Origin of the sequence: Synechococcus sp. ATX 2A4, from assembly GCF_024346375.1 — a bacterium.
Classification (GTDB): domain Bacteria; phylum Cyanobacteriota; class Cyanobacteriia; order PCC-6307; family Cyanobiaceae; genus MW101C3.
In genome coordinates, this window is sequence record NZ_JAGQCV010000001.1 from 1 (window position 1) to 114,674 (window position 114,674).

The following is a 114,674-nucleotide window of genomic DNA, read 5'->3' on the forward strand; positions in this document are numbered from 1 at the left end:
ATCGATGAGCGCCTTCCAGGGCACAACCGCCTCCATCTCAGAGAGAAAACGCTCACGTTTGGTGCGCTTTTTGGCTGTGGACTGCTCGTAGTCCCCGAATCCAAGCTGCTTTCCACCCATGAACCCAGTCCTTACATGCGATCACAAGGCCATTGTCCCGTGAATAGGCTGACTTTTCCAGAGTCTCCCTAGCTCATGGTGTGGGAAGGATTGGTACCAGAATTGGGCTGGGGCGTTATCGAATTCATTGCAGGCCTATGGAGAGGTAAGGATGTTGTCGCACAACGAAAGTCGTGTGGTCGGTTCTAAATGAATGGATATTTCAAGGATTCAGTCCCTCGTGCTTGTGATGCGCGGTTGCAGGTACTGCCGGAACCGGAATCATCGGATGACAGCGACCAGGCCCTGCGTCAAAGGCGTTGGTTGGGGGGTTTATCGCAGATGTTGGATGACTTGCTGGCTGGATCTGATCAGAATCTGACTAATTCAGAATCTGCCTGAATGGCCGGCTCCTTCGGGTTGGCCTCTACCATCAGCATAGTCCGATGGTGTGATAAAGCGTGTGGTGTGAATGCCGCCCTTGCCATGCCGGTGCAACCGGCGCTTCGTAGATGTCAGAGCTCGGCGGCTCGGCGGGCCAGTTGCTGGGTGGGATCCGCGCCGAGCATCAGCGAGGCGTCGTTGCCCCCGTCAGCCATCGGTACCAGCAGACGCAGGGGGCGCCTGTCGCTGGGGGGAGGCACCAGGCCCGCAGCATCAAACTGTGCGGCTCCCGGCGGTAGAGCCGTCTCACCTGCCGCCACCAGCTCTTCGCTGCGGTTGGGCAGTTGCCACTGCTGAGCTGCGCCATCGTCGACCTGCAACGGTCGTTGGTGATCGATGCGCTGGCCGGGCTCAAGGGCGTTGAGACGCAGGCGCGGGCCCGCTGGATAGGCGGGATCGGGCTGCTCGAACAACACCAGGCCCCAACGCTGGCCCGCGGCATCACTGAGCGTCCAGTGCGGGGGAGAGGCCTCCGCCATAGCCGCTGCGAGCGCTGCAGCTGATCCCTCCGCTAAAGCCGGTGCCTCCGCCAGGGCAGGCCGTGGCAGCAGCGACACCCCGGCGATGAGCAGCACGGCCGCCAGCGTTGCGACGAGCAGACGCGCCGCCAGCCTCGCTGGCCGGGCAGCGGCGCCGCTGCTGGCGCGAAGCCTGGGCGTCCTACCAGATGAAACGGCCATGGGCTGCGGAGGCTTGGGACCTCCTGACCCTATGCCGATCTGCCGATAGGCGCCTAGGAGCAGGATCACACGCGGTGCCACGGATCAGCGGTAGCATTGTGACGGGTTTAGGTGCTTATCCGCATAACTGCACCTCCGTGATGTCCTATTCCGCCCCAGGGCGGCCAGGTCTTTCTCTCAGTGCTGTTGGCGGTGGGCCGTCGTCCCAGTGGCGAACGTCCGCGCCTCCCTCCCGTCCTTCGTGTTTCGACACCATGGTCACCACGTCCCTCCGCCGCCTCCCCGGCCTGTCCTGGGGGTCCTTCAAAGACTGGGTCACCAGCACCGAAAACCGCCTCTACGTGGGCTGGTTCGGCGTGCTGATGATCCCCACCCTGCTGACGGCCACCGTCTGCTTTGTGATTGCCTTCGTGGGCTCCCCGCCCGTCGACATCGACGGCATCCGCGAGCCCGTTTCCGGCGGCCTGCTCTATGGCAACAACATCATCACCGCCGCGGTGGTGCCCAGCTCCAACGCCATCGGACTGCACTTCTACCCGATCTGGGCCGCTTCCAGCCTCGATGAGTGGCTCTACAACGGCGGCCCCTACCAACTGATCATCTTTCACTTCCTGATCGGCATCTTCTGCTGGATGGGGCGGGAGTGGGAGCTGAGCTACCGGCTCGGCATGCGCCCCTGGATCGCCGTGGCCTACAGCGCCCCGGTGGCCGCCGCCACCGCCGTGCTGCTCGTGTATTCGATCGGTCAGGGCTCCTTCTCCGATGGCATGCCGCTCGGCATCTCCGGCACCTTCAACTTCATGCTGGTGCTGCAGGCCGAGCACAACGTGCTGATGCACCCCTTCCACATGCTCGGGGTGGTGGGCGTGTTCGGCGGGGCCCTGTTCTCCGCCATGCACGGGTCCCTCGTCACCAGTTCACTGGTGCGCGAAACCACCGAGGCGGAAAGCCAGAACCGTGGCTACAGATTCGGTCAGGAGGAGGCGACCTACAACATCGTGGCCGCCCACGGCTACTTCGGCCGTCTGATCTTTCAATACGCCTCCTTCAACAACAGCCGCAGCCTGCACTTCTTCCTGGCCGCCTGGCCGGTGATCGGCATCTGGTTCGCGGCGCTGGCGGTGGCGAGCTTCTCGTTCAACCTCAACGGCCTCAACTTCAACCACTCCGTGATCGACCACCAGGGCCGGGTGATCAACACCTGGGCCGATGTGCTCAACCGCGGCGGGCTGGGCATCGAGGCCATGTACGAGCGCAACGTCCACAACTTCCCTCTGGATCTGGCCACCCGTTCCAGCACCCCTGTGGCGCTCATCGCCCCAGCGATCGGTTAGTGGGACTTTGACCCCCACCCAGCCGCAATAAAACCGTCCAGCCACATCAAGGCCTACCTGGCCGCGTTCACCCCCATCCCCGCAGCTCCCCATGCCCCATCTGCTCCTGCCGCTGCGGCGCCTGGTCCGTTCGGCACTTGCCGTTGGGGCGCTGGGAGTGCTCGCTGCCGTGCTGCTCTGGGCCACCCCACCGGCTCACGCCAGCCTGGAGCGCTCCCCGGTGGAGCCGGCGGAGCTGGCCAGGGCGGTGACGGAGATGGAGCAGCTCGACCGGATGCGCGTCGCTCTGGCCTCCAGCCTGGAGGGCCAGAGCGACGCCCCCACCATCGAAACGATGAAAGAGGTGTGCAAGCCGGTGGGGATGAAGGCGATGGCGATCGGCAAGGAGAACGGCTGGCAGGTGCGCCAGGTGGCCAGCAAGTACCGCAACCCCGACCACGCCCCCAGCAACGGACAGGAGCGGGAGGTGATTGATCTGTTCCACCGCCAGCAGGCGATCACCGGCCTCTGGCAGCCGGCCACCACCGAGCAGGGCACCGGCGTGAACTACTACCGACGCATCAACGTGGTACGCAGCTGCATGGCCTGCCATGGCACAAAAGCCAGCCGCCCCGCCTTCGTGAAGGCGAACTATCCCGACGACAAAGCCTTCAATTTCAAGGTGGGAGATCTGCGCGGCATGTATGCCGTGTTCATCCCTGACAAGCAATCGGCACCTGCCACGCTGGTGAACGTGGCTGATTGACCACCGCCCTACGGCGTTCAGAGCGGATCACCGGGCAGGAAGCGCTGGATGAATTGCGCCAGGGGCATCGGCCGGCAACGGGCTTGCCAGGTGTTGCCGCCCGGCAGGCGCCGCCAGCACTGCACCTGCACCTGAGCGCCGGCCGGATCGCAGGCAGCGTCGCCACCAACTTCGCCAGCGAGCAGCTGCACCTAGTAGCGGTAATCGGCATCGGCGGCCAGCTCGGGAGCTGCCGACGGCTCGGCGCCTGGCTGGGTGCGGAGGAAGGCGGCCAGAAACGCAGCCAGCTCCTGCTGCTCCCGCAGTGCCGTGGCGAAACGCCAGGCCGCGCCGGTGGGGTAGCCGTCGTGGTGGAGGTAAAGGTGGCGCACCGGGGCGCCGGGAAAACCGGTGAAGGAGTAGACGGCGCGGGTGGCCAAGGCGGGTGAGCGGCTGCCTCGACCAGTGCCCCCGGTGTCTCAGAGGTGCTGGTGGGGGCGGGTGGGGCTGGCCAGTGGCGGAGCACCAGATCGCGCTCCAAGATGATGCCTCACCCATACAAGGGCCCCCGATGACCTCCATCACCGCCGCGCCGGAGGAGAGCCGTCTCGTGGCGTTGCGCCAGGAGTTCGAGCAGGACGCCCGCTTCAATCTGGTGTTTGTGGTGCTCACGGTGGGCGCCAGCTTGATCGCCACCCTGGGCCTGCTGGCCAACAGCCCGGGCGTGGTGATCGGGGCGATGGTGGTGGCGCCCTGGATCATGCCGCTGCAGGCGATGGCGTTCGAGATCCTGCGGGGCCGCCTGCCGATGTTTTTGCGGGCGCTGCGCACCCTGCTGCTGGGGGTGGTGATCTGCGTGCTGCTGGCGATGGTGGTGGGCCGCCTGGTGTCGTTTCCCAGCTTCGGCAGTGAGGTGATCAACCGCACCAGCCCGAACCTGCTGGATCTGGGCGTGGCGCTGGTGGCCGGCGCGGTGGCGATGTTCGCCAAGCTTCGCAAGGACGCGATCTCGGCCCTGGCCGGCCTGGCGATCGCCGTGGCCCTGGTGCCGCCGATGTGTGTGGTGGGAATCCTGCTGGCCTCGTCGTTCTGGGGTCAGGCCTACGGGGCGCTGCTGCTGTTCGCCACCAACCTGCTGGGGATCATGGTGGGAGCGATGGCGGCACTCGGCGCCCTGGAGCGGGTGTACCGGCGGCGGCTCTTCCGCAGCCGGCTCGGCCTCACCAGCGTGGCGCTCACGGCGCTGCTGGTGATTCCGCTGGGCAGCAGCTTCTTCCGCCTGTTGCACCAGTCGCGGCTGGAGACGAAGGCCAGGGAAGTGGAGCGGGTGATCGAGCAACAGCTGCGCAGCAGCACCATCACCCTCGGCGGTGATCCGGCCATTGATCTGGTGGGCCTCTCGATCGACTGGGAGAAGAATCCGCCGCTGATCCGCGCCCGGGTGCGGGTGACGGATCCCGCCTTGCCCACCTCCGCCCAGGTGGCGGGGCTGCAGGCCTTCATCAACAAACGACAGTCGCCGCAGCGCTTCCGGCTGGTGGTGCAACGCACCGCCGTGGATCTGATCGGCCCGGAAACCGCCCCCAACCCGCCGGATCTGGAGGTGCTGCCGCGCCCATCGTTGCCGCCCCTGCCGCCGCTGCCAACAGCACCACCGTTACAACCATTGCCATCGGTGCCTTCGTTGCCGCAGCCGGAGAATCAGGCGGAAGGGGAGTGAGGGTGTGGGGGCAGGGGACGGCACGGCCTCTTTCAGCATTGGCGTGCGTACACAGGGGCAGCTGGCAGATCCGGGGCATAGCCGTATCTGTTGCCGGGGCGTTGGACCTTGACGCGAATCTTGGCGCGGGCGCCTTCGCGCTGGGTCCTAGCGATCGACACGCCTTATCACCTGGATGAACCGTTCGGCGGCGATCAGCTTGAGCTTGGCGTCGCCCATGGCTTCCACGGCGCTGTCCTTGGCGGCAAGGGTGCTTAGGTCTTGGAGCACCACCATGGAGGTGATGCCGCGTGCTGATGGCGGGGATGTGACAATGGCTGGCAATGCATGGGCGGCGAGGTATTGGATCTGAGGATCACAACCCAAAGCGTGTAACTTCACCCTGCAATGTGAGTTCAGCACTCGAAATAGATACGTCAACCTTGACGTCCAGACGTTTTCCGAACCCCTGCGAGCACCGACCCTGTATCGCGCCACACGCCCTTGCAACCATCCTGTGTTATGATTACATGCAAGATCGAAGAGCAAAATGCAGGGCATCTGTCGCGCCTCGCTCCTTATGGCGATTGGAGCCATGGCAACAGGCGCATGCTTACAGGCTCGAGCTGTTGGGTTTTGTCCCTCTGGGTTCGAGGGAAACTGCGTTCCAGCCAACTGGAATGTCGCGGAACCTGGCGATGGTTCAGTTAATTTCTTAGATGCACCGATTAAGGCCATTCTGACTAGCAACAACAATGGAGTTTCCGGTCCCACTTTTGTGTCGATAGAAATTCAAGGCGATAATGATGGTATCGTTTCATTCTCATACTTTTATACGACAAATGATCAAGATGGGGCTAGTTTCGATCCGTTTGGATTTTTACTGAATGGAGTCAGGACTCAGCTGGTGCCACCGCCTACCCTAGCAAATGGCGAGAGTGTGAGCGGCACATTTTCTTTTAACGTCTTAGCCGGCGACACTTTTGGCGTGTATGCCGAATCAACCGATAATGGGTTTGGGCCCTCTGTCACTGAGGTGACCGACTTCTTATATGTCCCTGGACCCTTGCCAGTCCTTGGGGTCAGCGCAGCATTTTGTTTTAGTCGGAAGCTGAGAAAGCGCATCAAATCAAGCGCTACGAACAATCAGTAGATATTTGCACCTGGCTTCCAGCAGCAGCTTCGAATACCAACGCGCTCCAATAACTTGGAGCATGCGATCTCATCAAAGACAGGCCGACGGCCACCTCTTTCAATCATCAGCACCTCATGCACAGATCTATTCCCTGAAACACGAGGGAGATCCACTTCAAGCAGAGCCATCAGGCCACTATCCTTCTGGAGGATATGATCAGCCGTACGGCACATATCGGTTCCGAAGTGGGTGGCAGGGGTTGCTCATCCATACCGAGTGCACATCGTCAAGGGGGTTTGGTGTTGCACCTGGTGCTGCTGATGAAAGTCGTGCCGTGGATGGTGAGTTGAGTTCAGCAGAATCGAGAGGGGCTGAGAGGGGTGAACCAAGAGCTGTTCCAGTCGGACTTCAATCGCAGCCTCATGCGATCGGTGATATCTGCGATCCAGGCGAACTAGGCGGACAGTGTCAGTTGAGTGCTCGAAGATGCAGACCCTGCGGATACCCGACGCCTGAGTGTGGCCGGCTGAAAAGACCTGGGCAATGAAGCCCCTTCAGTACCACGCACACCATGGGCATCTGGGCCCCCGATCGAGAGAGATCGGGCGCGCCGAGGTTGCTTGAAACTCCTCTGAGTGAGTCTCTTTAAACCCACTGGGCGCACAGCAACTCAGCCTGGGCGAGCACGGTTTTCACCGCCTCATCCTGTAGATCGGGGGGGTAGCCGAATCTGTTGAGGATGCGTTTCACCATCACGCGGATCTTGGCGCGGGCGCCTTCCCGCAGGGTCCAGTCGATCGACACGCTCTTCTTCACCTGGGTGATCAATTCGGCGGCGATCAGCTTGAGCTTGGCGTCGCCCATGGCGGCCACGGCGCTGTCGTTGGCGGCGTGGGCGTCGTAGAAGGCCACTTCGTCGTCGGACAGGCCGAGGGATTCACCGCGCTTGGTGGCGGCATCGAGTTCCTTGGCGAGGGAGATCAGCTCTTCGATCACCTCGGCGGTGGTGATGGCGCGGTTGTGGTAGGCGTTGAGGGCTTTCTTGAGCTTCTCGGAGAACACCTGGCTCTGCACCAGGTTGCGCTTGGCGCGCACCTTGAGTTCGTCTTTGAGCAGCTTCTCCAGCAACTCAGCGGCCACGTTCCGGTGCTTGAGGCCGCGCACCTCAGCCAGGAACTGATCGCTGAGGATCGAGATGTCGGGCTTGGGCAAGCCGGCGGCGGTGAACACATCGATCACCTGGCCATCGGTGGTGATCGCCTTGCTCACCAGCTGGCGGATGGCGGCATCGATCTGCTCGGGCGTTTTGCTGGTGCTGCTGGTTTGCTTGGCGAGGGCGGCCTGCAGGGCCTGGAAGAAACTCACGTCGTCGCGGATGGCGGTGGCCTCTCGTCGCTGGCGGCGCAGAGGGCGAAGGCGCGGGAGAGTTCGGCCACCACCTGCAGCCAGCGCTGCTTGCCGTTCTCCTGCTGGAGGATGAACTCCTGGCCGGCGGGAAGCAGCTGCAGGCGCTCGATGGGGGTGTCGCTGGTCCAGTTCGACCAGTTGAAACCGTGAAGGAGATCAGAGGCGACGCCGTGCTTTTCGAGCATCACGGCAATGGCCTGGGCGGTGTCGAAGGTGGGGTCGCCCTGGCCGCCGCTTTCGGTGTAGGTGGCCAGAGCCCGCTTGAGCTGATCGGCGAGGCCGAGATAATCCACCACCAGGCCGCCGGGCTTGTCGCGGAACACCCGGTTCACGCGGGCGATGGCCTGCATCAGGCCGTGGCCCTGCATCGGCTTGTCGGCATACATGATGTGCAGGCAGGGGGCATCGAAGCCGGTGAGCCACATGTCGCGCACGATCACGATCTTGAACGGGTCGGCGGCATCCTTGAAGCGGTTGGCCAGCTGGCGGCGGGCGTCCTTGCTGCGGATGTGGGGCTGCCAGTGGGGGCCGTCGTCGGCGCTGCCAGTCATCACCACCTTGAGGGTGTCGGTGGCCCATTCGGGCCGCAGCTGGATCAGGGCGTTGTAGAGATCGACGCAGATGCGGCGGCTCATGCAGACGAGCATCGCCTTGCCATCCATCGCCTCCAGGCGTTTTTCGACGTGCGCCACCAGGTCGGCCGCCACGAGGGTGAGGCGCTTGGGATCGCCCACCAGCGCTTCGAGGGCGGCCCATTTGGTTTTCAGCTTTTCCTTCTGGGTGAACTCTTCGCCTTCGGTGATCTCCTCGAATTCGGCGTCGAGCCTGGGCAGCGCGGCGGCGTTCAGGGAGAGCTTGGAAATGCGGCTCTCGTAGTAGATCGGCACGGTGGCCCTGTCGGCCACGGCGCGCTGGATGTCGTAGATGGAGATGTAATCGCCGAACACGGCGCGGGTGTTGGCGTCGGTCTGCTCGATCGGCGTGCCGGTGAAGCCGATGAAGGAGGCGTTGGGGAGGGCGTCGCGCAGGTTGCTGGCGAAGCCATAGGAGATTTCGCCGGTCTTTTCATTCACCTTGCCACCGAAGCCGTACTGGCTGCGGTGGGCTTCGTCGGCAATCACCACGATGTTCTGCCGGGCGCTCAGCTCGGGCATGGGTTCGCCCTTGTCGGGCATGAACTTCTGGATGGTGGTGAACACCACGCCGCCGCTGGCCCGGTTGAGCAGCTCGCGCAGCTGGTCGCGGCTGGCGGCCTGCAGAGGCGTCTGGCCGAGGATGTCGGCGCAGCGCTGGAACTGGCCGAAGAGCTGGTCGTCGAGATCGTTGCGATCGGTGAGCACCACCATGGTGGGGTTCTGCATCGCCGAATGGCGCACAATGCGGGCGGCATAGAAGAGCATCGAGAAGCTCTTGCCGCTGCCCTGGGTGTGCCACACCACGCCGGCGCGGCGGTCGCCCGGCCGGCCGCCCAGGGTTCGGGCGGCAGGGCCCAGGCCGCTGGCACGCACGGTTTCCTCCACGGCCGCGTTCACGGCATGGAACTGGTGACAGCCGGCGATGATCTTGTGCAGAGCGCCCGAATCCGGATCTTCCTCGAAGACGATGAAGTGCTGCAGGAGATCGAGAAACCGCTGCGGCTCGAACACGCCACGGATGAGCGTTTCCAGCTCCAAAGCCGTGGCCGGGGCGTGTGCCTCGCCATCAATGCTGCGCCACACCTTGAACCATTCCTGGTTGGCCGTGAGCGAGCCGATGCGGGCCTGCAGCCCATCGCTCACCACCAGGGCGGCGTTGTATTGAAGGAGGGTGGGAATCTCAGCTTTGGAGGTCTGCAGCTGGGCGTAAGCGCTCCAGATGGTGGCACCTTCAGCGGCGGCGTTCTTGAGATCGATCAGGCCCAGGGGCAGGCCGTTGAGGAACACCACCAGGTCGGGCCGGCGGTTGTGCTGGCCATCGCTCACAGCGAACTGGTTCAGCACCAGCCAGTCGTTGGCGGCAACGGTTGTGAAGTCGACCAGCCGCACGTGGTCGCCGGCGATGCTGCCATCGGGCCGGGGGTATTCCACCGCCACGCCTTCCCGCAGCAGGCGATGGAAGGCGCGGTTGGTTTGGAGCAACGAGGGCGTGGCCAGGCGCAAGAGCTTGCGCAGGGCCTCTTCCCGCGCGTCGTCAGGGATGGCCGGGTTGAGCTGGCGGATGGCTTCGCGCAGGCGGCCCACCAGCACCACATCGCCGAACGATTCCCGCTCCGCCGTCGGTTCTCCGGGAGCCAGCTGGGGGCCGGGGAGCACCGCGTAGCCCAGCTCCTGGAACCAGCTGAGGGCCGCCTCTTCGATGAGGGCTTCGTTGAGGGTCATGGCGGATCCAACCTGTGCAACATATGCACTGGTTGCCTTTGGGCCCAGCTTGCCTTCCTTGAGGTGAGCTGTGGCGTTCCACCTGGTTGTTGAGATGACATGGTGAGCGGCCGCTAGCTCAATCTCGCCCCACGTCTGTTCATTGCGGCAGCGTGCCACTCACGTACTTGTGAAGCACGCTACTGATCAGCGTTTGATAGGGAATGCCTTCCTGCATGGCGCGGGTGCGGAGGGCTTGGAGGTCACTGCTGGACAGACGGATGTTGATCCGCTGGTCTTTCAGGCCCGTTGCCTTCGCTGCTTCCTGGAGCTGGCTGAGAAGAGCTGGCGTGGCCACACTGCGCAGTTCGCCGGCCTCGAAATCAGCGAGAAGCTGCTGCTCTGCAGGCTCCAGTTCAGGTGAGGAGGGGATGGTCATGATTCAGGCCCGGGGGGCGCAGATGGTGGGTACAAGCGGTTGGCCTTGCGGCTGGGGATGATTGTTTTGAGAAACAGGTGCTCTTCGGTTTCGATCATGGGCACCAAGTGGATGTATCCATGGAGCCGTACCACGAGGATGCGCTGCCCTGGATAGCGCTGCTGGTTGGGGTGCTCCAACACGTCGAGGAGACCGCCGGCCTCAATAGCAACCACCACCGCCTCGAAGCACAGCTGCCGCTCGGCCAGGAGTTGAGCATTTTTCTCAGAGCTCCACGCGAAGGGCTTCATCAGGCCAGCATAGGGAGGCTGTGTGCCTGATGTCTTCAGACTTGGTGGGCCAAGGATCTTGGTGGCCGTACGAGCCCGGACATCGAGGCAGGCCTGTGGACCCCGCCAGCACCCGTTCCCGCAATCGACGCATCGAAGTACGGGCAACAGCTGAGGACCGCCTGCTGATCGATCGGGCTGTCGCCGCATCGGGCACCGATCTCACCGGCTTCGTGATCACCCATCTGCGCCTGGCCGCCCAGCAGGTGCTGGCCGACCGCGAAGAGTTCCGCCTTGACCCCGAGGCTCTCGACGCCTGGGAGCGCATCAATGAACGGCCGGCACGCCCGATGAAGGGTCTGCGTGCGCTGATGGATCGGCCCTCTCCGATTCAGGAGTGAGCGCCAGCTACCTGTCGCCCCGGTTGCTGGCCTCCGCCGATCGCCTCGACGGTTTCGAATGCCGAACCGATCAGCAGACGCTCTGGTTGAGAAAGCACGCCCGCCAGGACCATGCCCGTGGCGGCACCACCCGGATGTTTGTGGTCACCGAAGCCAGCAGTAGCGATGTGGTGGCGTATTACGCCTGGTGCATGGCCAGCATCACGCCGGCGCAGCCCGTTGCCCTGCTGGCCCGGCTCGGGGTTGACCTTCACCATGAAGGACGGGGCCTCGGCGGGGCCCTGCTGGCGGATGTGATCAGCCGCACGGCACAGATCGGCTCTGAAGTGGGGTGCCGGGGGTTGCTCGTCCATTCCGAGAGCGCATCGGCGCGAGCGTTCTATCTGCATGTCATTCCGGAATTCGAGCCGTCCCCCACCGACCCGTTGCACCTTGTGCTGCTGATGAAGGACATCCTCAGGACGCTCTGCCAAAGGAAACGCTGAGGCCGGTCATCCCACTGCCTCGATGACGGCTTGATGGAAAGCCCTGAAGCTGGCTGATCGGCTCCGCTGTTGATCGAGAACGGCACCGATCGCCCGTGCGGTGTCGATCTTGCGCAGCCCGCCCGGCACATACCCATGTCGTTGGAGCAGTCGTTCGAACGCTTCCCAGGTGCCTCCCGCGATGGCATCGGGATCACGAAAGCCCTGCCTGCTGGGCAGGTTGGCGGGCGCGCGGGGATAGATCTGCCGCACCGCATCCCAATCCCCGAAGAACCAGGCTTCGAGTTCTTCGATCGCCACCCGGTTCACGAGCTGCCACGGGTCATTCCCTGCCGAACTTCGGGTGCGCAGACCGGAGCGTGTGGCGATCGCTTCGAGTTGCTGTTTGAGGGCGTGGCAGTCGTCATTGTCACGGTCGACCACCACCACCAGGCGCCAATCGGGCGGCAGCCAACTGGCATAGGCGCGCAGCCTTGCTTCCAGCTTGGCGAGCAGATCGCTCTTGCCCTGAAACGGGTGCACTTCAAAAGTGCGGTCCTGAGGAAGCAGCCTCGGCAGCAGGGCGCGGAGGAAGGCTTCCATCGAAGGTTCCTCCACCAGGAACTCCAGATGGCTGGCGGCCATGGTCATCGCCCAGGCAGGGGCCTCGTTGGGGCGCCTTGGTTCACGAGGGGATCGCCCACCCCGAGCTGGCCTTCCATCCACAACTGGCCGAGTAGAGCTCCTTCGTTCACAAATGCCTGAACACCTTGGAGGCCGCTGGCTCGCTGGGCCTGGGTGTAGCCCTGCACATCGCGCCAGAGCACGCGCACCTCCTCTGGCCGCAAGCCGTTGAGGAAGAAGGGGGAATGGGTGGTGACGAGAAGCTGGGTCTGGGCGATGGCGGCGCGGCACTCGTCGGCCAGTTCCTGCAGCAGGCGTGGATGAAGGAAGTTCTCTGGCTCTTCGATGCCGATGAAGGGGGGAGGCGAAGGATCGTTGAGCATCACCAGGTAGGCGAGCATCTTCAGGGTGCCGTCGGAGGCAAAGCGAGCCAGCACCGGATGGGAAAACGGGGCATCCTTGATCTGGAGCAGCTGCCGGCCATCAGGCATGGTTTCGGACAAGACGCTCTCGATGCGTGGCACACGCTGGCGCAGCACAGCAAAGATCTGCTCCAATCGCTGTGGATGTTGCTCGGCCAGAAACTGGATCACATTGGCGATGTTGTCGCCAGAGCGGCTCAGGCGGTCTTGCGGTCCCGCCTCTGGTTGGCCGCGAGCACTGTCAGCAGAGAGGTAGGAGACATACCAGCCGGTGATGAAGTCGCGCAGCGCGGCCACGCGCGGGTGCTCAGCGAACTGCCCCAGGGCATTCACGGCCAGCAGATCGGCAGACTTCAGCGGGGTATCGACACGCTGATCCTCTTCATCTGGAAGTTCGCCACTGACGGCACTTCCCAGACCCTCGCGATAGTCGAGGAATCGGAACGGTTGGCCGTGGCTGCCGCGCTTCCAGCGCAACCACTCTTCCACCACGATTGGAGCCCCGGCCCGTTCGTCGACTGCGAGGTGATAGGTGATCAGTGGATAGCCGCGCTCGCGGTATTTGATCTCGATGGTGACCGGGCCATCACCACCACGGGTCTTGAGTTCCTTGGCCCGTCCGCGTTTGTCCCAGGCGCGGCGCAGACCCTGCTCGAAGCACTCGGCCAGGAACGCGAACACGTCGAACACCGTGGACTTACCGCTGCCATTGGGCCCCAGCAACACGGTGAGCGGCGTGAGGTCCTTGAACTCCACATCGCGCAAGGCACGGAAGTTACGCACCTTGAGGTATTCGATTCTCGCCGGTGCACTCGAGGTGGCCGCTCTACTGCTCATGGTTGGGCCTCGCACAGGAGCGTGGGGGCCGTCGCGTCCACCAACCGGCGCACCACTTCTGCGATCTTCTCGGGAGTCACCGCCCAGGGCTTGAGGGGAGCGCCGTTACTCGACATCGGTCTCACCAGGGAGCCCGTCACTGGCCAGACGCTAGATGGGAACAGGCTGGATAGCAGGTGCGTTGAAAGGGGTCTCACGGATCAACGTCTCCGGAGGCTGCCGCCGCCGCCCGCTCCTGGTGTTCCTTGAGGGTGACGCCCTTGTCGTCTTTCCATTCGGTACGGCCATTGGCGGAGCGCGCCAGCAGCATCGCGGCGGCCTGCGAGGGGGAAGTGAATTCGTAATCCTGGGCGAGGGTGAGGCTGCCTGTTCCCTCCAGGAACACACCCTGACTTACCAGTTGCCCCCGGGCCGCCACAAACGCCGGCAAGGTGCTGTTAGCAAATTCGATGCGTGCCTTGGCACCGCGCAGCACGGTGAAGCCGCCGGGTGATTCGAAGCCATGGCCCGAGGCATCCTGACCCTTGAGGTGAAAGAGCCTGCGGCTCATCGCGGCCGGCTTGCCGCTGGGCTGCTCGAAGGCGCGAAAGCCCAGCACCGGGCAGCAGAGCAGCAGCTCCTCCAGGAAGCCATCCGCTTCTGCTCGGTCCATTTCCGCCAGGGTGATCGAGCGGCCCTGCACTGCGTTCTCCAGACGGCAGCGTTTGGCCTCCTGGGCCAGGCGGATCAGGCGGGCCTCCAGATGCTGGGCATGGGCCTTGTTGAGGTAGCCGTCTTTGGAAGTGAAGGCAAAGGCGGTGGTCCAGAACTCTTTGGCCTGATGTTGTTCCAGGCGCCGGCCAAGGGGATCAGCTTCGCCGATGTAGACGCAATCGGCGCCGCCTTCCGGGTCGGGGCCGGAGAGCACATAGACCCCCGGGCGGGCGGCCTCGTCCCGCTGGGTGAATTCCTTCAGCTGAGAGCGGGGCACCACGAAGACGATGCCGCTCCAGTTCGTCTTCTCCACGATCCGCATGCCCTCCGGCTGGCCGGAGGGCACAAACAGACGCAGGGCGAAGGGACGGGCAGGGGTCATGGGGTGGGATGGAGTGGAGGTAGCGATTCGGGCTGGCGCTTCAATTGCTCTTCAGCCTTCTCCCAATCGCCCAGATGGGCGCGCATCAGGGATTTCCAGAGCCTGCCGTGGTTGGGAACGCTGAAGTGGAGGAGTTCGTGGACAATCACGTAGTCCCAAAGGGCCTGGTCGAGCGTGAGCAGGTCGACGCTGAAGTTGAGATGGCCGTTGGTGGAGCAGGAGGCCCACTTGTGGCGCATCGGACGCATGGCGAGCCAAACCACATGCACATCCAGCTTTTGCGCCCACTCGCGCACCCGAGCCTTGAAGGCCGCTTTGTCGTTGGTGGTCATCCGATGCGGTCCGCCTTTTCCAGAGGGGTGAACAGCGCATCCACGATCGGGGTGACCTGCTCCAACTCGTCGCATTCGGCGAAGATGGCGTAGGTGACCTGCTTGCGAAGCTCACGGAGGGCGTTCTCGCTCTTCTTCCAGTTCGGGTAGGCAACGAATGCGGCCTTGATCCTGGTGCTCACAGACTCTGGATTGTTGACCTTGGCGTCGAGCAGGGTGCGGTACACGAAGAACGTGAGCCCATCGAAGCCCTTCTCGGCTTGCTCCTGCTTGCGGGTTTCGTTCTGTCGAAGCGCGGCAAAGAGTTCCGCCAATGCATCGGATGTGGAGGTCTGCCGCTGCTCGAAACTCTCCTGCACCAGCCTGGCCCGTTCGGCCATGGCGATCAGGAAGGGATCATCGCTGTTATCGTCCGCGAACTTCTCGATACTCTTCACCAGGTTGATCACCTTGGTGCCGTCTCCACCCTGCCGTGCCTTGATGAGTTCAATCGTTTCGCTGTTGATCACTACCGGATCCAGCGGACCGCTGACTGCAAGGGTGCCGATGTGCTCCTGCACCAAAGCATTGGTTTTGCGTTGGAACTCACGATCCACGCTCACGGTGATGGTGTAAGCCTTGCGCACGATGGCGTAGATGGCAGAGAGGGTAGTGAACGGCTCCAGGAACGGCCGCAGGAAGGCATCGGGCGAGATGATCTCGTAGAGCATCTCGATCTCCTTGTATTCCTTGAAGAATTCCTTGCGCCGCTCGGGATCGCGGAAGTGCTCGATCAGGGTGTCGACGTCCTTGTCGTTGAAGTTCTGCTCGATCAGCCTGAGGTAGCCAGGTGCCTTGCTCTCCATCTTGTTCTGGAAGAGCACCTTCAGCAGCTTGAGGTCTTTGACGATGGCGTTGATCTCATCGCTGTCGAAGGCGAGGGCCTTCTCGAGTTTGTCGAAGATGCCCACGAAATCGAGCACGAAGCCGTGGGGTTTCACCATCTCCTGGGCCTCGTTCTCGTAGGGACGGTTCACCCGGGCGATGGCCTGCAGCAGGGTGTGATCGCGCATCGGCTTGTCGAGATACATCGCATAGAGCACGGGTGCATCGAAGCCGGTGAGCAGTTTCTCGGTGACGATCAGGATCTTGGGGTGTTGGTCGAGCTTGCCAAAGCTCTTGCGGATCTGGCGTTCCTTCTTGGGATCGAGGTGGAACTCCTTGAGCAGGGCTGAGTCGTTGTTGTTGCCGGTGTAGACCACCTCCGAAAGCTCAGGCGGGAGGCCCATCTCGGTGAACACGGCATCGAGGGCATGCTTGTAGAGAGCGCAGGCTTCTCGGTCGACGCCCACCAGAAAGGCCTTGAAACCCAGGGGCTCCACGTTCTGCAGGTAGTGGTTGGCCACGAAGCGGGCCACCTGCTGGATGCGGTCTTTGCCCTTGAGGAAGTTCTTGAGGTTCACCGCCCGCTCAAGGATCTTGTTGAGCTCCTCGATGTCGGCCACGCCCTCGGCTTCGGCGAGGGAGAGAAACTCAGCGTCGAGGGTCTCGTGGGGCACGAGCATCTCGTTGGGGGCGAGCTGGTAGTAAAGGGGCAGGGTGGTGCCGTCTTCGATGCTGTCGGCGATGGAGTACTTGTGGAGGTATCCCTTGTCGTCTTCGCAGCCGAAGGTTTTGAAGGTGCCCTTGCCGTAGACGGTTCTGTCGACGGGGGTGCCGGTGAAGCCCAGGAAGGTGGCATTCGGCAGGCCGGCCATCAGGAAGGTGCCGAGGTCGCCGCCGGTGGTGCGGTGGGCTTCGTCGATCAACACATAGATGTTCGAGCGGGTGTTGAGATCCGCGGGCATGTCGCGGAACTTGTGGATCATCGTCACGATGATGCCCCGGTAGTCATCGCGTAGGAGCTGGTTGAGGCGGGCGATGCTGTTGGCGTGCTCCAGGTTGCCCAGGCCGAGGGCGGCGAGGTTCTTGAGCATCTGATCTTCCAGCTCGTTGCGGTCGATCATCAACAGCACGGTGGGCTTGTCGGCCTCGGGGGCGCGGAAGAGGCGCTCGGCTGCCTTGATCATGGTGAAGGTTTTGCCGCTGCCCTGGGTGTGCCAGATCAGGCCCCGCCGGCGGTGGGGATCCAGGGCGCGGCCCACGGACGCATCAACAGCTGCGGTTTGGTGTTGGCGCAGAATGTACTTGTTGAGTTCTTCGTCTTTCTCAGCGAAGACGATGTAGTGCTGCAGGAAATCGAGGAGTTGCGGGATGGCGCAGAAGCTCTTGATCTTGGCCTCCAGCTGGCCCACCTGTTCATGCTTCCAGTTGAAGAGGTTGCGCCGCACCGTGTTCCAGCTCACGCCATAGGAAAAGCCGATGGCATCGGTGGCAGTGAACAGCTGCTGGCTCACGAACAGCTCGGGGGTTTCGCGGTGGTAGCGGCGGATCTGATCGATGCCCAGATCGATGGCTTCCTGCTTATCGGCGTTTTTGCACTCGATCACCAGCACGGGGATGCCGTTGATCAGAAAAACCACATCCTCTCGCGTGCCGTAGTGACCGTTGTGGAAGGCCCACTCCTCGGTGACTTCATAGATGTTCTTGCGTGCCAAAGGCACCCGGTCGCGGTCGTCGTAATCGATCAAGATCAGGTCGCGCTCGCGCTTCTCCTCGTGGTCGAAGAACTTGCCTCGGTTGCGCAGGTGCTCGATGAATTCACGGTTGCCATGAATATCCGTCTGAAAGTGGCGGAACTGCCCGAGCAGGGCTCCTTCTGCCTCGGCATAGCGCGGGTTGTACTCTCGCACCTTGGCGTCAAGCAGATCGTCGAAGAAGAGCGAGCGGTTCCTGGCGCGGTCGGCAGTTGGCAAGGCCGGAGCAAACCCTCGCCGCCGCTCGGCTTCCTCGCGGGACACAATCGTCCAACCGATGGCCTTGGCGTAGGCGAGGCTGCGGGATTGGACGGTTTTGTGTTCTCCGGGGGTACTCATGACGTGAATTTCTACCTCACTGGCGGGACATCCCGCGGCCGCGGAAGCAAGCCGAAGCCCTCAGTGGATTCGAGCATTCGCGCGTGGACGTTCTAGTGTTCTCTGGGCGGGGGCGTGCCATCAAATCGTAATCTCAATCGGCGTAGGAATTCCAAGTTGCACCGCTACGGGTGTGTAAATATCAACTTCCTGACCAGGGAGAGTAAACGACACAATCAATGAGTAACGAGTTTGCCGATTGAATCTGCCAAGATGGGCACGCTCTCGCCACCAACCCACAGCCGGATGCACTGCAATCAAATTTGAGCCAGCCAGCTGAACAGCAGTGCCAGACCAGAGGTCAGAATGAATGGAGCCTACGTTTCTGATTTCGCCTAGCATCCAATGATCGGCAGCGCCCTCTGTTCCTGGATGCTCGTCATCATCCCGTGCTCTCCGGTTGATCCTTTGGACAAATTCCTCTTCGTCCTCTCCTGGGCCATTCAGCTCGAACCTGAGGGCGTGTGAAGCATAACGATAACGATCTTTCCATCCAAATTCGCCAGGGCTAGGTTCTACAAAATATGAGAGTGTTACCCGCATTTGAAGCGGCAACTCACGGAGTTCCTGAAGGACATCAACTGGCCACGGCAACCGGTAGACATGCATGTCCTTTGATATGTAGCGACTCTGAGTTTCATGCCTGTCAAATGGCTGAAGATTAGCTTCTGAAATCAATGATAACGAGTTTGAGGCGCATGAGATAGCGCGTTCAAGACTCGGAACTCCATAGCCGCAGATCTTGGCCAGATTGTAGTAGTCACTTTTTAAAGTCCCCCGAAGATACTTTCGCATTTGAGTGTCAGTCCACTGTGCCGAATGAACTATCAACCCCCGAATCGTTTCCGGCCAAGCGGCGGGATACTCAGTCTGTAGACGCGCAGCCATCCATGCAGCCTGAGCAGAAGCGGCACTCGTAGCGTCGAAAGATGAAAACTGTGCGACTCCAGGATCGTGGTAGGTAGAAAGGAGCTTCAAGTCATCAGTATCGAAAACCGTATCATGTGGCCCTGCAGCAACATTTCCGCCCTCAAAACAAACGTCTGGCTTAATTGGCCATTTTCTGTTCGGCCAAGACGAAGATGTACATGAAAATGGTGAGAGGTCTCCTGCTTCCGCAATTGCTCTGTAAGAATTAAGAAATGGATCGGAAATGTGGGTTTTCTCAGTAAAGGCCCCCACTGTTAAAGCATTCCAAGCCTGCGCTGGATCCTGAACTTCACATGTAATGTTGGAATCAGGAAAACGCATCCAATCTTCCGGATCTTTAACGTTTCCGGCGCTGATGATGATCAGTCGTCGACGGTCATCTGAATACCCAGAGGCTAACTCATCAATTCCACCGGACCATGAAGAGGGGCGGCCGCGATTGAGCTCATCGCAACTAGTGACTGCCATGCAAATCACGCGCTTACGTTGAGGTGCTTGAATTTCCGCTCTACTGATTCCTCGGGCAGTGAAGTGGCCCCAAAGTCTGCGTGGGTTTTCCTCTGGCGGTGGAGGAAGAATCTTCGCTGATTCCAAACCGTGCTTGACAATGATAGGAGACCCACTTTCGAGGCAATCAAGGATATCCCCGTATGCTGCAGTTCCTGCCATCAATGTCCCATGACCGTGGTCATCCTGCGCCCCCCAAGATAAGTCTGCAGCATGGCAGTCTTCATCCGGCAAAACCGGCTCCAAGAGTCTGTGACCATTGTTTACTCCGTGGTCGAGCACCAGAACACAGACGTCATTCTGGAGTTGAACAGACGTTCGCCCCAAAAGCTCGTGTACCCATTCAGATTGATCCGCGTTGCTTTGCTCTACAATGAAGGTGGCAACCTCTCGTGCATGGCGAAATTCAGCAATTGAATCCGAATGCTCAACTAGAGATTCCAATTGTTGCCGATTCGCCAGAATTAGCCGCACAGTTCGCTCTGGGAAGGAGAGAGAACCTTCGCCAAGAACGATTCCTTGATCATCGCATAAGTGGTCAAATGCCTCAATGACGTTAAGATCCTCAGTGCTTAACCAGGCTTCCACCCACTCGGGAGCATCCCCAGGAAGGCGATCAGGAGCATCCTGCCAAAATGATGACTCGAGGATGGCGGCCCTTACGTCCCCAATACTCTCGATCAGCGGCGCATTCTTCGGAGTGGTCGTTCCGTCCTGCTTTGGCGGATTGTCTTCCGTTGCATAGGCGATCGCCTTCTGCAAAAAGTGAGCCCTCTTCTCCTGCGGAATAAAGACCGTTGCCCTAGTGATCTCCTCTCCGTCTTGTCCCTCAGTTCGTACATTTAGGAGTTTTATTCCTGCCTGACGTGACTCCAGACTCTTAAGAGTCAGATTAAATCCTGGCTCGCTTGAAAACTCAAGATAGACTCCTTGTCTTAAGGAATGTGCTACTGCACGCCGTTCTTCAGCTTGCTGCCAAGCTGTTTCCAGTGCTCGCCTCACAACTGCCGCATGCACTACCCTATTCTGTGCACGAAGCCGTGGGCCGTCACCTCCTCGACGAGGGCTACTGTAGTCATCTCGACTATAAGATGGACCAGGAAGGAATAGATGAGAAAATCTTTCGCCAGCCATGGATCACTTTCGATCGTGCGTTTGCTGTCTTTCGACAAGTGACCTGATCAATGCCTTGCTATCAACTTTATTCTTGTCTTCTAGTATTGCTTCCTTGATCGCATCTCTACATGCGTGATCGATCTCGGAATGACTTAGATCGGAGCTCTGCTCTATAATCGACTTCCATCCAAGACGACCCTTGAAGCAGCCAAGAACATTGTCGATTAAATGCCGGCGCGATGTTTCATCCGGCAACTCATAGTGCAGCACATCGTCAAATCGCCGGAACAGTGCGCGATCCAAGAGCAATGGATTGTTCGTCGCTCCAATAATGAGACTTTCAGAATCGTCCTGCTCGATAAACTGTAATAGCGCGTTGAGAACCCGTCGCATCTCTCCGACGTCATTTTCCAGAGATCGTTCGCCACCGATGGCGTCAAACTCATCAAAAAGGTAAACGCCCCGCTGTTCTCTAATAAGATCAAATATATGGCGAAGTTTTGCACTGGTTTCGCCCATAAACTTGGTGACGAGCTTATCAACCTGGATCGTGTACAGCGGAAGGCGCAACTCGTGTGCAAGAACGCGGGCGGTAAGGGTCTTCCCGGTTCCGGGAGGGCCGGAGAGGAGAATCTTTCTACGATTTGAGAGTCCGTGCTTCTTTAATTTCTCTTGCTGCCGATGCTCATGAATAATTCTCTGAATTCGATCACGAAAAACGTCTGGAATCACTAACGCAGAGAGCGGAGTATCGGAAGTCTCTGACAGTACCATCCCCCCCAAATCTCTTGGAAATCTCAACAGCGTGTTGGTTCCCCGAGTCTTCCGACTCTTGTCTACGATCTCGCGGATATCATGCGCGAGCCCAGTGTGCCCTTGTTGAGCCTCATGAGCTGCAACCTGCAGGGCAAGAGTGAAAAAGCGCTCATCATCATCGCTGAGATGCGAGCGTATTAGAGATTTAATTTGATCTGCTGTAGCCATTTTATGTAGTGATTCTAAGGTCATTAGGTGGCATGAGTTCATTGAGAAAAGTTAGCCTGCTGTCAAAGTCAGGTCGTGAACACGGATCTTCGCGGTCATCAGTTCGTGAAGGAGGGTGCGGAAGAGGTCTTGGAGCACCTGTCGGTGCGCGATGTGTTGGTTGCGCTTCGAGGCCAACGTCTCAAAAGCCTCGGCAATCTCATCCTGTTCTTCGCGACCAGGAAGCGCGATTGGCACCGATTCACACTTGCTCTTGTTGAGGTAAGGAATGGTCGTGATCGCGGCGATGCTCTGCATGTAGCGCTTTCGGTAGCGCAGTTGGTTGGAAAGAAAGAGCGGATTCAGATTCTTCGGACAAACGAAAGCGTGAAGTTGCTGGTTGATGACGATTTCGATGTTTGTAACTGCGCTGACACCAAACTCGCCCACACAAGACATGATGACGCTCTTCTCTGGAATCAGGCGCCCTCCAGAGGACTTCAGCTCTTCCAAGCTAACGCGAAGCCCATCCACATCGGCATTAATGTAAGTGAGATCCTTGATGTTCGGCGTCGTGAGCCACGGGATATCGCCATCGAAGACCTTTGGTTTATTGCGGCCTGGAACGATGCTGCGGCAAATATCTCCGACTGGTACGACATCCCAACTCTCGGGCACAAGCCCAATCTCCGACTGCTTTTGAGGCTCCCCCCGCAGCCCTTCAGTGAGGAGCATGTGCATGAGGGCCTTTTTCAACTCGGTGGTGGTCTGAATGATCCGCTCCTGTGCTTCGATCGCCCGCTGCACTGTTGACAGGATGTGCGCGATCTTCTTCTGTTCAGGGAGTGGTGGGGCTGAGAGGCGAAACTCCTTCAGTGAAGGCCACGATGTTCGCGGGTGCTGGACACCGCTCGTTGTCGATTTTGCGTGTTCGATGAACTGGTCGCTGTGAACCAAGAATCTGAGAAATGCAGACTCGCAGACAGTCTTAGCTCTGAAAGCAAGGATATCCGTTGAGCAAACCCCTTCGAAGTCTGCTTGTGCGCCTTTGCGTAGATACGGTCGCAGCTTCCCGAAGAGGATGTCGCCAGTTTTAAAAGCAGTCTTCGATGACTTGATCTCACTTTCTGTTCCTCGACCGACGAATGCCGGGAAGCCTTGAGCTAGGTGTTCTAAGCCGACATACGGTGTGCCCCCGCCATCGACCGGTTTATAAGAGTCCTTCACACGGCCGCAGATGTCACCGAACCGGTGGTTTTCCCATCCAGTTGGCAGCGGTTCTATAAGTAGGTTGGAATCGCTCATACCCCAATCTTCTCCAAAATTTCCTTCAACGCCTTGTCCGTCTCCCTCGCATCAGCCTCGATGGCCTTCAGTTCCTCCACGATCTCCGGAATCGGTCGGTAGGTTTCGGCATCACCGGTGTTGATGTAGCGGCTGGGTGAGATATTGTAGTCGTTTTTCTTCAGCTTAGCCTGATCTACGACGCAGCTGAGTTTCTCCTCTTCCTTCCACCCAATCAGGGTATCGGCAATCCGCCGGATGCCTGCGTCGGGGATGAAGTTCTTGGGATCCCCCTTCTCGAACACCTGGCTAGCGTTGACGAGGAAGACCTTGCCCTGGCGCTCCTCTGGCTTGGCCTTGTTCAGGAACAGCACGATGCCTGGAGCCGTAGTGTTGTAGAAGAGGTTTTCGGGCAGGTAGAGCACGCTCTCGATCAGGTCGTGCTCCACGAACCACTGGCGCACAGTCTTTTCCTTGTTGGTGCCGGCATTGCCCGAGCCACGGGAGGCGGCGCCGGTGTCGAGCACCACGGCGGCGCGGCCGCTGGTTTTGAGGCTGGCGTGCATGTGCTGCACCCAGCCCCAGTCCGCCGACGACTTGCCAGGGAAACCTGCCCCCGGTGGAAAGCGGTCGAATTCGTCGCTGTCGTAGTCGGCTTCCGTGAACCAGTCCTGGTTCCACATCGGATTGGCCACCACGCGATCGAACGTACGCAGTTTGCCCGCTGAGTTTTTGAACCAGGGTTTCTTGAACGTGTCGCCGATCTCGATCTGGCCCTCCAGGTCGTGGATGATCATGTTCATGTTGGCCATCGCCCATGTTTCCGGCACATACTCCTGGCCGAACAACTTCAGCGGTGCAATGGCGGTGCCGTTTGAGCCCCGCACGCTCTCTTCCATGGCGATTTCGCACTTCACCAGCAGGCCGCCGGAGCCGCAGCAGGGGTCGTAGATCTCCATGCCGGGCCCCGGTTGCAGCACCTTGCTCATGATGCTGGCCACCTCGGGCGGGGTATAGAACTCTCCAGCGCTCTGGCCGCTGCCCTCCGCGAATTTGCGGATCAGGTATTCGTAGCTCTTGCCGATGATGTCGGCCTCCACGTCGCTCAGCCCCAGGCGCTTGGTGCTGATCGCCTCGATCAGGTTGGAGAGGCGGTCGTCGTCGAGGTCGCGCTGGCCGTGGGTGGTGGCGTTGAAGTCCACCCGGTCGATGATGCCCTGTAGGCGCGGGTTTTCTCTGGCAATGGCGCGCATGTGGGTGGTAACACCTTCACCAATGCCTCCTGCCAGCCTGCGGATCACAGTCCACACCGGCAGTTCTGGGTCCTCTGGCACCAGTGGCAGGTAGAAGCGGACCAGTTTGTGGTCGCGCCACACGAGGCGGAAGGCTTTCTCACGTGAGCCCACCTCGGCGGCGATGCGGTTCAGCTCGTCGTCGAACACATCGCAGAGCCGCTTCGTGAAGATCAGCGGCAGGATGTAGTCCTTGTATTTCGGCGCGTCCTTGGCGCCACGGATCGAACAGGCTGCATCCCAGATCCAGGTTTCGAGGGATTTGTCCTTTGGGGTGCCGTTGCCTGAGGCTTTCCCCTTGCGGGGGGCTTTGGCTGGTGCGGGCTGCTGCGCTATCGGCTCGGCCCCCACCAGGGACACGCTGTCGCTGCGGCCTCTGCCCCGCACCACGATCCCCTTGGCGACCAGTGCGGCCTTCAACTCTTCATAGAGGGGCTCCTCCCAGCCGAGTGCGTCCCGCAGGGCGGCATTTTTAGCGGGGCTGCCGGCCGTTTCCAGGGCTTCTAGGAAGTCGTTGAGCTGATCCGGATCGGGCACGGGTGGATCAGGTCAGTCGTCGTTGGGGGGAGTCTGCCTGGGGTGGGGTGGTTTTGGGTGCGCTCGTTCTGCAGGTTCAACCCGCCTCGGAGCGCACATCGCCGCGGGCGAATCGGGCTAGGGTTGATGCTTGATGCGTGCACATCAGATGCGCACCACCCTGCAGCTTGACGACGACGTGCTGGCGGCGGCCCGGGTGCTGGCCAGGCAACAGCGCACCAGCCTGGGGACCGTGATCAGCGCCTTGGCCCGCCAGGGGCTGGTGGCCCCACCTCCGGGCGCCGCCAGCACCAGCGCAAGCCATCGCAACGGCTTGCCCCTGCTGCCCTGGCAGCCGGAAGGCGCTCCGGTCGACCTCGAGCACATCAACAGCCTGCGCGACGAACTGGCGTGAGCGCAGCCCTGCTGGATGTGAACGTGGTGATCGCCCTGCTCGACGGGCGCCATGTGCACCATGAGCAGGCCCATGGCTGGTTTGCCGCGTCCCAGGCAGCGGGCTGGGCCACCTGCCCGCTCACCCAGAACGCGGTGCTGCGCATCCTCGGCCAGCCCCGTTACCCCAACAGCCCGGGGCCACCGGCGGTGGTGGCGCCCCTGATGCAGGAGCTGATCCGCCATCCACGCCACCACTTCTGGCCCGATGCCATCAGCCTGCTCGCCGCGCCAGGGGGCGACGCACCGCTGGTGGACGCCACCCAGCTGCTGGAGGCGGGGCACCTCACCGACACCTACCTCCTGGCGCTGGCGGTGCACCATGGAGGCACGTTGGTGAGCTTCGATCGCCGCCTGGGCTGCGGGGCCGTGGCCGGCGGCAGCCAAGCCCTGCGCCTGATCGCCACCTGATGCCCGCCACTTCCCCCGATCCCGCCCCGCTGCGCCGCCACTACCAGCAGGCCGCCCTGCGCCGGGCCGATCTGGCGGACGATCCGGTGGCGCAATTCCGCCATTGGTTTGAGCAGGCGGTGGCAGCGGAGCTGACGGAACCCAACGCCATGGTGCTGGGCACCAGCGATGGTGTGCGTCCCAGCGCCCGCACCGTGCTGCTCAAGGCGTTTGATGCGCGCGGCTTTGTGTTCTTCACCCACTACGACAGCCGCAAGGCCACCGAGATCGCCGCCCACCCCCAGGTGAGCCTGCTGTTTCCCTGGTACGGGCTGGAGCGGCAGGTGATGGTCCTGGGCCGGGCCGAGCGGATCAGCACGGCCGATTCGCTCGCCTATTTCCTCTCACGGCCGCTTGGCAGCCGGTTGGGGGCGTGGGTGTCGCAGCAGAGCGCCGTGATCAGCTCGCGCTCGCTGCTGGAAGCGCAATGGGAGGCGATGGCGCGCCGCTTCGCCGGTGGTGAGGTGCCGTTGCCGCCGGCCTGGGGCGGCCTGCGGGTGGTGCCGGCCGAGTTCGAGTTCTGGCAGGGGCGGCCCAACCGGCTGCATGATCGCTTTCGCTACCGGCGGGCGGGGGAAGGCAGCGCCTGGCGGATCGAGCGACTGGCGCCCTGAACCGAGCCGCCTCGCTCAGCGCCGTGAGCTCCAGCCCCGGCCCAGCACTCACGTTTCGTGATCAGCAAGGCCGCTGGCGATTCACGGCGCCCGATCGTGGCCATGGTGCAGAAGACCCCGCCCCGGTTCGATGCCCTTCACACTCAACTTCGTTCACCCCGTACTGATGTGGGGGTTGCTGGGTCTGATGCTCTATTCGGGCTATCTCGGCTTCAAGGCCAGCTTGATCCGCAAGGCCAGCCCCGACGAGCGCAAGGCCATGCTGCTGGAGCATTACGGCGCGCGCCATGCCCGGCTTGGCCCCGTGATCCTGGCGGTCACCCTGCTCGGCGCCGTCGGTGGCATGGGTGTCACCTTTCTCAAGCACGGCAAGCTGCTGATCGGGCCGCACCTGTTCGTGGGTCTTGGTGTGGCCGCACTGGTGATCATCACCGCCTCGCTCGGCCCCTCGCTGCAGAAAGGTAAAGATTGGGCCCGCACCCTGCACGTCACCACCAACGGCCTCGTGCTCACCCTGTTCGGTTGGCAGGCGATCAGCGGCGTCGCCATCGTGCAGAAGCTGCTCACGTCCGCGCCCGCGCTCACGCCCGCCATTGCCCCTGCAATGGGCTGATGGCACTGCTTCGTTCCACTGCGCGGCAAGCGCCTGCACTGCGGACCACTGTGCTGCGGACCATTTGGCAGCCGTTGGTGGCCTGGCTGGCGGGGCTCAGCCTCGCCGTCTGCCTGCTGCTGGGACCGGGCGCTGCGGCAGCTGCCACTGGGGCAGCGGGGCCTGCAGCCGCCGGCGCCTTGACACCGGTGGAGCTGGCCGTGGACCAGTTCCTTGATGCCCTGCCCGCCGATGTGCTGGCCATCGGTTCGGTGCCGGCCTTGAAGGCGCGGATCGCCAGCGGGAACCCCCTGCTGGTGGATCTGCGCAGCCCCGCCGATTTCCGCCGGGGCCACATCCCTGCCGCCATCAACCTGCCGCTCCAGGACCTCGTCCACCAGCTCGAGGCCCTTCCCCGCGATCGCGACGTGGTGCTCTACTGCACCAGCGGTTACCGCTCGGCGCTCGGCGTGATGGCCCTGCACCTGCACGGCTACGAGCGCGTACGGGGCTTCGCGCCGGGCTTTGCCGGCTGGACGGCAGCAGGCCAGCCGGTGGCCTAAGCGGCGCCGCCGCGCGGCACCGATCCCATGGCATGCAGGGTCATCGCCTGATCGGGCGTGAGATCGAAGCCGATTTCGCCAGCGCCGGTGGGCACCGTGAGATGGAGCGGCAGCGCTTCACTCGGGCGGGGGAGCAGGGCATCGAGATCGAACTGGGCCGATCCGGCCGGCCCCGCGGCCTCCCCTTTCTGCACCAGCTCTTCGCTGCGGTTGGGCAGGCTCCATTCCTGGCCGAGCGAATCGCTCAACACCAGCTGGCGGGTGTGATTGAGGCTCGTCTTGCCGTCCACCGCATTGAGGCGGAGGCGCAGGCCGGAGGGGTACTCCGCAAACGGCTGCTCAAACACCTTGGCGGCCAGGCGGTGGCCGGCCCCGTCGCTGAGCGACCAGCTCTCTTCCGCCTGCGCCGGCGTGCCGCCCAGCAGCACGCCCATCAGCAAGGCCAGCAGCACGAGCGGCAGCAGAGCAAACGGCCCAGGCGCTTGGGCTGGCCCTGTCGGCGTGCTGGGGCCTGCCTGTTCCGAAGGGGCCGGCAGTCGATGGAAGAAGGGCATGGTGGCGCATAAGCAATGACTTCATAACGCTAGCGAGATGTCTGAGACGTGGCCGCAGGCCGCCCTTTCCCATCCGATCTCTGGCCGCTTCCCAGCCGATCCACCGCGCCACCAGCTGGCGCTTCATGGGCCTGAACGCGTCGGTTCGTGTGCGATCTGGACTGGCCCGTGCTGGCCTGGCTAGGGATAGGCCAACGCCGGTGGATCCCAGTGGCAGAACCCAGCAGCGAGCGCCACCACCGGGTGCTGATCGTGGGCGGTGGTGCCGGCGGGATCACCGTGGCGGCCCAGCTGCTGCGGGCCCGGCCTGGCCTGGATGTGGCGATCCTCGAGCCCGCCACCGTTCACGACTACCAGTCCGGCTGGATCCCCGCCGGCGCCGGCCTGCTGCCGCTCGCCTCCACCCACCGCCCCGAAGCCAGCGTGATCCCGCCGGGGGCCTGCTGGATCCAGAGCAGCGCCGCCCGCTTCGAGCCCGAGGCCCAGCGGGTGATCACGGCTGCCGGGGAGGTGCTCCGCTACGACGCGCTGGTGGTGGCGATCGGGCTCCAGCTCGACTGGGGCCGCATCAAGGGCCTGCCGGAGGCGCTCGGCCAGCACGGCATCGTCAGCACCTATTCCCGCGATCACATCACCGCCACCTGGGCGGCGATCCGCGGCTTCCAGGGGGGAACCGCCCTGTTCACCCATCCCGCCACACCGATCAAGTGCGGCGGCGCGCCCCAGAAGGTGAGGTACCTCGCCGACGACGTGTTTCAGGCCAGCAGCGGCGTGGGCGTCAACACCCAGGTGATCTTCTGCACCGCCATGGCGAAGCTCTATCCAGTGGAGGCCTACAACACCACGGTGGAGCAGATCGTGGCGCGCCGTCACATCGACGCCCGCACGCTCCACAACCTGATCGACGTGCGGGCCACCGAGCAGGTGGCGGTGTTCGAAGTGAGTGAGCCCGGCGGCGAGCCCCGCCACGAGGAGATCCGCTTCGATCTGCTGCATGTGGTGCCGCCGATGGCGGCGCCGGATGTGGTGGCCAGCAGCCCCTTGGCGATCACCGGGCCCGGCGGCTGGGTGGAGGTGCACAAGCTCACCTGCCAGCACAAGCGCTACGCCGATGTGTTCGCGCTCGGCGATGTCAGCTCGCTGCCCACCGCCAAAAGCCTCGCCGCCGTGCGCGGCCAGGCGCCGGTGCTGGTGGCCAACCTGCTGGCCCGGCTCGATGGCCGCGCGCTGCTGGCCCACTACGACGGCTACACCGCCTGCCCGTTGATCACCAGCTTCCACAGCGTGGTGATGGCCGAATTCGACTACACCCTCCAGCCGGTGAGTTCCTTCCTGGTGGATCCCACCAAGGAGCGCTGGAGCATGTTCCTGGTGGAAACGCGGATCTTTCCCTGGGTGTACTGGCACCGGGTGCTGAAGGGCCGCCTGCACGAAAGCCGCTTCCTCAAACCGTTCGCGCCGCTGGTGCGGGCGCTGGGGCTGGCGCGCCGGGAGCCGTAGGCGCCTGCCCCTGCCTACCTTGGCCCCATGCGTCTGCTGCACACCTCCGACTGGCACCTGGGCCGCAGCTTTCACGGCGTTTCGCTGCTGGACGAGCAGGCGGCGGCGATCGCGCGGATCGTGGCGCTCGCCTCTGAGCACCAGGTGGAGGCGGTGCTGATCGCCGGCGACCTCTACGACCGCGCCATTCCCCCCGCCGAAGCGGTGGCGCTCTTCAATGACGCCCTCGCCCGGCTGAGCGCCGGTGGCACGGCGGTGGTGGCCATCGCCGGCAACCATGATTCCCATGTGCGGGTGTCGGTGTACGACCCCTTGCTCTGCGCCTTCAAGGTGACGGTGCGGGGCGATGTGCGCCGCGCCCAGGAGCCGGTGCTGGTGCACCCCAAAGGCGGCGGCGCGCCGGTGGCGATCTACCCCCTGCCCTACCTGGAGCCATCGGTGGACGGCCCCGCCCTCTCGGGGGCACCCGGCCGCCTGCGCCATGAGGAGGTCACCCGCCTGGCCCTCGCCCGCCTGCGCGCCGACCTGAGCGCGCGGCCCGGCCACCGCGCCGTGCTGGTGGCCCACACCTTCGTGGCCGGTGGCGCCAGCTGTGAGTCGGAGCGGGAGCTCACCGTGGGCAACGTGGACCGGGTCAGCGTGGAGGCCTTCGCCGGCTTCGACTACGTGGCCCTCGGCCACCTGCACCGCTCCCAGCAGCTCGATGGCCCCCGGGTGGCCTATTCCGGCACACCCCTGCCCTATTCCTTCTCCGAACAGGACCACATCAAATCGGTGCGGATCGTGGAACTGGCCGCCAGCCCCGGCGCACCGGAACCGGCAGCCGTGCAGGTGATTCCGCTGCAGGTGGGCCGGCCGCTCTGCACCCTGCGCGGCCCGATCGAAGCGCTCTGCAGTGATCCCGCCCACGCCGCCGCCGAGCCCGCCCGGGTGCGGGCGATCCTCACCGACGACGCCCTGCCGCTGCAGGCCATGGCCCGCCTGCGCGCCCGCTTCCCCTACATCGCCGAGCTGCGCCACGAGCCGCCGCAGCGGGCCCACGCCAGCGGCGATGAACGGCGCCGCCAGGTGCGGCAGGCCAGCTCGCCCCTTGCCCTCACCACCGATTTCTTCAACGACCAGCAGGGCCGGCCGCCCAGCACTGCCGAGGCGGAACTGCTGGAGGCCGCCCTGGCGCAGGCGCTGCGGGGAGGGGAGCGGTGAAGCCGCACCAGCTGTCGATCGAGGCCTTCGGGCCCTACGCCGATCCGGTGACGATCGATTTCGATGCGCTCGCTGCCGAAGGGTTGTTCCTGATCCATGGCACCACCGGCGCCGGCAAGACCTTCCTGCTCGACGCCCTCTGCTTCGCCCTTTATGGAGAAGTATCGGGCGATCGCAGCGTCAAGGGGCTGCGCTCCGATCACGCCGCTCCCGGCGCCGTGCCGCGCGTGAGCCTGGCGTTCTCCTGCGGTGAGGCCCGCTACCGGGTGGAGCGCAGCCCTGCCCACACCGCCGCCAAGGCCCGCGGCCACGGCTTCGTCGACAAGCCACCGCAGGCGCTGCTGATGCGGCTGGCTGCCAACGGCGCGGAGCAGCCGGTGGCGGCGAAAACCACCGAGGTGAGCCGTGAAGTGGAGCAGCTGGTGGGGCTCAACGCCGCCCAGTTCCGCCAGGTGATCCTGCTGCCCCAGGGGCGCTTCGCCGAGGTGCTGCGCGCCAAAGCCGACGACCGCGAAGCCCTGCTCAAGACCCTCTTCGACACCGTCCTCTACGAACGGGCCGGCTGGTGGCTCGACGACCAGGCCAAGGCGGCGCGCCTGGCCGTTCAGCAGCAACACGATGCCCAGGCCGTGCTGCGCGACCAGGCCGGCCACGCCTGGCTGCCGTATGCAGAGGCGGCGGAACACGCGGAGGCGGCTGGGTCTGCGGCGCTGGTGGAGGGCCAGGGGCCTGGGGGGTTGGCAGCACCTGCGGATCAGGCCGGCCTCGATGCGTTGGTGGAGCGGATCGCTGCGGTGGTGGAGGCCAGCGCCGCCGCCCGTCACCAGGCGGGCGAAGCCCTCGAGGCGGCGCGTGCCACCAGATCCCAGCACGAGGCGCTGGCGGAGCGCTTCGACAGGCGCGCCACCGCTGCCGCCCAGCTCGCCGAACTGGAGGCAAAGCAGCCGCTGGTGCTCGATTTCCGTCAACGCCTGGCGCGGGCGGAACGGGCCGAAGCGCTGCGCCCCAGCCTGGCGGCCGAGTTGGAGGCACAACAGGCGTTGGCGCAACTGGAGCAGGAGATCCGCAGCGGCCTGCTCCATGCCCGGCGGACCCAGGCGCAGGCCCCGGCACTGCCAAGCGCGGTGCAGGCCCTGGATCTCGCCGTGCTGCCGTCGCCAGAAGCGCTCGGCAGTGCCGGCGCCGATCTGGCGGCCCGGGCCGCCGAGGTGCGGGAACTGGCCAAAAAAGCCCAGGAGGCCACAGGCGCCAGCCAGGCCGCTGCCGCCGCCAGCCAGCGGGCCGCCGCCGCCGAGGCGCAGGCCACCGAGGCCAGCGCCCGGCTGCAGCAATTGCAGGTGCTGCAGCAGCAGGAGCTCGCCGCGCTCGCCGAGGCCCGCACCGCCCACGACCAACTCGACGGCTTGCAGCGCGCCGCCCGTGAGGCCACGGCCCAGGCCGCCGCCGCCGCTGCGATCGCCCCGGCCCAGACCCGGCAGCTGGAGGCGGTGGCCGCCCGCAATGCCGCCGATCAGCGGCTCAATGCCCAGAACGCCGCGCTCAACGCGTTGCGCCGCCGCCAGATCGAGGGCATGGCGGCGCGTCTCGCCGCTGGCCTGGAGGCCGGTGGCCCCTGCCCGGTGTGCGGCTCCACGGCCCACCCGCAGCCGGCCCTGCCCTCCGCCGATGCCGTCAGCGACGGCGAGATCCAGGCGGTGGAGCAGCAGCTGGTGGCCGCCAACACGGCGGTGCGGGCCGCCGGTGTGGCCATGGCCCAGGCCGAGGCGGCGCTGCAGAGCGTGCTGGAGAAAGCTGGTGCTGGCAGCGATGTGGCCGCCGCTGCGCTGGCCGCAAGCGCCGCCAGCGGGGCCCTCGCCGCCGCCAGCGCCCAGGCGGCTCGCCGCGCTGCCCTTGAGCAGGGCACCAAGGCACGTGAGCAACAGGGCCAGGCCCTGCAGCAGGCCATCGAAGCGGCCCGCACGGCGACGGCGCTGGAGCGCAGGGCCCAGCAGGAGGCCAGCGGCCGCGCCGCCGAACTGGTGGCTGCCGTGGCGCAGGAGCTGGGCGCCGGGCTGGATCCCGCCGCGGTGCTGGCGGCCTTCGCGCCGCTGGAGAGCGCCCTGCGCAATTTGATCGCCGCTGCCGCCAGCCACGCCCGGGCCGTGGCCCGCCAGGAGCAGGCGGCGCAGCGGCTCGCCGGCGAACTGGCCGCCTCCCCCTTTGGCAGCGCCAGTGAGGCCAGCGCTGCCTTGATTGACGCCGCCAAGCGCCAGCAGTGGGCGCTGCGGATCGAGGCCTACGACAAGCAGGTGATCGAACTGCAGGGCGCCCTGGCCGCCCCTGACCTGGCCGATGTGCCAGAGCAGCGGCCCGACACCGCCGCTGCTCTGGCGGCGGAAACCCACGCCGATCAGCTGCGCACCACCGCTGTGGAGCGGCACAGCGAAGCGCGGGGCGCCCAGGCTGAAATCCAGCGGCTCACGGCGTTGCACCGGGAGCGGGCCGCCGGCCTGGCGCGGCAGCGGGCCAAAGCGGAGCTGCTCAGCGCCGTGGCCAACCGCTGCCAGGGCAAGGCGGCGCCCTACATCTCCCTGCAGCGCTGGGTGCTCTCCGCCTACCTGGCCGACATCTGCAGCTTCGCCAACCAGCGGCTGACACTGATGACCTCCGGCCGCTACCAGCTGCGCCTCACCGATGAGGGGGGCCACGGCGGCCGCCATGCCGGCCTCGGCCTGCGGGTGCTCGATGCCTACACCGGCGAGGAGCGGGAGGTGAGCAGCCTCTCGGGCGGCGAAACCTTCCAGGCGTCGCTGGCGTTGGCGCTGGGGGTGGCCGACACGGTGCAGGCCCATGCCGGCGGCGTGCCCCTGGAGGCCCTGTTCATCGATGAAGGCTTCGGCAGCCTCGACCCCGACAACCTGCAACTGGCGATGGACGAACTCGACCGCCTGCGCGCAGGCGGTCGCATGATCGGCCTGATCAGCCACGTGGGCGCCCTGCGCGAGCGCATCCGCGGCGGCATCGAGGTGATCGCCGGCGACCGCGGCTCCACGCTGCGGCAAACCAGTGCCTAGAGCAAGCCTCGGTGGCGCACGAACAGCTGCACCATCGCCCAGGAGCCGAGCGTCACTTTGATCGCCACCAGCACATTCAGCAGCGGGATCCAGCTGCCGCCCGCCAGGCTGCCGAATGCGCCGGGCGGCGGCAGCAGACCGCCCAGGGTGAGCGCGGCCAGCAGCACGAAGGCGATCACCGCCACCTTCTCCCACAGGTCGGCGCGGTAGTTGCGGTAAAGGCGATCGGAAAGCACCGCCGAGCCGCTGATCAGCGCCAGCCCGATCGCCGTGCCGCCGGCCACCCCCGCGGCAAACCCACCGCCGGGGGAAAGATGACCGCGCAAGGCCAGCTCCACACCGATCAGGGCCGCGATCGTGCCGCTCAGCTGGCAGAGCACCACCGAGGGCGCATCATCGAGCGCACGCACCGTGGGCTTGGCGGGCTCCCCCGCAAACAGAAACCGCACCCCGATCGACGCCAGCGTGAACACCACCACCTCGGTGACCGTGTCGTAGAGGCGGGTGTAGAGGATCACGCCCGACACCAGGTTCGGCACGTTCGTCTGCTCGACGAGGGTGTTGATCAGCGGCAACACATCGCCCGCCGGCGGCAGCGCCGTCGCCAGCGGGGAGAGGCAAAGGGCGGTGGCCGCCACCAGGTAGAGCCAGGTCATGGGGTTTCGGCCAGTTCGAGGGCGCCGCCGCTCTCCCGCCAGGAGCGGTACCCATCAAGGGCCTGCAGGCGCTTCAGCACGAGTGGGTTCAGCACCACCAGACGCTGACCAGGTTCCAGGCGGCCATGGCAACTGCTGTTGGCACTGAGGGCCAACTCTGCAGGTGGCACCAGCCGCAATCGCAGGCCCGCCGGCTCCAGCCAGGTGCGCAGCAGCTGCTGGCAGTGCGGCGAGGGGGGATCTTGCTCCACAAACGACAGCCGCAGCGCCATCGACGAGCGCAGCGCCACGGCATAGAGCGTGGTGGAGAGCAGGGTGCCCACCAGCGCTTCGGTGATCGCCACGTCCGGCGCCCCCAGCAGGGCGTAGAGCAAGGTGGCCACCGACCCAAGGATGCCGCGCAGCACCAGGGTCTGGTAGGGGTTGGTCTGGCTCACCAGCAACACGGCAGTGAGGGGCAGCAGGGCGGTGATCGGCAGGAGCAGATCCAGTTCCCCCGCCAGGGTCAACGGGAGGCTCATGGGGCGCTGTCCTGCTCGGTGGCTGGCTGGGGCGGCGGCGGCAGGGAGCACGCCGCCAGCACATACCCGAAGATGGTGTTCCACACGACCAACCCCAGCAGGGCCAGGGTGAGCAGCGGCCACTGGCCGGGAATGCGGAGCAGCAGGCCGAGCAGCATCAGCAAGGAGCCCAGCGTGTCGGCCACCGAAAGGGCGTGCAGTTTGCGCAGATAGCTGTGGGTGCCCAGCAGGGGCCAGGTGCCCCAGAACCAGAGCACCAGACCGGCGCCCAGCAGCACCGCACTGGCGTGATCGACCAGGGAGTGGGCCATCACCGCTCCACCCCCCGCAGCAGGTTGGCGAGCAGCAGCATGCCGGCGTTGCCGGCGCTGAGCGCGATCGCCCCCACCAGCCCCAGCATGCGGTCGTCGCGCATCACCGACACCACAAGAATGATCAGCGCCACCTTTGACGACACACTGGAGAAGGCCGCCAGTCGGTCCCACACATCAGAAGGGCGGCAGGCCACGGCGATCGGGATCAGCAGGGCCAGCACCATGCCCCACAGCAACACGGTCATGGTTCGGAGTCCTCCTTGCTGGCGGGGGTGAGGGTGTGGATGCGATACCGCCGGCCGCCATCCTCCAGGCCGAGCACGATCGTGAACGGCGTGAGCGTGATGCGGAACACGTCGAGGAACACCAGCAGCGGCAGGGCCCGATCGGTGGCCGGCTCGCTGTCTTCCCGTTCCACCATGGCCGGGGCCATCACCAGCCGCAGCGCTTCGGCGAACGCCTGCGGGATCGCCAGCAGACCGCGCACCGTGGCCTTCAGCAACACCCGCACCGGCAGGGGCCGCGAGCGCGCCCGGGGCAGCAACAGCGCCACCACCAGCCCGATCAGCAGGTTGAGCCGGCTCAGGTCACTGGTGAGCAGGCACCACAGCGCCAGGCGGAAGGCGGTACTCAGGAGCAGAGGAAGCAGGCGTCTCATCGGTTCAGGATCAGCAGCAGACCGGCCCCCACCACACCGATGCCGCCGAGCAGGTCGGACAGGCCTTCGAGATCCGGCAATCGCAACCTCTCCGGCAGGCGCAACCCCTCAACGAGCGTGTGCAGCCCCCAGCCGCCCAGCAACACCATGGCGCTCTTGGCCACGGCGCTGAACGGCGAGGCGGTCGAGGGCAGGGTTGCAGAACCCATCACCACCAGCGCCAGCACCAGCAGGATCACACCAAGCGACCAGGCGGGTTCAGGGGCTTCACCGCCGGAGCTCAGCCCAACCACCGGCGCCGTCCTGTGGAGCAACGGCGCACCCCAGAAGCGGGCGTACACCGCCACCGTCCCCATGCTCACCAGCGTCACAGCCACCTCCAGCGGCAGAGAGAGCGCCCCAGAGAGGTCCGTCTTGGCCGCAAAGCCCGCCAATGGCGGCAGGCCCACGATCGAGAGCGAGCCGATGCACAGCGGCCACCACACCCCGGCGGGCAGGGGGCGCTCACGCCAGCCCTGCAGCGCCCGGCCGGGGAAGCGACGCGCCACCAGAAACAGCACGGCCTTGGCGGTGCCATGGCTGAGGGCGTAGAAGCCGCCGGCCACCGGTGAGAGCGCCACCAGCCCCATCTGCGACAACGTGCTCCAGGCCAGCAGGCGCTTGGCGTCGGCGTCGGCAAGGGCGAACACCAGACCGAGAACGGCGCTGGCCAGGCCGATGCCCGTGATCACCGGGCCCAGGGCCGGCACGCCGCAACTGAGCCGCAGCAGCGGGGCGATGCCGGCGGTGACCACCACGCCCGAGAGCAGCGCCGACACTTCGGCCGGCGCCTCCGCATGGGTGACGGGCAGCCACAGGCCGGAGAGGAACAGGCCGGATTTCATCAGCAAGCCCACCAGGAGCAACGCCAGGGCGGCGATGCTGGTGGTGCCCGCCACGGCCTCGAAGCGAAAGCTGCCGCGCTCCAGATACACCAAGGCCGCGCCAATCAGGAACAGGGTCATCACCGTGTTGCCAATCAGCAGGTAGCGCAGGGCCACCCACAGCGAGCGGTCGGAGCGGCTGATCAGGATCAGCAGAAAGGCGCTGATCCCCACCACTTCAAGGGTCACGTAGAGGCTGACCAGGTCCATCACCACGAAGGCGGACGACAACCCGCCGTGCAGCACCATCAGCAGCAGCAGAAAAGGGCCGGGCAGCGGCCGCTCCCAGCTGTCGATCACCACGGCACTGCACACCAGGGCATTGAGCAGCAGGAACGGCACCGCGAAGGCATCGGTTTTCAGGGCCACCCCGTAGGCCCCGAGCAGGTCGACGTTGACGGGAAGGCTGCCGAGCTGAATCGCCACCGCCACCGCTGCCGTAGCCAGGCAGCAGAGCAGCGCCAGCCACCGGGCCAGCGGAGGCAACACGGCCGCCAGAAAGGCCGCCAGGAAAGGCAGCAACAGCCAGGCGATCACCATCCCCTTGGCGGAAAGCAGCGGCATGAAGCTGGGCATCAGCGCTGGCCGCCGGTGTCAAAGCTCGCCAGATCCAGGCCGGGATCGATGCGCGAGAGGCGGGTGATCACCACCAGCAGCAGGGCCTGGATCGAAAGGCCGATCACGATTGCCGTGAGGATCACCGCCTGGGGGATGGGGTCGGCCCAGGCCGTTGCCGCGGCAGCATCCGTGGCTGAGGCGACAGCGGTTCCGGTGCCAGCGGGGCCAGGGCCAGCGGCCGAGAGAATCGGGCTGCGCAAACCGGAGCGGGCTCCCACCAGCACGAACAGGGCCACCACCGCAGAGCCAATCACGTCCATCGACATCACCTTGAGGAACAGGTTGCGGCGCAGCAGCAGGCCCGCAAAACCTGCCAGGACCGCCCCCAGGATCAGCAGTTCAAGCAACCGGAAAGGAGCCATGGAGGCGGTGCCAGCCGGCGATCTGCCGGGAATGGGTGGCTCAGACAGTAGCCGTCGTTGCCGTCAACCGTCGCAAAGCCTTTTTCAGGCCAGCGCAGGCGTTGAGAAGCCGTTGAAAAGCCCCTGTGCCGCGGGCGATTTCGGCGATGGTCAATCGCGGCGATCCGCAAGGAGGAGGGAGCCTGCCGAAGTGGCCGGCAGCAGCACAGGTCCAGGCCTTCTCCTGGGCGACCTGCTTGACGCTGGCGAGGGGAGCTGGGGCCAGGCGCCAGCTCGTTGCGGGGATCGATGCAGGGATCGGCGCCGGGATCCCTGCTCGGATCACTGCTCGGATCACTGCTGAAGCCTCTGCGGGGATCGCTGTGGCCCAGAGGCTCAGTAGCTCATTCGCCTAGTGGCTTTTGTTGCCGGATCGCCGCCAGCCGGCTGCCATCCTCTATCATCACGATGTCGTTATAGCGTTGAACAATGCCGCTGGCGTTGACGCTCCCTGCCCCCTCCCCGGCCACGGCGCCCCCTGCGCCGGCAGCACGGCCGGCCGCCCTGCCGCATGGTCTCTGGCGCTGGCGCAGCCGCAGCCGTCCCTGGCCGCGGCTCTGGTCTCAGCGCAGCCAGCTGCTGGAGCGGCAGCACAGCCGGATCGAGGCACTGCTGGAGCAGCTGATCGATGGCGAGGCCCGCACCAGCCTCTGCCAGCAGTTGGTACGGGCGCTGGGCCTGCATCTGCGGCTGGAGGAGCGCTGGCTGGCCGAAGCCGGCTGCCTCTGCCCCGGCCACCGGCTCAGCCACCGCCAGGCGGCCGAGCTCGCCGCCCGCCTCCCTGCCGACAGCGCCGAGCGGCTCAGCTGGCTGCTCGACCTGCAGCAGTGGTTCCACCTGCACCGCTACGGCGCCGATGCCATCGCCTATGCCCGCGCCGCATCCGCCCCCACCCCCTTCATGAGCGCTTCCCGATGACCGCCACCATCAGCCAGTCGGCCGCCGCCGCCACCCCCGCCGCGCCCCACCTGCGCGAAGACCTGCTGACGCCCCGCTTCTACACCACTGAGATCGACAAGGCCGCTCGCACCGACCTGGAGCAGCAGCGGCCCGCCTTCGAGGCGATGCTCGCCGAAATGGAGGCCGACCACAACCGCGAACACTTCGACCGCAAGGCCCCGCTCGACCGGTTGCGCGCCCTCAGCCCGGAAGCCAAGACCGCCTACGAGAGCTATCTGGTGCGCTCCTGTGTGTCGGAGTTCTCCGGCTTTCTGCTGTTCAAGGAGCTCTCGCGCCGCCTGTTTCAGGCCGAGCGTCAGGAGCTGGGCCGCCTGTTCCAGCTGATGGCCCGCGATGAGGCCCGCCATGCCGGCTTCCTCAACCGGGCGCTGGTGGCGGAAGGGATCGAACTCGATCTGCCCAAGCTGAGCACCAAGCGGCCGATCACCTGGTTCCCGCTCAGCTGGGTGCTCTATTCCGTTTTTCTGTCCGAGAAGATCGGCTACTGGCGTTACATCCTGATCGACCGGCACCTCAAAGCCCACCCCGACAACGCCTTTGCGCCGCTGTTTGATTTCTTCGAGCCCTGGTGCCAGGACGAGAACCGCCACGGCGACATCTTCAACCTGCTGATCCGTTGCTGGCCCGGGCTCAAGCAGGGGCTGCGCGGCAAGTTGCTGAGTCGATTCTTTCTTTGGTCGGTGTTTCTCACCCACAGCCTCACCGTGTGTGAGCGGGGCGATTTCTACCGCCTGCTGGGCATGGACCCCCGCCGCTTCGATGCCGAGGTGATGCGCCAGACCAACCGCACCGCCCGCCGCGCCTTCCCCTGGGTGTTCGACCTTGACCAGGGCCAGTACCTGGAGCTGCGCGACCGCCTGGTGACCTGCTTCCAGCAGATGCAGGCACGCAAAGCAGAGCCCGGCGCGCTGCTGGCCAAGCTGGGCCTGAAGCTGCGCTTTGCCGGGTTGCTGCTGCGGCAGTTCTGCCAGCCAATGGTGCCGGCGGAGGGGGCATGACCCACACACCCGCCGGCTTCGAGATCCCGCGCGTGTTCATCGGCTACGACCCGCGCGAGCGGGTGGCGGTGAACGTGCTCGCCGATTCCTTTCAGGCCCGCTCCAGCCTGCCGCTGTTGATCGGCCAGGTGCGGCTCGATCAGCTGGTGGAGGTGTACCAGCGGGAGCGCGATCCGCGTCAGAGCACCGATTTCTCCTTCAGTCGCTTCCTGGTGCCCTGGCTGGCGGGCTACCAGGGCTGGGCCCTGTTCATTGATGCCGACATGCTCTGTCTGGCGGATCTCGCCGAGCTCTGGGCCCTGCGCGACGAGCGCTGTGCGGTGCAGCTGGTCAAGCACCAGCACGTGTGCGCGGAGGGGCTGAAGTTCCAGGGCATGCCCCAGACGCCCTACGGCCGCAAGAACTGGTCGTCAGTGATGCTCTTCAACTGCGCGCGCTGCGCGGCGCTCACGCCGGCGTTTGTGAACACCGCCTCGGGCCTGGAGCTGCACCAGTTCCACTGGCTGGCCGACGAGCAGATCGGCGCATTACCGCCCGAATGGAACGTGCTGGTGGGGGTGCAACCGCTGCCGGCCGCCCCGAAAATCCTGCACTACACCCTGGGTGGCCCCTGGTTCGACGACTGCCTCACCATGCCCAGCTCAGACCAGTGGTTAGCGGCCCGCAGCGCCATGAACGAGCCATTGCACCAGCCAATGATCGAGCCGCTGGCGGTGCCGTTGGCACCGGTCGCTGCAGGGTTGGCGCAGGAGCCTGACTCCACTGGCGCTCGAGTTGCAGATCCAGTCTTTGGTCCGCTTCGAGCCCTAGATCCAGATCCAGCCTCTGCTCCAGACCTTGGCCTGGTTCCAGAACCAGCCCCTGTTTCAGATCCAGCCTTCGTTCCTGCTCCAGTTCCTGTTCGACATCCAACCTCCGAACTAGCTCCTGTTCCCGAATCCGTTCCCGAATCCGTTCCCGTATCCGTTTCCTGAAGCCCCCATGCCCGTTCCTGAGCTCACCCCCGCTTACCGCGACGCCTACGCCCGCATCAACGGCCTCGTGATCGTGGGCGAGGGGTTGGCCGATCGCCATTTCCGCCAGCTGGCGCAGCTGCTGCCCGCAGACGCCGGCGAGCTGCGGCGCCTGGCGGCGATGGAAGGACGCCACGCCGTGGATTTCGTGGGCTGCGGCCGCCAGCTGGCCATTCGCCCCGATCTGCCCCTGGCGCGGCGGCTGTTCGCACCGTTGCACGGGCTCTTCAATGAGGCCCTCAGCGCCGCAGACCCGGTGGGGGCGTTGGTGATTCAGTGCCTGATCGTGGAAAGCTTTGCGGTGGCCGCCTACCGCTGCTACCTGCCGGTGGCCGATGCCTACGCCGCACCGATCACGGCAGCGGTGCTGGCCGATGAGGCCGAACACCTCGACTACGGCGAGCGCCAACTGGCAGCCCGCTTCCCAGCCGTAGCGGCACCGATCACCCGTTGGTGTGAGCGGGCGGTGCCGGTGGCGATGGCGATGCTGCGGGAGGTGCACAGCGATCTCGAAGCGATCGGCATCGACCCCAGCGCGCTGGTGGGGGAATTCATGGGCTGCCTGGGCGGGGCGCTGGAGACGGTCGGTTTCGCCCCACGCCAGGCCACGCGGCTGGCAGCAAGGCTGGCGGCCGTGGCTTGCGCCTGAGCTTGGAGAATTGCCGCCGGACCTGCGGCTGACGATTCTGCTGGCCTTGGTGGTGGCTCTCCTGGTGGGCCTCCAGGCGGCAGAGGGCGCGGAAGCGCAGCGCCATCAGCTCATCAAACAAGGGGTTGATCTGGCAGAGCGGCGGGATGCGCAGCACCGTGCGGCCAGCAATCACCACGTTGCGCTCGAACGGGCAGCGGGCCGGAATCAGGCGCGGCAGCAACCTGGCCAGCAGCACCGAGCGCGGGCCAATGCCATCGAGCCAGTGGCGGAGCCGATCGATCAGCACCCCATGGCGGGGGCCCCGGAGCGGGCTGAGGGTCATGGCGGAAGTCCTGGGCACCAGGGAGGAGTGAGGCAAAGAAGGTGTGGGGCTGGCGATCGGCGGAATCCGGGCACGGGGGCCAGCGTCACCGCCAAACCTTGAAGCGGCCTGGAGGGCTTGGCTGTCGCGCTGGACACCTCGGTGTGGAGGCCCTGAACGAAGGCCTCAGAGCGTCATCGCCGCCAGCGGCGCCCGAGGCGGCAGGCCGCCGGCCCGGTTGTGCAGTTGCTGGGGATCCAGCAGGGCGGTGCTCACGCTGCCGCCGAAGCGCAGCTGCAACCAGGTGATCACCGCTGGATCACCGGCCACCACCGCTTCCTGACCCGCAGCGAATTCCGGCAGCAGGGCCGTCAACACCAGCGGCCGCAGATACCAGAGCTCCACGCTGGCGCCCTGGCGGTCGCGCCGCTCGGCGATCAGTTCCCGCAGCTGGCCGTCCTCGCTGAGCTGGCCGCTGGGGGCCAGCAGCAACGACAGGGGCCGGGCAGCGCAGGCCTGGGGAGCGGAGGGGGTGGAGGGGGAAGCAGCCATGGGCGCTGAACGTTGCAACGAAACCGCAACGACGGAACAACGACATAACGGTAGCGCGATACCGTTTGCTGGTTCGGCCCTCATCCGGCCCCGACCTGTTGCCTTCGCCATGACCACCACGCACCCCAACGCGGCCCCCAGCTCGCTCACCGGTTCCCTCTCCGACCACGCCAGCCCCGCCGACCTGGCAGCACGCAAGGGCTTCGGTCCGCGGGTGCGCCGTCTGCATGGCCGCATCGGCGCTGCCCACCACCAGGCCGAAGGCATGGAATTCTCGCGCGCCCTGCTCGACGGCCAGGCCAGCCCGCTGCAGCTGGCGGCCCTGATCCGCGCCCTGGGACCGGGCTACGCCCTGATCGAGCAGCAGGGCCCCGAACTGGCCGCAGCCCTCGGGGCGATCGATTTCCCCTGGGCGGCCCTGGCCCGCAGCGCCGCCCTCGCCGCCGATGCGGCCGCCCTGGCGTCGGCGCCGGCCAGCCCCCGCTCCGCCGCTGCCGCCCTCTGGCTCGACCATCTGCAGGCCCTGGCCCAGCAGGCCCCACACCGCTTCCTGGCCCACGTCTATGTGCGCTACGGCGGCGACCTCTCGGGCGGCCAGCAGCTGGCCCAGCAGGCCAACGCCATCCTGGCCGCCCACGGCCTGCCGGCGGTGCGCTTCTGGGCGTTCGATCAGCCCCTGCCCACGCTCAAGGCCGCCCTGCACGACGCGTTCGAGCAACTCGACTTGAGCGAGGCGGAAGAGAGCGAGCTGCTCGATGAAGCCGTGGTGGCCTTCCAGGACACCCAACGCCTGCTGGCCGAACTGGGCGAACTGGGCGCGGCCTGAGTCCCTTCACACCCCCCACCGCCCCCTTCGCTGCCCGTCCCCCGTCTCCTGCCCCCGCCGCCGACCACCCATGCCCACCACCGCGCCTGCCCGCCTCGATCCGCTGCAGCTGCTGCTGAAGCACGACAAGCCCGTACCCCGCTACACCAGCTACCCCACCGCCGCCAGCTTCCACACCGGTGTGGGCCCCAGCGAGCTGGCGGCGGAGCTGGCCAGGCCCAGCAGCGAGCCCCTGTCGCTCTACGTTCACATCCCCTTCTGCCGCCATGCCTGCTGGTACTGCGGTTGCAACCGGATCACCACCCAGGCCGGCTCCAAGGTGGTGGGCCCCTACCTGCAGGCGTTGGGCCGGGAGCTGGAGCTGGTCCAGCAGGCGTCGGGCCAGCGCCGCCGCCTTGGTCAGCTGCACTGGGGCGGCGGTACCCCCAACTACCTGAGCGGGGCGGAGCAGGCGGAGCTATGGGCGCTGATCGCCCGCCACTTCGATCTGGATCCGAACCTGGAAGCCTCGATCGAGGTGAATCCGGAATTCCTCAGCCGCGAGGAGGTGCTGGGCCTGCGCCAGCTCGGCTTCAACCGCATCAGTTTCGGCATTCAGGACGCCGATCCTGAAGTGCAGGCCGCGGTGAACCGGATCGTGCCGCCCGATCAGCTGCGGCGGGCGATGGGCTGGATGCGGGAGGCGGGCTTCGAGAGCGTGAACGTGGATCTGATCTGCGGCCTGCCGCTGCAGACGCCGGCGCGCTTCGCCACCACGATCGCCCTGGTGGAAGAGCTGCGGCCTGATCGGGTGTCGTTGTTCAGCTTTGCCTACCTGCCCGAGCAACTGCCGCTGCAGCGCAAGATCGCCGCCGATGATCTGCCCAGCCAGCGCGAGCGGGTGCAGATTTTGCAGGGCGCCTACGACGCCTTCACCAGCGGCGGCTACGACGCCATCGGCATGGACCACTTCGCCCTGACCGGCGACAGCCTGGCCGTGGCCGCCCGGGCCGGCCGATTGCACCGCAATTTCCAGGGCTACACCACCGGCGGGGAGCTCGACCTGCTGGCGATCGGCGTCACGGCGATCAGCCAGTACCCCACGTTGTTCAGCCAGAACCAGCGGGATCTCAAGGCCTACATGGCGGCGCTTGATGCCGGCGTGCTGCCGGTGGAGCGGGGGCTGGTGGTACGGGATCCAGACGAACTGCTCCGCCGCCGTATCATTCAGCGGTTGATGTGCGATTTTCGCGTTGATTTCGGCCACCTGAGCGGCGGAGATCGGCCCGGCGAAGGTAGAGATCGCACTGACGCAGCAGACACCATCAACGGCCCGCAGCGGTTTGCGGCCGAGTGGGCAGATCTGCAGACCCTGGAGGCCGATGGCCTGCTGCAACTGGAGCGCAATGGCTTCCGTGTGAGCACCGAAGGACGCTGGTTGATTCGCACGATCGCCGCTGTGTTCGACCCCCGGCAACGGCTGCGGGCCAGCGGGTCACGGTTGATCTGAACGGTTGATCGGAACAGTTGATCTGAGCCGTGAAATCAGGCGGCCTGCAGGTGCTCGAGCTGCTGTTCGAGGCGTTCCCGCAGGCGGCCCATCACCAGCACACAGAGATCATCCACCAACGGCTCATCGGCGGTGTAAATCAAGCGGGTGCCCTCGCGTTCACAACGCACCAATCCCGCCCGTTGCAGCTGGCTGAGCTGGCGACTGATATGGGATTGACTGAAGCCGGTGGAGCCAATCAGGGAAGCCACATCCTGGGGGCCCGTCTTCAAGAGGCAGAGCAATTGCAGCCTCGCCGGCTCACTCAGCAAACGAAAGAACTGGCTGAGTTCTTCCAGAAGCTGGGGGGTTGGAATGAGCCCATCGGCTGCAGCGCCCATTACGAAAAACATCTAGCAATGCCGACCATCATGCCGTGAGACTTCGCATTTTGGTGTGGGGCCAGACCCTTTTCATTGCATGAGAGAACCGTACCAAAACTGGGAACTCCAACCGCCAGAAAGAATTTGTTGCAAGTTCTGGGTTGCAAGTTCTGGAATATGCGGCTATGCTCATAGCAGCATAGAAGCGGTCTCCGATGTCCATGGCTCCTCTCACCTCCCCCGGGCCAGCACCTACGGCCACCTCTGGTTCCCAGCTGCTGGTGGCAGCCGCCGGCGGCGCCCCGCTGCTGATGCGCCAGCTCTTCGACGCAGACACCGGCACCTTCACCTACCTGCTCGCCGATGTCTCCAGCGCAGAGGCGGTGCTGATTGACAGCGTGTTTGAGCAGCACGAGCGGGATCTCTCCCTGGTTCGCGAACTGGGCGTCCGCCTCGTCGCCTGCCTCGACACCCACGCCCACGCCGATCACATCACCGGCAGCTGGCTGATGCGGCAGGCCACCGGATGCGCCATCGGCCTGGCGCAGGTTGTCGGCGCTGAAAACGTCACCTTGCCATTGAGCCACGGCGACGCCGTGGACTTCGGCGGGCGGCACCTGGAGGTGCGGGCCACCCCCGGCCACACCGATGGCTGCCTCACCTACGTGCTCGACGACGAACGCATGGCCTTCACCGGCGACGCCCTGCTGGTGCGCGGTTGCGGCCGCTGTGATTTTCAGCAAGGCAACGCCCAGTCACTGTTTCATTCGATCACCGAGCAGATCTTCTCCCTGCCTGAAAGTTGCCTGCTGTACCCCGGCCACGACTACGCCGGTCGCAGCGTCACCTCGGTGGCGGAAGAGCGGCATTACAACAGCCGGCTCGGCGGCGGCGCCAATGAACGCGACTTCGTGATCTACATGGCGAACCTGCACCTGGCCCATCCCCACCGCATCGCCGAAGCGCTGCCCGCGAACCTGCGCTGCGGCAAGCCCCGCGCCAGCGCGTCCGGCGCCAGCCAGCCGCAGCTCACCACTGAGAACTGGGCGCCGATTGAGCGCAGCTACGCGGGCCTGCCGGAGCTGCCGCCCAGCTGGGTGGGCGAGCACCTCGATGCCGTTCAGCTCCTGGACGTGCGCTCTTCCGAGGAGGCCTCAGGCCCCGACGGCTCCATCCCCGGCAGCCAACTGATCCCGCTGCCGGAGCTGACGGCGCGCGCCGCTGAGCTGTCGGCCGAGCGGCCTGTGGTGGTGGTCTGCCACTCCGGCTCCCGCTCCGCCCTCGCCACCCAGAAACTGCTCAAGGCCGGCTTCACCCAGGTGGCCAACCTGCGTGGCGGCCTGCGCGCCTGGAACGGCGTCGGCCTGCCAATGGTGCAGCAGCTCCCCAGCTCCAACGCCTGAATCCCCCTTCTTTTCGCCTTCAGCCATGTCTTCCGTCACTCCAAAACGCCTGAGCGCCCACGAGCTCAGCGAGCACCACAGCCAGGGCCGGGTCACCGTGATCGATGTGCGTGAACCGGTGGAATTCGTCAGCGGCCACATTCCCGGCAGCCGCAACATCCCGTTGGCACGGCTCAACTCCGCCACGCTGCCCCCTGGCCCGCTGGCCCTCGTCTGCCAGAGCGGCAACCGCAGTGAGAAAGGGTTGTCCGTGTTGCTGCGGCGCGGCCATGCCGATCCGCTCGCCGAACTGCAGGGCGGCGTGAGCGCCTGGCAACAGGCCGGTCTACCGCTGGAGGCCCGCAAGGGGGCTCCCCTGCCCCTGATGCGCCAGGTGCAGATCGTGGCCGGCGGCCTGGTGCTGCTGGGGGTGATCCTCAGCCAGGTGGCGGCGCCCGGCTGGATCTGGCTGAGCGGTTTCGTGGGGGCCGGCCTCACCTTCGCCGGCATCAGCGGCTTCTGCGGCATGGCCCGCCTGCTGGCGGTGATGCCCTGGAACCGGGTGCACGGGTGAGCGTTGCCCTGCTGGCCTTGCTCGCCGCCGGTGGCGGGTTGATCGGCTTTCTGTTGGCAGTGCTGGGCGCCGGCGGATCCATCCTGCTGATGCCGTTGCTGGTGTCGGGGGCCGCACTGCCCACCCGTGAGGCGGTGCCGTTGTCGCTGCTGGTGGTGACGCTGCTGGCGGTGGTCAACGCAGGCCCTTACCTGCGCCGCCGACAGGTGGCGGTGCGGCCCGCCCTGATCCTGGGATTGCCGGCCCTGGCCGGCAGCTGGATCGGTGGCCGCGTGGTGAAGGCGGGGCTGGTGAGTGAGCCGGCCCAGCTGTTGATCTTTGCGTTCGCTGCCCTGGTGGCGGCCTGGCTGATGCTGCGCCGCACCCCTGCCACTGCCCGTGCCATTGCCCCTGCCCCTGCCCCTGCCCGCGGCCGTACCCAAGCGAGCGCCCGCTCCCACAACGGCAGTGGACATCAAGCGTCAGCCCTGCTGGCCGGCCAGGGGCTAGTGGTGGGCTTGCTCACCGGCGTGGCCGGCGTGGGTGGTGGTTTTGCCCTGGTGCCCGCCCTGGTGCTGATCGCCGGCCTGCCGATGCAGCTGGCCAGCGGCACCAGCCTGGTGCTGATCGCGGCCAACAGCCTGGTGGCCCTGGCAGCGCTCGGCCATTGGCCGGCCGCCAGCCTCCCCTTCACCCTGCCGTTGATTGGCGGCGGCCTGGTCGGCGCCGCGCTTGGCCAACGGCTCGCCCCCCATCTGCCCGACCGCCGCCTGCGCCAGGGCTTTGCCGCCCTGCTGGTGGGCTCTGCCCTGCTCACCGGCTTCAGCGCCAGCCAGCGTCATGCCGGCGCCACTGGTCGCTCCGGCTCCCTGTCAACGCTTCAGCGCCAGTCAAGCCAGGGCAGCGAGGGCACGATCGCCGGCGTGCGCTCCCGGTAGGCGGGGTAATCGGGATGGGCAGCGCACAGGGCCCGTTCTTCCCGCCTGGCCTTGCCGCCCAGCACCGCCGCTAAGCCGAGCAGCAGCAACAGGTGCAGCAGGCTGCCCAGGGTGATCACCATGCCCAGTGAGCAAAGCAGCACGGCTTGATACAGCGGATGGCGGCAGCGGCGGTAGGCCCCTGTCGTCACCAGGGCCGCCCCGGGCATCGGTTCCGGCAGCGGGCTGAGGCTGGCGCCCAGGTTGAGAAATCCTTGCAAGGCCAGCACCAGACCCACGGCCAACAGGGCCAGGCCCACCACCCGTAATGGCAGCGGCCAGTCGATGCCGAGGCGGCTGGGCGGTGGTAACGCAGGCAGCAGGTGGGCGGCGATCAGCAACAGCTGGGCCGCCAGCCACCATTCACCGTGGCGGTTGTCACGCCAGCCGCTCCAGCTGAACCCCCAACGCTGCAGACGTTCGATCAGCTTGCTGTTCACCGTGGGCTTTGCCGCTGCCCTCCAGTGTGGGCTCAGATGCCGAAATAGCGGCAGATCAGCCAGGGCACCGCGAAGGCCAGGCTGACAGTCAGGGGCAGCCCAAAGCGGGCCATGTCGAGGAAGCGGTAGCGGCCGGGGCCGAACACCATGAGGTTGGTCTGGTAGCCGATCGGAGTGAGGAAGCTCTGGCTGGCGGCGAACAGCACGGCGAAGATGAAGGCCATCGGCGGCAGATCAAGCCCCTTGGCCACTTCTGTAGCGATCGGGATCAACAGCACCACGGTGGCGCCGTTGCTGAGCGCTTCGGTGAACAACTGGGACAGCACGGTGAGCGCCACCAGCACCAGATAGGGAGACCAGCCCTGCATCGAACGCAGCAGATCAACGGCGAGAGCTTCCGCCAGCCCGGTGGATTGCATCGCCACGCTGAAGCTGGAGAGCGAACCCAGCAACAGGATCACGTCCCAGCGGATCGAACGCTGCAGCTCACCGGGCCGCAGGCAGCCGGTGGCCACCATTGCCACCACCGCCAGCAGCACCGCCGGCAGCAGCGCCAACAACTTGAACATCGGCAACAGGATCACCAACGCCGAAATCAGTACCGCCACCCATTTGCGATTGGTGGTAGGCAGATCCTTCTCCAGTTCATCGAGCAACACCAGGTCGTTGTTGGCCTGCATGCCGCGGATCGCATCAAGAGGAGCCTGCAGCAGCAGCACATCGCCGATCTGCAACTGCACGCGCCCCAGCAGCTCGCGCAGCACCTGATTGCCACGACGCACCGCCAGCAGGGTGGCGTTGTAGCGCTGGCGGAAGCGAAGGTCGCGGACGCTGGAGCCCACGATCGAGGAGCCGTCCGGCAACAGCACTTCCACCACGCGTTGGCGGGAGCTGGTGGCGTCGCCAGCCAGCTCCTGTACGTCATCCTCGAGATCTGAGATCGGCGCCAGGCTCACCGTGTGCTCCTGTTGCAGGCGCAGCAGGTTGTCGCGGTTGCAGCGCAGCATCAGCCGGTCACCGGCCTGGAGCACCTGATCCGCCAGAGGGGCGGTGAAGCTCTCGCTGCCCCGGTGCAGCTCCAGCACGTCCACGTCGAATCGGCGCTGCAGCCGGCTGTTATGCAGCGACTTGCCGATCAGCTCCGACTCCGCCGGAATCAACACATCGGTGAAATATCCTTCGCGCGCCATGTTGCCCAGCAGGTCTTCGCCCTCCAGGCCCCGGTCCGGGAGCATGCGCCCCGAGAAGAAGAAAATGTAGGCCGAACCGATCAGCCAGATCGGCAGACCGATCGCTGTGATGCTGAACAGCTCCAGGGAGCCGTAGCCCAGCCGCTGGCTCACGTCACTGGCCAGCAGGTTGGTGGAGGTGCCCAGCAGGGAGATGGTGCCCCCCAGCACCGTGGCATACGACAACGGCAGCAGCACCTTCGAGGGGGAGATGCCGCGGCGGTGGCACCAGCCTTCGAGCACGGGCAGCAGCGTGGCCACGATCGGCGTGTTGGGAATGAAGCCTGAGAGCGGGCCCACCACACCCACCAGAATCGCGATCATGCGCTTGGGGCTGCGCACCGCATCGGAGCCGATCAGGGCCCGAAGGCGATCAAGGCCGCCACTGCGGAACAGCCCTGCAGACACGGCAAACAGGCCCATCAGGGTGATCAAGGCCGGACTGCCGAAACCCTGCACCGCCTGATCGGGGGTGAGCACCTTGAAGGTGACCAGCAGGGCGGCTGCCAGCAGGCCGGTCACCTCCGGCGCCAGCCAGCCGGTGATGAACAGCACGATCGCGACGGCAAACACCAGCAAGGTGGCCAGACCGGCCGGCTCGGAGGCAGCGGTGAGGAAAGCGCTCATGTGTCATCCTCGCGAGCCGCGCCGTGATGAAAAGCACTGCCAGGCCCGTCGCTGGATCCTGCCGTTCGAGCGAACGCATGGGGCCCCAATGGCGGTGCTGGCAAGGGCGTTGGTGGCAGTGAAGGCAGAGTCAAGCACCCTTCGTCGTCCCCCACCGCAAGCCATCAGCCACGTTGGAGGTTGTCGCAACGCCAAAAGTGACGGACGCAAGGGGCGCCTGCCCGCCGCTCAACGACCCGCGATCGCCAGTCCGGCCTCGTCGAACACGCCTTCGAACAGCACCGAGCTGAGGTAGCGCTCGCCGGAATCCGGCAGCACCACCACGATCGTTTTGCCGGCATAGGCCTCCTCAGCCGCCAGACGCAGGGCCGCCACGGTGGCGGCACCGCAGGAGATGCCGGCCAGAATTCCCTCATCGCGCATCAGCCGCCGGGCCATCGCCACCGCCTCCTGATCGTTCACCGTCTCCACCCGATCCACCAGCTCCACGTCCAGGTTGTCGGGCACGAAGCCGGCGCCGATGCCCTGGATCTTGTGGGGCCCGGGCTTCACCGGCTGACCCGCTTTGGTCTGGCTGATCACGGGGCTGTTCACCGGCTCCACCGCCACCGACACCAGGGGCTTGCCCAGGGTGTTCTTGATGTAGCGGCTGACGCCGGTGATCGTGCCGCCGGTGCCCACACCCGCCACCAGCACGTCGATGGCGCCGTCGGTGTCGGCCCAGATCTCCGGACCGGTGGTGTCGTGGTGGATCTGGGGGTTGGCCGGGTTGGCGAACTGCTGCAGCAGCACGTAGCGGTCAGGGTCGGAGGCGGCGATCTCGCGCGCCCGGCCCACCGCACCGGTCATGCCGAGCCGGCCCTCGGTGAGTTCGAGCTTGGCGCCGTAGGCCGCCAGCAGCTTGCGCCGCTCCAGGCTCATCGTTTCCGGCATCGTGAGCGTGAGCGGGATGCCGCGGGAGGCCGCCACGAAGGCCAGGGCGATGCCGGTGTTGCCGCTGGTGGGCTCGATCAACTCCTTGCCGGCGCCCAGCAGGCCATCTTTCTCCGCCTGCCAGATCATGGCGGCACCGATGCGGCACTTCACCGAATAGGCGGGGTTGCGCCCCTCGATCTTGGCCAGCACGGTGGCCTTGCTGTCACCCACCACCCGGTTGAGCCGCACCATGGGCGTGCGCCCGATGCTGAAGCTGCTGTCGGCGAAGATCGTGGTCATCGGATCATCAATGGCATCAGAACAGCCTGGCAGCAACAGGGCCACCTGGGTTCCATGCTGTCAGCCCGTGCTTTTGCCTGAAGAACAACGGCCGAGGCCAAGGAGCGGCAAGGGCCCACGCCAAAGACGCGAGCGATTTTTGTGGCGTTGTCAAGTTCTCGGATGACAAAGCCCTGGCCACCTGGCCCCCTAATTTCGCCATGGCAAAGCAATGAGAGCTGAGCGGCGGCATGGGTTTCACGGCGCTGCGTGCCGGTGGTCCGGTGATGGTTCCCCTGCTGCTGCTTTCGATCGTGGTGCTGGCCATCGGTGTGGAGCGTCTGCGCTATTGGCAGCGCTGGGGTCTCAGCTCCACCCGTCAGGAGCGCCTCCTGACCGACAGCCTCGCGGCCATCCCCGCGGGCGCCAGTCGCCAGCAGCGGCAAAGCCTCGAACTCGCCCAGCTGGAACTGGGGATGGCTCAGGGAGAACCGGTGCTGGAAGCCGCCACCTTGATCGGCCCCCTGCTGGGTCTGATCGGCACCGTGAGCGGTCTGATGCGCGTGCTCGCCGCACTCGGCCCCGACCTCACCCTGCCCAGCGGCGCCAGCGTGGTGGGTTACAGCCAGGTGCTGGTGAGCACCTGGCTGGGGCTGGTGGTGGCCCTGATTGCCGCCGTGCTGCTGCGCACCAATCAGGGCCTGCGGCAGTGGCAACGCAGCCGCCTGGAGCTGGCCTGCCTGCGTGCGGAGGCAGAAGCGCCATGACCTTTCGCATCCTGGCGATCACCGCTCTCAACCTGATTGCCCTCAGCGCCGTGGCGGCCCTGCCCGTTGCCCTGCGCCAGCCTGAGCCCCGTCATCGCGCCGTTGCGCCGCAGGGCCTTCAGCCCGCCTGGTTCCTGGTGCGGGCCGCCAGTGGCAGCTGGTACCTCAATGGCGCCGCGATCAACGAAGGGGCCCTGATGGCTCAGCTCCGCGCCACCAGCAACCAGGGCGGTGTGCGCTTTCTGCCCTCCGATGCCCGCTCCAGCGCTCAGGTGAGCAGCGACCTGGCCTGGCTGCGCCGCCACAGCCGTCAGCCGGTGTGGATCGATCGCTTGCCGGGTCCGCTGTGATCACCCCAGCGGGCACCACCAACCTCGCTGCAATCAGGCCGATCACTGCGGCCGCGCCGATCGCTGCGATCAGACCGATCGGCAAGGCTGAACAGGGCCTGTGGCTGGCGCTGCTGGGGGCCGCCCTCGGCCTGTTCAGCCTGACGCTGCTGCTGCTGCCCCAGCAGCTCGCCCAGGCGCCGGCCCACCGCGGCCTGGTGGTGTTGCACCTGGAGGCGGATGGGCGCCTGCGCCTCTGGAACCGCTCGGTGAACCCGAGCCAACTGCCCGCCCTGCTGCAGGAGGCCCGCCGCATCAACGCCCAGGCCCGGGTGCGGCTGATTCCCTCCGCCACCACCTCCTGGGGGCTGGTGCAGCAATTTCTTCCCCTGCTTGATGCCAGTGCGCTTCCCTTTGAAGTTCAACTTCCCGCCCCGACACCTGCCTCCTGAAAGCGGGCGCTGGCTGGCGGCGATCAGCGCCTCCCGCTGGCTGCTGCCGCTTGGCATCGCCGTGGGAGCTCACGCGCTCTGGCTCTCCGGCAGCAGCGTGGCGGAACGGCCCCGCCCACCGGCCCCGCGCCTGCAAGTGACTGACAACACCCCGGAGTTGCTGCGCTTCAGCAGCGGGGCCCGTCAGCCGATGGCTCTGGCGGCCAGCTTGAGCACCATCGAACTGCCCTTCGGCAACAGCCTGCCGCTGCCGCCACCCCCGCCACCACCACCTCTCGAATCCAGCGCGCCGCAGGGGGGCCGTCCGGTCGCTGCCGTGGCAGCGGGCCCCCGCAGTGCTGCCAGCAGTGGCGTCAGCAGTGGCCCCAGCAGTGGTCTGGCCTGGGGGGTGGTGCCGGCTGTTGCCCCTGGCCTACCCGCGACGGCCGCCACGGCACTGGAACTGGCCGCCCTGCTCAACGCCAAAGCCGAACGCACGGCCGCGGGCACGGCGGAGGGCCCGGCGGAAGTCACGCCGGCCTTGGCGGAGCGCCCCGCCAATGCGCACGCCAACAAGGCGGCCAGCAGCGCCCTGGCACGGCGCCACCTCCGGCTCGATGCCAACACCAATCGCCCTTACCAGCTGCTGTGGGACACCGGCTCAGCGGCCAGTAGCCAGCCTGAGAGCTTGGCCGACCTACCTGAAGGAGTGGAAGTTCGCCGCCTGCCCCTGGCAGCAGCACAGGCGATGGGTCTCAGCAAGCCCCATGGCATCACGGTGAAATCACCCACCGGGTTGCTGTTGCTGTGGGTGCAGGGGGATCAGCTCTGGCTCGTTCGCCAACCTGGGGCCGTAGCCAAGCCAGCAGCCTGAGATTCCCTGCCATCAACTGCCATCAAGAAGAGGGGCCGATCACTCGGGCAAGCGGCGGGTAGTGCGCCAGTGGCTCAGGGATTGCCAGCCCAGCAATAGCACCAGGGCCGGGATCAAGGCCGCCAGGGTGAAGCGCTCGATCGGTCCATCAAGGCTGGGGAAGGTATAGGGGAGGATCTGCTCGACGAGATACAGCCCGTAGAGGCCGATCAAGATGCCGCCCTCCAGGCGGCTGATCACCCCGCCGCTGAAGAAGATCGGCAGGCAGGCCACTGTTGTGGCCACCATGATCGGCAGATCACGCTGAATGATCATTGGGTCCACGCTGATGCCGCGGTCGCCGGAAAGGAAGGCGCAGAGGCCGAGGATCACCAGTTGATTGAGCAGATTGCTGCCGATCACGTTGCCGATCGCCAGATCGGCCTTGCCCCGCAGGGCGGCCACGATCGACGTCACCAGCTCGGGCATGGAGGTGCCCGCTGCCACGATCGTGAGGCCGATCAGGGTTTGACTCACCCCCAGGCTCAGTGCCACAGCCGTGGCCCCTTTGACCAGGATCTGGGAGCCCCAGACCAGCAGGCCCAGGCCGGCGGCCAGCTTGATGAAAGCGGGCGGGAAGCCCCCCTTGGCCTCATCGGGATCGATGTCGCTGTCCGCATCGCCATCCTCCTTGGCGGAGCGGATCTCCCAGATGGTGTTGATCACCAGGGCGGTGAGCAGCGCCAGCCCCGCCTGCCAGGTGACCCTGCCGGTGGAGGCCATGCCCCACACCGCCATCGACACCGCCAGCAGGATCGGCACATCACGGCGGATCAGGCGGCTGTGCACGCGCAAGGGCATGATCAACGCGCTGATCCCAAGCACCACCAACACGTTGAAGATGTTGCTGCCGACGATGTTGCTCACGGCAATGTCGTCGGCGCCCTTGAAGGTGGAAATCAGGCTCACGAATAGTTCTGGAGCGCTGGTGCCCAAGGCCACCACCGTGAGGCCAATCACCAGTTGAGGAATGCCGAGCAGCAGGGCCAGGGCCACCGAGCCCTGCACAAACAGCTCGCCGCCCCCGAACAGCAGCAGGATCCCCATGATGATTTCGATGACGCTGAGCACTGAGGTCACCCTTGGAGGGGGCAATTATGACGCGGGGCTCGTCGGTTCCCTGAGCTGCTGCGTATGGTGGCGCCGCACTGGCAAACCATCCCTGCGTGGGCATCACCAATCGGATCAATTTTCAGAATGTCCGAGGCGACGTTTTCGGCGGGGTCACCGCCGCGGTGATTGCCCTGCCGATGGCCTTGGCCTTCGGCGTGGCCTCGGGTGCAGGCGCCGCCTCGGGCCTCTGGGGCGCTGTGCTGGTGGGCTTCTTCGCCGCCCTGTTCGGCGGCACAGCCACGCTGATCTCAGAACCCACCGGCCCGATGACGGTGGTGATGACCACAGTGATCGCCACCTTCACAGCAGCCCATCCCGAGGAAGGGTTGGCCATGGGGTTCACGGTGGTGATCCTGGCGGGACTGTTCCAGATCCTCTTCGGGATGCTGAAACTGGGGCGTTACATCACGATGATGCCTTACACGGTGATCTCGGGCTTTATGTCCGGCATCGGCATCATCTTGATCATTCTTCAGGTGGGGCCCTTCCTCGGCCAGGCGATTCCGGCCGGCGGCGTGCTCGGCACCCTGCGCAACATTCCGATGCTGCTGGGCCAGATCCAGCCGATTGAAACCTTCCTGGCCGCCCTCACCGTGGCGATCATCTGGTTCACCCCGTCCCGCTTCAAGAAGCTGGTGCCACCCCAGTTGCTGGCGCTGGTGGTGGGCACGGTGATCTCCCTGGTGGCCTTCGGTGATGCCGACATTCGCCGCATCGGCGAAATCCCCTCCGGTCTGCCGCCGCTGCAGATGCCCACGTTCTATCCCGGTGAAATCCAGCGGATGGTGTTCTACGGAGCGGTGCTGGGCATGCTCGGTTGCATCGACGCCCTGCTGACCTCGATGGTGGCCGACAGCCTCACCCGCACCGAGCACAACTCCAACAAAGAGCTGTTCGGCCAGGGCCTGGGCAACGTGATGTCCGGTCTGTTCGGCGGCATCGCCGGTGCCGGCGCCACCATGGGCACGGTGGTGAACATCCAGGCGGGCGGCCGCAGTGCGCTTTCCGGCCTCACCCGCGCGATCGTGCTGATGGTGGTGATCCTGGGGGCCTCGGGCCTGGCTGCCTCGATCCCGATGGCGGTGCTGGCCGGCATTGCCCTCAAGGTGGGCATCGACATCATCGACTGGGGCTTCCTCAAGCGCGCCCACATCCTCTCGGTGAAGGGCGCCGCGATCATGTACGGGGTGATCCTGCTCACCGTGCTGGTGGATCTGATGGTGGCGGTGGGCATCGGCGTGTTCGTGGCCAACTTCCTCACCATCGAGCGCATGAACGCCCTTGAGTCCAAGGGCGTAAAGGCGATCAGCACCGGTGATGGAGAACTGGATCTCACCCCCGAGGAAAAGGTGCTGCTGGATCGGGGCGCAGGCAAGGTGCTGCTCTTCCAGCTCACCGGCGCGATGATCTTCGGCGTCGCCAAGGCGATCGCCCGCGAACACAACGCCATCACCGACTGCCAGAGCATCGTCTTCGACCTGGGCTCCGTCTCCCACATGGGCGTCACCGCAGCGCTGGCGCTGGAGAACGCCGTGGAAGAGGCGGTGGAAAAGGGTCGCAACGTGTATGTGGTCGGGGCGGCTGGCAGCACCCGCAAGCGCCTTGAGAGCCTCAAGATGTATGAGCTGCTCGATGCGGCACACACCGAGATCAGTCGCCACGAAGCCCTGGAAGCCGCCGTAGGCCTGAATACCACCGCCAGCTGAACCCGCAGGAGGAGGCCGGCCGCAGCCTCCGATACCGACTCAGGGGCCAGCGGCTCGGGTCCGCCAGCGATGTCGCCCCTCGCCTGAGCCCCGTGCATGCCCCTTGACGCCCTGTTCGCCGTCCTCGTGTTCGCGGCAGTGCTGCTGGCCACGGCCCTGGGCGTCACCCACCTCACCGCCGCCGCTCTGCTGGGGGCGGTGTTGTTGCTGGCCACCGGCGTGCTCACCATGCCGGAGGCCGTGCAGAGCGTGGCCCTCTCCCAGGGCACCCTCACGCTCCTGTTCGGAATGATGGTGCTGGTGCGTTCCCTGGAGGCCACCGGCGTGTTTTCTGTGGTAGCCCACCGGCTCTTGCCCCTGTCTCACGGCAGGGGGTCGCGGTTGCTGATCGGGGTGGTGCTGCTCACCACGGTGATCTGCGCCTGGTTGCCCAACGCCACCACCGTGTTGCTGATCGGGCCGCTGTTGCCGCCCCTGGCCCGGGAAGTGAAGCTCGATCCCCGGCCGCTGCTGATCCTGCTGGTGCTCACGGCCAACAGCGCCGGGCTGCTCACCTTGATCGGTGATCCGGCCACCTACATCGTGGGCACGGGCCTGGGTCTGAGCTTCGGCGCTTACCTCCTTCAGATCTCCAGCGCCGGGCTGTTGGGCGTGCTGGTGCTGCTCGCCACCTTGCCCTGGCTGTACCCAGCCATCTGGAAGGCCAGGTTCACCCTGCCCCAACAGGTGCCGCCACCGCTGCACCATCGCCGCACCCTGGGGCTGCTGCTGACCGTGGTGGCCGTGATGCTGGCCCTGTTCCTCGGCGGCGAACTGCTGCCCGTGCCCATCACCCCCGACGCTGTCGCCCTGACGGGAGCGGCCGCCAGCCTGGTGATCGTGCACCAGAGCGGCCTGATCTCCGTGGACCGGCTGCTGAGCCTGATCGATTGGTCGACATTGATCTATTTCATGGCGGTGTTCGTGCTGATCGGCGGCTTGCAGCGCACCGGCGTGCTGGCTGCGGTAGCGGAGGCTCTGGCCAACCAGGTGGGCACGGTCGGGGCGGTGCCGCTGCTGCTGGTGAGCACCGCCTTGCTGTCAGCGGTGGTGCCCAACATCCCGCTGGTGGCAGCCCTCACACCGATTCTGATCGAAGCCAGCCGCCAGGCGGGCCTGGCTGGAGCGGATGGGACGATGGCGGCTGGGGCCCTGCCCTTGTTTGCCGCGCTGATGCTGGGCGGCACGTTGGGGGGCAACGCCACCTTGATCGGCGCCTCCGCCAATCTTGTCGGAGCTGGCATTGCCCGGCAGCAAGGCTCGCCGCTGTCGTTCGGCTACTGGCTGCGGTTCGGGGTTCCCACCCTGGTGGTGCAACTGGGGGCGGCGGCGTTGTGGCTGGCGGCCTTCGCTGCATTCACCAATCGTTAACCGCTTCAGCACAACTACGGAGCCTGCCCACTGATCAGGTTGACGACTGATCACCCCTGCTTGGGGTGGCCATTGGCAATACCTCTTCATCCTCCCGCCCATGGCCAGCGGCCCATTCCTATTGTTCGCGATCATCCCGGAACCTCCCCGCTCTGATGACCGTCCCCCCGCCCGAGACGGCCTCCCTTGCAACGGCCGTCCTTGAGACGGCCTTCCTGATTCCGCTCTATCCCTTGCTGGGTGCATTCTTTTCGCTGCTGTGGGTGCCGGGGCTGATTTCCCGCACCGGCCCGCGCCCCGCCGGCTACATCAATCTTCTGTTCAACCTGGTGGCATTCCTGCACAGCCTTGCGGCCTGGATTGTCTTCAGCGGCAGCCCGATCACCCGCAGCTGGCCCTGGCTTGAAACAGCCGGGCTGTCGATCCGCTTCGACGCCACGATCAACACACCGGTGTTGATCGCCATGACCACGATCTGCGGCATTCATGTGCTGGCGCAGGTGTATGCAATCGGCTATCTGGAGATGGATTGGGGCTGGCCCCGTTTCTTCGGCTGCCTGAGTGTGTTTGAGGCGGAATTGTGCGCCCTTGTGCTCACCGATTCGCTCTTTTTCGCCTATGTGGTGCTGGAGCTGCTCACGCTCGGCACCTACCTGGTGGTCGGCACCTGGTTCAATCAGTCGCTGGTGGTGAAGGGGGCGCGCGATGCCTTCCTCACCAAGCGTGTAGGCGATCTGGTGCTGCTGGCCGGCCTGGTGGCGCTGCTGCCGGTGGCCGGCAGCTGGAACATCAACGCCCTCAACACCTGGGCCGAGCAGGCCACCCCCAGCCCCGGCCTCACCTTGATCCTGCTGGCTCTGATCGCCGGCCCGATGGGCAAGTGCGCCCAGATTCCGCTGCACCTCTGGTTGGATGAGGCCATGGAAGGGCCCTTCCCCTCCACGGTGCTGCGCAATTCCGTGGTGGTGCTGGGCGGGGCCTGGGTGCTGCTGCGGCTCGAACCGCTGCTCTCGGTGAGCCCCACCGTGCAGGCGGTGCTGGTGATCGTGGGCGGCACCACCGCCCTGGTGGGCGCCCTGATCGCCCTGGCCCAGATCGACATCAAGCGGGCCGTTTCCTTTCTGGTGAGCAGCTGGCTGGGTCTGCTGTTCCTGGCCGTGGGCGCCGGTGCCGGTGACGCCGCCTGGCGGATGCTGCTGGTGTACCCGCTGCCGATGGCCCTGGTGCTGCTGGCCCTGGGCACGGTGGTGTCGAGCAACGTCAGCCAGGACCTCACCCAGCTGGGTGGCCTCTGGTCGCGCCGCCCCTTGATGGGCATCGCCTTCCTGGTGGGTGGCGCAGGCCTGGTGGGGCTGCCGCCGTTGGCCGGTTTCGGCGCCTTGCGCGCCATGACCGCCAGCCTGTCAGGCAGCCAGGCGCCGCTGCTGCTCACCGCTGTGGTGCTGCTCACCAATGCTCTGATCAGCGCGGCGTTGGTGCGGATCTTCGGGCTGATCTGGGGCGGCAAGCCCTCGGTGTTCACCAAGCGCTCCGCCGAAGTGCTCTGGCTGATGGTGCTGCCGGCGATGGTGGCCACCGGCCTGGTGCTGCACCTGCCGGTCCTGATCAACCGCGCCGGCATCGGCGAGGCCTGGGGGCCGATGGCGTTTCCCCTGCTCGCCTCCACCCTGCTGGGCCTCACGGCCGGATCGGTGCTCTACCTGTTTTCCACCGAGCACCTGCCCAAGCTCTCCGGTCCGTTGGCCGGTGTGCAGGAGTGGCTGGCCGCCGATCTGCACACCGAAGGCCTCTACCGCCGCACCGTGGTGGGCCTGGTGGCGGCGCTGGCGGCCACCAGCAGCTGGGTCGACCGCATCCTGGTGGATGGCTTCAGCAACCGCAGCGGCGACCTGGCCCTGGAAGGGGCGCGCCGCCTCAGCCTGAGCACCACCGGCCGGGTGCAGGCCTATGCCTTCACCGTGCTGGTGGGGGTGGTGTTGATGGGGCTGTGGATCCTCACCCGCCACGCGCCCGCCTTCCTCTCCCTCTGAAGCAGACCATCGAGATCTCCCATGCTGCTCACCCTTCTGCTGCTTCCCCTGGCGGCCGTGCTGCTGCTCTGTCTCGCCCCCTTGCCGGGGCCCTGGCCCCGTCGGGTGGCGGTGTTCGCTCCGGCGGTGCAACTGCTGATGCTGCTCTGGCTGGCGGGCCATCCGGTGCCGGAACTCCGCCAGGCCTGGCTGCCCCAGCTCGGCCTGGAGCTGCACCTGGGCCTGGATGGCCTGTCGCTGCCACTGACCGGCCTCACCGCCCTGCTCTCCTTCATGGCGGTGTTCGCCACGCCGATCAGCCAGCCGCGGCGGCGCTTCTTCTACGCCATGGTGCTGGCCACGAACGTGGGCCTAACCGGGGCCTTCCTGGCCTGCAACGGCCTGCTGTTCGTGCTGGCCTACGAGATCACGCTGATCCCCACCACCTTGCTGGTGGCGGTGTGGGGGGGTGAGCGGCGTGCCACCGCTGCGATCCGCTATCTGATGTATGGGGCGGTGTCGGGGATGGCGCTGCTGGCCGGCGTGCTGGCCCTGGCCCTGCTCAACCGCAATGGCTTCAGCTTCGCCTACGCCGACATGGCCCAGGCGGCGCTGCCCGACGGCGCCAGCCGCTGGATCCTGGCCCTGCTGCTGCTCGCCTTCGGCCTCAAGATGCCGATCTTTCCGCTGCACGGCTGGCAGCCGCTCACCTACAGCCAGGCCTCCACGCCCGTGGCCATGCAGCTGGCCGGGGTGGTCTCGAAGCTGGGGGCCTACGGCCTGCTGCGTTTCGGCATCGGCATGCTCGGCGACACCTGGGCCGAGTGGTCGCCATGGATCGCCGTGGTGGGCATGGTCAGCGCCCTGTATGGCGCCCTCAATGCCATCGCCCAGACGGACATGCGCCGTCTGGTGGCCTTCAGTGCCCTGGGTCACATGGGCCTGCTGGTGCTGGCCCTGGCCGCCGCCACGCCATTGAGCCTGCAGGGGGCGATCGCGCAGATCCTGGCCCAGGGCATGATCGTGGCCCTGCTGTTCTGCCTGGTCGGCAAGATCGAGGCGAAGACGGGCACCACCGAGATCGCCGCTCTCTCCGGCCTGATGAACCCCACCCGGGGCCTGCCCTTCACCCTGGGCCTGCTGCTGCTGGCCCTGATGGCTGCGGCAGGTGTGCCCGGCCAGGCCGGCTTCCTGGCGGAGATGGTGGTGTTCCAGGGCAGCTGGCCGGTGTTCCCGCTGCCCACGCTCGGCTGCATCCTGGCCTCGGGCCTTACCGCCGTGTACGCGGTGCGCCTGTTCAACCGGGTGGGCTTCGGCCGCCTCGACAACAGGACCGCCGACTACGTGAGCACCACCTGGGTGGAGCGGCTTCCGGCCCTGGCCCTCTCCTTCCTGGTGATTCTGGCGGGCCTGTGGCCCCAGATCCTGCTGGGTTGGAGCGAAGACACCACCAGCAGCCTCGCCCTCTCCCGCCCGCCGATCAGCACCCTGCCGATCAGCACCCTGGCCTCCCTGCCCCTGCCCACCCCGCTGGCTCTCCGGCCATGACCACCGCCACTCCCGCCACCGCCCTGCCCCCTTCCACCCACCCCTTCGCTGAGGTGGTGCAGCGGCTCGAAGCCGGCGGCTCGATGCTGCCTGACACGCCGGAAAACCTGATGCAGATCATCGGCATCTACAAGGCCTATGCCGTGCCGATGGATTTCTACTGGCGCGATCTGCTCTACATCGCCGAGCGGGTGTTCCTCGATCCGCTGCCGGCCTTCAAGTATTTCCCGAGCCAGGAGTATCTGGATCTGCCCAATTCCTATGCGGGCGACGATTCCAAGCTGCGCATCTGGCGCGGGCCTGCCACAGCCCACCCGGAGCTGCTGGCGTTCATGGAGAAGGGCGAAGCCGGCAAACTGCCGAAGCTGCTCCATCACCTCTGGCACGACCGCATCAACATGGAGTTCGCGGAGGCCTGCATGGATGCCATGTTCTGGCACCAGGGCATGGGCGGCCGCTTCTACGACTACCTGGAAAGCGACGCCTACAAGGCCAACGCTGAGCGGGCGATCCTCGCTTACTTCAAAGGCAACCCGCTGATGCTGGGCCTGCACAAGCTGTTCCCGGAGATGTTCCTGGAGCAGGTGCGCAAGCTGAGCTACTACGCCAATCTCGGCCTCTTCTGGGAGGTGATGGCGCCGGTGTTCTTCGAGATGAGCGACATCTACGACGAAGGGGGCTTCTCCGGTGTGCCGGCCGCCATGGATTTTCTGGTGAACGGCATCTTTGCGGTGGCGGGCCGGCCGATCTACCACCACGTGTATATCGGCGGCGAATGCATCGAGATCATCCCCAAATCGGAAGGCTTCACCTAGCTGTATGAGGCGGCCCTGCCTTATGTGGAGGCGGTGTTCTATCGCACGGCCCCTTTCCGCGGCACCAAGAGCTACAACGCCCAGGCTGGTCAGGTGCCGCCAGAGCAGGCGGACTTTCACTACGGCATCCTTTATGCCGATGTGTTCCCGGTGGGTTCAGCCGGCATCCCGCCCACCCTGCTGATGCAGGACATGCTCCACTTCCTGCCGCCCTATCTGGTGGAGCTCTACCGCAACCACAAACGCGGCGAAGACGACATCCTCGTGCAGCTGGGCATCACCTTCCAGCGCTCCATGTACAACGTCACCTCTGCGGTGATCCAGGCGCTGCGCTGCGCCCTGCTGTTCCCCCTCGATGACCCCGATCCGGAGCACCTCAAGGCCAACCGGGCCTTCTTCGAGGCCCAGATGGATCGCTTCCTCCGCCCTGAGGCCCGCCTCCGGGATGTGCAAACCCAGGACTACCGCTAGAGATTCCCAGCCATGGCCACCATCATCGAAACCGCCAAAGGCGCCGGCCTGTTCTCCACCCTGCTCACGGCTGTGGAGGTGGCCGGCCTCACCGCAGCCCTGGAGAGCCCTGGCCCCTTCACGGTGTTCGCCCCGGTGGACGACGCCTTTGCCGCCCTGCCGCCCGGCACCGTGCAGACCCTGGTGGACAACCCGCCCCAGCTGGCGCGCATCCTCAAGTTCCACGTGCTCGCCGGTGCCTTCAGCCGCAGCGAGCTGGTGGAGCAGGCCAGCTGGGAAAGCCTGGAAGGCGCCGCGATTCCGATCCGCTGCGCCGAGCCCTTTGAAGTGAAGAATGCCTCCGTGCTCTCCGCCGACATCGTCTGCGACAACGGCATCGTGCACGTGATCAACCGGGTGATGCTGCCGGGCTGAGCTGGGTGGTAGGGGCGATCAGAGCAGGAGAAAGCAAAGAAAGGAACGTGATGGGATCGACGCCGCTGAAGGCGCTGCTGAAAGGGCCAGGGAGATTTTGGCGGGCTCAGAGTGGGCTCAGAGCGGGTTTCGGCGGGCATGGAACGGCCCCTAGAGATAGAAGCCCACGGTGGTCACCACACGGGTGCCGCCGTTGCGCAAGGCCTGGCGCAGATTCAGCGCCGACTGGTTGTGCAGCAGTTTCTCCCAGGGCCGCCTCGTGACATATACGGGCAGCACCACGGTGCAGAAGCTGGAGCGGTCATTGCTGTGCTCCGCTTCGAAGCGCTGCACGAAGGAGGTGACCGGATTCACGAGCGAGCGATAAGGGGAGGGCAGCACCTCCAGGCGCACCTGGGGCAGCGTCTGGTTCCAGTGCTGGCGAAACGCTTCAGCGCCGCTGCCATCGAGATCCACGTGCACTGCCACCAGCGGCCCGGCGATGCTGCGGGCATACCGCACCGCTTCGGCGCTGCCGCGGTTGAGCGCCCCCACCAGCACCACCACCGGGGCGCCGCCCTGCTCCGGAGCTGGCGGCAAGCTGAGCGGGGTGCCGGGATCGAGACCGAGGCGGCGGGCCATGCGGCCGTAGTGGGCCTTGATCGCCAGAAACAGGTTCACCAGCAGCGGCACGCCCAGCACCACCAGCCAGGCCCCCTCGGTGAACTTGCTGAACAGCAACACGCCGCACACCACCCCGGTGACCAGGCAGCCCAGGCCATTCACCAGCGCCTTGCCCCGCCAGCTCTCGGCGGTGCGTCGCCCCTTCCACCAGTGCACCACCATGCCCGCCTGCGAGAGGGTGAAACTGGCGAACACGCCCACGGCGTAGAGCGCGATCAACCGGCTGACACTGCCGTCGAACACCAGCAGCAACAGCGCCGCAAAGCTGCTCAGCAGCACGATGCCGTTGGTGAACACCAGCCGGTCGCCGAGGGAAGCGAGCTGGCGCGGCATGAAGCCGTCCTGGGCCAGGAAGGCGGCCAGGCGAGGGAAATCCGCGAAGGCGGTGTTGGCAGCCAGCAACAGGATCAACAGGGTGGTGAGCTGCAACAGCAGCAACAGCGGCCCATTGCCGAAGATGCGCTCCCCCAGCTGATACAGGAGCGTGGGACCGGTGTCTTGTGCCACCAGGCCCAGCTCGGTGGCCAGAGCGCTGATGCCGCTGAACATCAACGCCAGCAGGATCACCATCACGGTGAGCACCCGGCGGGCATTGCGCCACTCCACCTGCTTGAACGCCATCACGCTGTCGCTGATCGCCTCAATGCCGGTGAGGGCGGCGCAGCCGGAGCTGAAGGCGCGCATCAGCAGCACCGGCCCCAGCGCCGCCAGCGCGGCGCCGTGCTCGCTGTTCAGCAGGCGGCTCTGCTCGGCCAGCGACACAGCGCTGAGCGACCCCTGGCTCCACTGGATCAGGCCGGCCACCACCAGGGTGAACACCGCCCCCATGAACAGAAAGGTGGGCAGGCTGAGCAGGCGGGCGGTGGAGCGCACGCCGCGCAGGTTGGCGAGCATCAGCAGGGCCACCGCCACCAGGCACAGCGGCGTGCGCCCGCCCCCGAGCAGGGGGAAATAGGAGGTGAGTGCGGCGATGCCAGCGGCCGTGCTCACCGCCACGGTGAGCGTGTAGTCGATTGACAGCGAAGCGGCAGCGCAGAGGCCAGGGATCACACCAAGGTTGTCGTGCGACACCCGGTAGGAGCCACCGCCTTGGGGATAGGCCTTGATGGTTTGCCGGTAGCTGATCGCAACCACCAGCATCAGCGCCACGATCAAGCCTGTGATCGGCAGGGTGAGAGGCAGGGCGGCGGCCCCGGCCATGCCCAGCACGAGCACAATCTCCTGGGTGGCATAAGCCACCGAGGAGAGGGCGTCGGAGCTGAGAATGGCGAGAGCTTCGGCGTTGGTGAGCCGTTCCTCGGCGTGGGCGCTGGTGGGAAGCGGGGCTCCAATCAGCAGGCGTCTGAGCGACTGGGTGCCTGATCCGCGTGGATCGTTGGTCAAGGCTCCGCTCAGACGCGTTCACAGGAGGATCGTAGGCTCACCCTCGGGATCAGACTGTTAGATCGCGGCGGCTCCGGATTCCGAGGTGCGGATGCGCACAACGCTCTCCACCGGCAACACGAAGATCTTGCCGTCACCGATTTCCCCAGTGCGGGAAGGGCCTGTGATCGCGGCGATCACCGTGTCCACCTTGTCGTCTTCGACGACCACTTCCACCTTCACCTTGGTGATGAATTCGATGGTGTATTCGGCACCACGATAGGTTTCCACCTGGCCTTTCTGCCTGCCGAAGCCACGCACATCAGTGATGGTCATGCCGATGATTCCGGCATTCACCAGGGCGGTTTTCACATCATCGATCTTGGTGGGCCGGATGATCGCTTCGATTTTTTTCATAGTGAATCAGGAATGCGGTGATGCGGTGGTTGAGGAAGGAAACCCATCAGGCACCGGTGAAAAACCGGAGACCGAAGCAGGAGCTGCTTGGTGGTCTGCTGGTGGGGCTGGTTTTGGGCCTAAGAAGCCGGAACTCAGCTTAGGCAGGTTCCAGCCAATAGTGACAAGCTATCAGAAGATCCCATCTTCGTCATCTGCCGGTAGGCAGTCGCTTTTGAGGCGGAGATGCGGTGGCTGGCAGCCGCATACGGCATCAAGTCTTGGCCTGCACATCGCCCTCATCCTGTAGAGATTGGCTGCTGGCAAATTTCACAGAAGTCCGTGCGGAAGCCATGGATTGCTGAAGGGCTGGGCAGAATGGATGGGTTTTCGTTCGTGGTAGATCGTGGCAGAATGCGACGAGGATTGTGTCAAGTGAAACGTTCTTAAACCCAACGACATCGTGAGCAGCAACCATTCAGGTTCTGGCGATTGTCCCAGATTGGCGCAACGTTGCTATGGCGTCTCCCATGGGGGTGAGTTTTCCCAGAGTGGGGCCCCTCATGATGAAACAAATGATGGCGTCCATCGTGTCGATCAGTTGCCTATCGGTGGCACAAGTAGCAACACTGGCAGCCCGATCGTGGAGAGGCTGGGTCAGCCGGCATGGTCGGCTGATGCTCTGCCAATGACCCTTAATCAGGTGTTGAAGTACAACCCAGGAAGGCATCGCCGGCAGTGAGCGACGCGCCAACCAAGCATGCATCGCCATGGCGGAAAATGCCGCGATTGAAAACGACGTCACATTCAGAACAGGCTTCAACACCAAGGCATACCTTTGAACCTGAAAACGTTTTAGCCACAAGGGGAAATTCACGGCCGCAGATCGTGCGTTCCGCCAACTCCCGCCCGCCTGAAGTGAAGCGCGAACGCCAGTGTCGTCCGCCGACCAAAGGGCGTCTCCGAAGCCAAGGCAACGCGCACCTGAGACATCGCTCCCTGGCCAGGCCACCCCTCCCCGGACGGTGGGATCTGAGACATACGGATCGGTGGTTTCCACCACGGAATCAAAAGCTTGTGTCCGCCGTTGCACCTTTCCCGTAGCAAGGACAACCGATTGCCAGAAATGGCCAGCCATTCGTGACAAGCGGCACACCGGCATCCGGTTCCTGCATGGGCCACCATCAGCTCGCAGCATCCAGTTGAGCCTGCACGCCGTGACTCCAAGCGCCAAGCCGTCCGATCCCGCCGCAGAATCCTCTGCTGCGCCAGCCTCCAGCCACCGGCCGGTGCCCTTCGGCGAGGCCGCCCGCTACTGGCTGGAGCTGGGGCTGATCAGCTTTGGTGGGCCGGCCGGGCAGGTGGCGCTGATGCACAGCGAGGTGGTGGAGCGGCGTCGCTGGCTCTCGGAGCGGCGCTTTCTGCACGCGCTCAACTACGCCATGGTGCTGCCGGGGCCAGAAGCCCAGCAGCTGGCCACCTACATCGGCTGGCTGCTGCACGGCATCCCCGGCGCTCTGGTGGCGGGCAGCCTGTTCATCTTGCCTTCACTGCTGTTGCTGCTGTTGCTGTCGGCGGTGTACGCCATCTGGGGGCAGCTGCCGCTGCTGGTTTCGGTGTTCTGGGCGCTCAAGCCGGCCGTGACGGCGATCGTGATCCAGGCGGCCTGGCGGCTGGGCCGCCGCACCCTGCACAACCCGGTGTTGCTGGCGCTGGCCGTGCTGGCCTTCGCCGGTCTCACCCTGTTTCGGCTGCCGTTTCCCCTGATCCTGCTCACAGCGGCCGTGATCGGCTGGCTGGCAGCTCGCTGGCGTCCCCAGTTGTTCAGCCCGTCCCGCCAGGCGTCGCCTGCTGCTCCTGGCCAAGGCGCAGGCACCACCGTCATGCCTGTGGCCGAGCGGCTCCCGCTTCATGGCGATGCCACACCCACCCCCGCCCATGCCCGCTTCGATCGCCGCCGGCTGGCCCTGATCCTGCTGGCCGGGTTCGCCGCGCTGGTGTTGCCGCTGGCGTTGGTGAGCGGCGTTGGTGGCTGGGATGGGCTGCTGACCACGATGGCCCGCTTCTTCAGCCGCGTGGCCGTGTTCAGCTTCGGTGGCGCCTATGCGGTGCTGCCCTACGTGGCCCAGGGGGCGGTGGAGCAGCACCAGTGGCTGAGCGCCAGCCAGATGATCGACGGCCTGGCCCTCGGTGAAACCACCCCCGGGCCCTTGATCATGGTGGTGACCTTCGTGGGCTTCATGGGCGGCTGGAACACCGCCCTCGCCACCCTGGACGCGGACGCCACCACCAGCCTTGCCGCTGGCACCACCAGCCTGGCCGCTGCCGCGACGGCCCTGCCGCTGGCGGTGCTGGCTGCCCTCACGGTCACCTGGTTCACCTTCCTGCCGTCGTTTCTGTTCATCCTGGCGGGCGGGCCCTTGGTGGAAGCCAGCCGCGAGGACATCCGCCTCAGTGGACCGCTCACGGCGATCACCGCCGCTGTGGTGGGCGTGATCGCCAACCTGGCGGTGTTCTTCGCCGGCCATGTGCTCTGGCCCGACGGCGCGGGCGGTGGCTTCGATCCGGCGGCGCTGGCGCTGATGGCGGCGGCGGTCGTGGCCCTGCTGCGCTGGCGCTGGCCGGTGCTGCGGCTGATCCTCACGGCGGCCCTGATCGGCGCCGGGCGGCAGCTGGCTATCTGGGCCGGGCTGCTGGGTTGAACGTGCTGGGCTGAGCAGCTCAGAGGATCTGGGCCAGGAACTGACGGCTGCGCTCGTGCTGGGGGTTGGTGAAGAAGGTGGTGGGGGCCGCTGCCTCCACGATCTGCCCCTCCGACATCAGCACCACCCGGTGCGCCACCTCGCGCGCGAAGCCGATTTCGTGGGTCACCACCACCATGGTCATGCCGTCGGCGGCGAGGGCGCGCATCACCTCCAGCACCTCCCCCACCATCTCTGGATCAAGGGCGCTGGTGGGTTCATCGAACAGCAGGATGCGGGGTTCCATGCAGAGCGAGCGGGCGATCGCCACCCGCTGCTGCTGGCCGCCGGAGAGCTGGCCGGGATACTTGCCCGCCTGCTCGGCGATGCCCACCCGCTCCAGCAGCCCCAGGGCCTGGGCCTCTACCTCCGCCCGCCGCCGCTTGCGCACCACCACCGGCGCCAGGCTGAGGTTCTCCAGCACGGTGAGATGGGGGAAGAGATTGAACTGCTGGAACACCATGCCGGTGTCGCAGCGGATCGCATCGATGTTGCGCAGGTCGTTGGACAGGGCGATGCCATCGATCGTGATCGTGCCCTCCTGAAAATCTTCGAGGGCGTTGAAGGTGCGAATGAAGGTGCTCTTGCCCGAACCCGAAGGCCCCATGATCACCACCACCTCGCCGCGGCTCACGCTCAGATCCACACCGCGCAGGGCATGGAAGCCGTTCGGGTACCACTTCTGAACCCCGCGGGCCTCAATCATCAAGGGGCTGGCGGCCATGGTCAGGTGGGGGAATGGGAAGGATTGAGGCGGAGCTCCAGCGCCCGGCTGCCGAGGCCAAGGGCGGCGCAGCAGCACCAGAACAGCACCGCCAGGGTGAGATACACCTCGGCGTTCTTGCCGAGGAATTCTGGGTTGGCCATCACCGTACGGGCGGTGCCGAGCAGTTCGAGCAGGCCGATCAACGACAGCAAGGTGGTGTCCTGCAGCAGGGAGATGAACTGCCCCACCGTGGCGGGCAGGGCAATCTGCAGGGCCTGGGGCAGCACCACATGCCGCAGGGCCTGCGGCATCGACAACCCCAGCGAGCGGGCGGCCTCCAGCTGACCGACGGGCACCGCCGCCAGACCGGCGCGCACGGCTTCCGCCAGATAGGCCCCGCAGAAGAAGGTGAGCACCCAGGCGGCGCGCCAGACGCGGTCGGGGGCCCAGCCGCCGGGAAGCATGTAGCCGAGGATGTTCTGCCCCAGGAACAGCAGGGTGATCAGCGGGGCGCCGCGGATGAACTCGATGTAGAGCACCGAGCTCCAGCGCAGCAACGGCAGGCTGCTGCGGCGGCCCAGGGCCACCACGATGCCGATCGGGAAGCTGAGCAGGATGGCGAAGCTGGCCATCAGCAGGGTGAGCAGCAGGCCGCCCCATTCCGACGGCGGCACGCGCGGAACGCCCAGCCCGCCGGCGATCAGCACCATGCCGAACAGGTAGAGCGCCGGCCAGAACAGGGGCAGGAAGCGCAGCAGGCGCCGCGGCACCAGCCCCCCCCACTGGCCCGCCACCCCCCGCAGCACCAGCAGCAGCGCCGTGATCGCCCACCAGCGCAGCTGGAGCGGCACCGGCAGCTTGAGCGCAGCCGGCAGCCAGGCGGCCAGAAAGGCCAGCACGGCAATGGCCACCAGGTCGTTGAAGGGCCAGAGCGTGCCGCTGCGATCCGCACGCGGATGGCTGCGCAGCAGGCCCCAGCTCGCGCCGGTCGTCACCGCCGCCAGGGCCACCAGCAACCACAGGCGCCACTGCTGCGGCAGTGGGTAGCGCCCCACGGCGAACAGGGTGGTGTTGGCCTGGATCACCGCCCACTGGGCCTGGCGGAAGGCCCAGTGCCAGAAGCCCACGCCAGCGGCCAGCAGGGCGGCAAGCAACAGCACGCTGATCACCCCGTCGAGGGGAGTGGCGAACAGCTCCTGACGCAGCGCCCCGCGCCAGCTGCGGCGGGCGGAGGGGGGAGCGGGCCGAGGCGGGAGGAGTGGCGGGGAGGAAGAGGTCATCAGCGCTCGCGAATCTGCACCAGTTGGTTGACGCCGTTCATCAGCACCGAAATCACCAGATCGATCAGCAGATAGGCGCCGAGCAGCAGCAGGAACACTTCCAGGGCGCGGCCCGTCTGGTTGAGGGTGGTTTCAGAGACGGAATAGAGATCGGCGTAGCCCACCGCCACCGCCAACGCGGAGTTCTTGGCCAGGGAGATGTACTGGCTGTTGAGGCCCGGCACGATCACCCGCAGCGCCTGAGGCAGCACCACCGTGCGCATGGTGGCGCTCCAGTGCAGTCCCAGCGAGGTGGCCGCCTCCCACTGCCCACGGGGCACCGAGGCGATGCCGCCGCGCACCACCTCGGCCACGAATGCGCCGGTGTAGGTGATCAGGCCGGTGATCAGGGCGGAGAACTCCACAGATAGGCGCAGCGGCGCCCGCCAGACATCGTTCACCAGGGTGGGCCCCTGCCACTGAAAGCCTTCGGCGAACCAGGCCAGATACAGCCCGGACTTGGAGAGCACCACGCCGGGCCATTGAAAGGCTGCGGTGCTGTTCGGCAGCGCCAGGAACACCACGAAGTACCAGAACAGCAACTGCAGCAGCAGGGGGATGTTGCGAATCACCTCCACATACACCCGCGCCAGGCGGCGCAGCAGGCCATTGCCGCTGAAGGCGGCCATCCCCACCGCCGTGCCCAGCACGGTGGCCCCCACCAGGCCCACCACGATCGCCCGCAGGCTGTTCACCAGCCCCACCACCAGCACGCGCCAGTAGGGCATCGAGGCATCGAAGGGGATCAGGCTTTCGGCCACATCGAAGCTGGCGGGTTGCCCCAGCCACCGCCAGGTGAGCAGCAGCCCGGCGGCGGTGAGGTTGCGTACCAGGTTGCCCAACAGCAGGGCAATCACCACTAGGATCGCCAGCCCCACAGCCCCCTGGACCAGCCAGGGAACCACGCGCCGATCCCGCCACCAGGGAACCCGCTGGATGTCGCTCATCGCGAAGCGCTCAACGGAAGGGTGGGGAGTAAATCAGCCCACCGTCTTTCCACTGCCGGTTCTCGGCCCGGTCGAGCTTGAGCGGGGAGCCGGCGCCCACATTGCGCTCGAAGATCTCGCCGTAGTTGCCCACCGCCGCGATCGCCTTGGGCACGAAATCCGCCGGCAAGCCCAGCTGCTGCCCGAAATCACCCTCCACGCCAAGGAAGCGGCGCAGGTCAGCAAGGTTGGTGTTGGCTTTGGCTTCCGCCACCTTGGCGGCCACATTGGCCTGGGTGATGCCCAGCTCTTCCGCCTGGAACAGGGCATAGACGGTCCAGCGCAGGGCATCGGCCCAGACTGGATCGCCATTGACGCTGGCGGGGCTGAGCGGTTCCTTGCTCATCACTACCGGCAGCAGGATGTGGGCATCGGGCTGCGGGAAGCTGCTGCGCTTGGCGGCCAGCTGGGAGCGGTCGCTGGTCACGGCCACGCAGCGGTCGCCGAGATAGGCAGCGTACGTCTGATCGCCGGTCTGGAACTTGAGCGGGGTGTAGGCGATGCCCTGCTCGCGCATGCGATCGGCCAGGTTGAGCTCGGTGGTGGTGCCGCTCTCCACGCAGATCGGCTTGCCCGCCAGATCCTTGAGGGTCTTGATGCCGCTGGCCACCGGGACCATCAGGCCCTGGCCGTCAAAGAAGGTGGTGGGAGCAAAAGCAATGCCGTTGCCACCGGCCGCATCGCGGCTCAGGGTCATGGTGGTGTTGCGGGCGAGCATGTCCACCTCGCCGCTGGCGAGGGCCGCGAAGCGCTCGCTGGAGTTGAGGTCGCGGTATTCCACCTGTTCGGGATCGCCGAGAATGGCGGCGGCCACGGCCCGGCAGGTGTCGGCGTCGAGGCCGCTGTAGGTGCCGTCGGGGCCGAGGAAGCTGAAGCCCGGCAGCTTGCCGTCGACACCGCAGACGAGCTTGCCGCGGCTGCGGATCGTCTCCATCTTCTGGCTCTGCACCCCTTCACCGCCACCGCCGTCGTTGGCGCAGCTGGCCAGCAACAGGGACAACACCACTGGAGCCGCCGCCAGCAGGGATCGCAGACGCGGCCGCCGCAGACGTGATGGCTGAAGACGTGATGGTTGCAGGCGCGGTGATCGCAGCTGAAGCATCCGGGGCTGTGGCGAAGTGAGCGCAGTTTGCCAGCAGGACACAAGAGCTGCTGGTCACAACGCCCACACGTTGCAGGCCGCCTCTCCATCGCTTCAGGCGACGGCGATGATGGCGATCAGGTCCAAGCCCGGGTCGCCGCTTGATGTCCGCTTCCTCCGCTGCGCCTCAAGCGGCTCCCCGTTCGCTGGTGATGCGCCGCCCCGACGACTGGCATGTGCACCTGCGCGACGGCCCCCTGCTCAACGCGGTGGTGGCTGCCACGGCGCGGGCGTTCGGGCGGGCGATCGTGATGCCCAACCTGAGCCCGCCGATCACCACGGCGGCGATGGCCGAGGCCTACCGCCAGCGGATCCTGGCCGCCTTGCCGCCCGGCAGCCGCTTTCAGCCGCTGATGACCGCCTATCTCACCGACACGATCGATCCGGCTGAACTGGAGCGGGGCCATCGGGCCGGCATCTTCACCGCCGTGAAGCTCTACCCGGCCAACGCCACCACCAATTCGGCCCACGGCGTGACCGACATCGCCAAGCTCACGCCGGTGTTCGACACGCTCGAGCGCATCGGCATGCCGCTGCTGCTGCACGGTGAGGTCACCGACGCGGAGATCGACATCTTCGATCGCGAAGCGGTCTTCATTGAGCGGCATCTGCAGCCGTTGCTGGAACGCTATCCCCGCATGAAGGTGGTGCTCGAGCACATCACCACCAGCGAAGCGGTGGCTTTCGTGGAGAGCCAGGCGGGCGGCGACTCCCCACGGGTTTGCGCCACGATCACCCCCCACCACCTGCAGCTCAACCGCAATGCGATGTTCAGCGGCGGCCTCTGGCCCGATTTCTACTGCCTGCCGGTGATCAAGCGGGAGCGCCACCGCCTGGCCCTGCGCCGAGCCGCCGTCTCCGGCAACCCCTGCTTCTTTCTTGGCACCGATTCCGCACCCCACCGCCGCTCCGCCAAGGAAGCCGCCTGCGGTTGCGCCGGGATCTTCAATGCACCCCATGCGCTGGAGAGTTACGCCCAGGTGTTCGAGCAGGAGGGGGCACTGCACCGGCTGGAAGCCTTCGCCTCGCTCTTCGGCCCTGGCTTTTACGGCTTGCCGCCCCATGAGCAGACGGTGGAACTGCGCCGTGAGCCGGTGCCCGTTCCACGGCGCCTGGAGCTGGCCGATGGCAACGGCGGTGTGGAGGTGCTGGTGCCGTTCCATGCCGGCCAGACCCTGCCCTGGCGACTGGTGGGCTGAGGGGTAGGGGGGCCAGTAACTGTGCCGCGAGCCAACGACACAGCAAGCTGCCGACAGCAGGGAAGCGCCGAACCCTTGCCAATCGTGCTGCCATTTCTCGGCCCTGGGTGTCTCAACCCTGCATTCATCGCCCCAGGTGGTTCCTCCCTGGTCTTTCAGACCTGGTGTTGCATTGCAGCCCAGGTGTTGCAGCCCTGGCTGGCGTTGCAGCCCTGGGTTGCAGCCCTGGGTTGCATCGCTGGTGTTGCATCGCTGATCTTCGCGATTCAACCAATCCATCCGCAAAGACGGCTTACACTCTGCCCAGTCCTCACAGTGTTCCGGTGCCTCATTTCACTGCACCCAATCAGCTGCTGGCGAACAAACGGTTGGCCCCAATCCTGCCAGGTTTGCCTTTGTGATCAAAGGCTTCATTGAGTGTCGCCCAGACACATCATCATCTGATTCCATCCTCAGAGCTTGTTGGTGAACAATGACAGAACTGATCATTATCTTTGCAGCAGCGGCCTTCGGCGGCTTGCTGGCTTCCTTGTTGAAGCAGCCGGTGATTCTTGGCTATTTACTTGCAGGTGTGATTGTTGGGCCTTTTGAACTGGGGCTGATTGGTAACTATGAGGAAGTTGAAACAATCGCCGAACTCGGTGTTACGTTCCTTCTTTTCACTATCGGTGTTGAGTTTTCTTTTGCTGAACTCAACAAGGTAAAAAAGATTGCCTTGGGTGGTGGTGGGTTACAACTGCTGATCACGATATCCCTCACCGCCTTGGTAGCGGTGGTGGCCGGCTGGGTAACCACTGTCCCGCAGGGCATCTTTCTCGGCGAGCTGGTGTCACTCTCATCAACCGCCGTGGTGATCAAGGCTCTGGCTGAGCAGGATGAAACCTCAACGTCCCACGGACAGGTGATGCTGGGCATCTTGATCGTTCAGGATCTTGCTCTTGGCTTGATGCTTGCGATCTTGCCGGCTCTGAACAGCCCGATTGAGCAATTAGGAATTGCGATCGGTATCGCCTTGCTGAAACTCGCCCTCTTCGCCCTTGGTGCTTTTGTGGTGGGGAAATGGCTCATTCCTCCTTACTTGCAGCTGTTGGCGAAAACCGAAAGCCACGAGCTTTTTTTGCTGGGGGTCGTGACACTTTGCCTTGGCATTGCACTGCTCACTGGAAGAATTGGACTTTCAACAGAAATGGGTGCATTTGTGGCGGGGCTGATGATCTCAGAAGTTGAGTATTCAGACCAAACCCTGGATTACGTTGAGCCCATCAGGGACATCTGTGCAGCGGCATTCTTTGCTGCGATTGGCGTTTTGATTGACCCTGTCTTCCTTTGGAATAATCTCCCGCTGATACTGGGCTTGGTCAGCTTCGTTTTAATCGGGAAGTCGTTGATCGTTGCACCCCTGGTCGTCTTGTTTCGCTATCCTCTCAAGACGGCCATCATCGCAGGGCTGGGTTTGGCGCAGATTGGTGAATTCTCGTTTGTACTGGCAGGTCAGGGTAGCAAATTTGGCCTGATCTCTGAAAACGTCTATTCATTGATCCTGGGAACTACTGCTGTTACATTGATCGTCACTCCTTTCGTGCTGAGGTGGCTGCCGGCACTCTTAGAGAAAGCAGAGTCGTTGCCCTGGTTTGCACAAGCCGATGGTCCATTGGAAAGCTCGGACGATGTGACGACTCTCCAGGATCACATTGTGGTCTGTGGGTATGGAAGAGTGGGCAGCAATATCGTGAAACTTTTGCTTGAACGCAACTACCCCGTCCTGGTGATTGAGCAGTCAGAGCAGTATGTTCAAAAGCTCAGGGATGCCAAGATTCCCTATATCTTTGGAAATGCAGCCAGCGCTCTCGTCCTCGATAAAGCTGGAGTGACCCAAGCCAGGGGCATGGCCATTGCCCTGCCTGATCCCATGAGCATTCGGCTGTGCCTGAAGCGATCGTTGATGCTCAATCCTGAACTCGACCTGGTTGTGCGTGCCAGCACAGAGAAAGACATTGAACCTCTTTATCAAATGGGGGCAAAAGAGGTTGTGCAGCCAGAGTTTGAGGCAAGCCTTGAGCTTTCCACCCATCTCTTTTCCGGTTTGGGCATTCCTTTGGCAGCGATTCAGCAAACCATCCAACAAATCCGCGACTCCCACTACTCCACCCTTCGTCCTCAGCAGACCAAGGAGCAGATCTTCCGCGAGATCAAGGAAGCAACCCGCACGATGGCAACAAAGCTGTATTTCTTGCCTCCAGAGTCAGTTTTGCTTGGTAAAACCCTTGGCGAGTCTCATCTGCGCTCATTAACTGGCGTGATTGTGATGGCCATCACCCGCGCCAACGGCGACAAAATCGATTATCCAGATGCCGAAACACGATTCGAGGTAGGCGATAGTTACCTGTTGGTTGGAGAAGCCAATGAGTTGGCGGCCTTCAAGCAGCTTGCTTCTGGGCCGATCTCACAACTGCCGATGGGATCCGACTCGTCCCTCTGGATCCCCATTTCCAAGGAAAGTCCAGTGGTAGGAATGACGCTTTCGCAACTGGAGTTGCGAGATCATCCCGGAACCGTCGTTCAGGCCATTCGCCGAAAAGGAGCCTATCTGCGTTTCCCAGATGAGAAGGCGGTGATTCAAGCCGGGGACAAGCTACTGGCGTTCGGCTCGGTGGCTGTTCTGTCGGATCTGGAACAAAAGATCGCACCGGCTTCAAAGATTCAGACGCTTGTCTCCGAATGATCGTCTTTCCCCTTGATCATTGATCACTGCAGCAGTGAGCTGCTCCCTCCTTGCGCCACGCCTTTGAGACGCTGACTGAAGGATTCCTAGCAACCGAAGCAAAACAGGATGCCCAACACCGCCATTGCACGCTGTGGTCTGGCCATCAGGTTCCCTTTGCAGCCCCGCCATCCAGCAGAGCAGCCTGGGCACTGTTCAGCCGGCCGGCAGTCACCAGCACGCTGGTGATGCGCGGGATCGTCAGCACCGCATGGGTGCGGTAACCCGCTTTTGCCAGGCGTTGGCGGGCCTGGCCGCCATGGTCGATGAACACCACCACGTCATGAACCACAAGGCCGGAGGTCTCGAGCTTGGCGATGCCCTCCAGCACGCTGCCACCGGTGATCAGGATGTCGTCGACCACCACCACGGTTTCGCCTTCGTTGAAGTCGCCCTCGATCAACCGCCGCGCCCCATGGGCCTTGACTTCCTTGCGGGGATAGATCAGCGGCAGATGCAGCTTCAGCGACAGGCCGGTGGCGGTGGGCAGTGATCCATAGGGAATGCCGGCGATCCGATCGAACCGCAACCCTTCGAGCTGGCCGGTGTAGGCATGCAGCACTCGGTGGAAGAGGTTGGGGTCGGAAATGATCTGACGCAGATCGATGTAGTAATTGAAAATGGCGCCGGAAGCCTGCACGTACTCACCGAACAGCAGGCAGCCCACGTCGAACAGTTCCACGATCAGCTCATCGAGCGGATCGACACTGCTGACACGACTGTTGGACCCCGCACCCTCACGCTCCGCAAGGCCGCTCACGGCTCCAGAGCCACCTGTGCGGCGTCCGGCGGCCGGGCCTTCACGCGCTGCTCCCTTACTTGCAGCCACGTCATCCTCACCACCTTCAAGGGCAGCTTCGGCACTGTCGCCGGAGGCAGCAGTGTCCGCTGCCCCCACCGGCGCCGGCAACCACAGCTCGCAGCGATCAGCCACGTTGCTGAGCCAGCTGTGCCGCATGGTTTCGATCTGGCTGCGCAGGGCGCTGGTGCCGGCCGCCATGCCCTTCTGCACCAGCAGGTGCTGGGGCAGGGGCAGCAGCAGACCATCACCGGAGGCATTGAGGCCCGCCTGCAGCAAAGCTTCCAGCCGCTCCTCCTGCTCCCAGAGGCTGCGGAGGATCAAGAAGCGTTCCGGTGCCTCGCTGCGCACCCGCGCCAGCACCGCCGGATCACTGGTGCCCACCTCCAGCAGCAGCTGCTCGGCGGTGGCCCACAGCTGGCTCTCACGCACCACCGTTGTGTAGAGCGGCCGCTCTTCATCGGGGTGGTGCTGAAACACCCGGGCGCCGGGATTGGAGCTGTGGCAGGTGATCACCACGGCCCGCTCCGGGTAGAGCAGAAACGGAGCGACGATGTCCTGACCGGCCAGCGGTGAGAGGGTGAGGGCGTCAGCGCCCAGTTCCCGAAACACGTAGTGGGCCAGGGCCGAGGAGGTGTTCAGATCGCCGTGCTTGGCATCCAGGATCAGGGGCATGTCCCGCGGCACCAGCTCGCGCACCTCGTGCAGCAGCTCAATGCCGATCGGTCCCAACGCCTGGTAAAAGCCGAGGCTCGGCTTGTAGGCGCAGACGTGATCACCAGTGGCGTCGATCACCGCCTTGATCCAGCGCCGTGCCTGAGCCAGGAACGAGCCATTGGAGGGGTGATGGCGGGTCCAGGTCTGCAGCATCTCCGGGTTGGGATCCAAACCGGTGATCAGCAGCGACTGGCGGCTCGCCATCGCATCGGTGAGTTTGACGAAGAAGTTCATTGTTCTGCGGCCAGCATGGCAGCGTGCGCGGATCTGGCAGCCTTTCTGTAGCCGCAACGGCGGTCGGCCAGTGGGGCAGCCCGTCAGTCGGCCCCTTCGGTGAATCGATCAGCCGGAGCGGTTCATGCGGCTGATCCAGTCGGCGGAGATCTCCTTCGGGCACACGGCGGAGCATTCCAGCTGGTTGCTGCAGCTGCCGAAGCCCTCGGCCACCATGGCGCCCTGCAGGGCGGCGGAGCGCCGCTGCCGCTCCGGTTGCCCCTGGGGCAGCAAGGAGAGATGGCCCAGCTTGGCGGCCACGAACAGGCTGGCGGAGGCGTTGGGGCAGGCGGCCACGCAGGCGCCGCAGCCGATGCAGCTGGCGGCGGCGAAGGCCTGCTCCGCCTGCTCCCGGCCCACCAGCAGAGCATTGGCCGCCGGTGCGCTGCCCGTGTTCACCGACACGTAGCCGCCCGCCGCCAGCAGCCGGTCGAAGGCGGAGCGATCAACGCTGAGGTCTTGTTGCAGCGGGAAGGCCCGGGCGCGCCAGGGTTCAAGCGTGAGCGTGTCGCCATCGCGGAAGTGGCGCAGGTAGAGCTGGCAGACGCTGGTGGCGCGCTGGGGGCCATGGGCCTGGCCGTTCACCATGAAGCCGCAGGCCCCGCAGATGCCCTCGCGGCAATCATGGTCGAAGCACACCGGCCGCTCACCAGCCATCAGCAAGGTTTCGTTGAGGCAATCGAGCGCTTCCAGCAGCGAGAGATCGGGGCTGAGCGGCTCCAGCGCATAGCTCACGAAGGCACCAGCCTGCTGCGGGCCCTCCTGGCGCCAGATGCGCAACGTGAGCCGGATGGTCGTGTTGCTCATCGGTAGTTGCGACGGCTGGGCGTGGCGTGGCGGTAGTGGAGCGGTTCGCAGTGGCGCAGGGGCTCCTGGCCGTCACCGTTCCATTGCCAGGCCGCGATGTGGCAGAACTTGGCGTCGTCGCGCAGCGCCTCGCCATCGGCGCTCTGGTGCTCCTCGCGGAAGTGGGCGCCGCAGGATTCCTCCCGCGCCAGCGCATCGCGGAGCATCAAGGCCGCCAGTTGCAGGAAATCCTCCAGCCGCAGGGCTTTCTCCAGCTCGGGGTTGCGCCCCGCGCGCGGCTCCGGCAGGCGCAGCTCCTCGGCGAAGGCCTGCTCCAGCGCCTGCACCTGGGCCAATGCGGCACGCAAGCCCTGGGCGTGGCGGCTGATGCCGCAGGCTCCGATCATGATCTCGCCCAGCTCTCGGTGCAGGCTGTCGCAGCTGCGCCCGCCGCTGCTGCCGAGGCCGCTGCTGCCGAGGCCGTCGATGCGGGCCTGCACCGATGCGGTGGCGGCGCGGCAGGCCGGGTGATCGGGGTTCACTTCGGTGTGCAGATGGCCCGCCAGCCAGCCGCCCACCGTGGCCGGGGCGATGAACAGGCCATCGGCAAGGCCCTGCATCAGGGCGCTGGCGCCCAGCCGGTTGGCGCCGTGTTCGGAGTAGTTGGCTTCACCCAGAACGAACAGTCCGGGGATGGTGCTCATCAGGTTGTAGTCGACCCAGAGCCCCCCCATCGTGTAGTGCGGCGCCGGGTAGATGCGCATCGGTTCGGCATAGGGATCGCTGCCGGTGATGCGTTCATACATGGCGAAGAGATTGCCGTAGCGGCTTTCGATCGCGGCGCGGCCCTCACGGTGGATCGTGTCACTGAAATCGAGATAGACCGAGCGACCGCCGGGCCCCACGCCGTGGCCTTCCAGGCAGCGCTCCCTGGCCCGGCGCGACGCCACATCGCGGGGCACCATGTTGCCGTAAGTGGGGTATTGGCGCTCCAGGAAGTAATCCCGCTCGGCTTCGGGGATGGCGTCCGGCGCTCGCGCATCGCCTGCCTGGGCCGGCAACCACACGCGGCCGTCGTTGCGCAGGCTTTCGCTCATCAGCGTGAGCTTGCTCTGGCCTGGATCGCCGCTGGGGATGCAGGTGGGATGGATCTGGGTGAAGCAGGGGTTGGCGAAGGCGGCACCGCGCCGGTGCGCGCGCCAGATGGCGCTGGCATTCGACTTCACCGCGTTGGTGGAGCGGTGGAACACGTTGCTGTAACCGCCGCTGGCCAGCAGCACCGCATGGGCGGTGTGGGCCTCGAGGCAGCCGCTGGCCTGCACCCGGCACACCACCCCGCGCGCCACCCCCTCCACCGTGATCAGATCCAGCACGTCCCGTTGGGTGAGCAGCTCCACCCGGCCGGCGTCCACCTGGCGCAGCAGGGCCTGCACGGCGCCGTAGAGCAGTTGCTGGCCGGTCTGGCCACGGGCGTAGAAGGTGCGGCTCACCAGGGCGCCGCCGAAGCTGCGGTTGGCCAGGGTGCCGCCGTACTCCCGCGCGAAGGGCACCCCCTGGGCCACGCACTGGTCGATGATCGCCCCGCTGATTTCCGCCAGGCGGTGGCAGCCGGCCTCCCGGGCCCGGAAGTCGCCCCCCTTCACGGTGTCCAGGAACAACCGCTCGACGCTGTCGCCGTCGTTCTGGTAGTTGCGGGCGGCATTGATGCCCCCCTGCGCCGCCACCGAATGGGCCCGCCTCGGGCTGTCGTGGTATGTCAGCAGGGTCACACGGAAGCCCTGCTCCGCCAGCGTGGCGGCGGCGGAGGCCCCCGCCAGTCCGCTGCCCACCACCAGCACCTTGAAGCGCCGTTTGTTGATCGGGCTGATCAGCGGCAGCTCCCGGCGCCGCTGCGTCCAGGCGCCTTGAATCGCCCCGCCGGGCAGCTGGGGATCGAGCTTCATGGCAGCAGACCCACCAGGCCCACCAAGCTCCCCAGGCCTTGAGCAGCTCCCGCCACCAGGCCACCTGCCGCACCGGCGGCCAGGCCCGCCACCAGCGCGAAGCCTCCGCCCACCAGCAGTGCCAGCAGCCAGCCGCCCCTGCGCAGGCGTTCAGCGTTGGCGGCTTCCAGCAGGCCCAGGCTGCGGTGGGCGCTCTCGCTGCCGTGCAGCAGATGCAGGGCCAGGGCCACGGCCGCCGCCAGGTAAAGCGCGAGAGCCCAGGGAGAGCTGAGCGCCTGGGCCACCGCCTGCGCCTCCAGCCCGGCCGGCGGCCGCTGCCAGCGCAACTGGCGCAGATGCACCAGCAGAAACAGCAGCAGAACACTGCCGCTGAGCGGCGCGGTGCGGGAGGCAAAGGCGGCGAGGCGGTCGGGGCGACGGCTGCGCAGCTGGGTGTAGCCGGCCTCACCACGCGCACGGGCAGATTGGAGCAGCCGCTGCAGGCTCAGTGCCACGTGGGTGAGGGCCGCAAGAGCCAGCCCCAGTTCCGCCCCGGGGAACCAGGGGCTGGCATGCAGCCAGGCCGCCAGCGCTTCAAAACCGGCCGGATCGAGCACCAGCTGGGCCACGCCGGCCAGGTGGGCCAGCAGAAACAGCACCAACGCCAGGCCACTGGCAGCGATCAACCGGCCGGATAGCCATGGGGACATGGGCGAGGCGGCCGGGGCAGCGCGTCGGCCTTGATTCTGGGCCAGCATTGGGGCTGTTGCTCTGGTCATGGCCCGTGATCAGCATCCCCAACTGCATCGGTGGGTCCGCGCGCGGGGCCCTGCTCCTCCTCCTGCCCCTGTCGGCGGCCTGCCAGGCCAGACCCCTCAGCGGCCCGCAGCCAGACGCCTCAGCCCTTGAGGCCGCCTCGCCCGGGGCGCCGGTGGTGGAGGCCGCGGCTGGTGCCCGGCCGCCCCTGCTGCTCAGCCCCGAGGCGCCGCGTGATGCGGTGCGTCAGGTGCCGGTGGTTGGGGGGCTGGAGCACCCGTGGTCGGTGGCGTGGCTGCCGAGCGGTGATCTGCTGATCACCGAGCGACCCGGCCGGCTGCGGCTGGTGCGCAACGGCCGCCTCGATCCCACCCCGATCGCCGGGGTGCCGGAGGTGTTGGCGCGGGGCCAGGGCGGGCTGCTGGATGTGGCGGTGCATCCGCGCTTCGCCGACAACGGGCTGGTGTATCTCACCTATGCCGCCGGCACGGAAGCGGCGAATCACACCCGCCTGGCCCGGGCCCGCTTCAACGGACGCGCGCTGCAGGATCTGCAGGTGATCTTCGAGGTGCCCCAGCGCAAGGCGGGCGGCCAGCACTTCGGCTCCCGCCTGCTGTGGCTGCCCGATGGCACCCTGCTGCTGGCGATCGGCGACGGCGGCAACCCACCGGTGCAGCTCGACGGGGCCCTGATCCGTGTGCAGGCCCAGAACCGTGCCAGTGCTCTCGGCAAGATCGTGCACCTAACCGACGCGGGCCGACCGGTGCGCGCTGCCGCTCTTGCCGGCGATCCCGGTGCTCTGCCAGGGTTGTGGAGCCTGGGCCATCGCAACATCCAGGGCCTCGCCTACGACCGCGGCCGCGGGCGGGTGTGGGCCACCGAGCACGGCGCCCAGGGCGGTGACGAGCTCAACAGCCCCAGGGCTGGGGCGAACTTCGGCTGGCCTGTGGTGACCCACAGCCGCGAATACTTCGGCCCGGCGATCTCAGCCGCCACCGGCTCGCCCCGTTTCGTGGATCCAGAGTTGGTGTGGACCCCGGCAATCGCCCCCTCGGGGTTGGTGGTGTACGACAGCGAGCGGATGCCGGCCTGGCGCGGCCAGCTGTTTGCCGGTGGCCTGGTGTCGCAGGCGGTGCACCGCCTCACGCTCGATGCCGGCGGCCGGGTGAGCGGCCAGCACCGCATCGACATCGGCGCGCGGGTGCGCGATGTGCGCCAGGGGCCGGATGGTTTCCTCTACGTGCTCACCGATGCCCCGAGCGATGGCCAGCTGATCCGCCTGGAGCCTGCCGCGCCCTCCTGATCCAGAGCGGCGCCGCACCGCCAGGGCTCAGCCAGGCGGTCTGCTGTGGCTGCCGTTCAGCCCCCGGGGCGCCGTCTGGGGCGGCCTTTGGGCTGCTGCTGGGCACCCTGGCTGCCTGTCAGATCTCGATCGCCAGCTTCCCCTTCACCTGCCGGGCTTCGAGGCGGCGCACGGCGTCCGGCAACTTGTCGAGCGGGTAGCGCCCATCGATCCAGGGCCTGAGCTGCCCGGCTTCCACCAGCTCCTTCAGCACCAGCAGATCCGCCCGCTTCGGCTGCTGCATCACCGCCACCACCTTGCGGCGGCGCAGCCTGGAGAACAGGGGGCCGAGCAACAAAGCGCGCATCAGCCGGCTGAAGTCGCCCCCCACCAACACGTAGGTGCCGGCGGGAGTGAGCAGGGGCAGCCAGGAGCGGATCGGCAGAAAGGCCGCCATGTCCACGATCAGATCGAAACGCTGGGCCTGGCGGCGCAGATCGGCGGGCCCCAGATCGCTCACGTGATCGGCGCCCAGCGCCAGCACCATCGCCTGGTTCTGGGCCCGGCAGACCCCGGTGACCACCGCGCCGAAGGCCTTGGCGATCTGTACGGCATACGAACCCACGCCCCCGGAGGCGCCGTGGATCAGCACGCGCTGTCCCGCCTGCAGCCGGCCCGCGTCGCGCAATGCCTGCAGGGCGGTGAGCGCCGACACCGGCAGCACCGCCGCTTCCGCGAAGCTGCTGTCGGCGGGCATGGGCGCCAGGGCCGTGGCGGGGGCGCAGACGTAGTCCGCAAAGGCACCGAAACCCGCTTCCGACAGATCACCGAACACCGCCTCCCCCACCTGCACGCCTGTCACCGAAGCGCCCACCGCCGCCACTTCACCGGCGAAGTCGGTGCCGATGGTGGAGATGGAGGGGGTGCGCAGACCGCCATAAATCAGCCGGCTGATGAAGGGGTCGCCCCGCATCAGATGCCAGTCGCCGGCATGCACGGCGCTGGCCCGGACCCGCACCAGCACCTGATCGTCGGCCGGAACGGGCCTGGGCACCCGCTCCAGGCGCAGCACCTCAGGCGGGCCGTAGCGGCGCTGCACGATCGCCCGCATGGTGTCTGGAGGCACGGGTTCGGGCCGCGAGGGTGCCGGCATGGTGTCACGGCCGCCGATGCCGGCTGGGGAGGCCAGGTGCGCTTGCCTGTGTGTCGGCCATGACAGAGCCGCAACAAAGCGGCACAATTCGCGCTCCCGATCGGGAGGGCGGGATCACCGATCCGCTCCCTCAGCCTGCCCTGGCCCCGCCGATGCCCTGCTTCAGACACCGTTGGCTGCAACGCCTGGCTCTCGCGCTTTTGGCCGTCGTGGCGATGGTGCTGCCGGGATTCGCCTTGGGGTCGTTTCCGCCACCTCCGCCACCACCGCCGCCTGCCCGCAGCTTCGGGCCCAGTGCACCGCCGCCGCCGCCGCCCGCCGCCGCGACTCCGGGGACTCTGGCGGCTCCGGCAGCTCCGTCGGCTTCTGTGGGGCAATCGCGCCCGTTCAGCCTGAACCGCGCCGAGATCCGCGGCGTCTGGATGACCGGCAACGACATGCCGGTGCTGCGGGATCGCGACCGGATGCGGCTGGCGGTGGAGCAATTGGCGCGGCTTAACTTCAACACCATCTATCCGGTGGTGTGGAACAGCGGCTTCGCCTATTACGCCAGTGCTTCCGTCCAGCGGCGCGGCATTCAGTCGTTCACGTTTCGCGGCCTGCAGGGGCAGGACGTTCTCGCCGAGTTGATCCAGGCGGGCCATGCCAAGGGCCTGCTGGTGATTCCCTGGTTCGAGTTCGGCTTCATGGCCCCGCCCGGATCGGAGCTGGCCCGCTTGCATCCGCACTGGCTCACCCGCAAACAGGACGGCGGCCTGACCTCGATCAGTGCCGCCGGCGAAGTGGTGTGGCTGAACCCACTGCATCCCCAGGTGCAGGCGTTCATCCTGGAGCTGGTGCAGGAAATCATCAGCCAATACGACGGCGACGGCATCCAGTTCGACGATCACATGAGCCTGCCGAGTGACTTCGGCTACGACGACGTCACGACGGCGATGTACCGAAAAGAAACCAAGAAGGCTCCACCCAGCAATCCACGCGATCCGGCCTGGTTGAAGTGGCGCGCCGACAAGATCAGTGACTTCATGCAGCAGGTGCATGACACCGTTCATGCGGCGAAACCATCGGCGGTGCTGTCTGTTTCGCCGAACTACTACGATTTCGCCTACAAACTGCAGCTCCAGGATTGGCTCGGCTGGATCCGGCGCGGCCTCGTGGATGAGCTGGTGGTGCAGCTGTACCGCCCCGATCTTGATTCCTTTCTGCCTTTGCTGGCTGAAGCGGCCCTGCTGGAATCGCGCACCAGAATCCCCACGGCGGTGGCGATCATGTCCGGCCAGCGCCAGCGCCTCGTTCCGATGGAGCTGATTCAGGCCCAGGTGAATGCGGCGCGGGAGCGCCAGCTCGGTGTGGCCTTCTTCTACTTCGAAACCCTCTGGGACCGGGCTGTTGAACCGCTCAGCGAGCGCAAGCTGGCCTTCCAGCAGTTGTTCACGGCCCCGGCTCCCCGCAACTTGATTTAAGCTTCCCCGCGCTTAGGGATAAGCATTGGGCACAAAGAACTGTTCGTTCATCGGCGGGCGCTGGTAATCGCTGCCGCTCTTGCGCGGTGGCAACTCGAAGGGAGCTGGTGTCATGTCTTCGTAGGGCACCTTGCTTAGCAGATGGCGGATGCAGTTGAGGCGGGCTCGACGCTTGTCGTTGGCCTCCACCGTGAACCAAGGAGCTTCGGGGATGTTGGTGTGGGCGAACATCTCATCTTTCGCCTTGGAGAACTCCACCCAGCGATCACGCGACTCCAGATCCATCGGGCTCAACTTCCAGCGCCGGGCGGGATCTTCCAGCCGGGAGAGGAAACGGGCTTCCTGTTCTTCATCGCTCACTGAGAACCAGTATTTGATCAGGATGATGCCGCTGCGCACCAGCATCCGCTCAAATTCCGGGCAGGAGAGCATGAATTCATCCACCTGCTCGGGCGCACAGAAGCCCATCACCTTTTCCACCCCGGCGCGGTTATACCAGCTGCGATCGAACAGCACGATCTCACCAGCGGAGGGGAAATTCTCCACATAGCGCTGGAAATACCACTGCGTTTTCTGCTGGTCGGAAGGGGTGCCGAGGGCCACCACATTGCAACCGCGTGGGTTTAGCGGCTCGGTGATGCGCTTGATCGTTCCACCCTTGCCGGCCGCATCCCGACCTTCGAAGAGCAGCACGAGCCTGTAGCCCACATGCTTGATCCAATACTGCATCTTCACCAGCTCCACCTGCAGGCGAGCCAGCTCTTTCTCGTAGAGCTTCTTGTCGAGTTTGGTCAAACGGCCTTCAGCGTGATCGGAGAAGTCGTCAAGGATCGGGGAAGGGCCGTAGGCATCTCCTGAGCCGAGGGGGTAAGCGAGCCCGGCGCCGTGGCGCTTCTTGTGGCCATTCTTGCCGGATTTGTGTTTCTTTGCTTTCTTGTCGTCTTTGAGTTTTTCTCCAGTTGATTTGTCCTTGGACATCGGCTCACCTCGGATGCATTGTTTTTCTTTAGTCGATGCGCAGGTGCCATCAGTGCAACATTCACTACCGAGTCACCCCGGCTGCGCGCCTTTCAGCTGCCAGCAGAGCGGCAGCAACCCTCCACCCTGCCGCCGAGCGGTGAGCTTGGCTCAGCTGATGATCAACACCACCCCAAGCGCGGCCACCAGCAGCAGGATCGCGCCGGAGGCCAGCAGGGCATGGTTGAGCGCATCGGCCCTGGTTTCGCCGAGCTGCATGGCCACCTCGTCGGCGTAGAGGTTGTCATGGTTTTCGAGGTCATGGGTGCGCATGGGGTCCCTCGTCGGTTAGCGGTGGGGGCGCCGCTGCGGCACCCTCTGGGTTAACCCTAAAAACAGTGCTCGGCGGCGTCCAGCGATCCATACCCGGCGTCACGAACCCCCTCCCCACGCTCTTCCGCCCGACCCGCCGATGCTCGATTCCCTGCCCGATGGCCCTCAGTTGCTGGCGCTGGAGCTCCAGAGCCGCCGCAACGGCAGCGGCCTCAGCCGGCAGGCCCTGCAGGGCGTGTGGATCCTGCAGCGCACCTGGCCGCGGGGCCGCTCCCAGCCGGCGGACCTGGCCAGCACCCTCCTGCGCGCGCTCGGCGCCTCTCTCGCCCTGAGCGCCCCAGAGGCGGCGGTCCCATCAGCCGCCTCTGCAGGAGAAGAGGCGGCCCCGCTGGAGATCATCAACAGCGTGCGGCTAGGACCGCTGGAACTGCGCTTCTGCGGCGAAGCGCGGCTCCAGGGCCGGCGCCCCCTGCTGCTGTTTCGCTTCCTGCGCCTGCAGCTGCGGCTCGGCGCGCGCCCCTTGATCGATCGTCCGTTGCCCGCTGCCGCCCCCTTCAGCAGCCTGCCGGTGGCCGGCCTGCCGTTCTTTGCCCTGATCGCCGCCGACCCGGAGGGGATGTGGCTGGCGGCGCGGGGCAGGGGCGGCGGCCTTGCCCTCTGGCAACGGGCTTGAGCCCACCCGCCAAAAGCCAGTGCCCGACCCGGGCCGGAGCGTTGGCGTGGGCACAGCCAGCGGCCCCGATCCCGCTCAGGATCTTGCACACTGAACCCTGTCGTGATGGTTCCTGCCCTGCCCGGATCACCTGTCCAGCGGATGTACCGGCTCGTTGATCCCCAGGGACAGCCTCACCCCGTGCTCGATGAGGCGTACGACTCCATGGAGGCGGCCTGGGAGGCGGCCTGCGGCTGGTGGGAGGAGCAGCGGGGTGGTCCGGTCGGGATCGGCCTGGAGGTCAGCACCGGCTGCGGTGACTGGCGTACGCTCCGGCATCCCGGCTGCTGAGGGGCCGTTGAGCGCCACACCTTTGCCCACGTCTGCGCCCCTGGCCACCAGCCTGCGCGGGCGCCAGCTGCTCGCCGATCCCCAGTTCAACAAAGGCACGGCCTTCAGCCGGGCGGAGCGGCTCCAGCTGGGCCTCGAGGGGTTGTTGCCCCATGCCGTGGAATCGCTCGACATCCAGGTGGCCCGGGCGTGGAAGGCCTTCTGCAGCCTGGCCAGCGACATGGAGAAGTTCCGCTTTGCCCATGGCCTGCGCCAGACCAACAGCACCCTGTTCCACCGGTTTCTGGCCGATCACATCGAAGCGGTGCTGCCGATCGTGTACACCCCCACGGTGGGCACGGCGATCCAGCGCTTCAGCCTCGATTACCGCAGCCCCGCCGGCGGGGTGTTCCTGGCGGCGGCCGATCAGGACCGCTTCGCGGCGGTGCTGCGGCAGGCGGCCAGCGGGCCGATCGATCTGATCCTCGTCACCGATGCGCAGGGCATCCTCGGCATCGGCGACCAGGGGGTGGGCGGCATTGAGATCTGCCAGGGCAAGCTGGCCGTGTACACCCTCTGCGCGGGGCTCGATCCGCACCGGGCGCTCCCGGTGGTGCTCGATGTGGGCACCGACCGCCCCGAGCTGCTCGACGACCCCCTCTATCCCGGCAGCCACCAACCGCGCCTGGCCGGCGCCGCCTACGACGCCCTGATCGCCCGCTTCGTGCAGGCCGTCACCGAGGTGTTTCCGGGGGCCCTGCTGCACTGGGAGGATTTCGGCGCGGGCAATGCCCACCGCAACCTGGCCCGTTACCGGCAGCAGCTGCCCAGCTTCAACGACGACATCCAGGGCACCCGGGGCGTGGCCTGCGCCGTGGTGGCGGCCGCCTCGCAGGGGGCCGGGGTGCCGCTCGCGGAGCATCGCATCGTGGTGTTCGGCGCCGGCACCGCCGGCTGCGGCATCGCCGATGGCCTGGTGCGGCTGCTGCAGCGCGGCGGCCTTTCGGCTGAGGAGGCGCGCCGCCGCCTGTGGCTGGTCGATCGCTACGGCCTGGTGCACACGGGTCAGCTGCCGGAGCAGATCCCGGAGATGGCCAGGGCGATGGCGCGCCCGCTGGCCGAGCTGGAGGCCTTCCGCCGCGACGCCGACGGCGCGATCGGCTTGATGGAGGTGGTGCAGCGCGTCTGCCCCACCGTGCTGATCGGCACCTCCACGGTGGCGGGTGCCTTCAGCCAGCCGGTGGTGGAGAGCATGGCCGCCGCAGTGGAGCGGCCGATCATCCTGCCGCTGTCGAATCCGACCCGGCTGGCGGAGGCCCAACCGGCTGATCTGCTGCGCTGGAGTGAGGGCCGCGCCCTGGTGGCCACCGGCAGCCCGTTTGCAGCGGTGGAGGTGGGGGGGCGGCTGCGCCGCATCGGCCAGTGCAACAACTGCTTCCTGTTCCCCGGCCTGGGTTTCGCCTGCGTGGCGGTGGGAGCCACCGAAGTGAGCGAAACGATGATCGATGCGGGCCTCGAAGCGCTGGCGCGGCGCATCCCGGCCTGGAGCGATCCTGAGGCGCCGCTCATGCCCGAACTCACCGAGGTGGCGGCCGTTTCCACGGCAGTGGCGGAAGCGGTGGCCCTGGCGGCGGTGGAGGCGGGTGTGGCCCGCTACGCCAGCACAGCCGCAGCTGCGCTTGCCTGCCTGGAGCAGGCCCGCTGGCACCCCACCTACCGCGCGGTGGTGGGGGCCTGAGCGAAACAAGCCGCGGGGAGAGCCGGGTTCAGAGCTCCTCTTCCACCCCCGGCAGCACGGTGCAATCGCTCATCGGGTAGCTGACGCAGAGCAGGGCGAAACCCTGGGCGATCTGGTCGTCATCGAGGAAGCTCTGGTCGGATTGATCCACACTGCCGGCCAGGATCTTGCCGGCGCAGGTGCTGCAGGCACCGGCACGGCAGGAGTAGGGCAGGTCGATGCCCTGCTCTTCTGCGGCATCGAGGATGTACTGGTCATCGGGGCAATCGAAGGTCTTGCCGCCTTCCATCGTGATCGCGTAGGTGGCCATGGTGAGGTCGGCGTGGATGACCCACTGGATTTAGGGAGCCGATCGCGGCGCGGATGTGCGGGCCGCTACGGATTGCCGTGGCACGCACGCTTGCCAACAACGGCAGGAACGCATGTGGTGGCATGAACACACGGACCGGCCCCGCTGGCTCCCGGCGGACCTCCTGCTCTTTACATGGTTAACCGTGTGGAGGGAGTGAAACGTGATCAGGGTCTGGATCCCGGCGGAGAGGAGCCCCAGCGAACGACGGGTGGCCGCAACGCCGGACACCACCCGCCGCCTTGGGGACAAGGGCTGCGCGGTGGCGATCGAGAGTGGCGCCGGCCAGCAGGCGGGCTACGGCGACGACAGCTTCGCGGCCAGCGGCGCGGAGATCCTGCCCGCCGGCGCCGCCGAGGGCTGGGAGCAGGCCGATGTGGTGCTCACGGTGGCGCCACCGCGGCTGGAAGCCGATGGCGGCCCCGGCCACGTGGAGCGTCTGCGGGCCGGCAGCCTGCTGATGGGCCTGCTGGAGCCCTATCAGAACCGACCCTTGATCGAGCGGCTCTCCAGCCAGGGCGTCTCGGCGCTGGCGCTGGAGCTGCTGCCCCGCATCAGCCGGGCCCAGACGATGGATGCCCTCTCCTCGCAGGCCAACATCGCCGGCTACAAGGCGGTGCTGCTGGCCGCGGCAGAGCTGGATCGCTTCTTCCCGATGCTGATGACCGCCGCCGGCACGGTGCAACCGGCCAAGGTGGTGGTGCTCGGCGCCGGCGTGGCCGGCCTGCAGGCGGTGGCCACGGCCCGCCGCCTCGGCGCGGTGGTGAAGGTGAGCGATGTGCGGCCTGCCGCCAAGGAGCAGGTGGAATCACTCGGCGCCCGCTTCATCGATCCGCCCGAACGTGATGCCCCCGGTGAGGCCGGCGGCTATGCCCGTGAGGCCGGCCTGGCGTTCCTTGAAGCGCAGCGCCAGCAGCTGGCGGTGCACCTGGCTGAAGCCGATGCCGTGATCACCACGGCGCTGGTGCCGGGCCGTCCGGCACCGCTGCTGATCACGGAGCAGATGCTCGCTGTGATGCGGCCGGGTTCGGTGGTGGTGGATCTGGCGGTGGGCCAGGGCGGCAATGTGGCCGGCAGCCAGGCCGACACCACCGTCGACATCGGCGGGGTGCGGGTGATCGGCGCCGGCCAGTTGCCGGCCTCGGTGCCGCAGCACGCCAGTGCGCTGTATGCACGCAATGTGTCGGCACTGCTGGAGCAGCTGCTGATCGACGACCTGCTCACCATTACCCCGGAGGACCCCCTGCTGGACCCCTGCCTGATCACCCACGCCGGCACCTGCCGTCGCCTCGATCTCTGGCCGGCGCTGGTGGAGGTGGCGGCATGAGCGGCGCTCTCAGCGGCACCGAAGCGCTCTGGGTGCTGGTGCTCGGCAGCCTGCTTGGGCTGGAACTGATCGGCAAGGTGCCCCCCACCCTGCACACCCCGTTGATGTCCGGCGCCAACGCCATCAGCGGCATCACCCTGCTGGCGGCCCTGGTGCTGATCGCCGAGGCGCCCACGCCGGCCCTGCGCCTGGTGGGCGCCACCGCCCTGGGCTTTGCCCTGTTCAACGTGGTCGGGGGCTTTCTCGTCACCGACCGGATGCTGGCCATGTTCAAACGCAAGGGATCGAACTGATGGGAGAACTGACGCTCGAACTCGGGGCCGTGCTGCTGCTGGCCCTCGGCCTGAAGGGCCTGGCCAAGATCCGCACGGCACGGGCGGCCAATGGCCTGGCGGCCCTGGCGCTGCTGCTGGCGGTGGTGGGTCTGCTGCTGCAACAGGGACTGGATGGCTGGCCGTGGATGCTGCTGGGCCTGGGGGTGGGCGGCGGCCTCGGCGCGCTGCTCGCCTTCAAGGTGGCGATGACCGCCATGCCGGAAACCGTGGCCCTGTTCAACGGCTGCGGTGGTCTGTCGTCGTTGCTGGTGGCGATTGGTGCGGCCCAGCTGCCCACGCCGCTCAACCTGCTGGGTCAGGTGTCGGTGCTGGCATCGGTGCTGGTGGGCTCGATCACCTTCAGCGGTTCGCTGGTGGCGATGGGCAAGCTGCAGGAATGGCTGGGCACTCCCGGCTGGACCCAGAAACCCCAGCGCCACGCAATCAACAATACCCTGGCGGTGGCCACGCTGGTGTGCTGCGGCCTGGTGCTCAAAGGCATGGCGGTGGCCCTGATTCCGCTCACGGTGCTGTCGTTGCTGCTGGGCGTGGGCCTCACCCTGCCGGTGGGCGGCGCCGACATGCCGGTGGTGATCTCGCTGCTGAATTCCTATTCCGGTGTGGCGGCGGCGGCGGCCGGCTTCGTGGTGGGCAGCGAGCTGCTGATCGTGGCGGGCGCCATGGTGGGCGCCGCGGGCCTGATCCTCACCCAGGTGATGTGCACGGCGATGAACCGTTCGCTCACGTCTGTGTTGTTCGGCGGTGCCATGGGGGCAGCGCCTGCTGGCGGCGCCGATGGTGCCAAGGAGGAGGGCTACAAGAACGTCACCTCCTGCAGCGCGGAGGAATGCGCGCTCACGCTGGAGGCGGCCGAACGGGTGGTGTTCGTGCCGGGCTACGGCCTGGCGGTGGCCCAGGCGCAGCACAGCCTCAAGGAGCTGGCCAAGTTGCTGGAGCAGCAGGGCATCGCGGTGAGCTACGCGATTCACCCGGTGGCCGGCCGCATGCCGGGCCACATGAATGTGCTGCTGGCCGAGGCCGATGTGCCCTACGACCAGCTGATCGAGATGGACACTATCAACCCGGAATTCCCCCGCACCGATGTGGTGATCGTGCTCGGCGCCAACGATGTGGTGAACCCCCGCGCCAAGAGCGATCCCTCCAGCCCCCTCTACGGCATGCCCGTGCTCGAGGTGGATCAGGCCCGCTCGGTGTTCGTTGTGAAACGCAGCCTCGGCTCCGGCTACGCCGGCATCCGCAACGACCTGTTCGAACTCCCCCAGACCTCGATGGTGTTCGGCGACGCCAAACAGGTGCTCCAGACCCTGCTGCAGGAACTGCGGGCCCTCGGCGTGGGCAAGGTGCCGGCGGGGGCTGGGGCGGGGCGCTGAGGCCTGCAGCTGCAGGGCGCTGAAGCCTTCATCCGCAGGCCGCTCGTGTCATACCAGGATCGGTGGAGCAGCTGGGAGCGCAGTTGCCTCCTGGCCTGTTCCTCCGCGCCAGAGGCCAACCACGCTCTGAAGCACCTGCACAAGGGTGAGCGCGAGCGGGGCGAGGATCTGCACCTCGCCGCGTGACATTAGCGCCATCCGCAGACGCCAGTCGAGCCTGCGCGCCCGTCGCAGTTGCCGCCGGATCATCGCCTGAAGGGGAGCGTGCAGCTCGGTCCCGAAGCTGTTCAGCAGGTCGGCCAGGTGACGCCGGCAGTGGCGCAGCTGAATGGCTACCCCGGCGATGCTCACCTGGCTGGGCGCGACTGGCGCGTCGATGGGCAGCAACGGATCCTGCAGCTTGCCGAGCAGCTGATCCTGCAGCTTGTCCAGCAGCTCCTGACTGGAAGCCAGGGCACTCTCCAGGGCGCCGGTTTCGTTGCCACGCAGGGCGTGGGGCACCTGATGCAGCGCCGTGATTCTGGCGTTCAGGGCGGGGTGATCGCATCGGCCGCTGCGCCGGATCTCCTGCACGGTGCGCAGCAGGGCCAGGCGCATCGGATCGCCGGGGCTGGCGCTGACCCCCAGCGCCGGCATGGGTTTACCCAGCATCAGCTCCATGCCGGTGGCCGCCTCGTGCTGCAGATCGCTCAGCTCCGGATCCACGGCCAGGGTGTCCACGGTGCGGCGCATCGGTTCGGCGGGCGCTGGGGGGGTGCTGATCAGGTTGTTGACCGTGATCACAGGCCCGCTGGCTGAGGCCGTGGCCACCGGTGGATCGAATGCCTGTGGCGCCATCGGCAGGGCAGGCGCGGACGGGGGCAGGTCTGGCGGTGCAGGGGAAAGCAGACGGTCAGCGTCCGCGGCGGCGAGGGCTGGGGCGGGAGCTGCCAGAGGCTCGTGGGGATCAGGCTGCAGATCGGCGGCCTCCTGGGCGTTTGCCTCCAGGAAGCTGCAAAGACGCTGCTCCAGCGCGGGGTGAAGGCTGCAGCCAGTGCGCTCCACGTGATGGACGTAGCGCAGCAACAGCCCACGCCGCTGGTGCTGGCGTTGCTCAAGGTTCAGTGCCATCACCAGGGCCTCCCGCCGTTGTCGGTGTCGCCAGCAGCCGCATCGTTGTCGTAGGCCTTGAGCTGCTCCGCCAGCCAGCGGTCCCGTTCCTGGCGCACATCGTCGCTCCAGGAGAGCGCCACTCCGGGGCGGCGGGAGTGGGCGATCACCAGGGCGCACACAACGGTGCTGGTGATCAGCGAGAAGGAGAGCACGTAGATCGACAGCCCCATGGCGGCCCATTGCCCGCGGCTGAGCATGGTGAAGAAGTTCTCGATGCCCACCGTCACCAGCTGCACCGGCGAGCGGAACGTGCCATCGGGCTCAAAGGTGGCCGCAAAGCGTTCGGGAAAGCTGGTCTGCAGAAAGCGCTGATCGTTCCCGAAGCGCAGACGTTTCTGCTCGCTTCTCTCCAGCAGTTCACGCTCGGCGGCCACACGCTGGCGCTGGGCATCCTCGAGCAGCTTAAGCTCCACGCAGATGGGACGCTGCCCGCTGCGGGTGGTGCGGCTCCAATCGGTGCGCCGCTGGCTCCATTCGCCGTAGAGCTCCACCTGAAGGCTCATCCAGCGCGGATCGCCATAGGCCAGGCGGGAGAGGGTGGCCTGGCCGGAGCGGCACTGCTCCTTCACCGCAGCGGTGCCCGCCTCAGGGGCCTCCAGGCGCTTGAGCTGGCGGCGCTGGTCGTCGAGGACAGCGTTCACGATCTTGGAGGCCTGAAGCTGCTCCAGCTGGGTGCGGTTCTGGAGCACCTCCACGCCAAGGCCGGTGCCGAATGATTTCAGCAGGCTGAGCGGCACGAGCCCGAACAGGATCGCCACCAGTGCCACGCGGTGGTTGCCTTTGCGACCCCGCGCCACGGTGGTGCAGATGTCCTTGTCGAACTTGAACAGCAGGCCGGTGAGCAGGGAGGCAGTGATCCAGCCGAGCAGATTGCCGGCCCCGCAGGCAAACAGGAAGAGGCTGAAGTTACCGGCGCCATCGATCCAGTTGCTGGCGGTCACGCCACTCGCCACCAGCTGCGAATCCTTGTGGGTGGCGGCAGTCACATAGGCGGTGCCGTGAAAGTCTGCAGGGGACGCCACCATCAGTCCACGAATCCGGCCGGCGAGCTGGCGCCAGATTGGCCGCGGGGCCGCATGGCGTTGATCCGCCTTCAGATGCTGAAGGTCTGGATGGTGTTCCACCCAGTCGAGCAGTGTTTCCGGCGAGGTGAGGGGATGATCGGGAGGAGGCGATGCCGAAGCAGCCATGGGAGCGAAAACGGCGATGTGCCCATGGTGGGGGTGTCGCTGGTGATCAGTGCTCTCGCTGGTGCGAACGACCGGATTTCGGATCGCGGGGTACTGCCTAGCTGACGCCAGCAGATGAGAGTGCAAGTGTGGTGGGTTAGGGGTGCAGCTGGGGTGGTCTGAGTTATCGGTTAAGTGGTGTCACCAGCGAGTAGTGACAAGTGGAAGACTTGTCTACGAGCTCGGTTAAACCTGGGGTTTCCAATTAAGTGATGTCACCAGCGAGTGGTGACCGGTTACTGGCATGTCTGACAGCTGCTTCAACTGCCCCCTGTTTCAAATTAAGTGGTGTCACCAGCGAGTGGTGACATAAGCGAGTACCGGAACACCCCGGACGTGGCGACCTGGAAGGTTTCCAATTAAGTGACCTTTTGACATCAGGCGAGGCGCCAAGTACGTAGACAGGCTTGGTTTCCAATTAAGTGGTGTCACGAGCGAGTGGTGACACATGACGGAGGAAGATGGCTCGTCCATCCTCGGAGGTTTCCAATTAAGTGGTGTCACCAGCGAGTGGTGACACTTCTAACCCTACTCCCCAAAACCTTCTTTCCTGTTTCCAATTAAGTGGTGTCACCAGCGAGTGGTGACCCAATGAAACACTCAGCCAAGATCATGATCAAGACCACTGGTTTCCAATTAAGTGGTGTCACCAGCGTGTGGTGACATTACACAGGAGCAACATGGCTTACAACAACACCATGGTTCCAATTAAGTGGTGTCACCAGCGAGTGGTGACTACGGAGAGGGGGCCAAGACTACCTACTCATCGGCAGTAGTTTCCAATTAAGTGGTGTCACCAGCGAGTGGTGACCGAACTGGCTGAGTTCTGGGTTCGTTTGTGGGTTTCCGAGTTTCCAATTAAGTGGTGTCACCAGCGAGTGGTGACCTGCCCAAGAGCGTCTCGAATCCGTCCGGGGGCTGGCGCCAGCGTTTCCAATTAAGTGGTGTCACCAGCGAGTGGTGACCTGGTAAACCACCAGCACTGCAACAAGCACATGATCGTCAACGTTTCCAATTAAGTGGTGTCACCAGCGAGTGGTGACAGATTCTTCAGGAGATCAATCAATCAGATCATGGAAAGGAGTTTCCAATTAAGTGGTGTCACCAGCGAGTGGTGACGCTCCAATCAAACGATTGGGGACGCGTTGCGTCCCTCCGCGCTGTTTCCAATTAAGTGGTGTCACCAGCGAGTGGTGACCACAACACTGGCCCGGATTGAAAATGCTCCCAGCTCAGGTTTCCAATTAAGTGGTGTCACCAGCGAGTGGTGACCCCAAGGCCGAGGTTCCCAGCTGCCGTTCTGACGGGTTTCCAATTAAGTGGTGTCACCAGCGAGTGGTGACCGGAGGCGGAGGATGAGGCGGGCGACTGGTCTGGGTGTTTCCAATTAAGTGGTGTCACCAGCGAGTGGTGACAACTCCAGATGTACTGGGGGGCTGCTGCTGGTCTGCAGGTTTCCAATTAAGTGGTGTCACCAGCGAGTGGTGACCCTCTCAGGATGGAACCACCGTAAGGTGGAAGGCCACGTTTCCAATTAAGTGGTGTCACCAGCGAGTGGTGACCCAAGGCAGCCTTTCGGCTGCGGTGGTCCATCCAGTACGTGTTTCCAATTAAGTGGTGTCACCAGCGAGTGGTGACGCTGATCTTTATTAAACTCCGCATCCGAAGATGCGAAGGTTTCCAATTAAGTGGTGTCACCAGCGAGTGGTGACATTGGATAAGAATCATCCTGATTATCTCAAGAATCTGTTTCCAATTAAGTGGTGTCACCAGCGAGTGGTGACCAGTTGATCGTGAGCCTGCTGCAGAGTTGCTCGCACAAGGTTTCCAATTAAGTGGTGTCACCAGCGAGTGGTGACACAAGAAGTTTGCTGCTCGGGCGTACAGCCTACTGACGACTGGTTTCCAATTAAGTGGTGTCACCAGCGAGTGGTGACCAAGAACCAGACCTTGGCGTGAGCGCGTGATGTTGCTAAGTTTCCAATTAAGTGGTGTCACCAGCGAGTGGTGACCTCTTTAAGCCTCAGGAGGGCGTTTACGCCTTCAACGGTTTCCAATTAAGTGGTGTCACCAGCGAGTGGTGACGTCACAAGCTGGAGATTGGTCTGAACACTGCCGTTTACAAGTTTCCAATTAAGTGGTGTCACCAGCGAGTGGTGACGCCGGTGAGGCGGGGGAGCGGCCGGTGGAGCGGTTAGTTTCCAATTAAGTGGTGTCACCAGCGAGTGGTGACACCTGCACCGCCTCAGGACTATGACCACCACTACACAAGTTTCCAATTAAGTGGTGGCACCAGCGAGTGGTGACTACAAGATCATGGTCTATTGTTTTTGGGTGGACACCATGTTTCCAATTAAGTGGTGTCACCAGCGAGTGGTGACCCTCCGGAGAGGGGGCAAGGATTAAAGATCAGCCACAGGTTTCCAATTAAGTGGTGTCACCAGCGAGTGGTGACACGAGCCCCGGTAACTAACCGTACAAATCAACCCCCGTTTCCAATTAAGTGGTGTCACCAGCGAGTGGTGACCCTCCTTGTGTATCGGGAGTAGGATACCCAATACAAAAGGAGTTTCCAATTAAGTGGTGTCACCAGCGAGTGGTGACTTGGTACCCAGTGGTCCTCCAGGAAGGCCTGGAATCTCTTGTTTCCAATTAAGTGGTGTCACCAGCGAGTGGTGACCCTTCAGCGGGTAGGCTCCGCGTTGTTCAAGAACCATGTGTTTCCAATTAAGTGGTGTCACCAGCGAGTGGTGACCATGACCAGCAACATCGTCTTCGGCGAGGTCTCATCGTTTCCAATTAAGTGGTGTCACCAGCGAGTCGTGACCACTCTGTGTAGCATTAGAGATTGGCTTATCTAAATCTGCAGTTTCCAATTAAGTGGTGTCACCAGCGAGTGGTGACGAGACGGCATCAGCGCAGCGCAGGCGCGACCAAGAAAAGAGTTTCCAATTAAGTGGTGTCACCAGCGAGTGGTGACCCAGAAAGGAAATGGCTGCGATCCGGCTAACGCTGTGTTTCCAATTAAGTGGTGTCACCAGCGAGTGGTGACCGGTCTGCCTCCTCCGGCAGAATGGCGTCGTGGACCAAAAGGTGTTTCCAATTAAGTGGTGTCACCAGCGAGTGGTGACAGTGGCGAAACTGAAGAGTTTACCTATAAAAGCAGGGTTTCCAATTAAGTGGTGTCACCAGCGAGTGGTGACTTTGCGACAGAAACGGAACACTTCATCCCCACTATGGAAGGTTTCCAATTAAGTGGTGTCACCAGCGAGTGGTGACACGCGGAAAAGCGAGTCTGGCTGCTCGCAAGAGCGCGTGGTTTCCAATTAAGTGGTGTCACCAGCGAGTGGTGACACACCAACGACTGCCGCCGAACTCCTCGACTACTGGGTTTCCAATTAAGTGGTGTCACCAGCGAGTGGTGACTACTCCTCTGAATACGAAATCGTTGTTTGTGACTGAGTTTCCAATTAAGTGGTGTCACCAGCGAGTGGTGACGCCTTGATGAGGCGCTTCGTCGTAATGCGGCACGTGACAGTTTCCAATTAAGTGGTGTCACCAGCGAGTGGTGACCTTACTTCCACCTGCAATCTGGCGCCGCTCACGTGGGTTTCCAATTAAGTGGTGTCACCAGCGAGTGGTGACAAGGATACCTTAAGGATATTCTCAGGAAATTTTAATTGATTGTTTCCAATTAAGTGGTGTCACCAGCGAGTGGTGACAATCACCGCGATGGGCTGTGTCCTGCCACCACGACCAGTTTCCAATTAAGTGGTGTCACCAGCGAGTGGTGACACACGCTACAGCAGCTACAGGAGAATATCCTCCTAGAAAGTTTCCAATTAAGTGGTGTCACCAGCGAGTGGTGACAGTTGCTACGCCCGGCAGTCCTATGCCTCGTGCGAGCCGGTTTCCAATTAAGTGGTGTCACCAGCGAGTGGTGACGTGCTTGCGCTTGTTGTCTGCGTCTCGGGAGACGCAGATTTCCAATTAGGTGGTGTCACCAGCGAGTGGTGACTAGACACCTATAGAACTGTCCACCCACCCAGCATTGCCCTGTTTCCAATTAAGTGGTGTCACCAGCGAGTGGTGACACCTCATTCAGACGCAGTCTCAGCAACTCACGGTCCAGTTTCCAATTAAGTGGTGTCACCAGCGAGTGGTGACGGGATAGGCTCCGCACTGTCATAGTCGCATGACTTTCGAGTTTCCAATTAAGTGGTGTCACCAGCGAGTGGTGACCTAGTTAGAATGCATTTCTAACACGGCTTCTCATTGCCGTTTCCAATTAAGTGGTGTCACCAGCGAGTGGTGACAAGGAGAAAGCATGAATCGTATTCTTGCAATCTCGGCCGGTTTCCAATTAAGTGGTGTCACCAGCGAGTGGTGACGAGTTTTTCAGCTAAGGGGTGACCCTACACCTTAGCTGGTTTCCAATTAAGTGGTGTCACCAGCGAGTGGTGACCGTTCAGCCCTTTGGTGGGTAACCGCTGGGTTCGCGTTTCCAATTAAGTGGTGTCACCAGCGAGTGGTGACTTGAACTGCGAAACGATGAGCTTTCTCTTAGGTAGTCACTAGTTTCCAATTAAGTGGTGTCACAAGCGAGTGGTGACTATCCCGTCAGAGCCATGACCGAACTCACGGTCGACAAGTTTCCAATTAAGTGGTGTCACCAGCGAGTGGTGACCGGCGACCAGTGGGATGACGGCTGGTTGTCGTCCTATGAGTTTCCAATTAAGTGGTGTCACCAGCGAGTGGTGACATGGGCTTCTTCATTTTTTCGAAGAGTTATACCCCCGGGTTTCCAATTAAGTGGTGTCACCAGCGAGTGGTGACCACAAGCCCAGACGGCTTTACGTGGACGTTCATCACGCCGTTTCCAATTAAGTGGTGTCACCAGCGAGTGGTGACCCAAGAACGAGATGTTCTTCTCCGGCCCCATCGTTCCCAGGTTTCCAATTAAGTGGTGTCACCAGCGAGTGGTGACCTGAGTTACCAAAACAGTGGAATGGTGGGGGGGACTTGTGTTTCCAATTAAGTGGTGTCACCAGCGAGTGGTGACCTCTGCGTTTCTAGACTGATTAGATGAAAGTTTTGAACAGTTTCCAATTAAGTGGTGTCACCAGCGAGTGGTGACCATGCACTTGTCTCTACCGAGAAAGGCCACGCCGCGTTTCCAGTTAAGTGGTGTCACCAGCGAGTGGTGACTGCCCTTCATCAAAGCAAAGGAAAGTTTGATCTGTACTGTTTCCAATTAAGTGGTGTCACCAGCGAGTGGTGACTCGTGTTAAACTCTTCTTTCAGCGAGGTCAGGCAGAGGTTTCCAATTAAGTGGTGTCACCAGCGAGTGGTGACCCCTGGGCAGTGGGCCCGATAACAGTACCCCGCCGATGAGTTTCCAATTAAGTGGTGTCACCAGCGAGTGGTGACTCACCGTGCAGTACTTCCCTGCGCGTCCCGCTGATCACGAGTTTCCAATTAAGTGGTGTCACCAGCGAGTGGTGACGATTGGCCAAGCTCACGATTGACCACCTGAAGGAATACAGGTTTCCAATTAAGTGGTGTCACCAGCGAGTGGTGACAAGTGACGGCGGTGATCTTGTGGAAGCCGTTGATAGTTTCCAATTAAGTGGTGTCACCAGCGAGTGGTGACGCGATGCGTGGAACACTTGCCATCCCCAGCGCCATGTTTCCAATTAAGTGGTGTCACCAGCGAGTGGTGACACTGATGCATATCATACATCATACGACCAGTATCACCCGTTTCCAATTAAGTGGTGTCACCAGCGAGTGGTGACACGATGAACAGAACACCTTTGTACCTACCATTAGGGGTAGTTTCCAATTAAGTGGTGTCACCAGCGAGTGGTGACGGTAACTGGTCCCCAGACACGCTCGACGCCATTGCAGAGGTTTCCAATTAAGTGGTGTCACCAGCGAGTGGTGACGGCCCCCGTGGAGCTGATTGAGCAGCTGCTTAACGAACCGTTTCCAATTAAGTGGTGTCACCAGCGAGTGGTGACACGAGGGGATCCGGCCAGGGCTGGGCCTGACGCGGCAAGTTTCCAATTAAGTGGTGTCACCAGCGAGTGGTGACTCGCACAAGCTCCGGTACCACAATGGAACTCTTGGGAGGAAAGTTTCCAATTAAGTGGTGTCACCAGCGAGTGGTGACTCGAGCCTTACTAGCTCCTGCGGACATAAGCACCCGCGTTTCCAATTAAGTGGTGTCACCAGCGAGTGGTGACACGTCTGTCCCTGCAAACCAAGCGTCTACGCCAGCTGTTTCCAATTAAGTGGTGTCACCAGCGAGTGGTGACTTCGTTTGAGGCTCACGTCTCCCTGAAGCTGGAGAAGGCGTTTCCAATTAAGTGGTGTCACCAGCGAGTGGTGACCTTGGAGATGATCATCGAGGAGCGTGTGGTTGACGGCAAGTTTCCAATTAAGTGGTGTCACCAGCGAGTGGTGACAAAGGTAATGGTAGTGTTTTAAACGTATGTAACTCAAGTTTCCAATTAAGTGGTGTCACCAGCGAGTGGTGACAAGAGTTCTGCAGCATTGACAGCGGCATCCACCGCAGTTTCCAATTAAGTGGTGTCACCAGCGAGTGGTGACAGCTTGAACGCAGCATCATTGGCGAGCTGAGCTTCGGCGTTTCCAATTAAGTGGTGTCACCAGCGAGTGGTGACTGAGCCTGCAGTCGCAGAACGTTCTGAACACCGTGCACTCGTTTCCAATTAAGTGGTGTCACCAGCGAGTGGTGACGCCTTTTACTACACCACGGACGAAGGAACTCTCAGGGTTTCCAATTAAGTGGTGTCACCAGCGAGTGGTGACGCCTCACCCTTGGTAAGGAATACCCTACCTGTGGGCTGGTTTCCAATTAAGTGGTGTCACCAGCGAGTGGTGACAGTGTATCGCCTTGATTACTCGTACTCGAAGAAAGTCGTTTCCAATTAAGTGGTGTCACCAGCGAGTGGTGACCTTGCTCTTCTTTGTTTGTGAAAACCAGTTTCTCCAAGAGTTTCCAATTAAGTGGTGTCACCAGCGAGTGGTGACCAAAGGAGGTACAGTAGTAGTCTCTTACAACGGACATAATGTTTCCAATTAAGTGGTGTCACCAGCGAGTGGTGACGGTCTTCGAAGGCCCTGATGCGCCCTCGATAGCCCTGTTTCCAATTAAGTGGTGTCACCAGCGAGTGGTGACCGGAAGAGTGGGACACGGGATGCACGGCTGTGCTCCCGTTTCCAATTAAGTGGTGTCACCAGCGAGTGGTGACTCTTGGTTCCTCACGAAGCGCTTGAGTCCAAGCTTGCCGTTTCCAATTAAGTGGTGTCACCAGCGAGTGGTGACCATTCAGGCAAGACGGAAAGCGCGTCGGCCGCGATGTTTCCAATTAAGTGGTGTCACCAGCGAGTGGTGACCTATCTTGTATGATCACAGGTTAGATAGGTTTTATGCGACAGGTTTCCAATTAAGTGGTGTCACCAGCGAGTGGTGACACGAGGCTTACAGGTTTCAGGTTTTACAGTTGTCTGGGTTTCCAATTAAGTGGTGTCACCAGCGAGTGGTGACGCAGGATTTACGCTGTTAAGTGTCAATGATGGCGGTGTTTCCAATTAAGTGGTGTCACCAGCGAGTGGTGACAAAGAAACCCGCACCGTTCGCCAGATTGTCACCGAAGGTTTCCAATTAAGTGGTGTCACCAGCGAGTGGTGACGCGCTGGCCGTTGCCGAACAGGAAGCTGAGCGTCTGACGGGTTTCCAATTAAGTGGTGTCACCAGCGAGTGGTGACACTTTGGCAGCAACTGTGCCCAAGTGATACCGAAACAGTTTCCAATTAAGTGGTGTCACAGCGAGTGGTGACGCGTTTTTGATCAGCTTCCCCACCGAGTTTCGAGAGAAGGTTTCCAATTAAGTGGTGTCACCAGCGAGTGGTGACCCTTGCTCCCGGAGCCAATCCCGGGGTTGATGGCATAGTTTCCAATTAAGTGGTGTCACCAGCGAGTGGTGACCAGCGCCGTCCTGTTTCCGCAACAGCACTCCTCCCGAGGGTTTCCAATTAAGTGGTGTCACCAGCGAGTGGTGACGCTGAGTAAGGGTGAACATTTTCTCGACTTCTTCCTGTTTCCAATTAAGTGGTGTCACCAGCGAGTGGTGACTGGAGGCTATCCTAAGCGTTGATGAATCATGGGTCAGGGTAGTTTCCAATTAAGTGGTGTCACCAGCGAGTGGTGACTTCAAGAACATGACCAACCAAAAGCTGGCTCCATTTCAAGTTTCCAATTAAGTGGTGTCACCAGCGAGTGGTGACCTAGGACTTTAAGGAGGCCTATGGCCCACACGACCGGGTTTCCAATTAAGTGGTGTCACCAGCGAGTGGTGACATGGCAGTAGAGTACACAAGACGCTTCCACTCACAGCCAAGTTTCCAATTAAGTGGTGTCACCAGCGAGTGGTGACCGGTGGAGCCGGCCAGGCGCGGGCCGGGGATCACGTCCAGTTTCCAATTAAGTGGTGTCACCAGCGAGTGGTGACCTTCAAGCACATGGTCCGCTACACCTTCATGGTTGCATTGGTTTCCAATTAAGTGGTGTCACCAGCGAGTGGTGACCGCGTGCATGGACTTCTAGCAGGGCCAAACCCCCTGCTGGGTTTCCAATTAAGTGGTGTCACCAGCGAGTGGTGACCCGTCGCTATCCCTCCCCGGCCTAAAGCCCGGGGTTTGTTTCCAATTAAGTGGTGTCACCAGCGAGTGGTGACCAGCTTCTACCGGTCTTGCGGCTCGCCAGCCCACCTGGCGTTTCCAATTAAGTGGTGTCACCAGCGAGTGGTGACATCAAAGTTGCGTTGCTTGATGGCGTCGCGAATTAGCGGTTTCCAATTAAGTGGTGTCACCAGCGAGTGGTGACCGGCTGCTGAGCGTGCAGCTTGCATGGACTGATCTTAGTTGTTTCCAATTAAGTGGTGTCACCAGCGAGTGGTGACCCCCGCCTTCTGCTGATCTCAGCTGCCCATCCAACAGTTTCCAATTAAGTGGTGTCACCAGCGAGTGGTGACCCAGGTATGTTTCATACCAAATGTGAGCATCCTCAAGGGAATGTTTCCAATTAAGTGGTGTCACCAGCGAGTGGTGACCGAACGTGTTGTTAGTCAGGTGGCTCGCGAAGTAGTACCTGGTTTCCAATTAAGTGGTGTCACCAGCGAGTGGTGACACCGCACGCTTGGGCGTACGATACGATTCCAATACCTAAGGTTTCCAATTAAGTGGTGTCACCAGCGAGTGGTGACCCCGTGGCCCTAAAGAGCCTTGCGGTGCAAGCGATCCGGAGGCCGTTTGCGCGCAACTCAACTATGGACCCCCGTGGGACCATGCGCAAGGGTGTGGTAAACGCTGAGATCCGTTGCGCTGCAAAGCAGCGCGCAGCTTCACGGAAACACTGGGGTCTGGCGGATTCGGGTGCTGCGCGCTCAGATCACCGGATCGCTCCACTCAGCGGTGGCAACGGGTCTGCCGAGATGGCCGGTTCGCGCGCAGCTCGCTGCCGGCAACGGCCAGAGGCGCACGCTGTCGGCGTCGTGCTGGATCAGCCGGGCCAGCCGCTGCTTCAGCAGGCCTGCTTCCTCGGGCCGCAGTCGGCACTCGAACACGCTCCACTGCACGCGCACGCCATGGCCTTCCAGCAGCTTGGCCAGCTTTCGCCGCCGCTTGTTGCTGGGGCTGTCGTAAGCGATCACCCAGAGCTGTTCTCTTTCCATGGGTTAGCGCCGCTGCGGCACCATCAATCCATCACTGGGCGCATACACGAACCGCACAAAGGCGCGCACCAATCCATCCAGCAGCTCCCAGCGCGGCCCCAGCTGCCCGTCCGGCAGGGTCACGGTTTCCGCCATGGACGTAGACCAGCTGTTGAGCCACAGCCGGCGGCTGCTTTCGTCAAGAAAGAGGCCACCATCGCGGGCAACGAAGCCCTGATCGGCGCGGATGCGGCGCGTGCGGATCAGCCACACGTTCAGCGGATCCACCAACAAGGTGCGCAAGGGCTCGATCAGATCCGACACCAAGGCCGCATGGCGTGCCGAACCCACATGCAGCACCCCTTCATAGGGGTCGAGTCCCTGCAGTTCGATGCGGGTGAGCAGTCCATTCCAGAGCACCGCATAGCCAAAGCCGCACAGGGCGTCGAAGGGAGTGGTGGGTGGTCTGCGGTGCCGGCCCAGAAAGGCGAAGCCATCCCCTTCCAGCAATCTGCCCAGTGCCGCGAAGTATTCAGAGGCAGCGTTGCCTTCCAGCCCCCGCAGCCGATCGGCCGATCGCGCCTTTCGCACCTGATCTCGGTGCCAGCTCAGCCGCTCGATCGCACTCGCCACCAGCTCCCGTCGGTCGCGGCGGGTGAGCCGCAACAACAGCACCCTGCCATTGGCGATCTTCCCCGCGATCAAGCTGGTGGCCGCTGCCAGGCGATCCGCCTCCCCCAACATCAACTGATGGCGGCCTCGATGTCGATAGCCACCTTCCACGGGTTGCAAGCGGCCGTAGCACCAGCCGTGGCGGCTCAGAAATGCGACCAGGATGCCTCGTTGCAAGCAAGCACGCATCAGTGGAGTGCTGAGCTGCAGGTTGCCCATCACCAGGATCTGATCCAGCAGAGGCAGCTGCACCCGCTGGTGTTCTTCACCGCCGCTTCGCACCACCAACTGCTCACCATCAAGGCCAGCGCTGCCATAGGAACGCAACAGATAGAGGCTGCGCATCAGCGCTTCGGCAGGCGCCGGCTGCCCGGCAGAAGGCTCCTGGAGCGGGAGGCCGCCGCCATCCCATCAAATCGAGCAGACCCTTCCAGCCACTGCTGCAACACACGGCCCACCATTCCGCAGCAGAAGGTGCTGGCGGTGATCAGCAGCGTGAGCGTGATCACACTCGCCAGGCCGAGCGGCGCGATCAGTAGCACAACCAAGGCGATCGCGCCATTCACCAAACTGATCAATCCTTGAATAACAAGGGCAAGGCGACGGGTGGGAGGCAACAACATCGTGCCTGGTTCGGCAATGGACAGCATCCAGCCTGCAGGCCCCGTTGCTGTAGCACAGGTTTTTCATGCGAACAACCGAAACCAGTTGATTTGTCAGGCTCGCTGGCGGATTTTGGAACTTCGCATGAAATTCTCTGCAGGATCGGAAGGAATCGCTTAGAACCCTCTGAGTCGAACAAGGCCGTTGCCTTCCCTCCCTGAGCCCACAGCTCAGCCAGCTGTCGCCGCCTCGGTGTTCACCGTTGTCACCTTTGCTCCGGTGCAAGGCTTCATCAGCTCCTCGCGCAAGTTGCGGGATCTGTATGGAAGCTCCCTGCTGCTGTCCTTCCTCGCCAAGGCGATTGTGGATGATGCGAAGCAGCGAGGATTGCTGGTCATCAGTCCTGCAGTGGTGAGCACGTCGAGAGGTACACCCAACACGCTGGTCATTAGTGGCAACTACAAGAAGGGATATGGAGTGGATGCACTAGAGCAAGCCTGGGGCGGTGTGCTAGATGCCACGAGGAAATGGCTAGTTACTCATTGCCCACCTCCACAATTCAACTATTCATGGGATGCGGCTTGGAAGCTGTGGCACAAGAACGCTTGGGAGATGTTCCATGCCCAAGGTGAAACAGTTGAAGCCGCGCGGCGCAGGCTGGCGATACGAAAGAACGAACGTGCATGGACAGCCATCAACTGGACGGGAGAGAGTTCCACTCTTGGAGGCGCAGATGCGATTTGTAGGCCGTCGATGAGCGCAAACATTCCACCCTGGAAGTTGGATTCTGAAGAGGTTGGGAAGGAAGTGCAGGAGTTTATGGGGGCGATCAACCAGATGTTGGGAGGTGCGTTCTGCGCCACTCGAATTGATGGATCATCAAGTGAAGAGCTTTCCCTGCCTGAGTTGGTGAAACGCCTGGTCACGTACAAAGACGTTGCCAAAGAGGCCTTTCGTTCACCCTTAATCACAGGGAGTAACCAAAGCGATGAGAAGACTGGTGATCTCCTCCCTCAGCGCTTTGAAACCTTGGCGGGATCAGAAACCACCGCTTGGTTCATGGCGGATGGTGATGGCGTGGGCGCTTACTTACGCGAAATGCGTGGCACTGATCCGGCTGCTGAGCCGAAGGTGCTCCACCAGTTCAGTGCCACCATGCGCTCTTGGGCTGAGCAACTCTACAAAAAAGTGCCAGATCATATGGAGAACAAAGCCACCGTTATCTATGCAGGTGGAGACGATCTCCTTGGGGCCCTTCATGAATCAAAGCCAGGAGCTCAAGACCTCACACGCATCGATCTATTCAATTGGCTTGAGAACGTTTTCCCTGCTCTCTGGATTTTAAACAACAATGCAGCTTTGCCACTGAGCCCAGTTCACTCGAACGACTCCAACGGCCACGCTCCTGGCCTCACAATATCCATGGGATTGGTCTGGGCCCAAAGCAAGGTGCCGCAACGGGAGGCTCTGCAGCATTCGCGTGAAGCAGAGCAAAGTGCCAAATCACACGGAAGGAATCGGTTTACTCTTCGGCTCCTCTTTCGCGGTGACCAGCATCTTGAATGGGTTTGCCCTTGGTGGCTTCTTCCAAAGGTGAGGCTACACTACCGCGATAGGGAAAAGAATGAGGGTCACAATGCAAAATGGCGCCACCTCGCAGAGGATCTAGAACATCTTCTTCGCAGAGAATCCATTTCTCGAGAGCACGCTCCATGTGATGTCCGTTCTCCCCATAGCGAATCCATGGCCAAGGTGATGTGGAATGCATACTTCCCGCCAGTGAATGGAGAGGAGCTACCACCGCCAATCACCGTTCACTACGATGATCCCCGTCTCGCTCACAGCAGTATAGGCATGCCTCTCGCGCGTTGGATGTTGTCGATGGCCCAGGTAATGGCCTCACTCGAACAAGACAGAACGTGGCGGCTGGAGAACGCATGATGCCTGAAACCAACCTACCGTTTAGCTATCTGATCAGTTTGAAGCCTTTGGGCTTGTTGTATGCGAGCAGTGGCCGGTTCCTATCGGCTGAAAATCTGACTGGCAAAGCTGGAGAACACTTTCCCCCGGACAGCCCTGCCTTTGCCGGCCTGCTCGCTGCACATCTGCCAAAGGGGGATGTATGGCATCTCCATACGGCAGGTCCGTTCTGGCATCAGTTAACAGATCATTTGCTAGGTGGAGGCCAAGCTAGCCTCGATATTGATCTGATGGTGCCGGCTCCCCTAACCCTGCTCCAACGTCGAAGAAGCCATGCTGATCAACAGCGGGAAGTGGTGGAGAGGCTGATCTGGCATGAGGAATCGGAGCGGACAGGCTGGATAACAGCCAGTGGTAATGATCCACCGGACAAACCTCTGCGTGGGGGATGGATCCCGATCAGTTTGTGGGATCGCATCACAAGATTTGACAGCGTCAGTGAAAGCGGCCCACTCACAATCTGGGATGATCCGTGGAAGGCAGTGCCTCACCTGCATCCCAGGCTCCGGAACGATGAACGAGTGAGCGCACAGCAGGATGCACTCTTCCTTGAGTACGCCGTTGCCTTGGATCCTGCAGTTGCACTGGCGTATCTCAGTAGCCACAAAATTGATGACGGCGTCTACCGTTTTGGTGGTGAGGGGCATTTGGTGGAGATCTCCACCCATTCAGTGCCTAAACCACTGCAGGTGCTACTGGGGCATGATCACCTGGAATGTTTTTCCCTGATAACGCCTGGTGTATGGGGGACGAGCCGCCTATCGAAGCGTGAGCCGGAAGATCAAAGGCCAGCCCAGCAGCGGTTCGGAGAACCTGCGTTCCCGTTTCACAGCAAGAACCAAGGGCCTGGCATTCTGACGGAGCGGCCACGTTCTTGGCGCCATCACTTGGGACATGGCACTCCATCTACTGTGCACCCTGAAAAAAGAGCAGGGGTTCGCCGCCTATCGAGAGGTCGGTGGGCGATGGTCGCTGGGAGTTGTTACCATTTGCCATCTGGCCACAGCCTGAAGCCATGGGCTCAGTGGTCTGAGGACTGGTTTCCACGGGAAGGTTTCAGCTTTAAGCGGCTTGGAACTGGTCTTGCTTTGCCACTCCATCCAGAAGGTCCGTAAGCGCTACGAGGCTCCCTGCACAAATCCCCGAAGAAACAATCAACCCGATGAAATCCAGTTACGCTCGACGCTACGGCCTCATTCGAACCCTGGCTCCCTTGCATGTGGGGGCTTCAGCAGGCGAGGAAACAGGCAATCTCAATTTGATCTTTCGAGATGCCTACACACGCACTGGAATTATTCCCGGCAGCTCTGTGCGTGGCCGCTTCCGCGCAGAACTCAGGCAGGACGAAGACGCTTGCAACCTCTGGTACGGACAGGCCTCTTCGAAGCGAGGTTCAGAGGAAGGCGCCGCGGTGATCCTCAGTGAAGCCAGAGTTAAGTTTGAACATGCTTCACTTGTGTGGATCCCGGTGTTCAGCCCAGGGCAGCCCATTGTGTGGGTCAGCAGTCCGAGGCTGCTGAAGCGTTATGCAGAAGTCACAGGTCAGCAAGAGCTTCTTAAAGACATCCCGGAATCGTTTACCTGCAGCAGGGGTGTTGGCAGGTCCAATGCAAACGGTGAAAGCACAAGGCTTTTCTTCAACCTTGGCTTTATGACACTCACACCTTCTGACAACCTTACGCGCTGGCGTCTCCCCAATGTGAGTGAAGCAGATCTGCCCTCGAATCGTTTGGTGGTGGTAAGCGATGCATCGATCGGCTCAATTCACGACATGGCTCTCTATCGGCAAAGCCGTGTGAGACTGCAGGATACTCAGAAGCTTGCATCGAGGGGTGGCTTCTTTGGTTTTGAAGCCATACCTGAAGGTTCATTAATGGTGTTTCCGGTTGCTATTCGCCGAGGGTCTAGCTGGAAAACAAACGACTGGGCCCCGTTCGGTGTTGATGAAGAAACAAACCCATGCCAGGAGGCTGAGGTCTACTTTGGCGGTTTGGAAAGCGTGGGCTGTGGACGCTGCGAAGTCAAGTTGTCGATGGAGGTCAACTGATGTCCTGGACACCATTCAGCCTGGACCACCAAGCGCAATGGGCTGTGCTTCAAGCCCTACAAAGGGGCCGCGAGAGCCTTAAAGAGGCCTATAAGATGAGAACTACATGTGGCTACGGATTGGAGCGGTTCTGGGGAGAGCAGATTCGTGTTCGAACATCTTCTCAAAACGATGCAGACTTCTGGAAGGATGTGTGGCAAACACTAGTGATTCAACTTCAACAAGTGGATATTTACCTTGAACCTCAAGACAATGCATTGCACAACCATTCTGCTGAGGTAATGGCTCAGCACCTTTGGAGCCTTGAACCCGAAGAACAAGAAATTGCATTAAGCGTTCTTACTAGCCTTTGTGATGCAGTGGTTTGGTGGAAACAACGGCTTGACCCAGGTGCTTAGAATGACACGCACACGTAATTTAGATCATAGGTCAGAAGCCGACGAAGTCCCGATGGAGTATCGGGCTCAGGTCAATGGTCGTTGCACCCGTCAGTTTGCAAAGGCTCAACACGCTGAAACCTGGGTTCATGAATGGCTGGAAGGAGCGAGGGGAGATTCTCCTTTCGTCGATAGTCATCTCCGGGTGTTTGAGGTTTCTGTCGACTGGCGCTTAATCAGTAACAGTGGAGTCGACGACGGCTTCATTCGCCCTGTGATCGCGGCTGGGGGCTGGCCGGTGATTCCTGGCAGCAGCATCAAGGGATTATTTCGAAGGGCCTTTGACAATTGCTCTCCGGAAGAGAAGCGCCTTGGCCTTAAGAGGATGTTGCGCTGGTGCGGATCAAAATGCGCTAACACATCAGAACATTCTGATAAAGATCAGCAAGGCATCCTTCGCTTTCACGGAGCATGGCCCACGAGCGGTGCATGGCGAAAACGTCTCTTGGATGTGGCTCATCCCCAAGAAGCCTGGCAGCTTTGGCGAAATCCAGACAACAATGGAAAGATCAGTCACAATGCCAACGCAGTTGTAAGCCTTTACAAGCCAGTCCTCTGCATTGGGCTGAGTAGTTCAGACCCATCAATTAGCAAAGAAGAATGGCAGGAGGTGATGATAGCCCTACGAAGGGCACTTGAGCTGGGCCTCGGCGGACGTACTTGCGCAGCCTATGGATCCAGCCGCACTCTCACCAAGAATGTGATTTTTGAGTGCGGGCTTGAGGGCCAGGGCCCCCTTTCCACATTGTTGTCCTCAAGGACACCCGAATTCAGGCCCAATCTCTTCAGAGCTTCCATTCGTTCCATGGCCATGCGGCTGTTTGGTGGGTTGTGTGGGGACAATCAGGCACAGAACATTGTCGGTGAGATATTTGGATCAATTAAGAATACTAGCGGCGGAAGAAGCGGTCCAACACGTGGGCTTGTTGACTCAGTGTTTGCCGAGTACACAATTAATCAGGGAGTTGGTGGTACTGGCAGGATGGAGGCTCCAGTCTTTGCAGTTTCCGGATCACTACAATGGAGGTTGAATTCTTCCTCTCTTTCGCCGACCAAGAAAGAAGCGCTCGTAAACCTCTTGCGTTCTTTGCATGCCCTCACATTTACATTAGGTGGTTTTGGACGTGGTTGGCGCCGGCCAGACCACAGAATCTTCATGCCCAACTACTTCCTTAGATCTGACAAGCCCCCGATTGGTTGCCACTGGCAATGGCGTGATTCAAAACTTCTTCAATCCAATCCTTATTTGGCAGTTCAATCGGTGGATGATCTTCAATCCCTATTGGAAACTGCAAGAACGCATGCCAAGGAATGGATCGGGTCTCCACTGGGAACCCAAGTGGCTTCATGGAGAGAAGTCATTCATCCCGACTTCATGAGTGTTTGGGTCAGAAACTGCCAATCACAGCTCGATGCAAAAGCCATCCATTGGTTCCATCAGGCACCTCCAAGCGAGGTGCGTGATGGCTTCCTAGATCCCCGCATGCTCAAGAACACCTATTTATCTGGAAGGATCGAGGGAGATCGTCGGCATCGAATCCAGATGCTTCTGCAAGTTGGTCAAGTTTGGAATCGTATGCTTCCCAAGCTCAACTCCAAGACCTTGGAAGACTGGCAGACTACTCATCGTACTGGGGTGCAGCCAGGCCAGGCTCGTATTGAGCCGTGGAATGGCGGCTATCTTGAAATCTTTGTGCTCTTCAAAGATCGACATGGATCAAATCGGATTAGGGGCTATGAACCCCGGCATACGGAGGCACTTATGCACTGCATCAATGATAAAGAGAAGGAGTTTAGAGCTGTTCCGTTTTAGCCAAGCATTTTCCAATAATTATACTTGCATATTGACTTAGCATCCGCATGGCCGGCTTCATGCCTTGGATGAATGAAGAGGCTGCCAAACGCCGTGATCGCTGCAAAGGACATTGAAGTACGTACTTCCATACTCATATTGAAAGCAGCGAAAGGGAGCCATCCCACGCAAGCGACATCCAATTTCAAAGGCAAGAACTGCAGGGCATTCCAGATAGAGATCAACAGGCCTTCCTTTTATCCCAGGTGCTTCAAGAAGTCTTACAACTGAGCGTACAAGTTCATTCCAGATGCGTGGTGCAGTTACCGGAATCCGAAAGCTTTCTGATTCTTTTGGGACATGCCCCTTCAGCATGAGCACCCATGGTGGCAAACGCTCTTCTAGGCGATGTTGCACTACCTCCTGGATGGTGTCGCCTCTCGAGATTCGGCCAGTGCACTTACAAAAGAAGGCGAGGCTGGGGGGTAAGCAAAGATCAGCATCTTCCGGTGCTATCAGATAAGACATTGAATAGGCAGAAGGAGCGAAGGGCAGATAGCGGAATGTAGTGCCCTTAAGAGTGAAACTAGAATTGTTCGTAAGAGTGCTGGCTGCTCTGCCTACAGTCAGAGTTTCAGCATTGAGTAGATGGAGAAGGCCTGGCGACAAGGATGGATCTGAACCCAGGTCAATGATAAGCTTACCTATGGCGTCCTGATAGCTTACTTCAGCAAAAGTAAAATCAAGAATCTGGCGCTTTTGCCAAGTCTTCGGCAAGTAAACCAAAGCGCAGGTTCTAAGAATGAAGATAGGCCTGTTGAGCTTAATGGCAAGTTCAAACTCTTCTGCTACTGCAACCGAAGCCGCAGACTCTTCCGTTGCAATCACAATAAAGTGAGAGCAGGAGTTAATCGCCTGAGCAATCGAAGACTGCCAGTCTGGGTCATGAGAAGAGATATCGCTCTTATCGAGCCATGCTGACAGGCCTGCTCGCATCAGGTCATGTTGTAACTGCTGGGCAAGTGGGGAATTGGTGCGGTCATAGGAAATGAATACCACTTGATCATTTCCTGCATTATCAATCATGGCCGCTGGAGTGTCTTTGCTATCAGGAAGCATAGTTCCACTATTCCCTATGCCAGGAACATTGACACCTCTTCATGTGTCCAGCGCCATTCTTAGCGGGGTTCCCAATTCCAGAGTGCACGGCGACGATTAGGTAGGCGGGTCCGCGCAACTACATAGGCGGGTCTCAGGACGCGACAACAGGGCTCCGATTCCGGTCAGGAGCCCCGCGATGCCCGCCCCTCTGTCGTTGCGGATCAAGGAGCGGTACATGGCCAAACGTTCAGGCGGGCTCAGCCAGCAGATCGCCGCTGATGCGGTGGGGATCTCTGTGCGTAGTGCCCAGCGGATCGACCGTGGCGATCACCAACCCAGCGACCATCAGGCCCGCCACTGGCGCACCCGCGCCGACCCGCTCGCCGATGTATGGGACAGCGTCTTGGTGCCCATGCTCCAGAAGGCGCCGCAACTGGATCCGCAGACCCTGCTGCTCCACCTCGAGGAAATCCGGCCAGGACAGAAGTGGTACCGGCGTAAACGCACCCTGCAGCGGCGCGTGGAGCAGTGGCGGGCGCTGCACGGCCCGGCCCAGGACGTGATGTTCCTGCAGGAGCACCGCGCCGGGGTGCTGGGCCTCTCCGATTTCACGCTGCTCAAGGGCGCGCCGATCACGATCGGTGGGGAGGTGCTGGAGCACCGGCTGTTCCACTTCCGTCTGCCCTTTTCGAGCTGGTGCCATGTAGAGGTGATCCACGGCGGCGAGAGCTTTGTGGCGCTCTCCGAGGCACTGCAGAACGCCCTGGCCGCCTGCGGCAGTGTGCCGGCAGAGCACCGTACCGACAGCCTCAGCGCCTGCTATCGCAATCGCGATGGCAGCTACGCCAAGGACTTCACCAGCCGCTACCGCGAGCTCTGCGCCCACCTGGGCGTGGTGGCCACGCGCAACAACCGAGGGGTGGCCCACGAGAACGGCGCCATTGAGGGGCCCCATCGCCACTGGAAGCGGCGGCTGGAGCAGCAGCTGATCAAGCGCGGCAGCCGCGACTTCTCCAGTGAGGCGGAGTACCGCCAGCTGGTGGCCCAGGTCACAGCCAGCCTGAACACCAGGGCGAGCGTGCAGCAGAAGCTGGTGATCGAGCGGCTGCATCTGCGGCCGCTGCCGGTGGTGCGCTTTGCCGACTACGAGCCGCTGGTGGTGCGGGTGCGGAGCACCAGCACGATCGAGGTGCGCTCCATCACCTACAGCGTCCCTTCACGACTGATCG

98 protein-coding genes, 2 pseudogenes and 1 CRISPR repeat array (1 of these 101 running past the window's edge) are annotated in these 114,674 nt (G+C 63.9%); of the genes and pseudogenes, 48 read left to right on the forward strand and 52 right to left on the reverse strand.

Going from position 1 to position 114,674, the window contains the following annotated elements; translation table 11 throughout:
• Positions 1–614: 614 nt before the first annotated feature.
• Positions 615–1,223 carry a DUF3122 domain-containing protein gene (locus KBY97_RS00010; RefSeq protein ID WP_255144578.1) on the reverse strand — a complete coding sequence of 203 codons (609 nt, stop codon included), beginning with the start codon at positions 1,221–1,223 and terminating at the stop codon, positions 615–617.
• A 254-nt stretch (positions 1,224–1,477) separates the two neighbouring features.
• Between KBY97_RS00010 and psbA the strand changes: the two genes are divergently transcribed.
• Together psbA and KBY97_RS00020 are read left to right on the forward strand one after the other, a co-directional pair.
• A complete protein-coding gene (gene psbA, locus KBY97_RS00015; protein ID WP_255144579.1) occupies positions 1,478–2,557 on the forward strand; it encodes a photosystem II q(b) protein in 1,080 nt (359 codons plus the stop codon).
• 91 nt (positions 2,558–2,648) lie between these two features.
• A complete protein-coding gene (locus KBY97_RS00020) occupies positions 2,649–3,302 on the forward strand; it encodes a DUF3365 domain-containing protein (RefSeq protein WP_255144580.1) in 654 nt (217 codons plus the stop codon).
• 17 nt (positions 3,303–3,319) lie between these two features.
• On the opposite strand, the gene KBY97_RS00025 is transcribed toward KBY97_RS00020, so the two are convergent.
• Both KBY97_RS00025 and KBY97_RS00030 read right to left on the reverse strand, forming a co-directional pair.
• Positions 3,320–3,493 carry a hypothetical protein gene (locus KBY97_RS00025; protein ID WP_255144582.1) on the reverse strand — a complete coding sequence of 58 codons (174 nt, stop codon included), beginning with the start codon at positions 3,491–3,493 and terminating at the stop codon, positions 3,320–3,322.
• A complete protein-coding gene (locus KBY97_RS00030) occupies positions 3,494–3,721 on the reverse strand; it encodes a hypothetical protein (RefSeq protein ID WP_255144584.1) in 228 nt (75 codons plus the stop codon).
• Between the two features lie 131 nt (positions 3,722–3,852).
• Here KBY97_RS00030 and KBY97_RS00035 point away from each other — a divergent pair, with 131 nt between their 5' ends.
• Positions 3,853–5,001: a DUF389 domain-containing protein gene (locus KBY97_RS00035; RefSeq protein WP_255144586.1), complete on the forward strand. Its 1,149-nt coding sequence runs from the start codon at positions 3,853–3,855 to the stop codon at positions 4,999–5,001.
• Positions 5,002–5,148: 147 nt separating this feature from the next.
• Here the strand turns inward: KBY97_RS00035 and KBY97_RS00040 are convergent, their stop codons facing one another.
• The 5 genes from KBY97_RS00040 to KBY97_RS00060 form a co-directional block, all read right to left on the reverse strand.
• Positions 5,149–5,277: a hypothetical protein gene (locus tag KBY97_RS00040; protein WP_255144587.1), complete on the reverse strand. Its 129-nt coding sequence runs from the start codon at positions 5,275–5,277 to the stop codon at positions 5,149–5,151.
• Positions 5,278–6,760: 1,483 nt separating this feature from the next.
• On the reverse strand, positions 6,761–7,480 hold the full coding sequence (locus KBY97_RS00045) for a DUF3387 domain-containing protein (protein WP_255144588.1): 720 nt from the start codon (positions 7,478–7,480) through the stop codon (positions 6,761–6,763).
• The gene (locus KBY97_RS00050) at positions 7,477–9,879 is read right to left on the reverse strand and encodes a type I restriction endonuclease subunit R (RefSeq protein WP_255144589.1); all 2,403 of its coding nucleotides are present in this window, start codon (positions 9,877–9,879) and stop codon (positions 7,477–7,479) included. Before KBY97_RS00050 ends, KBY97_RS00045 begins: the two co-directional genes overlap by 4 nt.
• 139 nt (positions 9,880–10,018) lie before the next feature.
• A complete protein-coding gene (locus KBY97_RS00055) occupies positions 10,019–10,297 on the reverse strand; it encodes a CopG family antitoxin (RefSeq protein WP_255144590.1) in 279 nt (92 codons plus the stop codon).
• Positions 10,294–10,587: a toxin gene (locus tag KBY97_RS00060; protein ID WP_255144591.1), complete on the reverse strand. Its 294-nt coding sequence runs from the start codon at positions 10,585–10,587 to the stop codon at positions 10,294–10,296. Before KBY97_RS00060 ends, KBY97_RS00055 begins: the two co-directional genes overlap by 4 nt.
• A 95-nt stretch (positions 10,588–10,682) precedes the next feature.
• Here KBY97_RS00060 and KBY97_RS00065 point away from each other — a divergent pair, with 95 nt between their 5' ends.
• The gene (locus KBY97_RS00065) at positions 10,683–10,967 is read left to right on the forward strand and encodes a DUF1778 domain-containing protein (RefSeq protein ID WP_255144592.1); all 285 of its coding nucleotides are present in this window, start codon (positions 10,683–10,685) and stop codon (positions 10,965–10,967) included.
• The gene (locus tag KBY97_RS00070; protein ID WP_255144593.1) at positions 10,964–11,452 is read left to right on the forward strand and encodes a GNAT family N-acetyltransferase; all 489 of its coding nucleotides are present in this window, start codon (positions 10,964–10,966) and stop codon (positions 11,450–11,452) included. The genes KBY97_RS00065 and KBY97_RS00070 overlap by 4 nt, the downstream gene beginning before the upstream one ends.
• 6 nt (positions 11,453–11,458) lie before the next feature.
• On the opposite strand, the gene KBY97_RS00075 is transcribed toward KBY97_RS00070, so the two are convergent.
• The 9 genes from KBY97_RS00075 to KBY97_RS00115 all read right to left on the reverse strand — a co-directional run bounded on the left by KBY97_RS00075 (position 11,459) and on the right by KBY97_RS00115 (position 24,343).
• On the reverse strand, positions 11,459–12,076 hold the full coding sequence (locus tag KBY97_RS00075; RefSeq protein WP_255144594.1) for a DUF4276 family protein: 618 nt from the start codon (positions 12,074–12,076) through the stop codon (positions 11,459–11,461).
• 2 nt (positions 12,077–12,078) lie between these two features.
• Positions 12,079–13,314, reverse strand: coding sequence for an AAA family ATPase (locus KBY97_RS00080; RefSeq protein WP_255144595.1), 1,236 nt, complete (start codon positions 13,312–13,314; stop codon positions 12,079–12,081).
• A gap of 193 nt (positions 13,315–13,507) precedes the next feature.
• Entirely contained in the window at positions 13,508–14,389 is an 882-nt protein-coding gene (locus KBY97_RS00085) for a GIY-YIG nuclease family protein (RefSeq protein WP_255144596.1), read from the reverse strand.
• Complete coding sequence (locus KBY97_RS00090; protein WP_255144597.1) at positions 14,386–14,721, reverse strand: M48 family metallopeptidase; 336 nt, start codon at positions 14,719–14,721, stop codon at positions 14,386–14,388. The genes KBY97_RS00085 and KBY97_RS00090 overlap by 4 nt, the downstream gene beginning before the upstream one ends.
• Positions 14,718–17,675 (reverse strand): type I restriction endonuclease subunit R, encoded by a 2,958-nt coding sequence (locus tag KBY97_RS00095; protein ID WP_255144598.1) that lies wholly within the window; start codon positions 17,673–17,675, stop codon positions 14,718–14,720. Before KBY97_RS00095 ends, KBY97_RS00090 begins: the two co-directional genes overlap by 4 nt.
• Before the next feature lie 120 nt (positions 17,676–17,795).
• Entirely contained in the window at positions 17,796–20,153 is a 2,358-nt protein-coding gene (locus KBY97_RS00100; RefSeq protein ID WP_255144599.1) for a S8 family peptidase, read from the reverse strand.
• Between the two features lie 135 nt (positions 20,154–20,288).
• On the reverse strand, positions 20,289–21,275 hold the full coding sequence (locus tag KBY97_RS00105) for an AAA family ATPase (RefSeq protein ID WP_255144600.1): 987 nt from the start codon (positions 21,273–21,275) through the stop codon (positions 20,289–20,291).
• A gap of 27 nt (positions 21,276–21,302) precedes the next feature.
• Positions 21,303–22,535 (reverse strand): restriction endonuclease subunit S, encoded by a 1,233-nt coding sequence (locus KBY97_RS00110; RefSeq protein ID WP_255144601.1) that lies wholly within the window; start codon positions 22,533–22,535, stop codon positions 21,303–21,305.
• On the reverse strand, positions 22,532–24,343 hold the full coding sequence (locus tag KBY97_RS00115) for a class I SAM-dependent DNA methyltransferase (RefSeq protein ID WP_255144602.1): 1,812 nt from the start codon (positions 24,341–24,343) through the stop codon (positions 22,532–22,534). The genes KBY97_RS00110 and KBY97_RS00115 overlap by 4 nt, the downstream gene beginning before the upstream one ends.
• Positions 24,344–24,491: 148 nt before the next feature.
• On the opposite strand from KBY97_RS00115, the gene KBY97_RS00120 reads away from it, so the two are divergent.
• The 5 genes from KBY97_RS00120 to KBY97_RS00140 all read left to right on the forward strand — a co-directional run bounded on the left by KBY97_RS00120 (position 24,492) and on the right by KBY97_RS00140 (position 26,994).
• Positions 24,492–24,737 (forward strand): CopG family transcriptional regulator, encoded by a 246-nt coding sequence (locus tag KBY97_RS00120; protein WP_255144603.1) that lies wholly within the window; start codon positions 24,492–24,494, stop codon positions 24,735–24,737.
• Entirely contained in the window at positions 24,734–25,186 is a 453-nt protein-coding gene (locus KBY97_RS00125) for a TA system VapC family ribonuclease toxin (protein ID WP_255144604.1), read from the forward strand. Before KBY97_RS00120 ends, KBY97_RS00125 begins: the two co-directional genes overlap by 4 nt.
• Positions 25,186–25,839 (forward strand): pyridoxamine 5'-phosphate oxidase, encoded by a 654-nt coding sequence (pdxH, locus tag KBY97_RS00130; RefSeq protein WP_255144605.1) that lies wholly within the window; start codon positions 25,186–25,188, stop codon positions 25,837–25,839. The genes KBY97_RS00125 and pdxH overlap by 1 nt, the downstream gene beginning before the upstream one ends.
• Positions 25,840–25,969: 130 nt before the next feature.
• A complete protein-coding gene (locus tag KBY97_RS00135) occupies positions 25,970–26,452 on the forward strand; it encodes a DUF4079 domain-containing protein (protein ID WP_255144606.1) in 483 nt (160 codons plus the stop codon).
• A 50-nt stretch (positions 26,453–26,502) separates the two neighbouring features.
• Positions 26,503–26,994, forward strand: coding sequence for a rhodanese-like domain-containing protein (locus tag KBY97_RS00140; protein WP_255144607.1), 492 nt, complete (start codon positions 26,503–26,505; stop codon positions 26,992–26,994).
• Here the strand turns inward: KBY97_RS00140 and KBY97_RS00145 are convergent.
• Positions 26,991–27,548: a DUF3122 domain-containing protein gene (locus KBY97_RS00145; protein WP_255144608.1), complete on the reverse strand. Its 558-nt coding sequence runs from the start codon at positions 27,546–27,548 to the stop codon at positions 26,991–26,993. The two genes, KBY97_RS00140 and KBY97_RS00145, sit on opposite strands and share 4 nt — an antisense overlap.
• A 210-nt stretch (positions 27,549–27,758) precedes the next feature.
• Between KBY97_RS00145 and KBY97_RS00150 the strand changes: the two genes are divergently transcribed.
• The 3 genes from KBY97_RS00150 to KBY97_RS00160 are packed head-to-tail and all read left to right on the forward strand — an operon-like array spanning position 27,759 to position 33,304.
• Positions 27,759–29,048 (forward strand): NAD(P)/FAD-dependent oxidoreductase, encoded by a 1,290-nt coding sequence (locus KBY97_RS00150; RefSeq protein WP_255144609.1) that lies wholly within the window; start codon positions 27,759–27,761, stop codon positions 29,046–29,048.
• A gap of 27 nt (positions 29,049–29,075) precedes the next feature.
• Positions 29,076–30,251 (forward strand): exonuclease SbcCD subunit D, encoded by a 1,176-nt coding sequence (locus KBY97_RS00155; protein ID WP_255144611.1) that lies wholly within the window; start codon positions 29,076–29,078, stop codon positions 30,249–30,251.
• The gene (locus tag KBY97_RS00160) at positions 30,248–33,304 is read left to right on the forward strand and encodes an AAA family ATPase (protein ID WP_255144612.1); all 3,057 of its coding nucleotides are present in this window, start codon (positions 30,248–30,250) and stop codon (positions 33,302–33,304) included. Before KBY97_RS00155 ends, KBY97_RS00160 begins: the two co-directional genes overlap by 4 nt.
• Here the strand turns inward: KBY97_RS00160 and KBY97_RS00165 are convergent.
• The 7 genes from KBY97_RS00165 to KBY97_RS00195 are packed head-to-tail and all read right to left on the reverse strand — an operon-like array spanning position 33,301 to position 37,356.
• Positions 33,301–33,960, reverse strand: a complete 660-nt coding sequence (locus KBY97_RS00165; protein WP_255144613.1) for an MnhB domain-containing protein — start codon at positions 33,958–33,960, stop codon at positions 33,301–33,303. The genes KBY97_RS00160 and KBY97_RS00165 overlap by 4 nt on opposite strands.
• The gene (locus tag KBY97_RS00170; RefSeq protein ID WP_255144615.1) at positions 33,957–34,481 is read right to left on the reverse strand and encodes a hydrogenase subunit MbhD domain-containing protein; all 525 of its coding nucleotides are present in this window, start codon (positions 34,479–34,481) and stop codon (positions 33,957–33,959) included. Before KBY97_RS00170 ends, KBY97_RS00165 begins: the two co-directional genes overlap by 4 nt.
• Positions 34,478–34,792: a monovalent cation/H(+) antiporter subunit G gene (locus KBY97_RS00175; protein WP_255144616.1), complete on the reverse strand. Its 315-nt coding sequence runs from the start codon at positions 34,790–34,792 to the stop codon at positions 34,478–34,480. Before KBY97_RS00175 ends, KBY97_RS00170 begins: the two co-directional genes overlap by 4 nt.
• Entirely contained in the window at positions 34,792–35,040 is a 249-nt protein-coding gene (locus KBY97_RS00180; protein ID WP_255144618.1) for a hypothetical protein, read from the reverse strand. The genes KBY97_RS00175 and KBY97_RS00180 overlap by 1 nt, the downstream gene beginning before the upstream one ends.
• On the reverse strand, positions 35,037–35,453 hold the full coding sequence (locus tag KBY97_RS00185) for a Na+/H+ antiporter subunit E (RefSeq protein WP_255144619.1): 417 nt from the start codon (positions 35,451–35,453) through the stop codon (positions 35,037–35,039). Before KBY97_RS00185 ends, KBY97_RS00180 begins: the two co-directional genes overlap by 4 nt.
• Entirely contained in the window at positions 35,450–36,940 is a 1,491-nt protein-coding gene (locus KBY97_RS00190) for a proton-conducting transporter membrane subunit (protein WP_255144620.1), read from the reverse strand. Before KBY97_RS00190 ends, KBY97_RS00185 begins: the two co-directional genes overlap by 4 nt.
• Before the next feature lie 11 nt (positions 36,941–36,951).
• A complete protein-coding gene (locus KBY97_RS00195; RefSeq protein ID WP_255144621.1) occupies positions 36,952–37,356 on the reverse strand; it encodes a cation:proton antiporter subunit C in 405 nt (134 codons plus the stop codon).
• 480 nt (positions 37,357–37,836) lie between these two features.
• Here KBY97_RS00195 and KBY97_RS00200 point away from each other — a divergent pair, with 480 nt between their 5' ends.
• From KBY97_RS00200 to KBY97_RS00215, 4 genes are read left to right on the forward strand one after another with little or no spacing between them, the layout of a single operon-like run.
• Positions 37,837–38,313 carry a hypothetical protein gene (locus KBY97_RS00200; protein ID WP_255144622.1) on the forward strand — a complete coding sequence of 159 codons (477 nt, stop codon included), beginning with the start codon at positions 37,837–37,839 and terminating at the stop codon, positions 38,311–38,313.
• A complete protein-coding gene (acsF, locus tag KBY97_RS00205) occupies positions 38,310–39,353 on the forward strand; it encodes a magnesium-protoporphyrin IX monomethyl ester (oxidative) cyclase (protein ID WP_255144623.1) in 1,044 nt (347 codons plus the stop codon). The genes KBY97_RS00200 and acsF overlap by 4 nt, the downstream gene beginning before the upstream one ends.
• Complete coding sequence (locus KBY97_RS00210) at positions 39,350–40,327, forward strand: hypothetical protein (RefSeq protein ID WP_315857121.1); 978 nt, start codon at positions 39,350–39,352, stop codon at positions 40,325–40,327. Before acsF ends, KBY97_RS00210 begins: the two co-directional genes overlap by 4 nt.
• A gap of 7 nt (positions 40,328–40,334) precedes the next feature.
• Entirely contained in the window at positions 40,335–41,015 is a 681-nt protein-coding gene (locus KBY97_RS00215) for a long-chain fatty aldehyde decarbonylase (RefSeq protein WP_255144625.1), read from the forward strand.
• Here KBY97_RS00215 and KBY97_RS00220 read toward each other — a convergent pair.
• Entirely contained in the window at positions 40,918–41,340 is a 423-nt protein-coding gene (locus KBY97_RS00220) for a Mo-dependent nitrogenase C-terminal domain-containing protein (RefSeq protein WP_255144626.1), read from the reverse strand. The two genes, KBY97_RS00215 and KBY97_RS00220, sit on opposite strands and share 98 nt — an antisense overlap.
• Positions 41,341–41,505: 165 nt before the next feature.
• Positions 41,506–41,871 carry a hypothetical protein gene (locus tag KBY97_RS00225; protein ID WP_255144628.1) on the reverse strand — a complete coding sequence of 122 codons (366 nt, stop codon included), beginning with the start codon at positions 41,869–41,871 and terminating at the stop codon, positions 41,506–41,508.
• A 109-nt stretch (positions 41,872–41,980) separates the two neighbouring features.
• On the opposite strand from KBY97_RS00225, the gene KBY97_RS00230 reads away from it, so the two are divergent.
• Complete coding sequence (locus KBY97_RS00230; protein WP_255144629.1) at positions 41,981–42,697, forward strand: biliverdin-producing heme oxygenase; 717 nt, start codon at positions 41,981–41,983, stop codon at positions 42,695–42,697.
• A gap of 70 nt (positions 42,698–42,767) precedes the next feature.
• Entirely contained in the window at positions 42,768–44,186 is a 1,419-nt protein-coding gene (gene hemN, locus KBY97_RS00235) for an oxygen-independent coproporphyrinogen III oxidase (protein WP_255144630.1), read from the forward strand.
• 35 nt (positions 44,187–44,221) lie between these two features.
• Here the strand turns inward: hemN and KBY97_RS00240 are convergent, their stop codons facing one another.
• Positions 44,222–44,578 carry a metalloregulator ArsR/SmtB family transcription factor gene (locus KBY97_RS00240; RefSeq protein WP_315857122.1) on the reverse strand — a complete coding sequence of 119 codons (357 nt, stop codon included), beginning with the start codon at positions 44,576–44,578 and terminating at the stop codon, positions 44,222–44,224.
• A gap of 191 nt (positions 44,579–44,769) precedes the next feature.
• On the opposite strand from KBY97_RS00240, the gene KBY97_RS00245 reads away from it, so the two are divergent.
• The 3 genes from KBY97_RS00245 to KBY97_RS00255 are packed head-to-tail and all read left to right on the forward strand — an operon-like array spanning position 44,770 to position 47,421.
• Positions 44,770–45,951 (forward strand): MBL fold metallo-hydrolase, encoded by a 1,182-nt coding sequence (locus KBY97_RS00245; RefSeq protein WP_255144633.1) that lies wholly within the window; start codon positions 44,770–44,772, stop codon positions 45,949–45,951.
• 25 nt (positions 45,952–45,976) lie between these two features.
• Positions 45,977–46,504, forward strand: a complete 528-nt coding sequence (locus tag KBY97_RS00250) for a rhodanese-like domain-containing protein (RefSeq protein WP_255144634.1) — start codon at positions 45,977–45,979, stop codon at positions 46,502–46,504.
• A complete protein-coding gene (locus tag KBY97_RS00255; RefSeq protein ID WP_255144635.1) occupies positions 46,501–47,421 on the forward strand; it encodes a sulfite exporter TauE/SafE family protein in 921 nt (306 codons plus the stop codon). Before KBY97_RS00250 ends, KBY97_RS00255 begins: the two co-directional genes overlap by 4 nt.
• Here the strand turns inward: KBY97_RS00255 and KBY97_RS00260 are convergent.
• The 3 genes from KBY97_RS00260 to cysK form a co-directional block, all read right to left on the reverse strand.
• On the reverse strand, positions 47,364–47,900 hold the full coding sequence (locus KBY97_RS00260; protein ID WP_255144636.1) for a methyltransferase: 537 nt from the start codon (positions 47,898–47,900) through the stop codon (positions 47,364–47,366). The genes KBY97_RS00255 and KBY97_RS00260 overlap by 58 nt on opposite strands.
• Positions 47,901–47,932: 32 nt before the next feature.
• Complete coding sequence (locus tag KBY97_RS00265; RefSeq protein ID WP_255144637.1) at positions 47,933–49,756, reverse strand: SLC13 family permease; 1,824 nt, start codon at positions 49,754–49,756, stop codon at positions 47,933–47,935.
• A gap of 228 nt (positions 49,757–49,984) precedes the next feature.
• A complete protein-coding gene (cysK, locus tag KBY97_RS00270) occupies positions 49,985–50,971 on the reverse strand; it encodes a cysteine synthase A (protein WP_255144638.1) in 987 nt (328 codons plus the stop codon).
• Positions 50,972–51,201: 230 nt separating this feature from the next.
• On the opposite strand from cysK, the gene KBY97_RS00275 reads away from it, so the two are divergent.
• From KBY97_RS00275 to KBY97_RS00290, 4 genes are read left to right on the forward strand one after another with little or no spacing between them, the layout of a single operon-like run.
• Entirely contained in the window at positions 51,202–51,717 is a 516-nt protein-coding gene (locus KBY97_RS00275) for a MotA/TolQ/ExbB proton channel family protein (protein ID WP_255144639.1), read from the forward strand.
• Positions 51,714–52,067 carry a hypothetical protein gene (locus KBY97_RS00280; protein ID WP_255144640.1) on the forward strand — a complete coding sequence of 118 codons (354 nt, stop codon included), beginning with the start codon at positions 51,714–51,716 and terminating at the stop codon, positions 52,065–52,067. The genes KBY97_RS00275 and KBY97_RS00280 overlap by 4 nt, the downstream gene beginning before the upstream one ends.
• On the forward strand, positions 52,064–52,498 hold the full coding sequence (locus tag KBY97_RS00285) for a hypothetical protein (protein ID WP_255144641.1): 435 nt from the start codon (positions 52,064–52,066) through the stop codon (positions 52,496–52,498). The genes KBY97_RS00280 and KBY97_RS00285 overlap by 4 nt, the downstream gene beginning before the upstream one ends.
• The gene (locus tag KBY97_RS00290; protein ID WP_255144642.1) at positions 52,443–53,351 is read left to right on the forward strand and encodes a hypothetical protein; all 909 of its coding nucleotides are present in this window, start codon (positions 52,443–52,445) and stop codon (positions 53,349–53,351) included. Before KBY97_RS00285 ends, KBY97_RS00290 begins: the two co-directional genes overlap by 56 nt.
• Positions 53,352–53,390: 39 nt before the next feature.
• Here KBY97_RS00290 and KBY97_RS00295 read toward each other — a convergent pair whose 3' ends face one another.
• Positions 53,391–54,470: a calcium/sodium antiporter gene (locus KBY97_RS00295; protein ID WP_255144644.1), complete on the reverse strand. Its 1,080-nt coding sequence runs from the start codon at positions 54,468–54,470 to the stop codon at positions 53,391–53,393.
• Positions 54,471–54,556: 86 nt separating this feature from the next.
• Here KBY97_RS00295 and KBY97_RS00300 point away from each other — a divergent pair, with 86 nt between their 5' ends.
• From KBY97_RS00300 to KBY97_RS00325, 6 genes and pseudogenes are all read left to right on the forward strand, one after another.
• A complete protein-coding gene (locus KBY97_RS00300) occupies positions 54,557–56,209 on the forward strand; it encodes a SulP family inorganic anion transporter (RefSeq protein WP_255144645.1) in 1,653 nt (550 codons plus the stop codon).
• 96 nt (positions 56,210–56,305) lie between these two features.
• The gene (locus KBY97_RS00305) at positions 56,306–57,619 is read left to right on the forward strand and encodes an SLC13 family permease (protein WP_255144646.1); all 1,314 of its coding nucleotides are present in this window, start codon (positions 56,306–56,308) and stop codon (positions 57,617–57,619) included.
• Between the two features lie 155 nt (positions 57,620–57,774).
• Positions 57,775–59,649, forward strand: a complete 1,875-nt coding sequence (locus KBY97_RS00310; protein WP_255144647.1) for an NAD(P)H-quinone oxidoreductase subunit F — start codon at positions 57,775–57,777, stop codon at positions 59,647–59,649.
• A 21-nt stretch (positions 59,650–59,670) separates the two neighbouring features.
• Positions 59,671–61,176, forward strand: a complete 1,506-nt coding sequence (locus tag KBY97_RS00315; RefSeq protein ID WP_255144648.1) for an NADH-quinone oxidoreductase subunit M — start codon at positions 59,671–59,673, stop codon at positions 61,174–61,176.
• Positions 61,173–62,462: pseudogene (locus KBY97_RS00320) on the forward strand (CO2 hydration protein). Before KBY97_RS00315 ends, KBY97_RS00320 begins: the two are co-directional and overlap by 4 nt.
• 12 nt (positions 62,463–62,474) lie before the next feature.
• Complete coding sequence (locus KBY97_RS00325) at positions 62,475–62,876, forward strand: fasciclin domain-containing protein (protein WP_255144649.1); 402 nt, start codon at positions 62,475–62,477, stop codon at positions 62,874–62,876.
• A gap of 150 nt (positions 62,877–63,026) precedes the next feature.
• On the opposite strand, the gene KBY97_RS00330 is transcribed toward KBY97_RS00325, so the two are convergent.
• Positions 63,027–64,922 carry an APC family permease gene (locus KBY97_RS00330; RefSeq protein ID WP_255144651.1) on the reverse strand — a complete coding sequence of 632 codons (1,896 nt, stop codon included), beginning with the start codon at positions 64,920–64,922 and terminating at the stop codon, positions 63,027–63,029.
• Between the two features lie 57 nt (positions 64,923–64,979).
• Entirely contained in the window at positions 64,980–65,318 is a 339-nt protein-coding gene (locus tag KBY97_RS00335) for a P-II family nitrogen regulator (protein ID WP_255144652.1), read from the reverse strand.
• A gap of 1,196 nt (positions 65,319–66,514) precedes the next feature.
• Between KBY97_RS00335 and chrA the strand changes: the two genes are divergently transcribed.
• Positions 66,515–67,999, forward strand: coding sequence for a chromate efflux transporter (chrA, locus tag KBY97_RS00340; RefSeq protein WP_255144653.1), 1,485 nt, complete (start codon positions 66,515–66,517; stop codon positions 67,997–67,999).
• Between the two features lie 19 nt (positions 68,000–68,018).
• Here the strand turns inward: chrA and KBY97_RS00345 are convergent, their stop codons facing one another.
• The 4 genes from KBY97_RS00345 to KBY97_RS00360 are packed head-to-tail and all read right to left on the reverse strand — an operon-like array spanning position 68,019 to position 72,151.
• Entirely contained in the window at positions 68,019–68,762 is a 744-nt protein-coding gene (locus KBY97_RS00345; RefSeq protein ID WP_315857123.1) for an amino acid ABC transporter ATP-binding protein, read from the reverse strand.
• A 2-nt stretch (positions 68,763–68,764) separates the two neighbouring features.
• A complete protein-coding gene (locus tag KBY97_RS00350; RefSeq protein ID WP_255144654.1) occupies positions 68,765–70,024 on the reverse strand; it encodes an amino acid ABC transporter permease in 1,260 nt (419 codons plus the stop codon).
• The gene (locus KBY97_RS00355) at positions 70,024–71,010 is read right to left on the reverse strand and encodes an ABC transporter permease subunit (protein ID WP_255144656.1); all 987 of its coding nucleotides are present in this window, start codon (positions 71,008–71,010) and stop codon (positions 70,024–70,026) included. Before KBY97_RS00355 ends, KBY97_RS00350 begins: the two co-directional genes overlap by 1 nt.
• A gap of 10 nt (positions 71,011–71,020) precedes the next feature.
• On the reverse strand, positions 71,021–72,151 hold the full coding sequence (locus KBY97_RS00360; protein ID WP_255144657.1) for an amino acid ABC transporter substrate-binding protein: 1,131 nt from the start codon (positions 72,149–72,151) through the stop codon (positions 71,021–71,023).
• 143 nt (positions 72,152–72,294) lie between these two features.
• Here KBY97_RS00360 and pyrC point away from each other — a divergent pair, with 143 nt between their 5' ends.
• The gene (gene pyrC, locus KBY97_RS00365) at positions 72,295–73,389 is read left to right on the forward strand and encodes a dihydroorotase (RefSeq protein ID WP_255144658.1); all 1,095 of its coding nucleotides are present in this window, start codon (positions 72,295–72,297) and stop codon (positions 73,387–73,389) included.
• Positions 73,390–73,861: 472 nt separating this feature from the next.
• Complete coding sequence (locus KBY97_RS00370; RefSeq protein WP_255144659.1) at positions 73,862–76,111, forward strand: cation:proton antiporter; 2,250 nt, start codon at positions 73,862–73,864, stop codon at positions 76,109–76,111.
• 145 nt (positions 76,112–76,256) lie between these two features.
• On the opposite strand, the gene KBY97_RS00375 is transcribed toward KBY97_RS00370, so the two are convergent.
• The 4 genes from KBY97_RS00375 to KBY97_RS00390 all read right to left on the reverse strand — a co-directional run bounded on the left by KBY97_RS00375 (position 76,257) and on the right by KBY97_RS00390 (position 81,357).
• Positions 76,257–77,900 carry a bifunctional orotidine-5'-phosphate decarboxylase/orotate phosphoribosyltransferase gene (locus KBY97_RS00375; protein WP_255144660.1) on the reverse strand — a complete coding sequence of 548 codons (1,644 nt, stop codon included), beginning with the start codon at positions 77,898–77,900 and terminating at the stop codon, positions 76,257–76,259.
• 108 nt (positions 77,901–78,008) lie between these two features.
• Complete coding sequence (locus KBY97_RS00380; protein ID WP_255144661.1) at positions 78,009–78,746, reverse strand: succinate dehydrogenase/fumarate reductase iron-sulfur subunit; 738 nt, start codon at positions 78,744–78,746, stop codon at positions 78,009–78,011.
• The gene (locus KBY97_RS00385; protein ID WP_255144662.1) at positions 78,743–80,668 is read right to left on the reverse strand and encodes a fumarate reductase/succinate dehydrogenase flavoprotein subunit; all 1,926 of its coding nucleotides are present in this window, start codon (positions 80,666–80,668) and stop codon (positions 78,743–78,745) included. The genes KBY97_RS00380 and KBY97_RS00385 overlap by 4 nt, the downstream gene beginning before the upstream one ends.
• The gene (locus KBY97_RS00390) at positions 80,665–81,357 is read right to left on the reverse strand and encodes a succinate dehydrogenase (RefSeq protein ID WP_255144663.1); all 693 of its coding nucleotides are present in this window, start codon (positions 81,355–81,357) and stop codon (positions 80,665–80,667) included. Before KBY97_RS00390 ends, KBY97_RS00385 begins: the two co-directional genes overlap by 4 nt.
• 74 nt (positions 81,358–81,431) lie before the next feature.
• Between KBY97_RS00390 and KBY97_RS00395 the strand changes: the two genes are divergently transcribed.
• On the forward strand, positions 81,432–82,706 hold the full coding sequence (locus tag KBY97_RS00395; protein WP_255144664.1) for a PQQ-dependent sugar dehydrogenase: 1,275 nt from the start codon (positions 81,432–81,434) through the stop codon (positions 82,704–82,706).
• Between the two features lie 118 nt (positions 82,707–82,824).
• On the opposite strand, the gene KBY97_RS00400 is transcribed toward KBY97_RS00395, so the two are convergent.
• Positions 82,825–83,838 carry an NAD(P)-dependent alcohol dehydrogenase gene (locus KBY97_RS00400; protein WP_255144665.1) on the reverse strand — a complete coding sequence of 338 codons (1,014 nt, stop codon included), beginning with the start codon at positions 83,836–83,838 and terminating at the stop codon, positions 82,825–82,827.
• 152 nt (positions 83,839–83,990) lie between these two features.
• Here KBY97_RS00400 and KBY97_RS00405 point away from each other — a divergent pair, with 152 nt between their 5' ends.
• A complete protein-coding gene (locus tag KBY97_RS00405; RefSeq protein ID WP_255144667.1) occupies positions 83,991–85,301 on the forward strand; it encodes a family 10 glycosylhydrolase in 1,311 nt (436 codons plus the stop codon).
• Positions 85,302–85,313: 12 nt separating this feature from the next.
• Here KBY97_RS00405 and ppk2 read toward each other — a convergent pair whose 3' ends face one another.
• Both ppk2 and KBY97_RS00415 read right to left on the reverse strand, forming a co-directional pair.
• Positions 85,314–86,279, reverse strand: a complete 966-nt coding sequence (ppk2, locus tag KBY97_RS00410) for a polyphosphate kinase 2 (protein WP_255144668.1) — start codon at positions 86,277–86,279, stop codon at positions 85,314–85,316.
• Positions 86,280–86,429: 150 nt separating this feature from the next.
• Positions 86,430–86,591 (reverse strand): hypothetical protein, encoded by a 162-nt coding sequence (locus KBY97_RS00415; RefSeq protein WP_255144669.1) that lies wholly within the window; start codon positions 86,589–86,591, stop codon positions 86,430–86,432.
• 139 nt (positions 86,592–86,730) lie between these two features.
• On the opposite strand from KBY97_RS00415, the gene KBY97_RS00420 reads away from it, so the two are divergent.
• The 3 genes from KBY97_RS00420 to KBY97_RS00430 all read left to right on the forward strand — a co-directional run bounded on the left by KBY97_RS00420 (position 86,731) and on the right by KBY97_RS00430 (position 89,311).
• Positions 86,731–87,264: a hypothetical protein gene (locus KBY97_RS00420; RefSeq protein WP_255144670.1), complete on the forward strand. Its 534-nt coding sequence runs from the start codon at positions 86,731–86,733 to the stop codon at positions 87,262–87,264.
• A 105-nt stretch (positions 87,265–87,369) separates the two neighbouring features.
• On the forward strand, positions 87,370–87,594 hold the full coding sequence (locus KBY97_RS00425; RefSeq protein WP_255144671.1) for a hypothetical protein: 225 nt from the start codon (positions 87,370–87,372) through the stop codon (positions 87,592–87,594).
• A 7-nt stretch (positions 87,595–87,601) separates the two neighbouring features.
• Complete coding sequence (locus KBY97_RS00430) at positions 87,602–89,311, forward strand: NAD-dependent malic enzyme (protein ID WP_255144672.1); 1,710 nt, start codon at positions 87,602–87,604, stop codon at positions 89,309–89,311.
• A gap of 28 nt (positions 89,312–89,339) precedes the next feature.
• Here KBY97_RS00430 and KBY97_RS00435 read toward each other — a convergent pair whose 3' ends face one another.
• Positions 89,340–89,621, reverse strand: coding sequence for a 2Fe-2S iron-sulfur cluster-binding protein (locus KBY97_RS00435; RefSeq protein ID WP_255144673.1), 282 nt, complete (start codon positions 89,619–89,621; stop codon positions 89,340–89,342).
• A gap of 202 nt (positions 89,622–89,823) precedes the next feature.
• On the opposite strand from KBY97_RS00435, the gene KBY97_RS00440 reads away from it, so the two are divergent.
• From KBY97_RS00440 to KBY97_RS00450, 3 genes are read left to right on the forward strand one after another with little or no spacing between them, the layout of a single operon-like run.
• Positions 89,824–90,987, forward strand: coding sequence for an NAD(P) transhydrogenase subunit alpha (locus KBY97_RS00440; RefSeq protein WP_255144675.1), 1,164 nt, complete (start codon positions 89,824–89,826; stop codon positions 90,985–90,987).
• On the forward strand, positions 90,984–91,280 hold the full coding sequence (locus KBY97_RS00445) for an NAD(P) transhydrogenase subunit alpha (protein WP_255144676.1): 297 nt from the start codon (positions 90,984–90,986) through the stop codon (positions 91,278–91,280). The genes KBY97_RS00440 and KBY97_RS00445 overlap by 4 nt, the downstream gene beginning before the upstream one ends.
• On the forward strand, positions 91,280–92,692 hold the full coding sequence (locus KBY97_RS00450) for an NAD(P)(+) transhydrogenase (Re/Si-specific) subunit beta (protein WP_255144677.1): 1,413 nt from the start codon (positions 91,280–91,282) through the stop codon (positions 92,690–92,692). The genes KBY97_RS00445 and KBY97_RS00450 overlap by 1 nt, the downstream gene beginning before the upstream one ends.
• 48 nt (positions 92,693–92,740) lie before the next feature.
• On the opposite strand, the gene KBY97_RS00455 is transcribed toward KBY97_RS00450, so the two are convergent.
• The 5 genes from KBY97_RS00455 to csx18 form a co-directional block, all read right to left on the reverse strand.
• Positions 92,741–93,802: a hypothetical protein gene (locus KBY97_RS00455; protein ID WP_255144678.1), complete on the reverse strand. Its 1,062-nt coding sequence runs from the start codon at positions 93,800–93,802 to the stop codon at positions 92,741–92,743.
• Positions 93,802–95,034, reverse strand: a complete 1,233-nt coding sequence (locus KBY97_RS00460) for a hypothetical protein (RefSeq protein ID WP_255144679.1) — start codon at positions 95,032–95,034, stop codon at positions 93,802–93,804. Before KBY97_RS00460 ends, KBY97_RS00455 begins: the two co-directional genes overlap by 1 nt.
• Positions 95,035–95,270: 236 nt before the next feature.
• A CRISPR array of direct repeats spans positions 95,271–104,366; the repeat unit is 36 nt; unit sequence GTTTCCAATTAAGTGGTGTCACCAGCGAGTGGTGAC.
• Between the two features lie 180 nt (positions 104,367–104,546).
• Positions 104,547–104,834, reverse strand: coding sequence for a CRISPR-associated endonuclease Cas2 (gene cas2 / locus KBY97_RS00465; RefSeq protein WP_255144680.1), 288 nt, complete (start codon positions 104,832–104,834; stop codon positions 104,547–104,549).
• Positions 104,835–104,837: 3 nt separating this feature from the next.
• Positions 104,838–105,830, reverse strand: coding sequence for a CRISPR-associated endonuclease Cas1 (cas1, locus tag KBY97_RS00470; protein ID WP_255144682.1), 993 nt, complete (start codon positions 105,828–105,830; stop codon positions 104,838–104,840).
• Positions 105,830–106,108, reverse strand: a complete 279-nt coding sequence (gene csx18 / locus KBY97_RS00475; protein WP_255144683.1) for a CRISPR-associated protein Csx18 — start codon at positions 106,106–106,108, stop codon at positions 105,830–105,832. The genes cas1 and csx18 overlap by 1 nt, the downstream gene beginning before the upstream one ends.
• 232 nt (positions 106,109–106,340) lie before the next feature.
• Here csx18 and KBY97_RS00480 point away from each other — a divergent pair, with 232 nt between their 5' ends.
• The 4 genes from KBY97_RS00480 (at position 106,341) to KBY97_RS00495 (ending at position 112,365) form a co-directional block, all read left to right on the forward strand.
• The gene (locus KBY97_RS00480; RefSeq protein ID WP_255144684.1) at positions 106,341–108,029 is read left to right on the forward strand and encodes a Cas10/Cmr2 second palm domain-containing protein; all 1,689 of its coding nucleotides are present in this window, start codon (positions 106,341–106,343) and stop codon (positions 108,027–108,029) included.
• A gap of 1,201 nt (positions 108,030–109,230) precedes the next feature.
• Positions 109,231–110,115, forward strand: a complete 885-nt coding sequence (locus KBY97_RS00485; RefSeq protein ID WP_255144686.1) for an RAMP superfamily CRISPR-associated protein — start codon at positions 109,231–109,233, stop codon at positions 110,113–110,115.
• Positions 110,115–110,513, forward strand: a complete 399-nt coding sequence (locus tag KBY97_RS00490) for a hypothetical protein (protein WP_255144687.1) — start codon at positions 110,115–110,117, stop codon at positions 110,511–110,513. The genes KBY97_RS00485 and KBY97_RS00490 overlap by 1 nt, the downstream gene beginning before the upstream one ends.
• 1 nt (position 110,514) lies before the next feature.
• A complete protein-coding gene (locus KBY97_RS00495; RefSeq protein ID WP_255144688.1) occupies positions 110,515–112,365 on the forward strand; it encodes an RAMP superfamily CRISPR-associated protein in 1,851 nt (616 codons plus the stop codon).
• A gap of 57 nt (positions 112,366–112,422) precedes the next feature.
• Here KBY97_RS00495 and KBY97_RS00500 read toward each other — a convergent pair whose 3' ends face one another.
• Positions 112,423–113,463, reverse strand: a complete 1,041-nt coding sequence (locus KBY97_RS00500; protein WP_255144689.1) for a toll/interleukin-1 receptor domain-containing protein — start codon at positions 113,461–113,463, stop codon at positions 112,423–112,425.
• A gap of 217 nt (positions 113,464–113,680) precedes the next feature.
• On the opposite strand from KBY97_RS00500, the pseudogene istA reads away from it, so the two are divergent.
• Positions 113,681–114,674, forward strand: a pseudogene (gene istA / locus KBY97_RS00505) (IS21 family transposase) (its annotated part continues 83 nt past the right edge of the window); the annotation flags it as partial.

Coding starts and splice junctions, on each gene's coding strand:
- KBY97_RS00010 (WP_255144578.1), bottom strand. CDS start 1,223: ATGGCCGTTTCATCTGGTAGGACGCCCAGGCTTCGCGCCAGCAGCGGC.
- psbA (WP_255144579.1), top strand. CDS start 1,478: ATGGTCACCACGTCCCTCCGCCGCCTCCCCGGCCTGTCCTGGGGGTCC.
- KBY97_RS00020 (WP_255144580.1), top strand. CDS start 2,649: ATGCCCCATCTGCTCCTGCCGCTGCGGCGCCTGGTCCGTTCGGCACTT.
- KBY97_RS00035 (WP_255144586.1), top strand. CDS start 3,853: ATGACCTCCATCACCGCCGCGCCGGAGGAGAGCCGTCTCGTGGCGTTG.
- KBY97_RS00040 (WP_255144587.1), bottom strand. CDS start 5,277: ATGGTGGTGCTCCAAGACCTAAGCACCCTTGCCGCCAAGGACAGCGCC.
- KBY97_RS00050 (WP_255144589.1), bottom strand. CDS start 9,879: ATGACCCTCAACGAAGCCCTCATCGAAGAGGCGGCCCTCAGCTGGTTC.
- KBY97_RS00055 (WP_255144590.1), bottom strand. CDS start 10,297: ATGACCATCCCCTCCTCACCTGAACTGGAGCCTGCAGAGCAGCAGCTT.
- KBY97_RS00060 (WP_255144591.1), bottom strand. CDS start 10,587: ATGAAGCCCTTCGCGTGGAGCTCTGAGAAAAATGCTCAACTCCTGGCC.
- KBY97_RS00075 (WP_255144594.1), bottom strand. CDS start 12,076: ATGGCCGCCAGCCATCTGGAGTTCCTGGTGGAGGAACCTTCGATGGAA.
- KBY97_RS00080 (WP_255144595.1), bottom strand. CDS start 13,314: ATGAGCAGTAGAGCGGCCACCTCGAGTGCACCGGCGAGAATCGAATAC.
- KBY97_RS00085 (WP_255144596.1), bottom strand. CDS start 14,389: ATGACCCCTGCCCGTCCCTTCGCCCTGCGTCTGTTTGTGCCCTCCGGC.
- KBY97_RS00090 (WP_255144597.1), bottom strand. CDS start 14,721: ATGACCACCAACGACAAAGCGGCCTTCAAGGCTCGGGTGCGCGAGTGG.
- KBY97_RS00095 (WP_255144598.1), bottom strand. CDS start 17,675: ATGAGTACCCCCGGAGAACACAAAACCGTCCAATCCCGCAGCCTCGCC.
- KBY97_RS00105 (WP_255144600.1), bottom strand. CDS start 21,275: ATGACCTTAGAATCACTACATAAAATGGCTACAGCAGATCAAATTAAA.
- KBY97_RS00110 (WP_255144601.1), bottom strand. CDS start 22,535: ATGAGCGATTCCAACCTACTTATAGAACCGCTGCCAACTGGATGGGAA.
- KBY97_RS00120 (WP_255144603.1), top strand. CDS start 24,492: ATGCGCACCACCCTGCAGCTTGACGACGACGTGCTGGCGGCGGCCCGG.
- pdxH (WP_255144605.1), top strand. CDS start 25,186: ATGCCCGCCACTTCCCCCGATCCCGCCCCGCTGCGCCGCCACTACCAG.
- KBY97_RS00135 (WP_255144606.1), top strand. CDS start 25,970: ATGCCCTTCACACTCAACTTCGTTCACCCCGTACTGATGTGGGGGTTG.
- KBY97_RS00145 (WP_255144608.1), bottom strand. CDS start 27,548: ATGCCCTTCTTCCATCGACTGCCGGCCCCTTCGGAACAGGCAGGCCCC.
- KBY97_RS00155 (WP_255144611.1), top strand. CDS start 29,076: ATGCGTCTGCTGCACACCTCCGACTGGCACCTGGGCCGCAGCTTTCAC.
- KBY97_RS00165 (WP_255144613.1), bottom strand. CDS start 33,960: ATGACCTGGCTCTACCTGGTGGCGGCCACCGCCCTTTGCCTCTCCCCG.
- KBY97_RS00170 (WP_255144615.1), bottom strand. CDS start 34,481: ATGAGCCTCCCGTTGACCCTGGCGGGGGAACTGGATCTGCTCCTGCCG.
- KBY97_RS00175 (WP_255144616.1), bottom strand. CDS start 34,792: ATGGCCCACTCCCTGGTCGATCACGCCAGTGCGGTGCTGCTGGGCGCC.
- KBY97_RS00180 (WP_255144618.1), bottom strand. CDS start 35,040: ATGACCGTGTTGCTGTGGGGCATGGTGCTGGCCCTGCTGATCCCGATC.
- KBY97_RS00185 (WP_255144619.1), bottom strand. CDS start 35,453: ATGAGACGCCTGCTTCCTCTGCTCCTGAGTACCGCCTTCCGCCTGGCG.
- KBY97_RS00190 (WP_255144620.1), bottom strand. CDS start 36,940: ATGCCGCTGCTTTCCGCCAAGGGGATGGTGATCGCCTGGCTGTTGCTG.
- KBY97_RS00195 (WP_255144621.1), bottom strand. CDS start 37,356: ATGGCTCCTTTCCGGTTGCTTGAACTGCTGATCCTGGGGGCGGTCCTG.
- acsF (WP_255144623.1), top strand. CDS start 38,310: ATGACCGCCACCATCAGCCAGTCGGCCGCCGCCGCCACCCCCGCCGCG.
- KBY97_RS00210 (WP_315857121.1), top strand. CDS start 39,350: ATGACCCACACACCCGCCGGCTTCGAGATCCCGCGCGTGTTCATCGGC.
- KBY97_RS00215 (WP_255144625.1), top strand. CDS start 40,335: ATGCCCGTTCCTGAGCTCACCCCCGCTTACCGCGACGCCTACGCCCGC.
- KBY97_RS00220 (WP_255144626.1), bottom strand. CDS start 41,340: ATGACCCTCAGCCCGCTCCGGGGCCCCCGCCATGGGGTGCTGATCGAT.
- KBY97_RS00225 (WP_255144628.1), bottom strand. CDS start 41,871: ATGGCTGCTTCCCCCTCCACCCCCTCCGCTCCCCAGGCCTGCGCTGCC.
- KBY97_RS00230 (WP_255144629.1), top strand. CDS start 41,981: ATGACCACCACGCACCCCAACGCGGCCCCCAGCTCGCTCACCGGTTCC.
- hemN (WP_255144630.1), top strand. CDS start 42,768: ATGCCCACCACCGCGCCTGCCCGCCTCGATCCGCTGCAGCTGCTGCTG.
- KBY97_RS00240 (WP_315857122.1), bottom strand. CDS start 44,578: ATGTTTTTCGTAATGGGCGCTGCAGCCGATGGGCTCATTCCAACCCCC.
- KBY97_RS00245 (WP_255144633.1), top strand. CDS start 44,770: ATGGCTCCTCTCACCTCCCCCGGGCCAGCACCTACGGCCACCTCTGGT.
- KBY97_RS00250 (WP_255144634.1), top strand. CDS start 45,977: ATGTCTTCCGTCACTCCAAAACGCCTGAGCGCCCACGAGCTCAGCGAG.
- KBY97_RS00265 (WP_255144637.1), bottom strand. CDS start 49,756: ATGAGCGCTTTCCTCACCGCTGCCTCCGAGCCGGCCGGTCTGGCCACC.
- cysK (WP_255144638.1), bottom strand. CDS start 50,971: ATGACCACGATCTTCGCCGACAGCAGCTTCAGCATCGGGCGCACGCCC.
- KBY97_RS00275 (WP_255144639.1), top strand. CDS start 51,202: ATGGGTTTCACGGCGCTGCGTGCCGGTGGTCCGGTGATGGTTCCCCTG.
- KBY97_RS00280 (WP_255144640.1), top strand. CDS start 51,714: ATGACCTTTCGCATCCTGGCGATCACCGCTCTCAACCTGATTGCCCTC.
- KBY97_RS00290 (WP_255144642.1), top strand. CDS start 52,443: ATGCCAGTGCGCTTCCCTTTGAAGTTCAACTTCCCGCCCCGACACCTG.
- KBY97_RS00305 (WP_255144646.1), top strand. CDS start 56,306: ATGCCCCTTGACGCCCTGTTCGCCGTCCTCGTGTTCGCGGCAGTGCTG.
- KBY97_RS00310 (WP_255144647.1), top strand. CDS start 57,775: ATGACCGTCCCCCCGCCCGAGACGGCCTCCCTTGCAACGGCCGTCCTT.
- KBY97_RS00315 (WP_255144648.1), top strand. CDS start 59,671: ATGCTGCTCACCCTTCTGCTGCTTCCCCTGGCGGCCGTGCTGCTGCTC.
- KBY97_RS00325 (WP_255144649.1), top strand. CDS start 62,475: ATGGCCACCATCATCGAAACCGCCAAAGGCGCCGGCCTGTTCTCCACC.
- KBY97_RS00335 (WP_255144652.1), bottom strand. CDS start 65,318: ATGAAAAAAATCGAAGCGATCATCCGGCCCACCAAGATCGATGATGTG.
- KBY97_RS00345 (WP_315857123.1), bottom strand. CDS start 68,762: ATGGCCGCCAGCCCCTTGATGATTGAGGCCCGCGGGGTTCAGAAGTGG.
- KBY97_RS00350 (WP_255144654.1), bottom strand. CDS start 70,024: ATGACCTCTTCCTCCCCGCCACTCCTCCCGCCTCGGCCCGCTCCCCCC.
- KBY97_RS00355 (WP_255144656.1), bottom strand. CDS start 71,010: ATGAGCGACATCCAGCGGGTTCCCTGGTGGCGGGATCGGCGCGTGGTT.
- KBY97_RS00360 (WP_255144657.1), bottom strand. CDS start 72,151: ATGCTTCAGCTGCGATCACCGCGCCTGCAACCATCACGTCTTCAGCCA.
- pyrC (WP_255144658.1), top strand. CDS start 72,295: ATGTCCGCTTCCTCCGCTGCGCCTCAAGCGGCTCCCCGTTCGCTGGTG.
- KBY97_RS00370 (WP_255144659.1), top strand. CDS start 73,862: ATGACAGAACTGATCATTATCTTTGCAGCAGCGGCCTTCGGCGGCTTG.
- KBY97_RS00375 (WP_255144660.1), bottom strand. CDS start 77,900: ATGAACTTCTTCGTCAAACTCACCGATGCGATGGCGAGCCGCCAGTCG.
- KBY97_RS00380 (WP_255144661.1), bottom strand. CDS start 78,746: ATGAGCAACACGACCATCCGGCTCACGTTGCGCATCTGGCGCCAGGAG.
- KBY97_RS00385 (WP_255144662.1), bottom strand. CDS start 80,668: ATGAAGCTCGATCCCCAGCTGCCCGGCGGGGCGATTCAAGGCGCCTGG.
- KBY97_RS00390 (WP_255144663.1), bottom strand. CDS start 81,357: ATGTCCCCATGGCTATCCGGCCGGTTGATCGCTGCCAGTGGCCTGGCG.
- KBY97_RS00400 (WP_255144665.1), bottom strand. CDS start 83,838: ATGCCGGCACCCTCGCGGCCCGAACCCGTGCCTCCAGACACCATGCGG.
- KBY97_RS00405 (WP_255144667.1), top strand. CDS start 83,991: ATGCCCTGCTTCAGACACCGTTGGCTGCAACGCCTGGCTCTCGCGCTT.
- ppk2 (WP_255144668.1), bottom strand. CDS start 86,279: ATGTCCAAGGACAAATCAACTGGAGAAAAACTCAAAGACGACAAGAAA.
- KBY97_RS00415 (WP_255144669.1), bottom strand. CDS start 86,591: ATGCGCACCCATGACCTCGAAAACCATGACAACCTCTACGCCGACGAG.
- KBY97_RS00420 (WP_255144670.1), top strand. CDS start 86,731: ATGCTCGATTCCCTGCCCGATGGCCCTCAGTTGCTGGCGCTGGAGCTC.
- KBY97_RS00425 (WP_255144671.1), top strand. CDS start 87,370: ATGGTTCCTGCCCTGCCCGGATCACCTGTCCAGCGGATGTACCGGCTC.
- KBY97_RS00435 (WP_255144673.1), bottom strand. CDS start 89,621: ATGGCCACCTACGCGATCACGATGGAAGGCGGCAAGACCTTCGATTGC.
- KBY97_RS00445 (WP_255144676.1), top strand. CDS start 90,984: ATGAGCGGCGCTCTCAGCGGCACCGAAGCGCTCTGGGTGCTGGTGCTC.
- KBY97_RS00450 (WP_255144677.1), top strand. CDS start 91,280: ATGGGAGAACTGACGCTCGAACTCGGGGCCGTGCTGCTGCTGGCCCTC.
- KBY97_RS00455 (WP_255144678.1), bottom strand. CDS start 93,802: ATGGCACTGAACCTTGAGCAACGCCAGCACCAGCGGCGTGGGCTGTTG.
- KBY97_RS00460 (WP_255144679.1), bottom strand. CDS start 95,034: ATGGCTGCTTCGGCATCGCCTCCTCCCGATCATCCCCTCACCTCGCCG.
- cas2 (WP_255144680.1), bottom strand. CDS start 104,834: ATGGAAAGAGAACAGCTCTGGGTGATCGCTTACGACAGCCCCAGCAAC.
- cas1 (WP_255144682.1), bottom strand. CDS start 105,830: ATGCGCAGCCTCTATCTGTTGCGTTCCTATGGCAGCGCTGGCCTTGAT.
- csx18 (WP_255144683.1), bottom strand. CDS start 106,108: ATGTTGTTGCCTCCCACCCGTCGCCTTGCCCTTGTTATTCAAGGATTG.
- KBY97_RS00485 (WP_255144686.1), top strand. CDS start 109,231: ATGAAATCCAGTTACGCTCGACGCTACGGCCTCATTCGAACCCTGGCT.
- KBY97_RS00490 (WP_255144687.1), top strand. CDS start 110,115: ATGTCCTGGACACCATTCAGCCTGGACCACCAAGCGCAATGGGCTGTG.
- KBY97_RS00495 (WP_255144688.1), top strand. CDS start 110,515: ATGACACGCACACGTAATTTAGATCATAGGTCAGAAGCCGACGAAGTC.
- KBY97_RS00500 (WP_255144689.1), bottom strand. CDS start 113,463: ATGCTTCCTGATAGCAAAGACACTCCAGCGGCCATGATTGATAATGCA.